Annotated in this window: 98 protein-coding genes, 1 tRNA gene and 6 pseudogenes (2 of these 105 cut by a window edge); 64 read left to right on the top strand and 41 right to left on the bottom strand. The window is 59.1% G+C overall.

Annotation, left to right across the window (positions count from 1 at the left end; all coding sequences use genetic code 11):
- Positions 1-170 carry the 5' end (the start) of an aliphatic sulfonate ABC transporter substrate-binding protein gene (locus ACA052_RS17130; RefSeq protein WP_497645926.1) on the bottom strand. The gene continues 817 nt to the left of window position 1, outside the view, so the window shows 170 of its 987 coding nt (coding positions 1-170); it begins with the start codon at positions 168-170; the stop codon falls past the left edge of the window.
- Positions 171-488: 318 nt separating this feature from the next.
- Here ACA052_RS17130 and ACA052_RS17125 point away from each other — a divergent pair, with 318 nt between their 5' ends.
- Together ACA052_RS17125 and ACA052_RS17120 are read left to right on the top strand one after the other, a co-directional pair.
- On the top strand, positions 489-1,388 hold the full coding sequence (locus tag ACA052_RS17125) for a polysaccharide deacetylase family protein (RefSeq protein ID WP_497645925.1): 900 nt from the start codon (positions 489-491) through the stop codon (positions 1,386-1,388).
- A 110-nt stretch (positions 1,389-1,498) separates the two neighbouring features.
- Positions 1,499-1,738: a DUF1652 domain-containing protein gene (locus tag ACA052_RS17120; protein ID WP_497645924.1), complete on the top strand. Its 240-nt coding sequence runs from the start codon at positions 1,499-1,501 to the stop codon at positions 1,736-1,738.
- Between the two features lie 137 nt (positions 1,739-1,875).
- Here ACA052_RS17120 and ACA052_RS17115 read toward each other — a convergent pair whose 3' ends face one another.
- Positions 1,876-2,769 carry a LysR family transcriptional regulator gene (locus ACA052_RS17115; RefSeq protein ID WP_497645923.1) on the bottom strand — a complete coding sequence of 298 codons (894 nt, stop codon included), beginning with the start codon at positions 2,767-2,769 and terminating at the stop codon, positions 1,876-1,878.
- A 127-nt stretch (positions 2,770-2,896) separates the two neighbouring features.
- Here ACA052_RS17115 and ACA052_RS17110 point away from each other — a divergent pair, with 127 nt between their 5' ends.
- The 8 genes from ACA052_RS17110 (at position 2,897) to ACA052_RS17075 (ending at position 10,530) form a co-directional block, all read left to right on the top strand.
- Positions 2,897-4,045, top strand: a complete 1,149-nt coding sequence (locus ACA052_RS17110; protein WP_497645922.1) for a muconate cycloisomerase family protein — start codon at positions 2,897-2,899, stop codon at positions 4,043-4,045.
- Between the two features lie 10 nt (positions 4,046-4,055).
- Entirely contained in the window at positions 4,056-4,346 is a 291-nt protein-coding gene (gene catC / locus ACA052_RS17105; protein ID WP_157713037.1) for a muconolactone Delta-isomerase, read from the top strand.
- A 50-nt stretch (positions 4,347-4,396) separates the two neighbouring features.
- The gene (gene catA / locus ACA052_RS17100) at positions 4,397-5,326 is read left to right on the top strand and encodes a catechol 1,2-dioxygenase (protein ID WP_497645921.1); all 930 of its coding nucleotides are present in this window, start codon (positions 4,397-4,399) and stop codon (positions 5,324-5,326) included.
- A 192-nt stretch (positions 5,327-5,518) separates the two neighbouring features.
- On the top strand, positions 5,519-6,478 hold the full coding sequence (locus ACA052_RS17095) for an AraC family transcriptional regulator (protein WP_497645920.1): 960 nt from the start codon (positions 5,519-5,521) through the stop codon (positions 6,476-6,478).
- 223 nt (positions 6,479-6,701) lie between these two features.
- Positions 6,702-8,066 carry a benzoate 1,2-dioxygenase large subunit gene (gene benA / locus ACA052_RS17090; RefSeq protein WP_497645919.1) on the top strand — a complete coding sequence of 455 codons (1,365 nt, stop codon included), beginning with the start codon at positions 6,702-6,704 and terminating at the stop codon, positions 8,064-8,066.
- Positions 8,063-8,551 (top strand): benzoate 1,2-dioxygenase small subunit, encoded by a 489-nt coding sequence (benB, locus tag ACA052_RS17085; RefSeq protein ID WP_497645918.1) that lies wholly within the window; start codon positions 8,063-8,065, stop codon positions 8,549-8,551. Before benA ends, benB begins: the two co-directional genes overlap by 4 nt.
- Before the next feature lie 10 nt (positions 8,552-8,561).
- On the top strand, positions 8,562-9,575 hold the full coding sequence (gene benC, locus ACA052_RS17080) for a benzoate 1,2-dioxygenase electron transfer component BenC (RefSeq protein ID WP_497645917.1): 1,014 nt from the start codon (positions 8,562-8,564) through the stop codon (positions 9,573-9,575).
- A 181-nt stretch (positions 9,576-9,756) separates the two neighbouring features.
- On the top strand, positions 9,757-10,530 hold the full coding sequence (locus ACA052_RS17075; protein WP_497645916.1) for a 1,6-dihydroxycyclohexa-2,4-diene-1-carboxylate dehydrogenase: 774 nt from the start codon (positions 9,757-9,759) through the stop codon (positions 10,528-10,530).
- A 4-nt stretch (positions 10,531-10,534) separates the two neighbouring features.
- Here ACA052_RS17075 and ACA052_RS17070 read toward each other — a convergent pair whose 3' ends face one another.
- Positions 10,535-10,897, bottom strand: coding sequence for an NUDIX hydrolase (locus ACA052_RS17070; RefSeq protein WP_497645915.1), 363 nt, complete (start codon positions 10,895-10,897; stop codon positions 10,535-10,537).
- Between the two features lie 211 nt (positions 10,898-11,108).
- Here ACA052_RS17070 and ACA052_RS17065 point away from each other — a divergent pair, with 211 nt between their 5' ends.
- Positions 11,109-11,309, top strand: a complete 201-nt coding sequence (locus tag ACA052_RS17065) for a DUF2188 domain-containing protein (protein ID WP_497645914.1) — start codon at positions 11,109-11,111, stop codon at positions 11,307-11,309.
- Between the two features lie 94 nt (positions 11,310-11,403).
- On the opposite strand, the gene osmE is transcribed toward ACA052_RS17065, so the two are convergent.
- The gene (osmE, locus tag ACA052_RS17060) at positions 11,404-11,760 is read right to left on the bottom strand and encodes an osmotically-inducible lipoprotein OsmE (RefSeq protein ID WP_497645913.1); all 357 of its coding nucleotides are present in this window, start codon (positions 11,758-11,760) and stop codon (positions 11,404-11,406) included.
- A 13-nt stretch (positions 11,761-11,773) separates the two neighbouring features.
- Positions 11,774-12,013 carry a hypothetical protein gene (locus ACA052_RS17055; RefSeq protein ID WP_497645912.1) on the bottom strand — a complete coding sequence of 80 codons (240 nt, stop codon included), beginning with the start codon at positions 12,011-12,013 and terminating at the stop codon, positions 11,774-11,776.
- A gap of 169 nt (positions 12,014-12,182) precedes the next feature.
- Here ACA052_RS17055 and ACA052_RS17050 point away from each other — a divergent pair, with 169 nt between their 5' ends.
- Together ACA052_RS17050 and ACA052_RS17045 are read left to right on the top strand one after the other, a co-directional pair.
- A complete protein-coding gene (locus ACA052_RS17050) occupies positions 12,183-12,401 on the top strand; it encodes a hypothetical protein (RefSeq protein WP_497645911.1) in 219 nt (72 codons plus the stop codon).
- A 71-nt stretch (positions 12,402-12,472) separates the two neighbouring features.
- Positions 12,473-12,808, top strand: coding sequence for a hypothetical protein (locus ACA052_RS17045; protein ID WP_497645910.1), 336 nt, complete (start codon positions 12,473-12,475; stop codon positions 12,806-12,808).
- Between the two features lie 3 nt (positions 12,809-12,811).
- On the opposite strand, the gene ACA052_RS17040 is transcribed toward ACA052_RS17045, so the two are convergent.
- Positions 12,812-13,372 carry an RrF2 family transcriptional regulator gene (locus tag ACA052_RS17040; protein WP_497645909.1) on the bottom strand — a complete coding sequence of 187 codons (561 nt, stop codon included), beginning with the start codon at positions 13,370-13,372 and terminating at the stop codon, positions 12,812-12,814.
- Positions 13,373-13,659: 287 nt separating this feature from the next.
- On the opposite strand from ACA052_RS17040, the gene ACA052_RS17035 reads away from it, so the two are divergent.
- From ACA052_RS17035 to ACA052_RS17020, 4 genes are all read left to right on the top strand, one after another.
- Positions 13,660-14,862 carry an NAD(P)/FAD-dependent oxidoreductase gene (locus ACA052_RS17035; RefSeq protein WP_497645908.1) on the top strand — a complete coding sequence of 401 codons (1,203 nt, stop codon included), beginning with the start codon at positions 13,660-13,662 and terminating at the stop codon, positions 14,860-14,862.
- A 144-nt stretch (positions 14,863-15,006) separates the two neighbouring features.
- Positions 15,007-16,296, top strand: coding sequence for an NAD(P)/FAD-dependent oxidoreductase (locus ACA052_RS17030; RefSeq protein ID WP_497645907.1), 1,290 nt, complete (start codon positions 15,007-15,009; stop codon positions 16,294-16,296).
- Positions 16,297-16,321: 25 nt separating this feature from the next.
- On the top strand, positions 16,322-16,876 hold the full coding sequence (locus ACA052_RS17025; RefSeq protein ID WP_497645906.1) for a helix-turn-helix domain-containing protein: 555 nt from the start codon (positions 16,322-16,324) through the stop codon (positions 16,874-16,876).
- 23 nt (positions 16,877-16,899) lie between these two features.
- Positions 16,900-18,246, top strand: a complete 1,347-nt coding sequence (locus ACA052_RS17020) for a glutamine synthetase family protein (RefSeq protein ID WP_497645905.1) — start codon at positions 16,900-16,902, stop codon at positions 18,244-18,246.
- 201 nt (positions 18,247-18,447) lie between these two features.
- On the opposite strand, the gene ACA052_RS17015 is transcribed toward ACA052_RS17020, so the two are convergent.
- Together ACA052_RS17015 and ACA052_RS17010 are read right to left on the bottom strand one after the other, a co-directional pair.
- Positions 18,448-18,711 carry a hypothetical protein gene (locus ACA052_RS17015; protein ID WP_497650347.1) on the bottom strand — a complete coding sequence of 88 codons (264 nt, stop codon included), beginning with the start codon at positions 18,709-18,711 and terminating at the stop codon, positions 18,448-18,450.
- A gap of 146 nt (positions 18,712-18,857) precedes the next feature.
- A pseudogene (locus ACA052_RS17010) lies at positions 18,858-19,171 on the bottom strand (cupin domain-containing protein); the annotation flags it as partial.
- Between the two features lie 270 nt (positions 19,172-19,441).
- Between ACA052_RS17010 and ACA052_RS17005 the strand changes: the two are divergent.
- From ACA052_RS17005 to ACA052_RS16985, 5 genes are all read left to right on the top strand, one after another.
- A complete protein-coding gene (locus ACA052_RS17005; RefSeq protein ID WP_497650346.1) occupies positions 19,442-21,520 on the top strand; it encodes an ATP-binding cassette domain-containing protein in 2,079 nt (692 codons plus the stop codon).
- Between the two features lie 14 nt (positions 21,521-21,534).
- Positions 21,535-22,584 carry an ABC transporter substrate-binding protein gene (locus tag ACA052_RS17000; RefSeq protein ID WP_497645904.1) on the top strand — a complete coding sequence of 350 codons (1,050 nt, stop codon included), beginning with the start codon at positions 21,535-21,537 and terminating at the stop codon, positions 22,582-22,584.
- Positions 22,581-23,501 (top strand): homocysteine S-methyltransferase family protein, encoded by a 921-nt coding sequence (locus ACA052_RS16995; protein ID WP_497645903.1) that lies wholly within the window; start codon positions 22,581-22,583, stop codon positions 23,499-23,501. Before ACA052_RS17000 ends, ACA052_RS16995 begins: the two co-directional genes overlap by 4 nt.
- The gene (gene msrA, locus ACA052_RS16990) at positions 23,498-23,965 is read left to right on the top strand and encodes a peptide-methionine (S)-S-oxide reductase MsrA (RefSeq protein WP_497645902.1); all 468 of its coding nucleotides are present in this window, start codon (positions 23,498-23,500) and stop codon (positions 23,963-23,965) included. Before ACA052_RS16995 ends, msrA begins: the two co-directional genes overlap by 4 nt.
- Positions 23,966-24,135: 170 nt before the next feature.
- Complete coding sequence (locus ACA052_RS16985) at positions 24,136-25,155, top strand: ABC transporter substrate-binding protein (protein ID WP_497645901.1); 1,020 nt, start codon at positions 24,136-24,138, stop codon at positions 25,153-25,155.
- A 14-nt stretch (positions 25,156-25,169) separates the two neighbouring features.
- On the opposite strand, the gene ACA052_RS16980 is transcribed toward ACA052_RS16985, so the two are convergent.
- Positions 25,170-25,802, bottom strand: a complete 633-nt coding sequence (locus ACA052_RS16980; RefSeq protein ID WP_497645900.1) for a response regulator — start codon at positions 25,800-25,802, stop codon at positions 25,170-25,172.
- A gap of 31 nt (positions 25,803-25,833) precedes the next feature.
- Entirely contained in the window at positions 25,834-27,201 is a 1,368-nt protein-coding gene (locus ACA052_RS16975) for a cache domain-containing protein (protein ID WP_497645899.1), read from the bottom strand.
- Positions 27,202-27,465: 264 nt separating this feature from the next.
- Here ACA052_RS16975 and ACA052_RS16970 point away from each other — a divergent pair, with 264 nt between their 5' ends.
- Both ACA052_RS16970 and ACA052_RS16965 read left to right on the top strand, forming a co-directional pair.
- Complete coding sequence (locus ACA052_RS16970; protein ID WP_497645898.1) at positions 27,466-29,523, top strand: carbon starvation CstA family protein; 2,058 nt, start codon at positions 27,466-27,468, stop codon at positions 29,521-29,523.
- A 15-nt stretch (positions 29,524-29,538) separates the two neighbouring features.
- Positions 29,539-29,736 (top strand): YbdD/YjiX family protein, encoded by a 198-nt coding sequence (locus ACA052_RS16965; protein WP_497645897.1) that lies wholly within the window; start codon positions 29,539-29,541, stop codon positions 29,734-29,736.
- Positions 29,737-30,662: 926 nt separating this feature from the next.
- Here ACA052_RS16965 and ACA052_RS16960 read toward each other — a convergent pair.
- The gene (locus ACA052_RS16960) at positions 30,663-30,893 is read right to left on the bottom strand and encodes a DUF6555 family protein (RefSeq protein ID WP_497645896.1); all 231 of its coding nucleotides are present in this window, start codon (positions 30,891-30,893) and stop codon (positions 30,663-30,665) included.
- 192 nt (positions 30,894-31,085) lie between these two features.
- Here ACA052_RS16960 and ACA052_RS16955 point away from each other — a divergent pair, with 192 nt between their 5' ends.
- The 3 genes from ACA052_RS16955 (at position 31,086) to ACA052_RS16945 (ending at position 33,889) form a co-directional block, all read left to right on the top strand.
- On the top strand, positions 31,086-32,123 hold the full coding sequence (locus ACA052_RS16955) for a GGDEF domain-containing protein (protein ID WP_497645895.1): 1,038 nt from the start codon (positions 31,086-31,088) through the stop codon (positions 32,121-32,123).
- 109 nt (positions 32,124-32,232) lie between these two features.
- A complete protein-coding gene (locus tag ACA052_RS16950; protein ID WP_497645894.1) occupies positions 32,233-32,406 on the top strand; it encodes a hypothetical protein in 174 nt (57 codons plus the stop codon).
- Positions 32,407-32,548: 142 nt separating this feature from the next.
- Positions 32,549-33,889 carry a PQQ-dependent sugar dehydrogenase gene (locus ACA052_RS16945; protein ID WP_497645893.1) on the top strand — a complete coding sequence of 447 codons (1,341 nt, stop codon included), beginning with the start codon at positions 32,549-32,551 and terminating at the stop codon, positions 33,887-33,889.
- A gap of 330 nt (positions 33,890-34,219) precedes the next feature.
- On the opposite strand, the gene ACA052_RS16940 is transcribed toward ACA052_RS16945, so the two are convergent.
- Positions 34,220-35,074, bottom strand: a complete 855-nt coding sequence (locus ACA052_RS16940; protein WP_497645892.1) for a hypothetical protein — start codon at positions 35,072-35,074, stop codon at positions 34,220-34,222.
- 540 nt (positions 35,075-35,614) lie between these two features.
- On the opposite strand from ACA052_RS16940, the gene ACA052_RS16935 reads away from it, so the two are divergent.
- On the top strand, positions 35,615-36,013 hold the full coding sequence (locus tag ACA052_RS16935) for a hypothetical protein (protein ID WP_497645891.1): 399 nt from the start codon (positions 35,615-35,617) through the stop codon (positions 36,011-36,013).
- 397 nt (positions 36,014-36,410) lie between these two features.
- On the opposite strand, the gene ACA052_RS16930 is transcribed toward ACA052_RS16935, so the two are convergent.
- Positions 36,411-36,498 (bottom strand) — tRNA-Ser (locus tag ACA052_RS16930).
- 123 nt (positions 36,499-36,621) lie between these two features.
- Here ACA052_RS16930 and ACA052_RS16925 point away from each other — a divergent pair.
- Positions 36,622-37,293, top strand: coding sequence for a Bax inhibitor-1/YccA family protein (locus ACA052_RS16925; RefSeq protein ID WP_157715183.1), 672 nt, complete (start codon positions 36,622-36,624; stop codon positions 37,291-37,293).
- Positions 37,294-37,358: 65 nt separating this feature from the next.
- On the opposite strand, the gene ACA052_RS16920 is transcribed toward ACA052_RS16925, so the two are convergent.
- Positions 37,359-37,796 (bottom strand): Lrp/AsnC family transcriptional regulator, encoded by a 438-nt coding sequence (locus ACA052_RS16920; protein WP_407013048.1) that lies wholly within the window; start codon positions 37,794-37,796, stop codon positions 37,359-37,361.
- Positions 37,797-37,931: 135 nt separating this feature from the next.
- On the opposite strand from ACA052_RS16920, the gene ACA052_RS16915 reads away from it, so the two are divergent.
- Positions 37,932-38,825 carry a DMT family transporter gene (locus ACA052_RS16915; RefSeq protein ID WP_497645890.1) on the top strand — a complete coding sequence of 298 codons (894 nt, stop codon included), beginning with the start codon at positions 37,932-37,934 and terminating at the stop codon, positions 38,823-38,825.
- Here the strand turns inward: ACA052_RS16915 and ACA052_RS16910 are convergent, their stop codons facing one another.
- Together ACA052_RS16910 and ACA052_RS16905 are read right to left on the bottom strand one after the other, a co-directional pair.
- On the bottom strand, positions 38,826-39,866 hold the full coding sequence (locus ACA052_RS16910) for an FUSC family protein (protein ID WP_497645889.1): 1,041 nt from the start codon (positions 39,864-39,866) through the stop codon (positions 38,826-38,828).
- Between the two features lie 47 nt (positions 39,867-39,913).
- A complete protein-coding gene (locus ACA052_RS16905; protein ID WP_497645888.1) occupies positions 39,914-41,539 on the bottom strand; it encodes an NADP-dependent glyceraldehyde-3-phosphate dehydrogenase in 1,626 nt (541 codons plus the stop codon).
- 134 nt (positions 41,540-41,673) lie between these two features.
- Between ACA052_RS16905 and ACA052_RS16900 the strand changes: the two genes are divergently transcribed.
- From ACA052_RS16900 to ACA052_RS16860, 9 genes are all read left to right on the top strand, one after another.
- Positions 41,674-42,561, top strand: a complete 888-nt coding sequence (locus ACA052_RS16900; protein ID WP_497645887.1) for a Dyp-type peroxidase — start codon at positions 41,674-41,676, stop codon at positions 42,559-42,561.
- A gap of 183 nt (positions 42,562-42,744) precedes the next feature.
- The gene (locus ACA052_RS16895; protein ID WP_497645886.1) at positions 42,745-43,497 is read left to right on the top strand and encodes a GntR family transcriptional regulator; all 753 of its coding nucleotides are present in this window, start codon (positions 42,745-42,747) and stop codon (positions 43,495-43,497) included.
- The gene (locus ACA052_RS16890; RefSeq protein ID WP_497645885.1) at positions 43,494-45,233 is read left to right on the top strand and encodes a fumarate reductase/succinate dehydrogenase flavoprotein subunit; all 1,740 of its coding nucleotides are present in this window, start codon (positions 43,494-43,496) and stop codon (positions 45,231-45,233) included. Before ACA052_RS16895 ends, ACA052_RS16890 begins: the two co-directional genes overlap by 4 nt.
- 26 nt (positions 45,234-45,259) lie before the next feature.
- Positions 45,260-45,505 carry a 4Fe-4S dicluster domain-containing protein gene (locus tag ACA052_RS16885; RefSeq protein WP_007946457.1) on the top strand — a complete coding sequence of 82 codons (246 nt, stop codon included), beginning with the start codon at positions 45,260-45,262 and terminating at the stop codon, positions 45,503-45,505.
- 247 nt (positions 45,506-45,752) lie between these two features.
- The gene (locus ACA052_RS16880) at positions 45,753-47,159 is read left to right on the top strand and encodes an ABC transporter substrate-binding protein (protein WP_497650345.1); all 1,407 of its coding nucleotides are present in this window, start codon (positions 45,753-45,755) and stop codon (positions 47,157-47,159) included.
- Between the two features lie 153 nt (positions 47,160-47,312).
- Positions 47,313-48,095, top strand: coding sequence for an ABC transporter permease (locus ACA052_RS16875; protein WP_497645884.1), 783 nt, complete (start codon positions 47,313-47,315; stop codon positions 48,093-48,095).
- Positions 48,095-48,943, top strand: a complete 849-nt coding sequence (locus ACA052_RS16870; RefSeq protein ID WP_497645883.1) for an ABC transporter ATP-binding protein — start codon at positions 48,095-48,097, stop codon at positions 48,941-48,943. The genes ACA052_RS16875 and ACA052_RS16870 overlap by 1 nt, the downstream gene beginning before the upstream one ends.
- Positions 48,940-49,902 (top strand): HEAT repeat domain-containing protein, encoded by a 963-nt coding sequence (locus tag ACA052_RS16865; protein ID WP_497645882.1) that lies wholly within the window; start codon positions 48,940-48,942, stop codon positions 49,900-49,902. The genes ACA052_RS16870 and ACA052_RS16865 overlap by 4 nt, the downstream gene beginning before the upstream one ends.
- Positions 49,899-50,174, top strand: coding sequence for a DUF971 domain-containing protein (locus ACA052_RS16860; protein ID WP_497645881.1), 276 nt, complete (start codon positions 49,899-49,901; stop codon positions 50,172-50,174). Before ACA052_RS16865 ends, ACA052_RS16860 begins: the two co-directional genes overlap by 4 nt.
- Before the next feature lie 88 nt (positions 50,175-50,262).
- Here ACA052_RS16860 and glgX read toward each other — a convergent pair whose 3' ends face one another.
- Positions 50,263-52,437, bottom strand: a complete 2,175-nt coding sequence (glgX, locus tag ACA052_RS16855; RefSeq protein WP_497645880.1) for a glycogen debranching protein GlgX — start codon at positions 52,435-52,437, stop codon at positions 50,263-50,265.
- Positions 52,438-52,712: 275 nt separating this feature from the next.
- Here glgX and ACA052_RS16850 point away from each other — a divergent pair, with 275 nt between their 5' ends.
- The 5 genes and pseudogenes from ACA052_RS16850 to ACA052_RS16830 all read left to right on the top strand — a co-directional run bounded on the left by ACA052_RS16850 (position 52,713) and on the right by ACA052_RS16830 (position 55,522).
- Entirely contained in the window at positions 52,713-53,366 is a 654-nt protein-coding gene (locus ACA052_RS16850) for a hypothetical protein (RefSeq protein ID WP_497645879.1), read from the top strand.
- Positions 53,366-53,797, top strand: a complete 432-nt coding sequence (locus ACA052_RS16845; RefSeq protein ID WP_497645878.1) for a phage holin family protein — start codon at positions 53,366-53,368, stop codon at positions 53,795-53,797. The genes ACA052_RS16850 and ACA052_RS16845 overlap by 1 nt, the downstream gene beginning before the upstream one ends.
- Positions 53,794-54,618, top strand: a complete 825-nt coding sequence (locus ACA052_RS16840) for a DUF3618 domain-containing protein (protein ID WP_497645877.1) — start codon at positions 53,794-53,796, stop codon at positions 54,616-54,618. Before ACA052_RS16845 ends, ACA052_RS16840 begins: the two co-directional genes overlap by 4 nt.
- Before the next feature lie 97 nt (positions 54,619-54,715).
- A pseudogene (locus ACA052_RS16835) lies at positions 54,716-54,841 on the top strand (manganese catalase family protein); the annotation flags it as partial.
- A 144-nt stretch (positions 54,842-54,985) separates the two neighbouring features.
- Entirely contained in the window at positions 54,986-55,522 is a 537-nt protein-coding gene (locus ACA052_RS16830; protein ID WP_497650344.1) for a hypothetical protein, read from the top strand.
- On the opposite strand, the gene ACA052_RS16825 is transcribed toward ACA052_RS16830, so the two are convergent.
- The 3 genes from ACA052_RS16825 to ACA052_RS16815 all read right to left on the bottom strand — a co-directional run bounded on the left by ACA052_RS16825 (position 55,506) and on the right by ACA052_RS16815 (position 56,759).
- Positions 55,506-55,796 (bottom strand): hypothetical protein, encoded by a 291-nt coding sequence (locus ACA052_RS16825; protein ID WP_497645876.1) that lies wholly within the window; start codon positions 55,794-55,796, stop codon positions 55,506-55,508. The genes ACA052_RS16830 and ACA052_RS16825 overlap by 17 nt on opposite strands.
- On the bottom strand, positions 55,793-56,047 hold the full coding sequence (locus ACA052_RS16820) for a DUF6555 family protein (protein ID WP_497645875.1): 255 nt from the start codon (positions 56,045-56,047) through the stop codon (positions 55,793-55,795). The genes ACA052_RS16825 and ACA052_RS16820 overlap by 4 nt, the downstream gene beginning before the upstream one ends.
- Before the next feature lie 154 nt (positions 56,048-56,201).
- Positions 56,202-56,759, bottom strand: a complete 558-nt coding sequence (locus ACA052_RS16815; protein WP_462000937.1) for an ATP-dependent Clp protease proteolytic subunit — start codon at positions 56,757-56,759, stop codon at positions 56,202-56,204.
- A gap of 313 nt (positions 56,760-57,072) precedes the next feature.
- Here ACA052_RS16815 and ACA052_RS16810 point away from each other — a divergent pair.
- Positions 57,073-57,183, top strand: a pseudogene (locus ACA052_RS16810) (con-10 family general stress protein); the annotation flags it as partial.
- 520 nt (positions 57,184-57,703) lie between these two features.
- On the top strand, positions 57,704-58,552 hold the full coding sequence (locus tag ACA052_RS16805; protein ID WP_497645874.1) for an alpha/beta fold hydrolase: 849 nt from the start codon (positions 57,704-57,706) through the stop codon (positions 58,550-58,552).
- A 21-nt stretch (positions 58,553-58,573) separates the two neighbouring features.
- Here the strand turns inward: ACA052_RS16805 and ACA052_RS16800 are convergent, their stop codons facing one another.
- Positions 58,574-58,822, bottom strand: coding sequence for a hypothetical protein (locus tag ACA052_RS16800; protein WP_497645873.1), 249 nt, complete (start codon positions 58,820-58,822; stop codon positions 58,574-58,576).
- Between the two features lie 268 nt (positions 58,823-59,090).
- On the opposite strand from ACA052_RS16800, the gene ACA052_RS16795 reads away from it, so the two are divergent.
- The 5 genes from ACA052_RS16795 (at position 59,091) to ACA052_RS16775 (ending at position 65,588) form a co-directional block, all read left to right on the top strand.
- Positions 59,091-59,771 (top strand): glycosyltransferase family 2 protein, encoded by a 681-nt coding sequence (locus ACA052_RS16795; protein ID WP_497645872.1) that lies wholly within the window; start codon positions 59,091-59,093, stop codon positions 59,769-59,771.
- Positions 59,772-59,856: 85 nt separating this feature from the next.
- Positions 59,857-60,474 carry a transcriptional repressor LexA gene (gene lexA / locus ACA052_RS16790; protein WP_497645871.1) on the top strand — a complete coding sequence of 206 codons (618 nt, stop codon included), beginning with the start codon at positions 59,857-59,859 and terminating at the stop codon, positions 60,472-60,474.
- The gene (imuA, locus tag ACA052_RS16785; protein WP_497645870.1) at positions 60,474-61,091 is read left to right on the top strand and encodes a translesion DNA synthesis-associated protein ImuA; all 618 of its coding nucleotides are present in this window, start codon (positions 60,474-60,476) and stop codon (positions 61,089-61,091) included. The genes lexA and imuA overlap by 1 nt, the downstream gene beginning before the upstream one ends.
- Positions 61,092-61,098: 7 nt before the next feature.
- Positions 61,099-62,514, top strand: coding sequence for a Y-family DNA polymerase (locus ACA052_RS16780; protein WP_497645869.1), 1,416 nt, complete (start codon positions 61,099-61,101; stop codon positions 62,512-62,514).
- The gene (locus tag ACA052_RS16775; protein WP_497645868.1) at positions 62,490-65,588 is read left to right on the top strand and encodes an error-prone DNA polymerase; all 3,099 of its coding nucleotides are present in this window, start codon (positions 62,490-62,492) and stop codon (positions 65,586-65,588) included. The genes ACA052_RS16780 and ACA052_RS16775 overlap by 25 nt, the downstream gene beginning before the upstream one ends.
- Positions 65,589-65,797: 209 nt before the next feature.
- Here the strand turns inward: ACA052_RS16775 and ACA052_RS16770 are convergent, their stop codons facing one another.
- Together ACA052_RS16770 and ACA052_RS16765 are read right to left on the bottom strand one after the other, a co-directional pair.
- Positions 65,798-66,460 (bottom strand): flavin reductase family protein, encoded by a 663-nt coding sequence (locus ACA052_RS16770; protein ID WP_497645867.1) that lies wholly within the window; start codon positions 66,458-66,460, stop codon positions 65,798-65,800.
- A 12-nt stretch (positions 66,461-66,472) separates the two neighbouring features.
- Positions 66,473-66,994, bottom strand: a pseudogene (locus tag ACA052_RS16765) (amidohydrolase family protein); the annotation flags it as partial.
- Between ACA052_RS16765 and ACA052_RS16760 the strand changes: the two are divergent.
- From ACA052_RS16760 to uvrA, 3 genes and pseudogenes are all read left to right on the top strand, one after another.
- Positions 66,969-67,448, top strand: a pseudogene (locus tag ACA052_RS16760) (GntR family transcriptional regulator); the annotation flags it as partial. The pseudogenes ACA052_RS16765 and ACA052_RS16760 overlap by 26 nt on opposite strands.
- A gap of 199 nt (positions 67,449-67,647) precedes the next feature.
- Entirely contained in the window at positions 67,648-69,759 is a 2,112-nt protein-coding gene (locus ACA052_RS16755) for a hybrid sensor histidine kinase/response regulator (protein WP_497645866.1), read from the top strand.
- A 183-nt stretch (positions 69,760-69,942) separates the two neighbouring features.
- Positions 69,943-72,561, top strand: a complete 2,619-nt coding sequence (gene uvrA, locus ACA052_RS16750) for an excinuclease ABC subunit UvrA (RefSeq protein ID WP_497645865.1) — start codon at positions 69,943-69,945, stop codon at positions 72,559-72,561.
- Positions 72,562-72,639: 78 nt separating this feature from the next.
- Here uvrA and ACA052_RS16745 read toward each other — a convergent pair whose 3' ends face one another.
- The 6 genes from ACA052_RS16745 to ACA052_RS16720 are packed head-to-tail and all read right to left on the bottom strand — an operon-like array spanning position 72,640 to position 78,058.
- Entirely contained in the window at positions 72,640-74,583 is a 1,944-nt protein-coding gene (locus tag ACA052_RS16745; protein WP_497645864.1) for a PAS domain-containing hybrid sensor histidine kinase/response regulator, read from the bottom strand.
- Positions 74,573-75,439 (bottom strand): sensor histidine kinase, encoded by an 867-nt coding sequence (locus tag ACA052_RS16740; protein WP_497645863.1) that lies wholly within the window; start codon positions 75,437-75,439, stop codon positions 74,573-74,575. The genes ACA052_RS16745 and ACA052_RS16740 overlap by 11 nt, the downstream gene beginning before the upstream one ends.
- Complete coding sequence (locus ACA052_RS16735) at positions 75,432-76,442, bottom strand: ATP-binding protein (protein ID WP_497650343.1); 1,011 nt, start codon at positions 76,440-76,442, stop codon at positions 75,432-75,434. The genes ACA052_RS16740 and ACA052_RS16735 overlap by 8 nt, the downstream gene beginning before the upstream one ends.
- A complete protein-coding gene (locus tag ACA052_RS16730; RefSeq protein ID WP_497645862.1) occupies positions 76,439-76,843 on the bottom strand; it encodes an ATP-binding protein in 405 nt (134 codons plus the stop codon). The genes ACA052_RS16735 and ACA052_RS16730 overlap by 4 nt, the downstream gene beginning before the upstream one ends.
- The gene (locus ACA052_RS16725) at positions 76,840-77,202 is read right to left on the bottom strand and encodes an STAS domain-containing protein (RefSeq protein ID WP_497645861.1); all 363 of its coding nucleotides are present in this window, start codon (positions 77,200-77,202) and stop codon (positions 76,840-76,842) included. Before ACA052_RS16725 ends, ACA052_RS16730 begins: the two co-directional genes overlap by 4 nt.
- 4 nt (positions 77,203-77,206) lie before the next feature.
- Complete coding sequence (locus tag ACA052_RS16720; protein WP_497645860.1) at positions 77,207-78,058, bottom strand: STAS domain-containing protein; 852 nt, start codon at positions 78,056-78,058, stop codon at positions 77,207-77,209.
- Between the two features lie 395 nt (positions 78,059-78,453).
- Here ACA052_RS16720 and ACA052_RS16715 point away from each other — a divergent pair, with 395 nt between their 5' ends.
- The gene (locus ACA052_RS16715) at positions 78,454-78,639 is read left to right on the top strand and encodes a hypothetical protein (RefSeq protein WP_497645859.1); all 186 of its coding nucleotides are present in this window, start codon (positions 78,454-78,456) and stop codon (positions 78,637-78,639) included.
- A gap of 60 nt (positions 78,640-78,699) precedes the next feature.
- Here the strand turns inward: ACA052_RS16715 and ACA052_RS16710 are convergent, their stop codons facing one another.
- Complete coding sequence (locus ACA052_RS16710) at positions 78,700-79,221, bottom strand: DUF4142 domain-containing protein (protein WP_497645858.1); 522 nt, start codon at positions 79,219-79,221, stop codon at positions 78,700-78,702.
- A gap of 216 nt (positions 79,222-79,437) precedes the next feature.
- On the opposite strand from ACA052_RS16710, the gene ACA052_RS16705 reads away from it, so the two are divergent.
- Both ACA052_RS16705 and ACA052_RS16700 read left to right on the top strand, forming a co-directional pair.
- Positions 79,438-79,671 carry a DUF465 domain-containing protein gene (locus ACA052_RS16705; protein ID WP_497645857.1) on the top strand — a complete coding sequence of 78 codons (234 nt, stop codon included), beginning with the start codon at positions 79,438-79,440 and terminating at the stop codon, positions 79,669-79,671.
- A gap of 98 nt (positions 79,672-79,769) precedes the next feature.
- Entirely contained in the window at positions 79,770-80,012 is a 243-nt protein-coding gene (locus ACA052_RS16700) for a hypothetical protein (protein WP_497645856.1), read from the top strand.
- 146 nt (positions 80,013-80,158) lie between these two features.
- Here the strand turns inward: ACA052_RS16700 and ACA052_RS16695 are convergent, their stop codons facing one another.
- The 4 genes and pseudogenes from ACA052_RS16695 to ACA052_RS16680 form a co-directional block, all read right to left on the bottom strand.
- Entirely contained in the window at positions 80,159-81,259 is a 1,101-nt protein-coding gene (locus ACA052_RS16695; RefSeq protein ID WP_497645855.1) for an SMP-30/gluconolactonase/LRE family protein, read from the bottom strand.
- Positions 81,256-82,401 carry a sterol desaturase/SRPBCC family protein gene (locus tag ACA052_RS16690; RefSeq protein ID WP_497645854.1) on the bottom strand — a complete coding sequence of 382 codons (1,146 nt, stop codon included), beginning with the start codon at positions 82,399-82,401 and terminating at the stop codon, positions 81,256-81,258. The genes ACA052_RS16695 and ACA052_RS16690 overlap by 4 nt, the downstream gene beginning before the upstream one ends.
- A 511-nt stretch (positions 82,402-82,912) precedes the next feature.
- A pseudogene (locus ACA052_RS16685) lies at positions 82,913-83,929 on the bottom strand (IS110 family RNA-guided transposase).
- A gap of 734 nt (positions 83,930-84,663) precedes the next feature.
- Entirely contained in the window at positions 84,664-85,527 is an 864-nt protein-coding gene (locus tag ACA052_RS16680; RefSeq protein ID WP_497645853.1) for a LysR family transcriptional regulator, read from the bottom strand.
- Between the two features lie 297 nt (positions 85,528-85,824).
- On the opposite strand from ACA052_RS16680, the gene ACA052_RS16675 reads away from it, so the two are divergent.
- On the top strand, positions 85,825-88,455 hold the full coding sequence (locus tag ACA052_RS16675) for an MGH1-like glycoside hydrolase domain-containing protein (protein ID WP_497645852.1): 2,631 nt from the start codon (positions 85,825-85,827) through the stop codon (positions 88,453-88,455).
- A 157-nt stretch (positions 88,456-88,612) separates the two neighbouring features.
- Here the strand turns inward: ACA052_RS16675 and ACA052_RS16670 are convergent, their stop codons facing one another.
- The 3 genes from ACA052_RS16670 to ACA052_RS16660 form a co-directional block, all read right to left on the bottom strand.
- Positions 88,613-90,460: an amidohydrolase gene (locus tag ACA052_RS16670; RefSeq protein ID WP_497645851.1), complete on the bottom strand. Its 1,848-nt coding sequence runs from the start codon at positions 90,458-90,460 to the stop codon at positions 88,613-88,615.
- Between the two features lie 305 nt (positions 90,461-90,765).
- Complete coding sequence (locus ACA052_RS16665) at positions 90,766-91,080, bottom strand: SCP2 sterol-binding domain-containing protein (protein WP_449643541.1); 315 nt, start codon at positions 91,078-91,080, stop codon at positions 90,766-90,768.
- A 64-nt stretch (positions 91,081-91,144) separates the two neighbouring features.
- Entirely contained in the window at positions 91,145-91,855 is a 711-nt protein-coding gene (locus ACA052_RS16660) for a histidine phosphatase family protein (protein ID WP_497645850.1), read from the bottom strand.
- 199 nt (positions 91,856-92,054) lie between these two features.
- On the opposite strand from ACA052_RS16660, the gene sohB reads away from it, so the two are divergent.
- On the top strand, positions 92,055-93,077 hold the full coding sequence (gene sohB, locus ACA052_RS16655; protein WP_497645849.1) for a protease SohB: 1,023 nt from the start codon (positions 92,055-92,057) through the stop codon (positions 93,075-93,077).
- A 277-nt stretch (positions 93,078-93,354) separates the two neighbouring features.
- On the top strand, positions 93,355-97,257 hold the full coding sequence (locus ACA052_RS16650; protein WP_497645848.1) for a dermonecrotic toxin domain-containing protein: 3,903 nt from the start codon (positions 93,355-93,357) through the stop codon (positions 97,255-97,257).
- Between the two features lie 44 nt (positions 97,258-97,301).
- Here ACA052_RS16650 and ACA052_RS16645 read toward each other — a convergent pair whose 3' ends face one another.
- Both ACA052_RS16645 and ACA052_RS16640 read right to left on the bottom strand, forming a co-directional pair.
- Positions 97,302-97,796 (bottom strand): DUF934 domain-containing protein, encoded by a 495-nt coding sequence (locus tag ACA052_RS16645; RefSeq protein WP_497645847.1) that lies wholly within the window; start codon positions 97,794-97,796, stop codon positions 97,302-97,304.
- Positions 97,780-99,438 carry a nitrite/sulfite reductase gene (locus tag ACA052_RS16640; RefSeq protein WP_497645846.1) on the bottom strand — a complete coding sequence of 553 codons (1,659 nt, stop codon included), beginning with the start codon at positions 99,436-99,438 and terminating at the stop codon, positions 97,780-97,782. Before ACA052_RS16640 ends, ACA052_RS16645 begins: the two co-directional genes overlap by 17 nt.
- 522 nt (positions 99,439-99,960) lie before the next feature.
- Between ACA052_RS16640 and ACA052_RS16635 the strand changes: the two genes are divergently transcribed.
- Positions 99,961-101,046: an ABC transporter substrate-binding protein gene (locus ACA052_RS16635; RefSeq protein ID WP_497645845.1), complete on the top strand. Its 1,086-nt coding sequence runs from the start codon at positions 99,961-99,963 to the stop codon at positions 101,044-101,046.
- Between the two features lie 7 nt (positions 101,047-101,053).
- Here the strand turns inward: ACA052_RS16635 and ACA052_RS16630 are convergent, their stop codons facing one another.
- On the bottom strand, positions 101,054-101,272 hold the full coding sequence (locus ACA052_RS16630) for a DUF2970 domain-containing protein (RefSeq protein ID WP_497645844.1): 219 nt from the start codon (positions 101,270-101,272) through the stop codon (positions 101,054-101,056).
- A gap of 199 nt (positions 101,273-101,471) precedes the next feature.
- Between ACA052_RS16630 and ACA052_RS16625 the strand changes: the two genes are divergently transcribed.
- Positions 101,472-108,455 carry an NEL-type E3 ubiquitin ligase domain-containing protein gene (locus tag ACA052_RS16625; RefSeq protein WP_497645843.1) on the top strand — a complete coding sequence of 2,328 codons (6,984 nt, stop codon included), beginning with the start codon at positions 101,472-101,474 and terminating at the stop codon, positions 108,453-108,455.
- A 63-nt stretch (positions 108,456-108,518) separates the two neighbouring features.
- Here ACA052_RS16625 and metH read toward each other — a convergent pair whose 3' ends face one another.
- Positions 108,519-112,229 carry a methionine synthase gene (metH, locus tag ACA052_RS16620; protein ID WP_497645842.1) on the bottom strand — a complete coding sequence of 1,237 codons (3,711 nt, stop codon included), beginning with the start codon at positions 112,227-112,229 and terminating at the stop codon, positions 108,519-108,521.
- Between the two features lie 155 nt (positions 112,230-112,384).
- On the opposite strand from metH, the gene ACA052_RS16615 reads away from it, so the two are divergent.
- Together ACA052_RS16615 and ACA052_RS16610 are read left to right on the top strand one after the other, a co-directional pair.
- On the top strand, positions 112,385-114,682 hold the full coding sequence (locus ACA052_RS16615) for a fatty acid cis/trans isomerase (RefSeq protein ID WP_497645841.1): 2,298 nt from the start codon (positions 112,385-112,387) through the stop codon (positions 114,680-114,682).
- A 182-nt stretch (positions 114,683-114,864) separates the two neighbouring features.
- Positions 114,865-115,343: the 5' portion of an acyltransferase family protein gene (locus ACA052_RS16610; RefSeq protein ID WP_497645840.1), read on the top strand. The gene runs 556 nt beyond the window's last position; only the first 479 of its 1,035 coding nucleotides appear in the window; it begins with the start codon at positions 114,865-114,867; the stop codon falls past the right edge of the window.

The raw sequence follows: 115,343 nt of genomic DNA, 5'->3' as shown, positions 1-115,343 counted from the left end.
AGAAAACCGAAGTGTTTAAGCACCAGGCTGACCGGTGAGTAATAGGCGTAATCCAGATGGACTTCGGCTGGAGGTGCTTCAGCTGCCTGAGCCAGCGGTTGCAGGCTCAGGGCCAGGGCGCAGGCGCTGAGCAGGTACTTGTACGTGGAAAAACGGAAGGTGGGTTTCATGAGACAGCTCCAGGCAAGGCGGCAAGGTTCTTATTTCTAAAAGATCATTTTTTAAAACGCTTCCTGCATAAAAGGAATATTGCAGGCTCTGTGCCATGTTGAAGCGGTCCAGGGTTTTCAAGGCGTTGGCGCTGTTGGCGTGTCAGGGAGCTGTTCGCGGGAAAACAGTCTGTTGAGTCGCTGTTGCCGGGCGAACATCGGTGACTGTCGATCCGTCGTCGCGCGGCTCGCGCAAGCGCCGGAACCAAACACTGTGTACCCTTATCCAACCAGCGCCCGTACAGATGTGCGGGTGTAACGGTTCGGCCAAGGCACATCATGAAACAGCTGTTCAAGGTTCTCTCTGTACTCGCCATTGCCGTCGGGCTGGCGGGCTGTATCGCTTCCCCCATCGAGTTGACGCCGCAGACCGAACAGCGTCTTCGCGCACAGCCACCGATCCGCTTTCTCCTGACCTTTGACGACGGTCCCAGCGCCTCGAGCTTCTGGAATCCGACGATGACGGTGCTCGACAGCCTGGCCAGCAACCCGGTGCAACCGAACCTCAAAGCGGTGTTTTTCGTACAGACCGGCGCGCCACGGGCGGGTGATAGCGACATCGGTCGTGAGGTCATGCGCCGCGAACACGCAGAAGGGCAGATCCTGGGGTTTCACACCGCCACTCACTCGCACACCAATCACCGCTCGCTGAGCCCGGAAGAACTGGAGCAGTCGCTGACCAAGGGCTGTGCCGATATTGCCGCGATCACCGGCGCGCCACCGACCCTGGTACGCCCGCCGTTCTGGAACTACGACAAACGCGTCTTCGCCGCGTATCAACAGCACGGCCTGCATGTGCTGCTGACTGACCTGAGCGCCAATGACGGAAAAATCTGGGGCTTCAATGCAAGCCCTCGGCGGCGATCGCACATGCTGCGTTCGATGTCTGAAGTGCGCGAACGCATCGCCCTTGGCGAGCTGCCGGTGGTGGATGGGGTGATCCCGGTGGTGGTGACCTTCCACGACCTCAATCGTTATACCGCCCGGCATACCCGTGAATACCTGCAAATCCTCCTCGACAGTGCGCAGGCGACCGGGGTGAAAACCGCAGCAAAACCGTTTTACGACGACACGGCCACGCTGCAACGGGCGGCGCTGGCGCGCACGGTTCGGGACAGTTCAGAGCCGGTTAAATTGCCGGGGATCTGGAATTGGATCTGGGACGGCGATTCTCATTGAAAACTGTCTGAAGTGAGAGGCAGATAACATTTTTGCCTGCGCAAAATCGGTAAACCGGATCTATCCTCTGTGGGATCCAATCCGATCAATTGCCGCCAGAGGCGTCGACCATGGTTCCGATTTCACTCCTTTGCAACATTGTGGAGTCCGGTTTTACGCCGCTGTCCTGCGAGTGCACGGAGAGCGGCGGGTTGTTGCGTATCGAGGTTTTCGAACCGGCCACCGGGCGTGTCGAACTGTTGCTCTGCGGCGTGTCGACCGCGCAGTTGACCAGCGTGCGAGCCATCTCTGACCTGATTGGCGAGTTACGCACCGAAATGAGAGCCGGGCGTCGAGCCTTCGCCGGCTGACAACACGGTCCATCCCCGGCGGTTAACGCGTTCCTTCACTTGTTGATCACGCGGTCCTTGTAGGAGCTGCCGAAGGCTGCGATCTTTTGATCTTGCTTTTAAGAGCAACATCAAAAGATCGCGGCCTTCGGCAGCTCCTACAGAAGCATCGTGGCTGGTTGCAGTTTTTCGATCATCCGCAAGCAATGATTCAACCCCGGCGATACATCGCTCACCCGTCGGCTGAGGATGATCGGCGAGGTCGCGTTGTCTTCCAGCAACGGGGTGAAGCCGATGTCGTCGCGGTGCAGCAACTGCACCGACGCGGGCACCAGCGTTACGCCGATTCCTGCCCCCACCAGTCCGATGGCCGTTTGCAGTTCATTGGTCCATTGCTCCACATGAATACTCACGCCGTAGGATTCGAACAAGGCAATGACGTGATCGGCATAGCTGGGACGCGGATTGCCGGGGTACAGCACGAAGGGTTCCTTCGCCAGTTCCCGAAGGCTGATCGGCCCGGCCAGCAGCGGATGTCCGGCGGGCAGGGCGGCGACCAACCGGTCTTCGGTCAAGACCGTCTGGATAATCGCCGGGTCGTCGATGCGGATGCGGCCGAAGCCGATATCGATCCGCCCGGCCTTGAGCGCCTGCACCTGTTGCAGTGTGGTCATTTCCGAGAGCCCCAGTTCGAGTTCCAGCGGCTCACCGCTGCGCAAGCGGCGGATCAACTCCGGCAGCACGCCGTAGAGTGTCGACGGCGCAAAACCGATGCCCAGCCAGGTCTTTTCCCCGAGACCGATCCGCCGTGTGTTGTCGCACACCTTGCCCAGTTGCTCGAGCAGGGCGGTGGAGTGCTCATGGAAAAAGCGCCCGGCGTCAGTCAGCTTCAACGGCCGTCCACGCTCCAGCAACAGGACGCCGAGTTCGTCTTCCAGTTGCTGGATCTGTCGGCTCAAGGGCGGTTGGGCGATGTGCAGCAGTTCGGCGGCGCGGGTGAAGTTGAGGGTTTGAGCCAGTACCTGAAAATATCGCAGGTGACGCAGTTCCATGGGGCCTCCAAACGTCAATCGGTTGCATACCTTTAAGGTATCAAGTCAGACCAATTCTATATTGGCATCGAGGAAAAAGCCGTACCAGAATCGGTTCCAGAACTTTAAGAACCTGACGGGTATCGCCATGCTTGCCACAACCATTGAATCGATCGAGACGATCATCGTCGATCTGCCGACCATCCGCCCGCACAAGCTGGCGATGCACACCATGCAGAACCAGACCCTGGTGATCATTCGCGTGCGCTGCGCCGATGGGATTGAAGGTATCGGCGAGTCCACCACCATCGGTGGCCTGGCCTACGGCAACGAAAGCCCGGACAGCATCAAGACCAACATCGACAAACACTTCGCCCCGCTGCTGATCGGCCAGGACAGTGGCAACATCAATGCCGCGATGTTGCGCCTGGAGCGCAGCATCCGTGGCAACACGTTCGCCAAATCAGGTATCGAAACCGCGTTGCTCGACGCCCTGGGCAAACGCCTCGGCCTGCCGGTCAGCGAACTGCTCGGCGGTCGCGTTCGCGATGCGCTGCCGGTGGCCTGGACCCTGGCCAGTGGCGATACCGACAAGGACATTGCCGAAGCGGAAAAAATGCTCGACCTGCGCCGCCACCGGATCTTCAAACTGAAAATCGGTGCCGGTGAAGTCAACCGCGACCTGGCCCACGTCATTGCGATCAAGAAAGCCCTGGGCGATCGCGCCAGCGTGCGGGTCGATGTCAATCAGGCATGGGACGAAGCCGTCGCATTACGCGCCTGCCGGATCCTCGGCGCCAACGGCATCGACCTGATCGAACAGCCGATTTCGCGCAACAACCGCGCCGGCATGGTGCGCTTGAATGCCGTGAGCCCGGCGCCGATCATGGCCGACGAATCCATCGAGTGCGTGGAAGATGCCTTCAACCTGGCCCGCGACGGCGCGGCTTCGGTGTTCGCCTTGAAGATCGCCAAGAACGGCGGCCCACGCGCCGTGCTGCGAACGGCCGCCATCGCTGAAGCGGCCGGCATCGGCCTGTATGGCGGCACTATGCTTGAAGGTGGCATTGGCACCCTGGCTTCGGCCCATGCCTTCGTCACGCTGAACAAACTGGCGTGGGACACCGAACTGTTCGGCCCGCTGCTGTTGACCGAAGACATCCTCAGCGAACCGCTGGTCTATCGCGATTTCGAGCTGCACGTGCCGAAAACGCCGGGCCTGGGCCTGAGCCTGGACGAAGAGCGCCTGGCGTTTTTCCGTCGCGACAAAACGTCTACTGCCATTCAACAAGCCTGAGGAAAGCATCATGCTGTTCCACGTAAAAATGACCGTGAACCTGCCGGTCGACATGAATCCAGAAGCAGCCGCCAAGCTGAAGGCTGACGAAAAAGCCCTGGCCCAGCGGCTGCAAGAGCAAGGCAAGTGGCGTCATCTGTGGCGCATCGCCGGGCTCTATGCCAATTACAGCGTGTTCGATGTCGACAGCGTTCAAGAGCTGCACGACTTGCTCATGCAATTGCCGCTGTACCCGTACATGGCGATCGAAGTCACCGCGATGTGCCGGCATCCTTCTTCCATCCGCGAGGATGACCGCTGAACCCAGCCTGTTCAGTCGCCACGCTAATAATTACAAGATGAGGAACCACCATGAACGTCAAGATTTCCCACACTGCCAGCGCCCAGAAATTCCTCGAGGAGGCCAGCGGCCTGCTCAATGACGCGGGTGATCCGCGGGTCAAGGCCCTGGTCTATCGCATCCTGCGCGATTCGGTGAACATCATCGAAGACCTGGCCGTGACCCCGGAAGAATTCTGGAAAGCGGTCAACTACCTCAACGTCCTGGGTTCGCGGCAAGAGGCCGGTCTGTTGGTGGCCGGTATTGGTCTGGAACATTACCTGGACCTGTTGATGGACGCCGAAGACGAGCAGGCTGGCAAGTCCGGCGGCACACCGCGGACCATCGAAGGGCCGCTGTACGTGGCCGGTGCGCCGCTGTCGCAAGGCGAAGCTCGCCTCGATGACGGCGTCGATCCGGGTGTCACGCTGTTCATGCAGGGGCGTGTGTTCAATACGGCTGGCGAACCATTGGCCGGCGCCGTGGTGGATGTCTGGCACGCCAACACCGGCGGCACTTACTCGTACTTCGATACCTTGCAATCGGAGTTCAACCTGCGTCGCCGCATCGTCACCGATGCCGAAGGTCGCTACCGTTTCCGCAGCATCGTGCCGTCGGGTTATGGCTGCCCACCGGACGGTCCGACCCAGCAATTGCTCGATCAACTGGGCCGTCATGGCCAGCGTCCGGCGCACGTGCATTTCTTCATCTCGGCACCGGATCATCGTCACCTGACCACCCAGATCAACCTCGATGGCGACCAATACCTTCACGACGATTTCGCCTACGCCACCCGTGATGAGCTGATCGCGAAAATCACCTTCAGCGATGATCAGGAGCGCGCAGCGGCGCATGGCGTCAGTGGTCGTTTCGCCGAGATCGAATTCGATTTCACGTTGCAGTCGTCCGCCCAGCCTGAAGAGCAACAGCGTCACGAGCGGGTTCGCGCCCTCGAAGACTGATCCCTGGGTCCTGTAGGAGCTGCCGCAGGCTGCGATCTTTTGATCTTTTTAAACGCAGATCAAAAGATCGCAGCCTGCGGCAGCTCCTACAGTGAGGCGAGCATGCTCCACAGGTCAGTCCGCTGACACTTCGCTGCAAGTACTGCCTTAGAATGAACCGACGCAATCGATAACAACAATGAGAGTGGCCCGATGATGCACGCGCAACTGTTGAGTCAGCGCAGCAGAGTGTTCGACCATGCCGACCCGTACGCGGTGTCGGGCTACGTCAATCAGCACGTCGGCAATCATTGCATCCTGATGCCCAGGGCCGGTCGGCCGCTGGCCAGTCTTGATCATCGTAAATTCGCCAGCCTCGACCTGTGCCGCATCAGTTACGGCGCCAGCGTGCGGGTGACGTCGGGCGCACTGGACAGCGTTTATCACCTGCAAGTGCTATTGCGCGGCAACTGCCTGTGGCGTGGTCACGGCGACGAACATTATTTTGCGCCGGGCGAGCTGCTGCTGATCAATCCCGATGATCCTGTGGACCTGACCTATTCCGACGATTGCGAAAAATTCATCCTGAAAGTGCCCTCGCGCTTGCTGGAGTCAGTGTGCGACGAGCAGCGTTGGCGGTATCCGGGGCAGGGCGTGCGGTTCCTGGAGAACCGTTATCAGCTCGATGAGCTGGAAGGTTTCGTCGGCCTGCTGGCGATGATTTGCCAGGAAGCCGAGGCCACCGAGCAGCTCCCCAAGGTGCAGGAGCACTACGCGCAAATCATCGTCAGCAAGATGCTCAGCTTGATGAAAACCAATGTCAGCCGGGTCAGTCTCGCTTCCCCCTCGGCCTCGTTCGAGGTGATCGCCGATTACATCGCGCGCAACCTGAAGCATGATATCGACAGCGAAGAACTGGCGCGCCAGGCGCGGATGAGCTTGCGCTCGTTATATGGTTTGTTTGAACGCAATGCTGGTGCCTCGCCGCAAAACTACATCCGGCAGAAACGGCTGGAGCGCGTTAATGCCTGTCTTAGCGACCCGACCTGCAACGTGCGTAATGTCACCGAAGTGGCGATGGATTACGGGTTCCTGCACTTGGGAAGGTTCTCTGACAGCTACCGTAAACAGTTCGGCGAATTGCCCTCTGATACCTTCAAGCGTCGGGTCTGAATCAACCTCTAACGCCAATCACCTGTAGGAGCTGCCGAAGGCTGCGATCTTTTGATTTTGATTTTTAAAGCAAGATCAAAAGATCGCAGCCTTCGGCAGCTCCTACAGGTGATCGCAATTCCATTGCACAAAACGGATAAAGGTCTGCACCCAGCGGATAGTCCGCCACAGCCCCCCGTCCTAGCATGGCCCTGCCTGAATAAAAACAATGGAGGCGGCGGCCATGTCCCTGCGACCCGAATACCTTCACTCCCTGCTTGAAGACAATCCAGAACAGGGCATCTATCGCTGCAAACGCGAGATGTTCACCGACCCGCGGCTGTTCGACCTGGAGATGCAGCACATCTTCGAAGGCAACTGGCTGTACCTGGCTCATGAAAGCCAGATCCCCAACATCAACGATTTCTACACCACCACCATGGGGCGCCAGTCGATCTTCATCGCGCGCAACAAGGACGGTGTGCTCAACGCCTTCATCAATGCGTGCAGCCATCGTGGTGCAACGCTGTGCCGGCACAAGTCCGGCAACAAGAGTTCGTACACCTGCCCGTTCCACGGCTGGACGTTCAGCAATTCCGGCAAGCTGCTCAAAGTCAAGGACCCGGCGGCGGCCGGCTACCCGGCGAGTTTCAACTGCGAAGGCTCCCATGACCTGACCAAAGTCGCGCGTTTCGAGTCCTATCGCGGCTTCCTGTTCGGCAGCCTGAAGGCCGATGTGGTGCCGCTGGTTGAGCACTTGGGCGAATCGGCGAAGATCATCGATATGATCGTCGACCAATCCGCCGATGGCCTGGAAGTGCTGCGCGGTTCTTCCAGCTACATCTACGAAGGCAACTGGAAACTCACCGCCGAAAACGGCGCCGACGGCTATCACGTCAGCTCGGTGCACTGGAACTACGCAGCCACCCAGAACCAGCGCAAGCAGCGCGAGGCCGGTGCCAGCAACCCGACCATGAGCGCCGGCAGCTGGGCCAAGCAGGGCGGTGGTTTTTACTCGTTCGACAAGGGCCACATGTTGCTCTGGACCCGTTGGGCCAACCCCGAGGACCGTCCGCTGTACGAACGTCGCGATGAATTGGCCCAGGACTTCGGCAAGGCCCGCGCCGACTGGATGATCGAGAACTCGCGCAACCTGTGTCTGTACCCGAACGTGTACCTGATGGACCAATTCAGTTCGCAGATTCGCATCGCCCGGCCGATCTCGGTCAACCGCACAGAGATCACCATCTACTGCATCGCCCCCAAAGGCGAAAGCGATTGCGCGCGGTCGAGCCGGATTCGTCAGTACGAGGATTTCTTCAACGTCAGCGGCATGGCCACACCGGACGATCTGGAAGAGTTTCGTTCCTGCCAGACCAGCTATCAGGGCAGCGTCACGACGTGGAACGACATGTCCCGTGGTGCTGAACACTGGATCGAAGGCGCCGATGACGCGGCCAAAGAAATCGACCTGCATCCGCTGCTCAGCGGTGTACGCACCGAAGATGAAGGCCTGTTTGTGCTGCAACACAAGTACTGGCAGCAAACCATGCTCAAGGCGTTGGCCGCCGAGCAGTCCGAATTGATTGCAGTGGAGGCGGTGCAATGACCATCACCTTTGATGCCGTACGCGATTTTCTGTACCGCGAAGCGCGCTACCTCGATGACCGCCAATGGGACGAATGGCTGGAACTGTATGCCCCGGACGCGACGTTCTGGATGCCGTCCTGGGACGACAACGACGAGTTGACCGAAGACCCGCAGCGGGAAATCTCGCTGATCTGGTACGGCAACCGCACCGGCCTGGAAGATCGCATCTTTCGCATCAAGACCGAACGTTCCAGTGCGAGCATTCCGGACACCCGCACCTCGCACAACATCAGCAACATCGAACTGCTGGAACAGGCCGACGGGTTGTGCAAGTTGCGCTTCAACTGGCACACCCTGAGTTTTCGTTACAAGACCGTCGACAGCTATTTCGGCAGCAGTTTCTACACCCTCGATGTGCGCGGTGAAAACCCGCTGATCAAGGCCAAGAAAGTGATCCTGAAGAACGACTACGTTCGCCAGGTCATCGATGTTTACCACTTGTGAGGCGGCCGTCATGACTCATTCCATCGCATTCAATTTCGAAGACGGCGTCACCCGGTTTATCGACGCCAATGCCGGCGAAACCGTGGCCGATGCCGCGTATCGCCAGGGCATCAACATTCCGCTGGACTGCCGCGACGGTGCTTGCGGCACGTGCAAGTGCTTCGCCGAAGCCGGGCGTTATGACCTGGGCGAGGAATACATTGAGGATGCGCTCAGCGCGGAAGAAGCCGAGCAAGGTTTCGTCCTGACCTGCCAGATGCGCGCCCAGAGCGATTGCGTAGTGCGGGTGCCGGTCTCCTCGGATGTCTGCCGTACGCGCCAGGCCAGCTACGACGCGACCATTAGCGCCGTGCGCCAGTTGTCCGACAGCACCATCGCGTTGTCGATCAAGGGCGAGGCGCTGAGCAAACTGGCGTTCCTGCCGGGGCAATATGTGAACCTCGGGATTCCCGGCAGCGAGCAGACCCGCGCCTATTCGTTCAGCTCGTTGCAGCGGGACGGCGAGGTCAGTTTCCTGATTCGCAACGTGCCCGGCGGCTTGATGAGCAGCTTCCTCACCGGCATGGCCAAGGCTGGCGACAGCATGAGCCTGGCCGGACCGTTGGGCAGCTTCTATCTGCGGGATATCCGCCGACCCCTGTTGCTGCTGGCCGGTGGCACGGGGCTGGCGCCGTTCACGGCGATGCTGGAAAAAATCGCCGGGCAGGGCAGTGAACATCCGCTGCATCTGATCTATGGCGTGACCCACGATTTCGATCTGGTGGAGCTCGACCGACTTGAAGCCTTTGCGGCGCAGATTCCGAATTTCACCTTCAGTGCCTGCGTGGCCAGCCCCGACAGTCAACACCCGCTCAAGGGCTACGTGACACAGCACATCGAACCGCAACATTTGAACGATGGCGACGTCGATGTCTACCTGTGCGGCCCGCCGCCGATGGTCGAGGCGGTCAGCCAGTACATTCGCGAGCAAGGCATCGCGCCGGCAAATTTCTACTACGAGAAGTTTGCTGCCAGCGCGGCTTGAGTTTCTTCGCGGTGACTCGGTTCTGTAGCAGCTGCCGAGGCACGAGGCTGCGTTGGGCTGCGCAGCGGCCCCAGAGGGCGGTCCTGCGGACACGCAACGCAGCCTCGTGCCTCGGCAGCTGCTACAGATCCGGTCGATACGAGTTGTGTTCTGCGACGACTTTTTTTGCAACGAGGTAGGTATGAACAGATTTCACGAGAAAGTCGCGCTGATCACCGGCGCTGCGCAAGGCATTGGCCGGCGCGTCGCCGAACGCATGGCGGCTGAAGGGGCGCGGTTGATTCTGGTTGATCGCTCCGAGTTGGTGTTCGAAGTACAGCAGCAATTGGCGCAGGCCAGTCAGGTCCTCGCGCTCACCGCCGACCTGGAGCAATACAGCGAATGCAGTCGTGTGATGAAGACCGCCGTCGAGCGTTTCGGTCGACTGGATGTGCTGGTCAACAACGTCGGCGGGACGATCTGGGCCAAACCGTTTGAGCATTACGAAGAACAGCAGATTGAAGCGGAAGTCCGTCGCTCGCTGTTCCCGACGCTGTGGTGCTGCCATGCCGCGCTGCCGTTCATGTTGGCGCAGGGCAGTGGTGCGATCGTCAACGTTTCGTCGATTGCCACGCGCAGCGTCAACCGCGTGCCATACGGCGCGGCGAAGGGCGGGGTGAATGCGCTGACGGCTTGCCTGGCGTTCGAAACTGCCGGGCGTGGGGTTCGGGTCAACGCCACCGCACCGGGTGGCACCGAAGCGCCGCCACGGGTTATTCCGCGCAACAGCGCAGAGCAGAGCGCGCAAGAGCAGGGCTGGTATCAGCAGATCGTCGACCAGACGCTCGATAGCAGCTTGATGAAACGCTACGGCACGCTGGATGAGCAGGCCGGTGCCATTCTGTTTCTGGCCAGCGATGAAGCGTCCTATATCACCGGCATGGTCATGCCGGTCGGTGGCGGCGACCAGGGCTGAGGCGTTACAGGCGACGTTGAAACGCCTTGACGATTTTACGCGTGGCCTCGCTGGTGTTCAGGTTCTGCACCGCGTCCAGTGGGTGCCAGATGCAGGCAATGATTTCATTTTGTGGCCGAAGCGCGTCAAAGTTCTCCACGGATGCTTCGAAGACATGGTGCCGGGTGTCGCCTGATTCCAGTTCCATGAGATACAGCATGCCGTCAGCGCCAAGGCCGGTTTCTTCTTGAAGTTCACGCAAGGCGGCGCCCGCAGTGGTTTCGCCGCGCTCGACTTTTCCGCCGGGCAGCGTCCAGCGACTCCTGGGCTTGCGCACCAGCAGAACGTGGCGATCCTGCTCGCAAATGACCGTTGCGCGTACTTTCATCTGTTACCTGATTGCTCGCTGTCATGTAAACGACATAAAAATGCAACATTCGGGCCGAGGCCGCAGTTTCAAGGGTTGGAGCGAGGGTTGCTAGAAATAGTGCCCTGGGATGCTGGAATACTGGCGCGACGTCTGGTCGGCACCTGGGCGAGGGTCGGGTGTAAGGTAGTCAGGTTAATCGTGGTTTATCACTGCCGTAACGGAGGTGACTATGAGTGTTCCGGTTCTGAACAAAATGCACATGAACGGTTATGACGTACTCAGCGTGAACAATGGGCCGTGGCGGGTCTGCACCAAAGGTGACCGTCTTGGCGCTTTTGGAAGCCGGGAGGAGGCACTCGCGTATGCTGCGGCGCTTCCTGCCTATCGGGAAAGGGCTAAGGGATCGCCGGTGAAGCAACAGTCAGAGTGATGTATGCGCCGGGGGGCAGATCAATAGATCGCAGCCTTCGGCAGCTCCTACACGATCCCCTGTAGGAGCTGCCGAAGGCTGCGATCTTTTGATCTTAATAACCACCACCGCCACCGGAACTATGCGACGGCTCCCGGGCTTTTTGCTGCACAGCGCTCCATTCCGCGCAGGTCATGAAGCTCTTGTGGTCGACCTTGCCTCGGTCATCGAAGCTGACATTGAACGTCTGCTGATGGCCACTCTTGATCAGTCTGTAGTCAAAGCATGTGCCAGGCTCAACCGTGCGATCGGTTATCGATAACGGCTGGCCGCCGATCTGCTGGACCTGCTCCTTGGTCATGCCGTTCTCGACCTTGGCCACCAACGGTTGATCGCCATACAGACGCGATTCGGTGCTGCAACCCGCCGCCGCTGACAGGACCACCATCAACGCACACAGGGGCTTGTTCATGGCAGCGCACCCGCTAATGAGCTTTCGTTCGAGTGATGGCCCGCGCCTTGATTTCTTCGGCGTAGCCCGCCAGTCGTGTTTCGTCTCCCTCAAACACCTCATGCAGCCGATCGAGAGCCTGGGCGTCCGCCTCATTCCCGGCCTGGCGCAACTGCTCGGCTATGCGCAACAATTCAACCGCCGACCACCGCAGATCCGACGCCACGTCTTGCAGGTCGCGCCGAAATTCCTGTTCAGATTCGTTAAGCAACATGATGACCTCCTGCCAGTCTCCGCTACCAAAGATTAGTCTCATTTCGCCGATGAGGCGTTGTGTTCGTCTGATACAAAGGTGATGCCACTTGTCGGGAATATGCAGGCGAATGAGCAAACGAACTGTCGTAGTGGGGTAGCAACTTCTCGCTAGGGTGGGGCAGCCTCAAATGACGACTACCGATGACTTCAGGTTTCACGCACATGAGCTGGTCGTTGATCTAGACGCGGCCACAACGGAAATGATGAAACTTATTTCAGCTCATCAGTTAAGCGGTCCGGAATGGGAGCGGGTCACCCAATGGCATCATGAGGCCTATGAACGCTGGACGACCTACCTGAACACGCGGTCATACGCGGACTCCGGAGGTAACAACAGTACCCCGTAAAATAGGTGCAACGAATGGATGTCCGGACCGCGACGCGCTACATTTCCATTTTCAAGGAATAAGGAAGTGTCATGCGGATGTTGATGGGGGGAGTGGTGCTGGTGCTGCTGGCGGGTTGTTCGTTGCCCGCTTCGCTGGTACCCGGTGAGCCGAATGTCAGCAAGTACAGCAACAAGCCGCCAAAAGACTATGCCGCGTGCGTTCTGCCTGCCTGGCAGCAGGAAATCCCGAAGACGGCTCAAACCCCTATCTCCAACGGCTACAGGATTACCGCGCCTAGCGTCATCACGGCTGATGAGATTGTCGACATCGTGAAATCGAAGGACGGCAGCCGGGTATCGCTGTATCAGGGGCCGCCGTGGGCGAAGTCGGCGGCGATGCGCAAGGCCGTGCGCGACTGCCTGTAGGGTTCAGTCGGAGATGTCGGTCGTCTGGATGAGCGCCTCGTGCGTGCCTGTGCTGCTTTTCTTTTCCCTGCGATCACTCATCCAGTTTTCCACCTGCACACCAAACTCCGCTGGAGCTTTTCTTCCGACCTTTCTGGCGAGATCCAGGATGGTCTGTTGGGCGAGGGCGTCTTCCATGCGTTTCTGTGCGGTCATCATGACCGCATGAACCGCGCAGGGACCTTCAACCGCCCAGTCGGGCGGGACACCTTCGAACAAGGCACAACGACCGCGAATTTCCCGGCAATCGAAAATGAGCTTCTGGCCGTCGATGGCATTGACGATGTCCAGCACACTGATTTCGTCCGAAGGCCGCGCAAGCTTGAACCCGCCGCGCACGCCCTCAGTGGCCACCACCAGTTTTGCCTTGGCCAGTTTGGTAAATATTTTTGCCAGGTAGTCCAGAGGCACACCTTGCAGCTCGGCAAGGTCGCGCACACTCGCTTCACGGGTGTCGCCGCCATTACCTACCAGAAAAATCAGGCAATGAATGCCGTATTCAACGCCCGCGCTATAAAGAGACATGTGTATCTCCGACTAATGTTGTCGCAAATATTAGCAGTGGGTCGAGAGCTAAGCAACGAGTCCGGTTTCGCTGACTACTTTTCCTGGATTGCTATGTTTGCCATTCGCGTGGGTTGTTGAGCTTTTTCGAGCAAATCGAAATCGGTGATGGCAACCATCAAAAATAAATCATTGCACGCTGTAACTAGGATCGATAGAGTCGTAGATGTCTGGTCGGCAATGGTGGTCTCCCTACCGAGACGCATGACCTCAACGTATTCAACACTTGGTCTTTCGCGGAGTTAAAAATGAAACAGCAGATCCTGGTAATTGGCGCAGGTTTCGGTGGCATGTGGACGGCTTTGAGCGCCACGCGTCTTTTCGACATCCATGCTCACAACGACGTTGAAGTCACCGTGCTGGCGCCTCAGGCCGAGTTGCGCGTCCGACCACGCTTCTACGAACCGAATGCTCATCAACTGGCCGCACCGATTGGCGACCTGTTCGACGCGGTCGGCGTGAAGTTCATCAAAGGCGCCGCTGAGACCATCGACGTCGAACGCAAAACCGTCGGCTACACCGATGCTTCCGGCGCCCTGCAAACGTGCAGCTACGACAAACTCGTTCTGGCTACCGGCAGCCGCCTTGCACTGCCGGACACCCCCGGTGTGACCGAACACGCCTTTGACGTCGACCAGATCGAACAAGCCGTACGCCTGGAAAACCACCTCAAGTCCCTGGTCAACCAGCCAGAAAGCCAAGCGCGCAACACCGTCGTAGTGGCTGGCGGCGGCTTCACCGGGATTGAAACGGCGACTGAAATGCCGGCGCGCCTGCGCTCCATCCTGGGTGAACGGGCCGACATCGAAGTCGTCATCGTTGATCGCGGTGCAACAGTCGGCGGGTCGATGGGCCCCGAAATCGCTGAAAAAATCGCTGAAGCCAGTATTGAGACAGGCGTGAAATGGCGCTTGAACTCGTCGGTCGTTGCGGTCGATGAAAATGGTGTCACCCTGGCTGACGGCCAGCGTATCGACACTAAAACGGTAGTCTGGACGACCGGTGTGCGGGCCAGTTCGTTGACCGAACAGATACCTGGTGAGCGCGATAAACTGGGTCGGCTGCACGTGGACGCTCACTTGAAAGTCATCGGCCAGGACGAGATCTTTGCCACTGGCGATGTGGCTTATGCGGCGACTGATGACATCGGCAACTACGCGCTGATGACCTGCCAGCATGCCATCGTGCTGGGTCGCCATGCGGGCAATAACGTTGCGGCACAGATCCTGGGCGTGGACCCGACGCCGTACAGTCAGCCAAAGTATGTGACCTGCCTGAATCTTGGCGCCTGGGGCGCGGTGTACACCGAGGGTTGGGATCGGCAGGTCAAGCTGGTCAAGCAGGAAGGCAAGTCGCTGAAGACCCAGATCAACACAATGTGGATCTACCCGCCGGCGGCCAACCGCGAAACGGCATGGGCCGCTGCTGATCCGCTGATCCCGATTGCATAAGCAACCGCTCACGCTGTTTGCATAGCGAAAAACCCGCCCAAGTGTTCTTGGGCGGGTTTTTTTTGAGTTTCGTGCGGTTGCAGTCGTGAAATTTAACGTGTATTTTTTCATGAAATTATAAATATAAAATTTCATGAGGCCCGTATGTTTCAGCAATCAACCCGGCATGTCGACAGCTATTACGCCCATTCATGCGCAGATCGGCTGGTGGATCGGGCAGCGTTGGCCGGCGAGCAGGAAGCCGAGGTGTTGATTATTGGCGCCGGTTTCAGTGGATTGCACACGGCTTTGAGACTGGCGTTGGCCGGCAAACGCGTGACGATGCTGGAGGCGAGCCGGGTTGCCTGGGCGGCCTCGGGGCGCAATGGCGGGCAGGCCATTCTTGGTTGGTCGTGTGACATGCCGCCGCTGGAGGCAGCGCTGGGGCATGAGCGCGCTCGGCGGCTGTGGGACAGCATGCGTTGGGCGGCGCAGGAGTTGCGGGCATTGCCTGCTCGTCATGATTTCGATTGCGACTATCGGCCCGGTCATCTCTGGACCTCGGTCATGCCACGACGGGTGAGCCTGCTGACAGAGTGGCAACACGAGGCCAGCCACAAGTGGGGGCACGACGGGTTGCAATTCATCCCCCGTGCGCAACTGCCGGAATGGGTCGCCAGCGAGCGATATCAGGCGGGGCTGTTCGATCCCGAAGGCGGGCATTTGAATCCTCTTAAACTGGCGCTGGGCCTGGCTGCCGCGATAGAGCGCGCAGGTGGGCGGATTCATGAACAAAGCAAAGCGCTGAGCTATCGCGAAGAGGGCGATCACTACGTGGTCAACACCGAGCGCGGCCGGATTCGCGCCGATGTTTTGGTGCTGGCGTGCAACGCCTATCTGGATCGGCTTGACCCGAAACTGGCCAGTTGCGTATTGCCGGTCGGCACTTACCAGGTGGCCACCGCGCCACTCACGGAGGCGCAGGCCATCGCTCTGTTACCGAGCAATGTGTGCGTCACCGACAATCAGTTTGTCCTCGATTATTTCCGTCGCACACCCGATAACCGGCTGCTGTTCGGCGGTGGTTGCACCTATTTGGGAGGCATGCCGAAGGACATCGCGGCCGCCACCCGGCCGTTTCTGGAGCGGGTGTTTCCCCAGCTCAAGGGTATCGGGCTGGATTTTGCCTGGGGCGGGCACATCGACCTCACCCTCAAGCGCACGCCGGACATCGGTCGGCGCGGCGATCTCTACTGGTTGCAGGGTTACTCCGGGCACGGTGTGCTCCCGACATTGGCCGCGGCGCGTGCCGTGTCTGGCGCGATACTCGGGCAGACGGACGAGTTGACCTTGTACCAGGCACTGGTCAACGAGCGCTTTCCCGGTGGGAAATACATGGCAGCACCGCTGGAGGCCATCGGCAAGGCCTGGTATCGGTTACGCGACAGCATTTGATGCATCAATTTCTGGAAGCCCTTGAATGGACATGCAAGAAGAAATATCGGCGTTGGCGATCCTGATCCAGGATTTGCGCAAACACAAAAAATACACCCTGAAGGACCTGGCGGACAAAATCGGTCGCTCCGTCGGTTTTCTCTCGCAGGTCGAGCGCGGGTTGTCACGTCCCACAGTCGCGGACCTGACCGCCATCAGCGAAACCCTGGGCGTACCGACCACGTATTTCTACAGTTTGCCCAAACCCATGGCATTGCCCTGGGTCACCCGGCCGGATGAGCGACGCACGCTGTATTACGCCGACGGGATCACCGACATCCTCGTTTCGCCGAAAATGCGCGCGTCCTTTTCGATGCTTGAAAGCCAGCTGGAGCCCGGCGCCAGCAGCGGTGACCGGCATATGAATGACAGCTCGGAGCAGGGCGGTTATGTCCTGGAAGGCGAATTGACGCTGTGGCTCGATGACGAACAGCCGGTGACCCTGCGCACCGGTGACAGTTTTCAGCTGGCCAGTCACACCCATTGTCGCTACGGCAACCTCACGGGTCAGTTGGCCCGAGTGCTGTGGGTCTACACCTGATGAAACAACAAGGAACACCAACGATGGAAGCTGTTAGCTCTGATCTGCTTGCCGAGGTACGCGCCTTTCGCCAGCGCTTCCCCGATGTGCGTTATGTCGACCTGATTGCCTTGGACATTCCCGGGCATTTCTACGGCAAGCGCTACCCGATCGAGATGCTTGAGAAGGTTGCCGCTGGCAGCGCACTCAAGCTGCCGCAAAACTGTGTATTGCTGGGCACTCAGGGTGGGCTGTTCAAAATTGGCGACTACTGTTTCAACGACGGCGATCCGGACGCTCCGCGCCGTCTGGTGCCGGGCACGCTCAAACCGGTGACGTGGGAAAAACAAGCGCTGGGGCAGATGCTGATTACGTCCGATGGCACTGAAAAGCCCATCGAATTCGAGCCGAGGGAAGTACTGGCGCAGGTGCTGGAGCGGCTCGGGCGCAAAGGCATTTTTCCGGTGGTGGCGTTCGAGCTGGAGTTTTACCTGTTCGATCGTCAACTGCGTGATGGGCTGCCACAGTTTCCGCGCGATCCGTTGACGGACGACGCGGATGATCAACCGAACATGCACATCGAACGGTTGTCACGGTTTTCAACGGTGCTCGACGACATGGTCGAAAGTGCGCGGGCGCAAGGCATTGATGCCACGGTGATCACCGCAGAACTCGGTCCGGGCCAGTTCGAGATTAACTTCGGCCACCTCGATGACGGCTTGCGTGCCGCCGATTGGGCAGCCCTGTTTTGCCGCAGCACGCGAGGTGTGGCGCTAAAGCACAACTACCGCGCCAGTTTCATGGCCAAACCTTACTTGCAGCACCCCGGTAGTGGCATGCATGTGCATGTGAGCCTTTACGATCAAACAGGCAATAACCTGTTGGCGGCCGACGGGCAGCGACCACTGCGTCATGCGGTTGCGGGTTGCCTCGAGGCGTTGCCGCATTGCATGCCGATTTTCGCGCCGAATCACAACGCGATGCGCCGTTTGAGCGGTACGGTCAACGTCGCGACACGCGCCAGTTGGGGCTTCGAAGATCGGGATGCCTGCCTGCGGGTTCCGGAGTCGGACGCTAAAAACCTGCGTATCGAACATCGTCTGGCCGGTGCCGATGCCAACCCGTATCTGGTGCTGGCGGCGATTCTGGTCGGCCTGGAGCAAGGCCTGGAAGCCGGCCGTGAACCGATTGCATCGCTCAACGAAGATCGCGACAGCGGCATCGATTTCCCGACGGAAATGCTCGACGCCGTGCATTCGATGCAAAGTCATGAGCCGCTGCGGGAGGGCTTGGGAGCAGAGTTTGTCGAGGTGTATTGCGAGAATAAACGCCAGGACCATTTGGCATTCATGCAGGAGATCAATGCGCGCGAATATCGCTGGTTTCTCTAGTCCCCATTAAAATAGTGTGGATATTTAACGGGTTAGGCGATTTAGTAACTCGATGGTGAGTGAAAAATATCTTGTTACAGGCAGAAACATTCCGTAATATCCGCGCCGCGTTCACCACCACGGTTTATGCATTTTTAAATCCCAGGCGTCCATCAGCTGCCTGGGATTTTTTTTTGCCTCACATTCAGCCTTTGCTCACGCTCAGTGAACCGCTGAAGACCTGGGCACCGGCACACGGTCGAATTTGGAAACCTCTTTGACCCAGAAGCGCCGATAGGTTGTTTTATCGGGTGCCTGCGGCTTTTGACTTGACCACACATGCTCGGCTTTCAAGCTGGCGCGATACGCCTCCCACTCTTTCTCCTCGGCGACTTCCCTGGCCTTGCGCTCATCGTCGAACCAGCCCAGTACATACACCTCGCCCTGATCCATGCCGTGCTCGATCAGTAGATAAATATCTTTCATCAGCTTTAACCCGCTGCTAAACATTCCAGAGTCCCTTGATGTTAGGGCATTGGTCTGGCTATCGGCAGGGGTTTTTAATTGTTGAGCGTTATCGATGACGGGTCAGGCGGGGCCAAGGGCGAAAAAAGACGCGTTATTTAGATCGATTATTTCTTTCGGTTTTGCAAGATGATGCCGGCTGCAGGGTTGCGATAACGGTGAGGCTGGTCGGTATAGAACAGGCCCCTGTGGAAAGCAGATAGCGTTCATCGTTGACGCTGATTTCCAGCACGCCTTGTGCAACCACCAGGTTTTCCTGCACCCCCGGCCCATGACCCTCTGATTGGTCTTCGCCCAATGGGCTCAAGCGCAGTTCATAAAACTCCGACTGGCGCGCAACGTCGAACGGGAACAGGGCGCGGCTGACAAACGCACCATTGGCACTGACCAGGCGTTTGCTCTGGCTGGCCGCCAGCACTGCAGGTTCTGCGCGACCCGGTCGCAGGTCGGGTCTTCTTCCAGTTGTTCCAGGTTATTCAAATCCAGCTCGGGTTCGGCGGCGCTCGCCATTAATGCGTTTTAGTTATTTTGAGGCTGCCTCAGCATAAATGCCGCCAAGCGCCTGAAAACAAGGCGAGAACGAGCTAAGCTAATTCCAAAATGATATTTGTTTGATGTTTTTAAGATCGATTAGCTTTATAGGCTTTAGATATCGGGCCGGGAGCTTCTTGTGACACTCATTCAAACTGCATTGGCGACGGCCCGGCTCGAATCTGCACAACGGCTTGCGCAACCGTCTGACGATCCCGCCAATGAGGGTGATGTGGTTCTTGAACTGCGTGACGTCACCAAAGCGTATTTGCAAAAAAAACGTTCATCAGCGCCACCGGCAGTGAGCAATGTCAGCTTGAAGGTGCGTCGGGGTGAGGTCCTGTGCCTGATGGGGACATCGGGCAGCGGCAAATCCACGTTGTTGCGCCACATCAATCGCTTGATCGAACCCACGAGTGGCGAAGTGTTGATCGAGGGTCAAGCCATCAGCGGGTTGAGCCACAAAGCCTTGCGTGATTTGCGGTCGCGGCGCATCGGCATGGTGTTTCAGCATTTCGGCCTGCTACCTCACCGCACGGTGCTGGATAACGTCGCGTTGCCGCTGGAGTTGCGCGGCGAACCGGAACCGGTTCGTCACGCGGCAGCCACCTTGCAGTTGCAGGCGGTGGGTCTGCAAGGTTGGGGTGAGCATTATCCCCATGAGCTTTCCGGCGGCATGCAGCAACGCGTCGGCCTGGCCCGAGCCTTGGTCACGGAGCCCGACATTCTGTTGATGGACGAACCGTTCAGTGCGCTGGACCCTACCATCCGTCGCGATCTGCAAAGCCACTTCCTTGCCTTGGCCCGTGAGCGCGGCATCAGCACTTTGCTGGTCACCCATGATCCGGCCGAAGCGATACGCCTCGCTGACCGAATAGCCGTGCTGCGCCATGGCCGTCTTGTTCAGTTGGGGACCCCCGAACAGTTACTCGAACAACCCGCTGACGCCGAAGTCGCGGACTTCTTCCGCGATTGCACGCCAACGCCGACCCCGTCGCGCAGCCCGGACAGCGTCCGCCGCCAGGCTCCCGACAGTGAGCCGCGTGAGCAACCCATCACCCCTGGCTTGCGAGGTTGGCCAGCGCTTTTGCTGGGGCCTGCAGCCCTGGCGGCCCGTGGGAAGGGCGGTTTGTTCTGGCTGACGTTCGCCGGCGAGCTCTCTGCCTTGGCCGCTCTGGGCCAAGGCATTGCCCGTTTATCGTGGCTTTCAGTGCTGGCGGCGGTGGCCGTGCTGGCGACCAGCCGATTGATTGCGCTCTCTGTCAGTCGCCAGCCCGTGCGACACAACGTGTCGGGTTGGGTGCTGCCACTGGCGGTGTTGCTGGTCAGTCAGGCCTTGGTGATCTGGCGCGTCATTACGCCAGACACCAGCAATGCGCTGCTGCAATTTCCGGCGAACCGCCAGGCCCTACTGTGGGCGGCGGAGAGTATCGACCAATTTATTGGCTGGTCTCAGGTTACGTTCGAGGGCGCGTTTGTCGGCGTGATCGTTGCCGTTCGCACGGTGATCGAGGGCATCGAAAACCTCCTCGGCTGGCTGCCCTGGTCCGTTTCAGCGCTGGCGCTGGTGCTGTTGGCCTGGCGTTCGGCGGGCCTCGCGTTGGCGCTGACCAGCAGCGCTGCCTTGTTGTACATCGGCGTGTTCGGCTTTTGGGAGCGCACCATTGCCACCCTGGCGCTGGTCGGCTCCTCGGTATTGATTGCGCTGGTCATTGGCGTGCCCACCGGCATTGTGCTGGCGAAGCGACCGCTGGTGCGGCGGTTGATCACGCCGTTGCTGGACGTGATGCAGACCCTGCCGACCTTTGTTTATCTGATTCCGGCCGTGGCGTTCTTCTCTGTCGGCAAGACTCCCGCCGTTATCGCCACGGTGATTTTCGCCCTGGCACCGATGATCCGCCTGACGTCACTGGGTATTCAGGAAGTGCCAAAGGATGCCGTCGAGGCGGCGGTTGCGCACGGCGCCAGTCCTTGGCAAACCCTGATCAAAGTGCAGCTGCCGCTGGCGCGCCGCTCGCTGTTGCTGGGGATCAACCAAACGATCGTCATGAGTCTGTCGATGGTGGTGGTGGCCGCGCTGATTGGCGCCGGGGGCCTCGGCTACGACGTGATGACGGCGCTGCGCAATATCAAGGGCGGCGAGGGCATGCTCGCGGGTGTGGCAATCGTCCTCTGTGCGCTGATCCCGGATCGAATCATTCAATCGAGCTTGCGCAAGCAAGATCACCTGCATAACTAACTGTGAGATTTATCGTGAAGACACATCTGTCGCGTACCGTGGGTGCGGCCGCATTGCTGGCCTCCTTGATTCTCCCGGCAACCGTATTCGCCAAGGACAAAGTTGTCATTGGCGAGCAGAACTGGACCGGAGCGATCGCCATTCAACACATCCTCGGGGAGGTGATCAAAAGCCGCCTGGATGGCGATGTGTCTTATCTGGCAGGGGACGTCCCGGTGCTGTTCAGCGCCGCTGCAAAAGGCGATGGCTCGGTCGACGTGCTGACCGACATCTGGCTGCCCAACCAGTCGGCCGCCTGGGCCAAATACGTCACGGGCGGCACCCGTTCATTGGTGCCGAACGTCAAGCCCTATGCGGGTGAGCAAGGCTTTTACATTCCGGGTTACCTGCAAGACAAGTACGGGGTCAAATCCATCTATGACCTGAAAAAGCCGGAAGTGGCCAAGCTCTTCGAGCCATTGGGCGGCGGCAAGGCGCAGTTGCTGGTCGGACCGGCGGGTTGGGAGTCGACCTACATAGGCCAGATCAAGGCCAAGGATTATGGGTTCGCCGATAAATTCGAGGCGGTGTCCACCGAGGCGTCTGTGACCTACGCGAAACTGGCTGCGGCGTATAAGGCGGAACGTGGCGTGGTGTTTTATGCCTACACCCCGGACTGGATTTTCTCGGCTTTCGATCTGCGTCGCCTGGAGGAGCCGGCATTCGACGGCTACGCCCAGGACAACAAAAAGGATGACCCCCTTTACAAGGCCGACGGCTGCTGGAAATTCATCAGCCCGACCGTCGACCCGGACTGGTTGAACAAGAGCCAGATTACCTGCGCCTTCCCGGATGCCAAGGTCCATGTCCTGGCCTCGGTTGCCCTGCAGAAACGCGCACCAAAAATTGCCGAGTTCCTGCGCAATGTCGCTATCGATCCGGCGCAGCTCAACGGGCTGATCCTGAAGATTGAAAAGGAAAAGCTGCCGGCTGACGTCGCCGCCAAGGCGTGGGTGGAGGCGAACAGTGCCACGGTTGATCAATGGCTGACCGCGTCGGCGCCAAAAGTGAGTGCGGCCCAATGAGTCACCCGTCCTTGCGCTTGCTCGATGGGGGTATGGGCCGCGAATTGCAGCGTATCGGGGCACCTTTTCGCCAGCCTGAATGGTCAGCGCTGGCGCTGATCGAGGCGCCTGATTATGTGCTTCAGGCGCATCAGGCGTTCATTGATGCCGGTGCCCGAATCATCACCACCAACAGTTACGCGGTGGTGCCTTTTCATATCGGTGACAAGCGCTTCGCCGAGCAGGGACGAACGTTGGCCGAGCGCGCCGGACAGCTTGCTCGTCAGGCGGCGTCTGCCAGCCCGGAACCGGTCACGGTGGCCGGCTCGTTGCCGCCGGCCTTGGGCTCCTATCGACCGGACCTGTTTGATCATCAACGCTCGGTGGCGATCCATCGGGAGTTGATCGCCGGACTCCAGGCGCATGTCGACGTCTGGCTGGCGGAAACCCAGAGTTCCACCGCTGAAGTTCGCGCGGTCGTCGAGGCGCTCGGTGCACAACCAAAACCGCTTTGGCTGTCGTTTACGCTGCTGGACGAAGCGGGCGAGCCGCCGCGATTGCGCTCTACCGAGCCGGTCGCCGATGCAGTGCGCGTGGCGGTGGAGCTGGGGGCAACGGCAGTGCTCTTCAATTGCAGCCAGCCGGAAGTCATGGCCGCAGCGCTGGCGCAGGCCCGAGAAGTAATTCAGAACCTCGGCCAAGCCATCGAGCTGGGGGTTTACGCCAACGCCTTCCCGCCCGTCAGCACCGAGGCCAAGGCCAACAGCGCCTTGCTGGAAATCCGTCGCGATTTGGGCCCCGAGTCCTATCTGCACTGGTCGAGGTCGTGGGTTGCCGCCGGCGCCAGCATTGTCGGCGGATGCTGTGGCATAGGCCCGGAACATATCGCGCAGTTGCATTCGCATCTGCTGCCACACACAGAGGTTGCCAGCGCATGACTGATTTCCAACGAGAACCGGTGGTTGAACAGGCGACGTTTGGCGCCGGCTGTTTTTGGGGCGCTGAAGCGTCATTCAGGGCGTTGCCGGGCGTGCTCGCCAGTCGAGTCGGCTTCGCACGGTCGGCCAGGGGTGAGTCGGCACTGATCGAAGTGGTGCAGGTCGATTTCGACGCGCGGGTGATTCCCTACAACCGTCTGATCGAACACTTCTGGACCCTGCACGATCCAACGTCGATCGACCGTCAGGGCGCGGATGTCGGGGAGAAATACCGTTCAGCGTTGTTTTTCAGCTCAGCCCAGCAGGCCCAGTTAGCACTGGTCGCCAAGCAGCGATTGGAGGCATCGGGGCAACTGGGCAAGCCGATCGCTACGGTGATCGTGCCGCTGGGTGATTTCCAGCTGGCGGACGAAGAACATCAGCGTTACCTGGAAAAGCACGGGGCGAGCAGCTGCTCCCTTTGAACGCACGCCGTAACCACAATTCCGGCAACAACACATCCCTTGTAGGAGTTGCCGCAGGCTGCGATCTGTTGATCTTGCTTTTAAAAACAAGATCAACAGATCGCAGCCTGCGGCAGCTCCTACAGAGGCGGCTGAATTTTTTTTATTTTTGCAATGACATTGAGGTTTCCATGGCGACTCCCTTCAAGCGTTCGGCATTAACCGTATTGGCCGCCTCCCTGGCTGCGGCGGGTCTGTTGCTGAGTCCCGGCGTCCAGGCCGAAGGCAAAATCAGCATTGCCCAGCAATTCGGTATCGGTTACCTGATTCTGGATGTGGTGCGCGATCAGCAGCTCATCGAGAAGCACGGCAAGGAGCAGGGCCTCGACATCAAAGTCGACTGGAACAGCATTTCGGGTGCCACCGCGATGAACGAGGCGCTGTTGGCCGGCGCGCTGGACGTGGTGTCCGCAGGTGTGCCGCCCATGCTCACGGTCTGGGATCGGACCAAGGGCAAACAGAACGTCAAGGCCATCGCCTCGCTGGGATCGATGCCCAATTACCTGCTGACCAACAATCCGAATGTGAAGAGTCTCAAGGACTTTACCGAAAAGGACCGCATCGCCGTACCGTCGGCAGGAGTCGGTTTCCAGTCGCGCACGTTGCAGATCGAAACGGCCAGACAATTTGGCAAAGACAACTACAAGAAGTTTGATGATATCTCGATCAGCCTGGCGCACCCGGATGCGACCTCGGCGCTGATAGCGGGTGGTTCAGAGATCAACTCGCATTTTTCCAGTCCGCCGTTCCAGTATCAGGAACTGCAGAATCCTAACGTGCACAAGGTCTTGAGTTCCTACGACGTACTCGGTGGTCAGGCCACGTTCAACGTGCTGTACACCACTCAGAAATTCCACGACGACAACCCGAAAACCTACAAGGCGTTCTACGACGCGTTGGCTGAGGCAGAGAAAATCATCAAGGCTGACAAGCCTGCGGCCGCCCAGACCTATATCCGGGTGGAGCAATCGAAGCTGGCCTTGCCGCTGGTCGAGCAAATCGTCGCTGACCCAGAAATCGACTTCACCGTCGTGCCGCAGCGCACCTTCATCTATGCCGAGAAACTGCACGAACTGGGCATCCTGCAAAACCAGGCAGGCAGCTGGAAGGATTACTTCTTCGAAGAAGCCCACGGCGGTGCGGGCACCTGACACCGGCACCGTACCTAGCGCGAAATAATCCCGTGATCGATGGCGTATTTGACCAGCGCGGCGGGTTTGTCGATGTTGAGTTTGCGGCGGATGCTCAGGCGATGGGTTTCTACCGTGCGCACGCTGATGTCCAGCTCGCGCGCCATTTCCTTGTTGTTCAACCCTTGGGCCATTTTGTACAGCACCTGGCTCTCGCGCGGCGTCAGCTCATTGTCGGTGCTTTTATCGGCGATGAGCCGCTGGGCGATCTCGGCGCTGTAGAACGTGCCGCCGCTGGCAATCGCTTCGATCGCGGCGATGATTTCCCGCGACGGCGAGTTCTTCAAGACATAGCCGCTGGCCCCGGCGCGAACGGACTCACTCACGTATTCATTGTTGTCGTACATGCTCAGCATCAACACCTTGAGCGACGGATATCGAGCGCGTAATACGCGGGTCAGCTCAAGCCCGTTCATGTCCCGCAGACTGATGTCGACCAGCAACAGGTCCGGCTGGCAGCGGCCGACCATCTCAATGGCGTCGGCGCCATTCTCGGCTTCGCCCACGACCTCCAGAGGGGCCATGACCGCCAGCAGGGCTTTGATCCCGTCACGAACCAGGGCGTGATCGTCGACCAGGGCGACGCGGATCGGGTAGGGCAGGTTCATCGCAGGCGTTCACTCTTGTTGTTGGGGCGAGTCAGCGTTTGGCGCCGGGCATTTTCATCGGCAGCTGAACGTCCAGTTCACTTCTTCCGGGCATCGAGACCAGGTCGAACCGGCCACCAAAATGCTCGACGCGTTCACGAATATTACGCAGGCCAATGCCCGCGTGGCGACGTTCGACCTGGGCCACATTGAAACCGATGCCGTCGTCGACCACCGTCAGCCGCACGGATTCTTCACCGCCGTGCAGGGTGATAGAGACATGTTTCGCCTGCGCGTGGCGTTCGATGTTGGTCAGGCCTTCTTGCACGATGCGAAACAGCGAGACTGCGGCGCCATCGACCAGGTGACAGTCGAATTCATTGTCGTCGTAGGTCACCCTGAGCCCACTGCGTTGTTCGAATTCTGCGGCGAGTTGACCGATGGCCGCCGGCAGTCCCAGGGTATCGAGCAGCGACGAGCGCAAATCATGAGAGAGGCTGCGCACTTCACCAATCGCGTCGCCCAGGCGCTCCGTGGCTTCTCTTAATGTGCTCAAACCCTTGCCGTGTCCTTGTTCATTTTCCAGCAAATGGCTGGCAAGTTCGAAGCGGAACTTGATCGACACCAACAGCTGACTGATGCCGTCGTGCAGTTCGCGGGACACTCGGGATCGCTCTTCCTCCTGCAAGCTGACAATACGCTGTGTCAGGCGCTGCAGTTTTTTGTCGGCCAGACGATGTTCGCTGACGTTGAGTGTCATGCCGCTGGCGAACACAAACAGCACCGCCACGAGCGCCACCACGCCAATCGCGAGCATGGTTTTGCGGATTCCCTGAGCCACTTCGTCGCGCGCTTGTTGGGTGGCGCGCTCGACATCTTCGAGATAAATGCCGGTGCCGATCATCCAGCCCCAATGATCGAGCATGACCACGTAGGCCAGCTTGTCGGTCACTTGGCCGGAGGAGGGTTTGTTCCAGGCGTAACGCTGAAAGCCTTCGCCGGATTGCGCGCTTTTGAGCAGCGCCTGAATCACCGGCAGGCCGTGTGGGTCTTTCATGTCCCACAGGTATTTGCCCACCAACTCGGTCTGGCGCGCGTGCATCAGGCTCCGGCCTTCGCGGTCGTAGACGAAGAAGTAGCCATTGATGCCGAAGCTGAGTTTGCGCAGCTCTTCCAGCACTTGTTGCTGGGCGTGCGCGTCGCCATGGCCGTCGTTGTACAGCGGCGCGATCAGGCTTTGCGCCATTTCCACGTAGTTTTTCAGCTCGGCGCGTTTACTGGCCAGGATGCTGTCTTCGATCAGTTGCGCCTGCTGGTCACCAAGTTGCCGGTTCAGGGAAATCACCAGCGCACAGATGACCGCGATCGCCAACACCAGCGGCAGAATCCCGAGCGCGACGATTTTGTGTTTGAGCTGCATCTCTGCTCCTGACCGGACCGAGGGAAGGCGATGGCCCGGCATCATATGCCAAAGATACGCCCGGCCAGTAGGACTGCTGGACGGAATGACCTGTGGCTCAACTGACAGATTTGTGTGATCTACGTAGAACTACGTAGGTCGCGCGTACGTAGTAACGCGGATTTATTTGTAGACGCCATGCGGGGATATTGGGCCAGCTCCGCACAGCGGACACAATTATAAAAATTACCGCCGCAGTCACTGGCTGTCGGCAGGAGACACGCTATGCCCCGTCTGGCTAAACACCTCGCCTGGTTTGCCGTGGCTGTCCTCGGAGCGTTTGCGCTAAGTGTCGTGGCCCTGCGCCGCGGCGAAGCGATCAACGCCCTCTGGATCGTAGTCGCAGCAGTCGCTATCTATCTCGTCGCTTACCGCTATTACAGCCTGTTCATCGCCACCAAGGTGATGCAACTCGACCCCAATCGTGCCACGCCCGCGGTCATCAATAACGATGGCCTGGACTATGTGCCGACCAACAAACACGTACTCTTCGGTCACCACTTCGCGGCCATCGCCGGCGCGGGGCCGCTGGTCGGTCCTGTGTTGGCGGCGCAGATGGGTTATCTGCCCGGCACGCTGTGGCTGATTGCCGGCGTGGTGCTGGCCGGTGCGGTTCAGGATTTCATGGTCCTGTTCCTGTCCACCCGCCGCAACGGCCGCTCCCTGGGCGACATGGTCCGAGAAGAAATGGGCCGCATCCCCGGGACCATCGCGCTGTTTGGCTGCTTCCTGATCATGATCATCATCCTTGCGGTGCTGGCGCTGATCGTGGTCAAGGCCCTGGCCGAAAGCCCGTGGGGCATTTTCACGGTGATGGCGACCATCCCGATCGCGATGTTCATGGGCATTTACATGCGTTACATCCGCCCGGGCCGCATCGGTGAAATCTCCGTGGTTGGCGTGCTGTTGCTGCTGGGGTCGATCTGGCTCGGTGGGCAGATTGCCGCTGATCCGGTCTGGGCCAAGGCCTTTACCTTCACCGGAATCCAGATCACCTGGATGCTGATCGGCTACGGTTTCGTTGCCGCTGTGCTGCCGGTGTGGCTGATTCTGGCGCCGCGCGATTACCTGTCGACCTTCCTCAAGATCGGCACCATTGTCGCGTTGGCGATTGGCATTCTGATCACCATGCCTGATCTGAAAATGCCGGCACTGACCCAGTTCATCGACGGCACCGGGCCGGTGTGGAAGGGCGGCCTGTTCCCGTTCCTGTTCATCACCATCGCCTGTGGCGCGGTCTCGGGGTTCCACGCGCTGATTGCCTCCGGTACGACACCGAAGTTGCTCGCCAGTGAAGGTCATGCCCGCTACATCGGTTACGGCGGCATGCTGATGGAATCCTTCGTCGCCATCATGGCCATGGTTGCCGCATCGGTGATCGAGCCTGGCGTGTACTTCGCCATGAACAGCCCGTCGGCCCTGGTTGGCGCGGATGTTGTTTCGGTGGCTCAAACCGTCAGCAGCTGGGGTTTTGCAATTACCCCTGACGCACTGCAAGCGGTGGCCAAGGACATCGGTGAGACCACCATCCTGGCCCGTGCCGGCGGTGCTCCGACCCTGGCGGTCGGTATCGCGCAAATCCTGCACCACGTCCTGCCGGGTGAAAACACCATGGCGTTCTGGTACCACTTCGCGATTCTGTTTGAAGCGCTGTTCATCCTGACCGCGGTCGACGCCGGTACCCGTGCCGGACGGTTCATGCTGCAGGACTTGCTCGGTTCTTTTGTGCCGGCGCTGCGTCGTACCGACTCCTGGCCCGCCAACCTGATCGCAACGGCCGGTTGCGTGGCGATGTGGGGTTACTTGCTGTACCAAGGTGTGATCGATCCGCTCGGTGGTATCAACACCCTGTGGCCGCTGTTCGGTATTTCCAACCAGATGCTGGCCGGTATCGCATTGATGTTGGCGACCGTGGTGCTGATCAAAATGAAACGCCAGCGCTACGTCTGGGTCACCATGCTGCCCGCCGTGTGGCTGCTGATCTGCACCGTCACCGCAGGCTTCATCAAGCTGTTCGACGCCAACCCGGCGATCGGCTTCCTGGCCCTGGCGAAAAAATACAGCGATGCGCTGGCCAACGGTCAGGTCCTCGCCCCGGCCAAGGACATCACGCAGATGCAGCACGTGATCTACAACGCCTACACCAACGCGACGCTGACGGCGCTGTTCCTGTTCGTGGTCTTCAGCATCCTGTTCTTCGCGCTCAAGGTCGGCATCGCCGCCTGGGGCACCAAGGAACGTACGGATAAAGAAGTGCCATACCAGGCTGTTCCACAGGTTTGATGGAGAAGGGTGCCCATGTTCAATGACCTGAGTCGCCTCGGTAAATACCTCGGTCAGGCCGCACGCCTGATGGTCGGCATGCCTGACTACGACAACTACGTCGAGCACATGCAAAGCAAACACCCGGACCAGCCGGTGATGAGTTATGAGGCGTTCTTCCGGGAACGCCAGGAAGCTCGATACGGCAGCAAGGCCGGGCCGAAGTGCTGTTGATGCAATATCCGGCTTGACGCAAAACCTGTGGGAGCGGGCTTGCTCGCGAAGCGGTATATCAGTCGACACTGTTGTTGACTGACGCACCGCCTTCGCGAGCAAGCCCGCTCCCACATTTGTTTTTGCGATCAGACAGAGCTATTGCGCGATGCCACTGAACCGAGGCAGAAAGTGCAGGAGTGTTCGTGATGTCAGGCCCGGGCACTGGGCCTAATGTTGTTGACTTAAGAAGACTCTGAAGTGGCTCTGAAACGGTGTGTATATCCGTCTCTTTGGTAGCGGCGGGTATTGGTTCCGCTCTTACAGCGGGTCACTTGGAAGAGCGCCAAGTAACCAGACGCTTTCGCCCCTTACGTACGGTGCCTCGCTCCTGTCCTGCTCCGTGGGCCCACTGCGCAGAACCCCCACTCGGCCTCCCGACGGGGCAGATCAAGATCAAGAGCCAAAGCGACAGCAGATCAAAAGATCGCAGCCTGCGGCAGCTCCTACAGGGATCGGTGTAGGCGCTGCCGAAGGCTGCGATCTTTTGATGTGAAGCGGAACGCGGAGCGTCCCTGGCGGCCTTACCACGCAGCGTGGGAACGATCAATAAGGCTTTTGATTCTCACCACTCAAGGCCGAGCGTTAGCTCGCCTGTAGCTTTTGATCTTGACGCACCGCCCCCTCGAGAAGCCGGGCCCACGGAGCAGGACCGGAGAGGGCATGCCGAGCCTTAGCGAGGCACCGAACGAAAGGGGCAAGAGCCCTTGGTTACTTAGGGCCGGGCGGCGTTCCGTTTTTGCAAGTGACTCGCCGTAAGGGCGAAACCACCAGCCGCCGTCACCGCAAAAACGGATATGCACACCACCCCATCCAAAACTTCAAGTGAACAGCATTACAACCACTAACCCGGGTTTTTGCCATGGAGTCACACGAGGTGAGCGTTGCTAAGGCAACGCACGCCATTTAACCTGGCTCAAACCGGATTGCTCGGCATGCGCTCGCAGTTGCGCGTGAGATTGCTCGCAGGGATTTTGCGCATACGCAAGCCCGACACCGGCGTGCAGGCAGGCGTAATACCACGCGTCTTCATCGCTCATGTGCGAATCGAACTGCACAAAGACATGCGCAATAGCGTGTAGGCAGTAGGTGATCTGGAACTGTCGAAGGCCGGGCATGGGTTTCTCCTGCAAGTGCCACTATGACACTAGTGGCTCAGTGCCAGTTCCGATTTTTTTCCGGCTTCGTTGTACCGCTGCTCGTCGTTTAAGGTTTAGGATGAATAATCGCAAGTAAATGGCTGTTTGCATTAGGTAAGGCTATGCTCCAGCTACTTTCGTTTTCTCCTGATAAATAACCACAGTGACCGCATGAACCCATCAGTGAAGCGTGCAACGGCCCTAGCGTTATACCCCGAGGATTCCCGTGAAGCGGCTGCGTTACTCAAGCAGGCTGTGCCGCTGATGGTTCGTCACAATATTCCGCCGAATCCGGTGCACTACGCGCTCTGGTACACCTACAGCAAAGGTGCGGACCCCGAACTCAATCGTCACCTCGATCGAGTGGTCAGGGACTTCGACAGTTTCCCGCCTGAATCGGCCTCAAAGCTGTTCCGCGAGTACATCATTCGCGACGAGCTGGAAGAGGCCCGGACAGGGCAGCAGCAAGCGATCAATCTGGTCGACGGCATGGAACGGGATGTTTCGCGCAGCGTAAGCGGCAGCATCAACTTCCAGAACAGCCTTGGGCATTGCCTGGAAATGCTCGATGCGCCGGTCGAGAAGAGCCTCCCGACGATCCTCAACGAGCTGCAACAAAGCACTCAGCTGATGCAGGATCAGCAAGCGTTGTTTCTGTTCCAGTTGCGCGCCGCTCAAAGCGAAATCAAGACCCTGCGCGAAAAACTCGAGCAGGCCAGCCTCGCCGCAACGCTGGATGGCCTCACCCAGCTACTGAACAGAAACTCCTTCAATCGCGTGCTGGAACAGGCCTTGAGCAAGGCACCGCGGAAAGTGGCGCTGGTCATGCTGGATATCGATCACTTCAAGCAATTCAATGACGAGTACGGTCACCCGTTGGGTGATCGTGTCCTCGAACATGTCGGGCAGGTGCTGCGCAACACACTGCCGTCCGAGGCCGTCGCGGCACGTTATGGCGGTGAAGAGTTCTGTGTCGTCCTGCAAGAATGCACCGATCTCGACAGTGCGCGGGCATTTGCCGAACAACTGCGCCTGAAAATCCAGTCGCTGCGGATCAAGGCGCGAGGCACCGACACGGTGCTCGACACGATATCGGCGTCGTTCGGTGTGGCCTTTTCCAAACCCGGTGACACCTTGGAAAGCCTGCTGACCCGTGCCGATGATGCGCTTTACCTGGCCAAGCGCAATGGACGCAATCGCGTGCAGTGACCCTTAGCGACACGCCGGCCTGTCAGGTCGGGGAGTGACGTAGATGCCCAAGTCCTCGCCTAGAAAGGAGAGGTGCGCTCGGTCGTTGCTACAGGAGAATCCAACGCTTGTGGCGTTGGTGTCGACGGACGTGGCGAAGTTCTGCTCCGGCTACGGCTTCACCATCACGCTGCCGTTGCCCATCACCTCGCGCAGCGAACCGTATGAGCTGGTTTCGCGCAACGGTGTTCCGGACTCGCCAGCGGCCAGGCTACTGCGAGAGGCATTGTTGAATCCGGTTTGATTTGGCGATCGGCATTCGTGCGGTTCAAGCAAATGTGATTTGTGACAGGCACGGTGTTTGAACCCGATCAACGTCGCGATACTCGACCAAGATTCTGTCTCTCCAATAATTGGCCCACGGATGGCCATCGCGAGGTTAAACAATGATTGTGCCCAGCCGATTTGTGCTGCTGATGACCACTGCCGCGCTGCTCACTGCGTGTGGCGAGTCCTCCAAATTGCCGTTTCAGGCCGGTGTCGGCCCAGCCCCGCAGTTGCCTGAACCCAGCACTTCGCTGATCCCCACGCTGAAGGTGTCCAAGGCTGTCGGCTGGGCGGCGGGCGAAATGCCCCGGGCGCCCGCTGGTTTCAAGGTGACTGCGCTCGCCGAAAACCTCGACCATCCGCGCTGGGTGTATACGCTGCCCAATGGCGATGTACTTGTCGCCGAGAGCAACCACCCGCCGATGCCGGAAGGGGCCACCGACGGTGGCACCGGGCCGATTGCCTGGGCACGCCGCACCGCCATGGGGTTTGTGATGGGCCGGGTGGGCGCTGATGCGCCGAGTGCCAATCGCATCACCTTGCTGCGCGATGCCGACGGTGATGGCCATGCCGAGGTGCGGCAGGTCTTCATGACTGGCATGACCTCGCCATTCGGCATGGCGCTGGTGGGAGGGGAATTGTTCATTGCCAACGCCGACGCGTTGGTCAAAGTGCCTTATACCGAAGGGCAAACCGAAATTGACGTGACGCCGGCGAAAGTCACTGACCTGCCCTCAGGCATCAATCACCACTGGACCAAGAATGTGCTCGCCAACCGCGAAGGCACCAAGCTGTATGTGACGGTGGGTTCCAACAGCAATGTCGGCGAGAACGGCCTTGATGCTGAAGACGGGCGTGCAGCGATTTGGGAGGTCGACGTCAAAAGCGGTAACAAGCGCCTGTTCGCCAGCGGCCTGCGCAACCCTAACGGCCTGGCTTTGAAGCCGGGCTCGAGCGAGTTGTGGACGGTGGTCAATGAGCGCGACGAAATCGGCAGCGACCTGGTGCCGGATTACCTGACGTCAGTGAAGGACGGTGCGTTTTACGGCTGGCCATGGAGTTACTACGGCGCCCACGTCGACAGTCGCGTAGAGCCACCGCGCCCGGACAAGGTGGCGCAGGCCATCGCCCCGGACTACGCGCTGGGCACCCACGTTGCGCCCCTGGGCCTGACATTCTCCGATTCGCGGGCCATGCCGGCAGCTTTTGCCAATGGCGTCTTCGTCGGCGAACACGGCTCGTGGAACCGTAACCCGCAGGCGGGCTACAAGGTCGTGTTCATTCCATTCAGCGCTGGAAAACCTTCGGGCACCCCCGTCGACTTCCTGACCGGTTTCCTCAACGCCGAAGGCGAAGCACAGGGCCGGCCCGTGGGCGTCGCGCTTGACGGACGCGGAGCGCTGTTGGTTGCCGATGATGTCGGGAACAAGGTGTGGCGCATCGCGAGGGCAACACCTTAGTCGGGACTTTTTCCTGATCGCTGGCGTTAAAGGTCATGGAACTGTGGCCTATGCGTGACAGTCGAACCTTTACTGATTCGCTGGCTGCCAGGACGGGAGGGTGTGATGGAGAGGCGGGCGATGCTCAAATTCTTTGCGGCGTACGTGTCCATTTGCGTGTTTGTCGAATGGGCGGTAGCCGCAGCCTCTCCGTGGATTACCGCTCATCTGCTGCTGAGGTGGATGCTTTAAGATCAAAAGATCGCAGCCTGCGGCAGCTCCTACAACGTATCTCTGTAGGAGCTGCCGCAGGCTGCGATCTTTTGACTTTAATTGACCAACCCAAAGGGTTCAGGAAATAAGCGATTGAAGCTTGTTCAGAATTTGGGCACCAGGATCAGCGTTTTTGACATCGCTGGATTGCTCTTTATCAGAGCCATCCGTCACGACCCCCGCCAGGATTTCAGCCAGGTTGTGAAAATGCCCGGTCTTTTTCTCGGCCGGGTCCACGTTGGCGCTCTGGTTTAGCGCCGCTTCCAGGGAAAGATGCTGCGATAGCCATTGCGGGGTGTTTTTTTCTTCAGGACTCATGTTGTCCATAAAGTCCAGAGCCGCATGGGCTCGACCGAACGGGTCATTGGCAAAAGGATCTTTCCAGTTTTGCTGCTGGTCCGCCGGGCCACTGTAATAGCCGGTGGCAAGTCGGCCTTGCTGGCGCATCAATTCTTGCGCCGAGGATTGTTCCTGCGGGGTGAATTTCCCGCCTTCATTGGTGGCGACAGCATTCAGGGAGCGTCGATCCAGATCACCCATCAACCCATTACGGTCTTCATCACTGCCGGTGTACGGTTTGCCGCTAGCGGCCATCAACGCGTATTTTTCATCCATTCGCTTGCGGGCATCAACCGCCACTTCGGCGAATGTCTTGTCCTTGGAGCTGGAAATTGCACCAGGCTTGGAGGCGCCCAGAACGAGCGCGTCGGCATTCATGCCGGCTCGGACAGGGAAGAACGGAGTATTTCCGATGATCGAGTTGCTGTAGTCGGTAGAAGTACTTGAGAGGCTCACCGAATCAGCGCTTTGCGCCTTGGCCTGCGGCGCCTCGTCTTGCGTGACTCGCTGTTGCGCATCGGTGGCGGACTTTGTGCTGACGGCAGCTGTGTAGGCAGACATCGCCTCTTTCGATGACGTTGAAGCGATGATCATTATTCTTCCTTGGCGAGAGAGAGGCGATTGCGGGCATTAGTACAGTATTTTTCGACGGTGCCGCCATTATCTTTAGCTTTATTCGCGTGAAAGTGTAGGGGCAAGCTTGCTCGCGATGGACGAAAGGGCGCCGTGTTCATCCAGGGAGGCCACGTCATCGTTAGCGTTCTTCGCGAGCAAGCTCGCTCCTACAGAGGGTTAAGGTTAACGAGCGATCGGTATCGCTGGTGTTTCGAACCAAATTCCGCGCAGTTTACTGCCACTACCACGCCGCCGCGCACTGCGTTGCCCGTGCTGATCGATGAGCGTCTGGATTGATATGCATCACGGTAACTCCAGCCCGGCAAACAATGTTTGGTGTATGAGCGGAGCTTACGAAGTCATCTACTACATTAACCGGTTTATATGATGCGGACAGGTTCTAGCCGGACTCTGTGAACGCTATTGAACTTATAATAAATAAATATATTGTTGGCTTTTAGATTGCCTACGCTCAAGGCTGACATTTCCTGTAAGTCGTTGCTATAAAGGGTAAAGGCGATGAATAAATTACTTGCTCCTATTGTTGTCATATTGTTCATGGCTGGCTGTTCTTCTTCCGGCCATCAAACTGCAACAGACGCCCACGCGGCTGCACCGGCAAACGCGAAGCAGCTAAGCGGCAGCGAAATAAGCTCGATGGTGATTGGTCGAACGCATTCCAGTGTGACCGCCACGGGTTATCCATTTTCTGAAACCCTGAATCCAGATGGAACTGCGACTATACAAATTTCGAGCGAGCCTAAGCAAACGGGCACCTGGGCTATTTCAGATGACGTCATTTGTGTTACGTATCAAAAGTACGGTAAGGAATGCAATAAAGTACGCAGCGATGGTGTTGCGATTTGGTTTGTAGATAGCGTGAAAAATACAACTAATAACAAATTTTCTGTTAAGTAGTAATGGTTGATTAGTTGTTGTGTGCTGGCTGTCTCAGGCAGGGCTGTTTTTGGGTCTCATTCATATACCTGTTCAATACCTGTTGTCGATCGCATTGATTACGCAGTGTGGGCGCTTAAGCGCCGTCGCGCTGCCGAGCCAGCGGAGGTGACTTCGATTTCGAGCGGCTTCATGGCCATGCCTTATCAGGGCTGTTCAAATATACAGTAATGGGGCAAGCCGGTTGGGCGAGTGTATGGCGACGAGCCGTAGGGTTTTGGATTGTGTTCGATCGGCAGGACGCCGGAGGGATGGTGAAAATGAGCCTTAGTCACGGAACACATGCCATTCTGCGGACTTTTTACCAAACCCCAGAAACGACAAAGCCCTGAATAATCAGGGCTTTGTCGTATAAAGATGGCGGAGGCGATGGGATTCGAACTCATGGACCTGTTACAGTCGACGGTTTTCAAGACCGTTGCCTTAAACCACTCGGCCACACCTCCGTTTGCGTTGCGGGCGCCATAATACCTGAATGAAACACACTGTCAAACTCTCTCCATAGCTTGTTACAGAGCGTCTGTTATGATCTTTGCGACTGAACGTTTCAAACCAACAGGAGTGTCGCCATGCGCGAACAGGATTACGCAGTTAATAACAGCGTGCAGGCTGAGCAGCTAGAGGTTAGCCGCGTCCTGCGCAACACTTACGGTTTACTCGCACTCACCCTCGCGTTCAGCGGCGTGATGGCGTTCGTTGCCCAGCAGATGCGTGTCGGCTATCCGAACGTCTTCGTGGTGCTGATCGGCTTCTACGGTCTTTTCTTCCTCACCAACAAACTCCGTGATTCGGCCTGGGGCCTGGTGTCGGCATTTGCCCTGACCGGTTTCATGGGTTTCCTGCTCGGCCCGATCCTCAACCGCTACCTGGGCATGCAGGGCGGCGCTGAAGTGGTCAGCTCGGCCTTCGCGATGACTGCGCTGGTATTCGGCGGCCTGTCGGCCTATGTGCTGATTACCCGTAAGGACATGAGCTTCCTCGGTGGCTTTATCACCGCTGGTTTCTTCGTGTTGCTGGGTGCAACGCTGGCCAGCTTCTTCTTCCAGATCAGCGGTTTGCAGCTGGCGATCAGCGCCGGTTTCGTGCTGTTTTCCTCGGTCTGCATTTTATTCCAGACCAGCGCCATCATCCAGGGCGGCGAGCGTAACTACATCATGGCGACCATCAGCCTGTATGTATCGATCTACAACCTGTTCATCAGCTTGTTGCAGATCTTTGGCATCATGAGCCGCGATGATTAATCGTCGGCCATAAGTAAAAAACCCGCTTCGGCGGGTTTTTTCTTGCCTGCGATTTGAGTAAAGGCTTACGCCATCGGCGGCAATCGCCGTTTGACCGGGGTTTTCTTGACGATCGCGGTGTTGGTTTCGGCGTGGGTATTGAGGCGGTCGAGCAGGGTGTCCAGTTGCTCCATTGAACGCACATGCAGGCGGGCGATGAAACAGTCGTCGCCCGTCACCTTGTCGCATTCGGTGAACTCCGGGATAGCCTGGATCTGCCGCTCCACCTCCTGCAACTGGCCCGGCAGCGGGCGGATACGGACAATGGCCTGCAATTGATAACCGAAGCATTTTGGATCGATCTCGACCGTATAGCCCTTGAGCACGCCACGTTCTTCAAGGCGACGCAAACGCTCGGCGACACTGGGGGAAGACAACCCGCTGAGGTGCGCGAGGGCCTTGAGCGAGCGCCGTGAGTCTTCCATCAGCGCCGTAATCAGCACTTGATCGATATCGTCAGTCATGGCGGAACCCCTGTAAGGCAATTAGTTAAATTGGCCTTGATAAAAAAGGCAGAAGCCGAGTTTAGCCTGATTTTTGCTCTGGAGAAGCACCTCGGCCGATAGGCATAATTTGGGCTCAAACACAGGAGTCTGATGATGGACAAAACAATACGTCGCGGGTCATTTGAAATGACCGCCGCCATGCTGATTTCCGGGACCATCGGATGGTTCGTGCTGGTGTCCGGGCAACCTGTGCTGGACGTGGTGTTCTGGCGGTGCGTATTCGGTGCCGGCACCTTGTTGCTGATCTGCGCTGCATTCGGCTTCCTGCGCCCCGGCATTTTGACTCGCACCACTTTCTTGCTAGCCGTCGTCAGCGGGGTGGCGATTGTCGGTAACTGGGTACTGTTATTCGCGTCCTATTCTCGCGCTTCGATTGCCATTGGCACGGCGGTGTACAACGTTCAACCGTTCATGCTGGTGGGACTGGCCGCCCTGTTCCTAAACGAGAAAATCACCCTGCAGAAACTGTTCTGGCTGGGCATTTCGTTTCTGGGAATGTTGGCGATTGTCAGCGCGCATGGCGGGCAGGGCGAAAGCGGCAGTGATTACCTGATAGGCATCGCCTTGGCGTTGGGCGCCGCATTCCTCTACGCGATTGCCGCGTTGATCATCAAACGCCTGACCGGCACGCCGCCGCATTTGATCGCGCTGGTCCAGGTCACCACCGGGGTGCTGCTACTCGCACCCTTCGCGCACTTTTCCGCGTTGCCGCAAGCGCCGAGTGCGTGGGCCAGCCTGGTGACGCTCGGCATTATTCACACGGGCGTGATGTACGTGTTGCTCTACGGCGCGATTCAAAAACTGCCTACTGCACTGACTGGCGCTCTGTCGTTCATCTACCCGATTGCGGCGATTTTCGTTGACTGGTTTGCCTTTGGCCATCGCCTGGAGCCGCTGCAATGGATTGGTGTTGCTGCGATTTTGCTGGCCGCTGCCGGGATGCAGCAGGGCTGGAGCCTGAAGTTTCGGCGGACAGTTACGCAATAATCATAGGTTCCAGCGCGGCGCAGTCTTTGCCAATCGCTGACGCATCTCGCCGATGTTGCCGGCCAGTTGCCGGATCAATAATCGGTAACCGTCCAGCGCGTTATAAACCGGCGCGTCCAGGCTTGAATCATTAGGTAATTCAACAGGCCGACTGAGCCGCTGAGACGCGCCTGATTTCAACGCCCGCGCCATCCCCAAGAGCTGCACCCGAATCAGCCGATGTTCCGCTTTCAGTGACGATTGCAAATGGGCCATCGCATCAGGATCATTCGCGTCCGGCCGAGTATTGCCGAGAATTTCCAAGGTGCTCACGCACATCCGCAAATGACGCTGAATCGCATCGAGTTCGGTCATGGAAACCTTCACTTCCTTGGACACCGACGGCATCAGCGAACGCAGTTGCACCATCACCGTGTTCAAACGGCCCATGAGCCGGTGGTGCTCGTCGTCAGTGACCGATTGGCCATTGATGATGCGCCCGTAAATCGTCGCGCAATCGCGCAAGGCATCGGCCAGGTTGTAGCGCCAGGAGAAAACCGCATAGAGCGGCAGGGCGAAGGAGAACGCCAGGGCCAGGGCGATGCCGATCAGGATGTCTACGCCACGCCACAATCCGTCGGAAACCGGGTTGTCGCCATGACCTGCGACGATGAGCACGGTGATCGCCGCCAGCAGCGCGGTGTAGCCGCCCTTGCCGATGGCGTGGTAGGAAAAGAACCCGCACACCACCGACATCACGAAATAGGTCAGCCATGGCATGCCGAGCCAGGCTTGTTGCGCCACCAGCAATAAACCGACGGCAGCTCCGATCAAGGTGCCGGTAGCGCGCTCGGCGGCTTTTTTGCCGATGTTGCCGTGGTGCTGCAAACCGCCGATTACCACCAGCATCGTCACCGACGCCCATTCGCCATGCGGCAGGTTGATCCCGGTGGTCAGCAGGATCGATGCCATCAACCCTAGCGACACGCGCACCGCGTGGATGACTTTGGCGTGTCTATAGCGCCGATACGGGTCCAGCAACGGACGCAATAATCGGCGCATCAGCGGTGGCAGGCGATTGGCGCTGAATGTGCTCAGGCTCGGTCTCCTCAGAAGATGTAATCGGTGGTCAGGAAACTCGAACTGCGTCCGCTGATAATCTCGCTGATCAATTCTTTGTTGGTCTCTTGGAACTTGGTCGCGACCAATGTCCTGATCGAAAACACCCGCAGCGCATCATGTACCGACAAAGTGCCTTCGGCGGAATTCTTGCGGCCATTGAACGGAAAGGTGTCCGGGCCGCGCTGGCATTGGGCGTTGAGGTTGATCCGACCGACCTGATTGGCGAAGGTGTCCACCAGCCGGCCGACCGCCACCGGGTTGGTGCCGAAGATACTCAACTGCTGGCCGAAGTCCGATTCCAGGACGTAATCGATCACCGTGTCCAGATGCCGGTACGGCACGATCGGGATGACCGGGCCGAACTGTTCTTCCTGATAAACGCGCATTTGCGGTGTCACCGGGTACAACACGGCGGGGTAGAAGAACGACGCACGGGCTTCACCGCCGTTGGGGTTTACCACGGTGGCACCTTTGCTGACTGCATCCGCGACCAACGAGTGCAGGTAGTCGACCTTGCCCGATTCCGGCAGCGGCGTCAGGGCCACGCCACTGTCCCACGGCATGCCCGGTTTCAGCGTGGCGAGTTTGGTGTTGAATTTCTCGATGAAGGCCTCGACCACGTCTTCATGGACGAAGAGGATTTTCAACGCGGTGCAGCGCTGGCCGTTGAACGACAACGAGCCGGTGAGCGCTTCACTGACCGCGTTATCCAGATCGACCTCCGGCAGCACGATGCCGGGGTTCTTTGCATCCAGCCCCAGTGCCGCACGCAAGCGGTGGGGTTTTGGATGGAGTTTTTTCAGGTCGCTGGCCGCTTTGTTGGTACCAATGAACGCAAAAATATCGATCTTGCCACTGGCCATCAGCGCGCTGACGGTCTCGCGGCCGCTGCCGTAAATGACGTTGATCACCCCGGCCGGGAAGCTGTCGCGGAAAGCCTCCAACAACGGACGAATCAACAGCACACCCAACTTGGCCGGCTTGAACACCACGGTGTTGCCCATGATCAGCGCCGGAATCAGCGTGGTGAAGGTTTCGTTCAGCGGGTAGTTGTAGGGTCCCATGCACAGTGCGACGCCCAGCGGCACGCGGCGGATCTGGCCGAGGGTGTCCTGTTCCAGTTCGAAGCGACTGGAGCGGCGATCGAGTTCCTTTAGGGCGTTGATGGTGTCGACGATGTAGTCGCAGGTGCGGTCGAACTCTTTTTCCGAGTCCTTGAGGTTCTTGCCGATTTCCCACATCAGCAGCTTGACCACCGCTTCGCGTTGTTCGCGCATGCGCCGCAGAAACGCTTCGACGTGCTGGATGCGCTCGGCCACGCGCAGGGTTGGCCATAGGCCCTGGCCCCGGTCATAGGCGCGGACGGCGGCGTCGAGGGCGGTCAATGCGGTGTCGGCATCGAGCAGCGGCGTGCTGCCGAGGATCACTTGTTCGTCACCCTTTTCGCCGGTCAGGTACACCGGGCTGCGGACTTGGGCGAGGGGGCCATTCCAGGTTTTCAGTTCGCCGTCGACCAGGTATTCACGCTGTTCGGTCGGGCCGTCGAGGCGGTATTTTTCAGGGATGCTGCTTGCGTCGGGAAACAGGTTGCCAAGGATATGTGCTGTGGTCATGTCGCTACTCCATGTGATGTAAGCCATGCGCTGGCGGCTTGCCATTCAGATTCACCTCAAAGGTTATACGCCTTATTGACCGGACTTTTTAAGTGCCCGCGGGTAAACTTCGCGCTCTTTATCAAGGAGTTCATATGAGTTACTACCAGCCGGGCATTCTCGCCACCCCCGTTCCGCCTCAAGCCCGTCATATGTTCTTCGCCCTCGAATCCGCCGCTGCTTTGCCGGCCGCGCTCGACAAATTGCAGGGGCTGGTGGACGGGAAGTCGGTGGTGGTCGGTTTCGGTGAATCCCTGGTTAAAGCCCTTCATGGTCAAATCGAAGGGCTGCGCGCCTTTCCGGCGCTGACCGGCGTTGGCGTCGACAACCCGTCGACCCAACACGCTCTGTGGTGCTGGTTGCACGGCGTTGACCGGGGCGAGTTGCTCAATCGTAGCAACGCCATCGAAGCCGCGCTGGCACCGGCCCTGCGCCTGGTGCAGATGAACGAAACTTTCCGCCACCTCACCGGCCACGACCTGACCGGTTACGAAGATGGCACTGAAAACCCGCACGACGAAGCTGCCGTGGCCGCTGCGTTGGTGGGTGAGGGCGCTGACGGTGTGGTCGGTGGCAGCTTCGCCGCGATCCAGCAGTGGCAGCACGACCTGAAGGGCTTCCACGGGATGCCCTCCCATGAGAAGGACAACATCATGGGCCGTCGCTTGAGCGATAACGAGGAGATCGACGACGCGCCGATCTCCGCCCACGTCAAACGCACCGCCCAGGAAAGTTTTGCTCCCGAAGCGTTCGTAGTCCGTCGTTCGATGCCGTGGATCGAAGGTGATCGCGCCGGGTTGATGTTCCTGGCCTTCGGTTTTTCCCTCGACGCGTTCGAAGCCCAACTGCGGCGTATGAGCGGTCTGGAAGACGGCATCACCGACGGTTTGTACCGCATCAGTCGCCCAATCACCGGTGGCTACTACTGGTGCCCGCCGCTCAAGGATGGGCGCCTGGACCTGCGGGCATTGCGCCTCGACTGAGTCGGCAGAAAGATCAAAAGATCGCAGCCTCCGGCAGCTCCTACAGGGGAATGCAATCTCATGTAGGAGCTGGCGCAGCCTGCGATCTTTTGATCTTCTAACCTTATGCTTAAACAATATTTCTCAACTCCCGCACCACATCTCTAAGATCACGTCATAACTCGTTATAACAAGTGATCTGCCATGACCGATAATGTTCTATCCCTGAGCAGTGTCCCGCTGCACACCCAGCTGCGGGATGTGCTCCGCGCCCGCATCCTGGACGGTGAATACCCGCAAGACAGCCAGATGCCCTCCGAAAGCGAGCTCTGCGCGTTGTTCAAAGTCAGCCGCATCACCGTGCGCCAGGCCCTTGGTGATCTGCAAAAAGAAGGGCTGATTTTCAAGATCCACGGCAAAGGCACGTTCGTCGCCAAGCCCAAGACTTTCCAGAACGTCAGCACCCTGCAAGGCCTTGCCGAGTCCATGACCGGTCGCGGCTATGAGGTGATCAACCGCCTGCGCAGCTTCAAGTTCATTGCCGCCGACAAGCTGGTCGCCGAGCGTTTGCAAGTGGCCGAAGGCGAAACCGTGGCGCAGATAAAGCGCGTTCGGCTGATTAATCGCGAACCGATTTCCCTGGAAATCACCTATTTGCCAAAAGCCATTGGCGAGCGTCTGGAGAAGGCTGACCTGGTCACTCGCGACATCTTCCTGATCCTCGAAAACGACTGCGGCCTGGCGCTCGGTCATGCCGACCTGGCCATCGACGCGGTGCTGGCCGACAGCGACCTGACCCAGGCGCTGAACGTTGAAGCCGGCTCGCCGATCATGCGCATCGAGCGCCTGACCCACGATGCCGATGGCCGCCCCGTGGACTTCGAACACCTTTACTACCGCGGCGATGCGTTCCAGTACCGCTTGCGGATCGACCGGCAAAAAGGGGATCAGGCATGACCCACAGCTCCAGAAACACCCTCGAACAGGAATACGACATCGTCGTGATCGGCGGCGGCACCGCAGGTCCCATGGCGGCGATCAAGGCCAAGGAGCGTAACCGCGATCTGCGCGTGTTGTTGATCGACAAGGCCAACGTCAAGCGCAGCGGTGCGATCAGCATGGGCATGGACGGCCTGAACAACGCGATCATCCCGGGCCACTCGACGCCGGAGCAGTACACCAAGGAAATCACCATCGCCAACGACGGCATCGTCAATCAGGCCGCGGTGTATGCCTACGCGACCCACAGCTTCGAAACGATCGAACAACTGGACCGCTGGGGCGTGAAGTTCGAGAAGGACGAGACCGGCGACTACGCGGTGAAGAAGGTTCACCACATGGGCGCCTACGTGCTGCCGATGCCGGAAGGGCACGACATCAAGAAAGTCCTGTACCGCCAATTGAAACGAGCGCGGGTCAGCATCACCAATCGCCTCGTTTGCACCCGTTTGCTGACGGACGAAGAGGGCGCGGTCAACGGCGTGATGGGTTTCGACTGCCGTACGACTGACTTCCATGTGATCAAGGCCAAAGCCGTGATCCTGTGCTGCGGCGCCGCCGGACGCCTGGGGCTGCCTTCCTCGGGTTACCTGATGGGCACCTACGAAAACCCGACCAACGCCGGCGACGGTTATGCCATGGCTTATCACGCGGGCGCCGAACTGGCGAACCTCGAATGCTTCCAGATCAACCCGTTGATCAAGGATTACAACGGCCCGGCCTGCGCCTACGTCACCGGCCCGTTGGGTGGCTACACGGCAAACAATAAAGGTGAGCGCTTCATCGAGTGCGACTACTGGAGTGGGCAGATGATGTGGGAGTTCCACCAGGAACTCGAAAGCGGCAACGGCCCGGTATTCCTCAAGCTCGATCACCTGGCCGAAGAAACCATCCAGAACATCGAGGAGATCCTGCACAGCAACGAACGCCCGAGTCGCGGCCAGTTCCACGCCAATCGCGGCACGGATTACCGCACGCAGATGGTCGAGATGCACATCTCGGAAATCGGTTTTTGCAGCGGGCATTCGGCATCGGGCGTGTGGGTCAACGAGAAAGCCGAAACCTCGGTCAAGGGGTTGTATTCGGCGGGAGACATGGCCGCCGTCCCACATAACTACATGTTGGGCGCGTTCACTTACGGTTGGTTTGCCGGCACCAACGCGGTGGATTTTGTCGCCGGGCGCGAGTTTTCAGAAGTCGATGCCAAGCAGATCGAAACGGAAAAACAAAGGGTCTACGCACCGCTGGATCGCGAACACGGTCTGCCTCCCGCGCAAGTCGAGTACAAACTGCGACGCTTCGTGAATGACTACCTGCAACCGCCGAAAGTGACCAAGAAGATGCAAATCGGCCTGCAACGCTTCAGCGATATCCAGCGCGACCTCGATCAGATCAAGGCCCACAACGCCCACGAACTGATGCGGGCCATGGAAGTCAGCATGATCCGCGACTGCGCCGAAATGGCCGCCCGCGCCTCGCTGTTCCGCGCCGAAAGTCGCTGGGGGCTTTACCACTATCGGGTCGATCACCCGCAACGCAACGACAGCGACTGGTTCTGCCATTGCCACCTGAAGAAAGGTGAAAACGGCTTGATGACCAGTTTCAAGAAAGCCGTCGAGCCTTACATCATCCCGCTCGATGCCGAAGAAATGCAGGCCTATGACCGGCTGCGCGTCGGTGCCTTTGCGGCCTGAGCATGACCCAACAGAGAGACCGCGAAATGGCTTATCAACCCCAGGAAATCTTCTTCCGTTCCAATGCCCCCGTCACGGTCGATGAGGACCTTTGCATCGCCCACAAAGGCTGCACCGTGTGCGTCGATGTGTGCCCAATGGACCTGCTGGCGATCAACCCGGCCACGCAAAAGGCCTACATGGCTTTCGACGAATGCTGGTACTGCATGCCCTGCGAAAAGGACTGCCCGACCGGGGCGGTGAAAGTCGAAATCCCCTACTTGCTCCGTTGAATGACAGGACGCCTTCGCGGGCAAGCCCGCTCCCACAGGGTTCTTTGGTGTTTTCACAATCTTAGGCACAACACAAATCACTGTGGGAGCGGGCTTGCCCGCGAAGAGGCCAGTAAGGACAACCCATAACGCCATCCGGCAACACCGGACGCGAGATTTAAACACCCCTCGTTTCCCACCGCGCCCTGATCGTGGCGGAGACGAACATCCTATGAATGATTCGAGGGGATTCACTATGTCTTTGCCAATATTGCTGCGTGCAGCATTTGCCGGTCTGGTACTGGCCTCATTCACCTTGTCGGCGCAAGCCGAAACCATCCGCATTGCCATCGGCACCCAGGACACCACCATCAACTGCGCCGCTGGCGGTCTGTTGATTCGCGAGCTGGGGCTGCTGGACAAATACCTGCCTCACGACGGCCCCTACAAAGACGCCAAATATGAAGTGCAATGGAAGAACTTCACCAGCGGTGCGCCCCTGACCAACGAGATGGTTGCCGGCAAACTCGACTTCGGCGCCATGGCCGACTTCCCCGGTGCATTCAACGGCGTGGCGTTCGAAACGGCGGGCAAGCACAGCCTGTTTATCAGCGTGCTTTCGGGCAGCATCAAGGGCAGTGGCAACGGTATCGTCGTGCCCAGCGCCTCGGGAGTGCAGTCGCTGGCCGAGTTGAAGGGCAAGACCATTTCCGTGCCGTTCGCCTCGACCGCCCATGGCATGTTGCTTCGCGCCGTCGCGGCTCAGGGCTGGGACCCACTCAAAGACGTGAACATTATTGCGCAGCCGCCGGAAGTCGCGGGTTCCGCGTTGCAGGCCGGGAAGATCGATGCCCACGCCGACTTCGTGCCGTTCGCCGAACTGTTCCCGAGCCGTGGTTTTGCTCGCAAGATCTATGACGGTTCCCAGGCCGATGCGCCGACTTTCCATGGCGCGCTGGTGGATCAGGCCTATGCGAAGAAGTACCCGGAAATAGTCGTCGCCTATTTGCGCGCCAGCATCGAAGCCAATCAGTTACTCGCTGCCGAGCCGGAGAAATACAGCGAGTTGATCGCCAAAGTTACCGGTGTCGATGCCGAGGTGAATTATCTGTTCCATGGCCCACTCGGCGTGCAGACCCGCGACCTGAGCTGGAAACCGGAATACCGCCAGGCCGTCGGCACCGCCATCGATACGCTCAAACTGTTGAAGAAGGCTGATCGCGGTCTCGATCTGGCGACCTTTATCGACGATCAATACATCCGCTCCGCATTCAAGGCCTCGAATATCGACTACACCGCGCAACTGGCCAACTACGGGCAGACGCCGTTGAAGGCCAATGATGCGGCGACTGGCAAAGCCATTACCGACGTCAGTCATGTCGCCGAGATCTGGGTGCGTGGCGAGCCGAAGGTCCGGCAGTACGCCTCGGCGGAGTCGGCGTTCACGGCATTGGCGAGCCTGAAGCAGGAAGGCAAGAACATCCGCGCGGTGTATGCCCAGGCCAGTGACAGCGGGATCAAGTTGCTGGCGGATCAGGCGTGGTTTGCCAGTGATGCCAAAGGGCGGCTCAGCGCGTTTCTGCTGAAAGGCCAGGCCCAGCAATTCGCCACGGCCCAGGGCGGAAAAGTCTTCGACTTCACCGACGCCACCACCCAGGCCGTTGCCGCCCGCTAACCCGGAAAACACGGCCCCCTGTAGGAGCTGCCGAAGGCTGCGATCTTTTGATCTTGATCTTCAACAGACTCGAAACCGCCAAAGGATCAAGATCAAAAGATCGCAGCCTTCGGCAGCTCCTACAGGTGATGTGTTCGCCATTGGAAGTTATGTATGTACCGATCATATTTGCGCTGGATTCCAAGAGCATCCTCGTTGCTGCTCTGCCTCCTGTTCTGGCAACTCGCCGCCAGTCACCACTGGAACCTCGGCCTGGTCACCTTCGCCAACGTGCCGACACCGTTGGCAGTGATTGAAGCGGCGTTGGGCCTCGGCGACTCCGGCAAACTTGCCCGGCACCTGAGCAGCAGCCTCAGCCGGGTCTTCGCCGGTTACCTCGCTGCACTGATCATCGGTATCGCCTTGGGCCTGGCGATCGGGCGCTCGAAATGGGCCGAAGACCTGCTGCTGCCGCCGCTGGAAGTCCTGCGTCCTATCCCGGCGGTAGCCTGGATTCCGCTGGCCATCCTGATGTTCCCATCGTCCGAACTGTCGATGGTCTTCATCACCTTCACCGGTGCATTGTTCCCGATCCTGCTCAACACCGTGCACGGTGTTGAAGGCGTTGACCCACGGCTGGTTGCCTCGGCGAAAAGCCTCGGCGCCGGACGTCGGGCGATTCTGCAGGAGGTGATCCTGCCGGGCGCCGCGCCGAGCATCATCACCGGCCTCGCCATCGGCATGGGCACTTCGTGGTTCTGCCTGGTGACCGCGGAAATGATCTCCGGCCAGTACGGCATCGGCTATTACACCTGGGAGTCCTACACCATTCAGAACTACGCCGACATCGTCGTCGGCATGTTGCTGATTGGTGTCCTCGGGATGGGCAGCAGCCTGCTGATCAAACGCCTCGGAGGGTTGTTCACCCCCTGGCATCGACCACGAGGAAAAACCTGATGAGCGTTTTTCAACACCCTGAAGGGCGAATCGATATTCACGGATTGTCGATCAGCCTGGGGCAGGGCAGCGCTGCTTTTGAGGCTTTACAAGCCCTGGAATGCCAAATCGAACCGGGGCAATTTGTGTGCATTCTCGGGCCTTCCGGTTGCGGTAAATCCACCTTGCTCGGCGCACTGGCCGGGCATCTGCAAACGACGACGGGAACACTGAAAGTCGACGGCGCTCAAGTCTCGGGCCCATCACCGCTGCGCGGCATGGTCTTCCAGCATCACACGCTGTTCCCTTGGCGCACCGTGCGCGACAACGTCGCCTTCGGCCTGAAAATGCGCGGCATCGGCAAAGCCGAACGGCACAACGCCGCCGACGAAATGCTCGCCCTGGTAGGCCTGGAAGGTTTTGCCGAACGCTGGCCCGATCAGCTCTCCGGCGGCATGCAGCAACGGGTGGAAATCGCCCGCGTGCTGATCAATCGCCCGCGCCTGTTATTGATGGACGAACCCTTCGGCGCCCTCGATGCCCTGACCCGATTGAACATGCAGGAGTTGCTGCTGGACATCTGGACGCGGATTCGCACCACCGTGGTGTTCGTCACCCACGACATCGACGAAGCGCTGTTTCTCGCCGACCGGTTACTGGTCATGAGTTCGCGCCCTGGCCGGATCATCGAAGACCTGCGCCTTGATTTCCCCCGGCCGCGTACCACCGAACTGGTGACAAGCCATGAGTTTTCGCGCCTGAAGCGGCATTGCCTCGAATTACTGCGTCACGAAGACGGTCGGCAGTTACCACGCCTGAACCCTCTCGGACTTCCCCCTGAAAACAAACTGCCGCGATTTGCCCTATGACCTCACTCTTTGATGTAACCGATAACGACGACATTCTTGCCTTGCAACCGCGCTTGACCGATGAAGATCCCGGGGTGCGCCGGATCGCCCTGATTGAATTAGCCGATCTTGAAGAGCCGGATGGCTTGCTGTGGCTGGTCGACAGGCTGACTCAGGATCCGACGGAAGAAGTTCGCGCCGAAGCCGCGCGGCTACTGGAGGCCTGGGAGGAAACGCCGGTGGTCGAAGCGTTGTGCCAGGCCCTGACCGATCCTTCATTGGCCGTGCAAGCCGCTGCCGCGCAAAGCCTCAGCCTGCTGAAAAGCGCAGGGGCGGGCCGGGTGATTCTGCCGTGGACCGGACATGCCGACAGCCGCGTACGCATCGCGGCGTTCAGGGCGTTGCGCGAGTTGCGTTTCCCCGATGCCGCCGCTGCCGCGACAGGGGCGTTGGATGACGAAGACGCCAACGTTCGCCGCGAAGCCGTCGGCGTCCTCGGCTGGCTCAAGCAACTGGAGGCGTTGCCAGCCTTGGCCCGATTGGCCAGTGACGACCCGGACACCGACGTTCGCCGCGCCGCCACCGGGGCGTTGGGCCTGGCGTCAGACGCACAGGTCCTGCCAGCCCTGCGCCAGGCGTTGCAGGACGACGCCTGGCAAGTCCGCGAAGAAGCCGCGACAACTCTGGGCAAGGTTGGACACACCGACGCCGGCCCGGCATTGATCGACGCGTTGGGCGACGATTACTGGCAGGTGCGTTTGCGCGCCACCCGCAGCCTCGGCCGCTTGCGGTATGCGCCGGCCCTGGAAGCACTGATCGAAACCCTCGGTCATCGCATCAGCAACCTGCGCAAGGAGGCCGCGCTGGCCCTTGGAGAACTTGACGATAAAGGCGCGATCGCCCCCTTGCAGGCTGCTCAAGACGATGGCGATCCGGAAGTGCGCAAAGCGGTGCGTATCGCGCTGAGTCAGTTGCAATGAATCCGCTGGCGGTGGGCAATTCCCAAGCCAAGCGGCAGCTACGATTGAATTGGCCGAACGGCCGCGAGCAATGGCTGGATCATGCCGAATTGCGCCGGCAGTGCCCGTGCTCGCAATGCCGGGCGTTTCGATTGCAGGGCCTGACGCCGTCGGTCGACCCCCGCATTCGAGTGACCGAACTCAATTCCCAAGGTTATGGCCTGCAGCTGGTGTTCAGCGACGGCCACAACCGCGGCATCTACCCCTGGCCCTACCTCTCCCATCTGATCTGACCTGAACTGAACCCTGTAGGAGCTGCCGAAGGCTGCGATCTTTTGATCTTGTTTTTGAACAGAAAAGTCAAAAGATCGCAGCGTCGTTTTACTTCCGTTTCCTGGTTGATGGCTTTTTCAGTTCGAACATCAGCACAGAGCGCCCGGTGACCTGATACTCATCTCCGAAGGAAAACGACTCACCAGGGTCTAACTCCGTCAGGTTGGTATCCAGTTGAAGAGCCCACTGTTTGCCCTGTGGCACTTCTGGCAGTTTGAAGCTCACCACATCATGGTGTGCGTTTACGATGATCAGAAGTGAATGATCGACACCTTCGCGGCGAATGCCGCTTGTTTGAGTACGACCATCCAGCAAGATACCCATGCAGCGGTTACTGCCATCCTGCCACTGCTCCATACCCATTTCTTCACCGCTTGGCTGGATCCAGCTAACGTCTTTGACGCCCAGGCTTTCGTCATACTCGCCTGTGAAAAAGCGGTTGCGACGAAGCAGGGGGTAGCGATTGCGCAACTCGATCAGGTACCTGACAAAGTCCTGCAGCTCGCTACTTTTTTCACTCACGTTCCAATCGACCCAGCCGATCTCACTGTCCTGACAGTAGGCATTGTTGCTACCGCCTTGAGTGCGGGCAAATTCGTCACCGGCCAGGAGCATCGGCGTCCCTTGGGATAGAAACAGCGTGGCAAGGAGGTTACGCATCTGCCGATAACGCAGCTCAAGAATGACGGGGTCTTCTGTTGGCCCCTCCACGCCGCAGTTCCACGACCTGTTATCAGAGTGGCCATCACGGTTGTCTTCGCCATTGGCCTCGTTGTGCTTCTCGTTGTAGGAGACGAGGTCATTCAGCGTGAAGCCGTCGTGTGCGGTGATGAAATTGACCGATGAAGCAGGCTTGCGACCACGCCGATTGAACTGGTCACCTGAGCCAAGAAAAATCTTCGCAAAGTCGCCCAGCATTTCATCGTCACCTTTCCAGAAGGCACGAGAGATGTCCCTGAACTTGTCGTTCCACTCCATCCAACCGGGTGGGAAGTTGCCCACTTGATAGCCCCCTGGGCCGCAGTCCCATGGTTCAGCGACAAGCTTCACCTTGGCCAGAACCGGATCTTGACGGCATGCATCAAGGAAGCCGCCGCCCTCGCTGAATCCGTGAGGTTCCCGACCGAGGATCGTAGCCAGGTCGAATCGGAACCCATCCACGCCCATCTCCGAACTCCAGTACCTCAAGGAGTCAGTCACCATTTGCAACACGCAAGGGTGGCTCATGTTGAGTGTGTTACCAGTACCCGTATCGTTGATGTAATAACGGGCATCGTCAGGCATCAAGCGGTAGTAGTTGGCGTTGTCGATACCTTTTAGCGATAGGGTCGGCCCCATCTCATTACCTTCGGCCGTGTGGTTGTAGACCACATCAAGAATCACCTCCAATCCCGCCTTATGGAAGCGCGAGACCATGACCTTGAACTCGCCGATGGACTGTCCGGCCATATATCGCGCATGTGGGGCAAAAAAGCCCAGTGTGTTGTAGCCCCAGAAGTTGCGCAGTCCTTTTTCCAGGAGGTGATTGTCATCCAGGAAATAATGCACTGGCATCAATTCCACCGATGTCACGCCAAGTGAGCGAATGTATTCCACCACATCGTATTGATGGAAGGCTGCAAAGGTGCCGCGTTCAGACTCCGATACCGCAGGATGGCGCATGGTAAAGCCGCGCACATGTGTCTCGTAAAAAACGGTATTTTCCCATGGCACATTGGGCTTTGTGGTACTGCCCCAAGTGAATGCCGGGTCGATTACTCTGCAGCGAGGCATGAAAGGCGCACTGTCCCGCTCATCAAAAGACAAATCGCCGTCTTCATGGCCGACGGTATAACCAAACAATGCGTCGTCCCATTGCAGCTCACCTGAGATCTGCTTGGCATAAGGGTCTATCAGCAATTTGTGGTGGTTGAAGCGATGACCATTTGCCGGGTCGTAGGGGCCGTGCACCCGATAGCCATAGAGTGTCCCAGGTCGCGCGTCGGGAAGGTAGCCATGCCAAATCTCGTTGGTAAATTCCGGTAGGGCAATGCGCTCAATTTCTTGCTGACCTTGCGCGTCGAACAGACACAGTTCGACCTTTGTGGCATTCGCAGAAAAAATTGCGAAGTTGACGCCCGAGCCGTCCCACGTCGCGCCTAATGGGTAAGGTAAGCCCTCGCTGACGCGGCTGGCGGGACGATCTTGGCTTGATGCACTGTCGCTCACTGGTTGATCAGTCATGATCAAGCACTCCGGAAGAAGATTTGGGATGGATGACCAACGCGGTCTATCGATAGAAGCTCACGTTGCGCAACAGTTCAGGATATTTGCGGCCATTCTGATGCGTGCCCACTGCGGCGCGTTTGAAGAAATGATTCGGGGGACGAGTGAAAGCATCACTCATCATTTCATTGGAACTCCCCATAACGCTGCCCCGTCATCTGGAGTGAGGGGGGCTACGGGTAATTCGTGGCGAACCCTGATAACGCTTTTTCATTCAGAAGGCGAGGGACGACATGAATACTTCAGATAGCAACACTGGGAGTCAGGCAGATAAACCCGACTCCGCAGAGACAGAGCAGAACCTCGAACACTTAAAAGAAAATGTAACTGAGGCGCTTGGCGGCGCGAGGCAGCAGGCTGACGAGCAGTTCGGTCAATATCGAGATACGGCAGCAGACCAGATTGAGGCGTTGGCAAAGGGAGCGAAATCCTTCGTTTCCGAGATTGAAAGCAAGGACACGCTTGGTATGTCTGACTACCTTGCGGACATGGCTGAATCCATGAGTGGTCTGGCGGGTAATCTGCGTGGAAAAAGTGCCGAACAGCTACTTCACGACGCAGCCGATCTGGCTCGTAACAACCCAGCACTCTTCATCGCCGGCAGTGTGGCGCTGGGCTTCGGCCTATCGCGTTTTCTGAAAGCAGGCAGCTCGTCTGCGGCGACAGTCACTGATACCAGTGATCCGGCAGCGGGTAACTCAATGCCTCCGTCAGGTGGTTTTGGCGCTCAACGACCCTATGAAACTTCCGTTCCCTCACGCACCGATCAGAGTTCCGGCCTGGCCACAGGCATCACCCCGGCTTCGCCGAATCAGCATGATCATCCTTCGGACTTCGCGACGAACTCGACACCTGCTTCAACAACCTTCAACGGAGGAACACTGTGATGAACAGAGAAGATCCAGGTTTTCCGGGCGCAAGGCCAGTGCCCGTGGCTGATCCAGATGCTTCCGTCGTCGGATTGATACGGCAGTTATCCCGAGAAGTTCCCGCGCTGTTCACCAAGGAGCTCGCTTTGGCCAAGGCTGAACTGCAAGCCAGCCTCACAACCCTCAAGGCCGGCGTTGCCGCCGTGGCCGGTGGCGCAATTGTGATTCTGGCGGGGTTCATCATTCTGTTGATGTCTGCGGTCTACGGTTTGAGCATGGTAATGGCGCCATGGTTGGCTGCGTTGATCGTCGGTGTTGTGGTGATGATCGTAGGGTTCGCCATGCTGCAGTCGGGGAAAAAACAATTCAATCCGTCTAATTTCAAGCCTGATCGCACTCTGGATGCTTTGAATAAAGATCAGGAAGCGCTGCGGAGGAAAGTCTCATGAACACCGAATTCGAAATCGAATCGCAGAAAAGTCCTGAGGCCATCGAGCGTGAAATCGATGCTCAACGGGCCAGCATCGGCAACATCGTCGATGCGCTCGAAAGCAAATTCACACCCGGCCAAGTATTCGATCAAGCCCTGGGCTTTATGCAGAGCAACGGCACGACATTCCTGACTAACCTGGGAACCAGTGTTCGTAATAATCCAGTTCCCGCTGTGCTGACGTCAGTTGGATTGCTGTGGTTGATGATGAGCCAGAACCGCCCTCCATCCGCACAACCTGGCTATCGCGTAGGCCCGGATCAGAACAAAGTCGGAGAGTGGGCCGACGGGCTGGCAGACGGCATCGACAGTGCGCGTGACCATTTGCACCACACCACCGACTCGCTCAAGGAGGGTTACCAGACCGTCAAAGGCAAGGCCGCCCACCTGACGGATAATCTAGGCGCGGCCACCGATAATATGAGTCACGCCGTTCATGACGCCAGCGACCGGTTAGTGCGCAGCACCCAAGTGATGACTAACCAATTCAGTCATTTGCTCAAGGAGCAACCTCTGATGGTCGCCGCAGCGGGCATCGCGTTAGGTGCCATGCTGGGGGCTGCGTTGCCTTCGACGGCGACCGAGCAACGGTATCTTGGCAAGACCAGCGCGGGACTGGCCGACAAGGTCAAGCAACAGGCACGTGAGGGTTTTGAGGCGGTACGCGATACGGTGACAAAGACGACTGAACACTCGGACGTGGATGCAAATCCAAAAGGGGATCACCTCGCCGCATCCGATGCACCAGCCGATCTATCACGTGGATTAGGTACTTCGTAAACGCATGAATGAAAGGCGGGAGGTCTGACACTGGCCTTCCGCTTTTCCTCCGGTCAAACGTAGCAAGTCCCCAGCTAGTTGCCATCGGCAACCTTGCGCTATGGGATTTTTGATGAGCCGCGAAATCGCCCATCAGCTGTCCTTCGAAAAAGCCTTGCACTCGATCCAACCGAACTTCCCGCAAGGCAAGCTGCCCGGCATGCCAGAGTTCACAAACATCTATTGCACTAATGATTGGTTTGGAACGATTTGCCCCCCATAAGCATCTAGAGAGTGAGCGCAAATACCCTGAGGCTAAGCGCTTTAGTCGAGTATGGCTTTTGGGCTGAACACGAGCTTCGTATTAACTGATCAGAGCGAATCCATCTTGCCGAGAATTTTGACTTCCCACATAGACGACACTCAGCTGACCGAGCACAACGCAAAGATGTTCGGCTCCCCTAAAGAAAGATTGGATTTTTACCGAAGAGAGATTCAGTACGAGACGAGCATTTTAGCCAATCGAACCGATGCATATCTGGCAGCCCAATCCTTTTTGGTCATCGCCTTTGCGTCTTGTATGGCCAATCTCAATCCCGAATGGGGAAAGTTGTTCACGCTGGTGGTGCCACCGTTTCTTGCGCTGCTGGGTGTGCTTAGCTCGCTGAACGCCTGGCCTGGTATTCGCGCGGCCTATGACATCATTGATCACTGGTATTTCAAGCAGAGCGAATTGCTCCGCAGCGAGCCGCTGATGGGGTTGGCCTACGACGACTCACCGTTGTTTAGCGAGCGTGAGTCCACGCACAAGGGGTATCGAAAGGCGCTGCTGTTTTCCGTTCGTACCCCTTGGATTTTCGCGACATTTTGGCTACTGCTAGCTACCTGGTCTGTGTATATTCAACTTACTAACCCAGGTACGTAGCAGGATTTTTCACACCGCTTATGTCACTGGAACTCATGGTTTTTTTCTGTCGTCTTGAGTGTGTCAAAACCCGGGATGCTTCGGCTCGTTTGGCATCAGCGATAGCTTTTGCCTCCGTAAATTTTTTCAAAATCTCGTCGGTTTTTTCAGCCGAATCTAGAATGCTGTAGGCGACTGCATCCAGTCGATCCGCCTCAAAAAAAAGCGCAGTGGAACGAGCTACTTCGGCGTCTTCATCCAAGCTGCCTACGTCTTTCAAAATGTATGCGCTCATGACGTTGAAACCTCCGTCCAAGTTAATGTTGCGGATTCCCGCCATTTGACATCAGTCACCCCGTACTTTTCCGCTTGAGGTTTAGAGACGACTTTTAGCGGTGGCCTCCCAGGCTTTGGTATAGGAGCCAATCCAGCATCACAACTCGCCCAATGCCAAGCATCTGCATTGCGCATTGTTTTTGCACGAATGATGAAGGACTTGGGCTCCCCATGGAGCTTGTATTCAATGACAAAAAGATCGGTGTTCATGAGACCCCCTCCCTATGCTCATAGACAAAGGAGTGAGCGCGCCAAAAAAAATTCAAAACGTTTGTCGGACAATCGTATGCTTCTGAATTTGGAGTTTTTTTCGAGAAATATGTACTAACGTACCTTCCCGATCAGGGAGTGGAGGGCGCTTTGATTATCCCCCACTGACTTTCCAATGCTTAACATCATCTGCAAACATCATTTGCTTCATCTCATGCGCAATCCCGTATGCGAGAGACTCGTGTGCAGCGATGACTTTTTCTTCTGCTGAAAGGCAATGAAAAATATCGAGCTTGGTCTCTGCGTCAGCAGTTTCGAGTGTGAAAATTTGCACGTAACGCGCGAGGTCGTTGTCGAGGCTCGACAGGTATTCACGCAGGCGCTGATGGTCGACTGATTTTTGACTGAAGTACCAATTCATCGGGTGAATCAGGAAGCGTGAGTGGGGCGAGGTGATACGGCGGGCTGCCGCCAAAAACATAATGATGCCCATTGATTCGATGTTGCCCGCGTTGATCGCGCATAGCGGTACCGGCAATGACTTCAGGAACGTGTAGAGGGTGAAGCCAAAGTTAGTGCTGCCCCCGCTTGTAGAAAGATTGAGGAGCAATGATGTGGCGCCTTGATCGATGGCTTCGAGGCAACAGTCCCGAAAGCGCTCTGTCGTTCCCTGATCGATCTGGCAATGAAAATGCACGATGTGTTCAGTCATCGATCAACCTCCTGAGTCTGATGCATGGAGGACTTCTACGAAATATTAAGTCTAGTAAACATCGATCATTTTGATCTGAAATTCGACGTAGGATGCTCCCCATGACGCATACGCCGTCCATCGAATGCGCTCATTTTCGATGGAACCATATACTCCCCTCCACTCGTCGCGAGCCCAATATTTCCGTTAAAACTTTCTGTTTTGAGCGTCCTCCCAATTAGACGAGCCCATGCTCGTGCTAACGATGTAGAGGTGAACAAAAATGGCCAATACAGGAAATAAAAATCCAGGCAATTTTTCTAATAACCGTGACAAGGCTTCTGAAGCCGGCAAGAAAGGTGGAGAAGCCTCTGGCGGAAATTTTGCCAACGATCCGCAGCGCGCGTCTGAAGCAGGCCAAAAAGGTGGTCAAGCTTCCGGCGGACAACAATCCCGTGACAGTGACCGCATGTCTGGAGGAGGGCAGGGTACGAATCGCGGAGGCGAATTTGCCGACGATAAAGAAAACATGACCAAACCAGGCCAAAAAGGCGGCCAGGCTTCAGGTGGACAACAATCCAATAAGGCTGACCAATCGTCCAGCGGTGGAAAAGGAAGCGGGCGAGACAGCAATCTTTCCGATGACCGCGATAAGTCATCTGAAATGGGAAGCAAGGACGGTGGGATGAGCGGAGGTGGAGGACGCAAACCCTGATATCGTCTAACACTATCAAGCCCCGAATCTTTCGGGGCTTGATTTCGTGTTGCCGGCCAAAACTGAGATCCGAGCCTGGGCTCGCAAACTCAGCAACGAATATGTTTGGGTTATGAGCAAATAAGGTCGTCGATCTGCGCAGTTGATCGATATCTCGATGATTCGCAGAGCCATGCCAATAAATGTCACCCTTTTTTGCAACGCAAACGCCAGCCGTTGTCTTAACAGCGGGTAGGCCAAGGGGGAAACCATGACAACGCACAAACTAACCATTAAAGACTTGCAGTTGAATGTTTCAATCTGCGGTCAAGGCTCGCCGCTGCTCTTGCTCAACGGCCTGGGTGGTTTGATCCGTACCTTCGATCCCCTGCGCGATGAATTGGTGGACTACACGACGATAACGCTGGACGTGCCCGGGGTGGGCAAGTCGCAAATGCCCCCTTGGCCGATGCGTCTGCCGCGCCATGCCGACCTGATCGCCGAGATGCTCAAGCAATTGGGAATCGACCAAATCGATGTGTTCGGCGTGAGTTGGGGCGGTGCGTTGGCGCAAGAATTCGCCCTGCGTCACCCGAGCATGGTGCGCCGACTGATCCTCGCGGCGACTTCGGCCGGCCCGGCGGTGCTGGTGAATCCCGCCGACATCCTGGATTTTTTTGGCGGGAGCAAAAGCGCCAAGCTGCGCAAGCAAGAAGGCACGCGCGATTCGATACAGACGCTGTTGCGCTTCGGTGTGGTGAACGGCATGCTCACGGTCAACCCGCGAACCTATTACCACCAGCTCGCTGCCTTGGTCGGCTGGACAAGCCTGCTGCGGCTATTCCGTCTGCGCCAGCGCACGCTGATCCTCACCGGCGAACGCGACACCCTGGTGCGGGTGTACAACGCGCATCTCCTGCGCCGCACCATTCGCCGTGCCGAACTGCACGTCTTAAAGGGCGAGGGGCATTTTTTCGTGGTGACCAGCGCCAGGCGCACCGCCGAAGCTATACGCGAATTCCTCAGCCAGCAGCACAGCGATGAAGAGCCCGCGCCGATGATCGCCAACGGCATGTTCAAGCTATCGAAGGCAACACAGCCTGAGGAAGCTAGGGCGTAAAGCCCTAGCAGATAGCAGAGGTCACTTTTTCTTTTTCGCCGGCTTTTCTGCCTTCTCTGATTTCTTAGCCTTTTCTGGCTTGCTATCAGCTTTTTTTGCAGATTTCTTTGGTTCGGCATCTTTTTTCTTGTCTTTCTTTTCGGAAGATTTCGAAAGAGCCGAGGCCGCAGTTGATTTCTTTGCCGGTGACGACTTTTTGTCTTTCAGTTCCTTGCTGGCTTTCGAAGCTTCACCTTTGCTTTTCTTCTCGTCTTTAGCCACGTTGCCCACCTCTCGGAGTATGCCGGTATTGGCAAATTGCCTGTGGGATTATCCACAAGCTGATCATTAGGCGAGCGCGTCTCAAAGCGGTTCAAATTTTTTGAAGGGTATGCATAGCTATGTTTTTGTTGGATGCCCGCGACCATCGAAGTGATGGCCTCTACTCTTTGCGAAGCTGCGAATCAGAGGGCGTGCGCCTGTAGATTCTTTAAACCTTCTTTTGAAGTCGAGTGTCGATAACTGGAGAACTCAATATTGCTTGAACGAGAGAACGCCAATGATCGGTGTTGTGATACCCGCCCATAACGAAGAAAAACACATCACCGCCTGCCTGTTATCTGTCCTGGTGGCTGCCAGGCATCCCGGCTTGCGTGGTCAGTTGGTCACGATACTTGTCGTCCTGGACGATTGCTCGGACAACACCGCGCAATTGGTTGCGACGCAGGGCGTAGCACAGCTCGAAGCCTCTTTTCAGAATGTGGGTAAGGCCAGAGCGACTGGCGCGCAAGAGTTGCTCACTGCCGGAGCACAGTGGCTTGCGTTCACCGATGCCGACACGGTCGTTCCTCACGACTGGCTTGCTCGCCAGATCGAGTTCAAAGCTGACGCGGTCTGTGGAACGGTTGAAGTGGACAGCTGGAATGAGCATGGTGACCCGGTGCGTTCCAAGTACCTCGAGTTGTACCAATTCGTCGAGAACCATCGCCATATCCACGGCGCCAATCTCGGACTGAGTGCCGAAGCCTATCGAAACGCCGGTGGCTTTCAGCATCTCGCCGCACACGAAGACGTCCATCTGGTGGCTGATCTTGAGAGGATCGGCGCCCGTATTGTTTGGACCGCGACGAACCCAGTGGTCACCAGCGCACGCCGGGACTTCAAATGTCGGGGCGGGTTTGGCGAATATTTGACCTCCCTCGGCGCTTCGCTCGGAATTCCGGTACTCAACTCCCAGTGAGTGCTGGTGTTGCTCCTTGAAGCGCCTATGCAGCTCATACGCAACGCCTACAAGTCCTTGCCAGGAAAACGCCAAAAGAGTACAAATGTACTCCATGACGACTTTAACTCCCCGCCGTACCGCCATCCTGACCTTTATCCGCGATCGAATCGCGGAGCACGGCCAGTCCCCGAGCCTCGCTGAAATCAGCGAGGCGTTCGGCTTCGCCTCCCGCAGCGTGGCGCGCAAGCATGTGCTGGCGCTGACCGAAGGCGGTTTTATCGAGGTCAATGCGCATCAGGCCCGGGGCATTCGTTTGCTCGGGCAACCGGCGCGGCCCGAACTGCTGGACATTCCGGTCCTTGGTCGGGTGGCGGCGGGTGCACCGATCGGCGCCGACGCCGAGGTCCACAGCCGCTTGCTGCTCGACCCGTCGATCTTTTCCCGGGTGCCGGACTACATGCTGCGGGTCAAGGGCGACTCGATGATCGAGGACGGCATCCTCGACGGGGATCTGGTGGGCGTGCACCGCAATCCCGAAGCGCTCAACGGCCAGATCGTCGTGGCGCGGCTCGACGGCGAAGTGACCATCAAGCGTTTCGAACGGATCGGCGACGCGGTGCGCCTGTTGCCACGCAACCCGGCCTACAAGCCGATCATCGTCGACGCCGATCAGGACCTGGCCATCGAAGGCGTGTTCTGCGGCCTGGTGAGGCAAGGGTGATGGGGGCCGTCGTTGCGCTGGATACGCTGTTCAATGGCGGCCAGGTCTGGAGGGGCCGGCCTGCGCCACCGACCGCCAGCCCGCAACCCACCGGGCATGCCGCGCTGGATGCCGCGTTGCCCACCGGTGGCTGGCCGGAAGCGGCGTTGACCGAAATCCTCCTGACCGGGCAGGGCATTGGCGAGTTGCAGCTGGTGTGGCCGGCGCTGGCGCGGCTGTCGGCAGCGGGCGAGCGCATCGTGCTGGTGGCACCGCCGTACGTGCCGTATCCGCAAGCCTGGCAAAACGCCGGGGTCGATCTTCGGCACTTATCGATCATCCAGGCCGGCGAGCGCGATGCGCTGTGGGCGGCGGAACAATGCCTGCGTTCGGGCAGTTGCGGCGCGGTGCTGTGCTGGCCGCACAAGGCCGATGACCGGGCGTTGCGCCGCTTGCAGGTGGCGGCGGAAACCGGCTCGACCCTGGCGTTTGCCTATCGCCCGATCGATCAAGCGATCAACCCTTCGCCCGCGGCCCTGCGCATCGCCATCGATGCCAGGCCTGCGCAACTGCGCGTGCTCAAGTGCCGGGGCGGGCTGGCCCGTTCGGCGCCAATTGCCTTCCCAGTGGGGCATTGAGGTTGCCATGCGCTGGGTGTGCATTCTCTTCCCGCAATTGGCGCTGGACGCGGTACTGCGTCAGCGCCCCGATCCCGATGAGCCGCTGGCGCTGCTGACCGGTCCGGCGCAGCGTCGGGTGTTGCAGGCGGTCAACGCTTCGGCTCGGGCGCTGGGCTTGCGTCCCGGCCAGTCCATGACCGCCGCGCAGGCCTTGAGCAAAGGGTTCGTCACGGCCGAATATGACGTCGCCGAGATCGAGCACTGGCAACAGTTTCTGGCCGCCTGGGCTTACCGGTTCAGTTCACAGGTCAGCGTGCATTACCCGCGTGCCGTGGTGTTTGAAATCGAGTCCAGCCTGGGTTTGTTCGGCCCCTGGCCGCAATTCGAAGCGCGGTTGCGGGCCGAACTCACCGAACTGGGCTTTCGCCATCGGATCGTTGCCGCCCCCAATCCGGTCGCGGCGCGGGTATTGGCCAATGCTCATGACGGTCTGGTGGTGCCGGACGATCAAGTCTTGCAGCATCATCTCGGACAGTTGCCCGTCGACCGGATCGCCCTGGAACCGGCGGTGGCCACGGCGTTGTCACGCATGGGGCTGCGCACCTTGAGCCAGGTGCAGGCGTTGCCCCGGCATAGCCTGGCCCGGCGTTTCGAAGCGCAGGTGCTCAAGCATCTGGACACCTTGCTCGGAGCGCGGCGACTGGCGCTGGCGTTCTATCTGCCACCGGACCGGTTCGATGTGCGCATCGAGCTCAATTTCGATGTGCAGTCCCATCAGGCGCTGCTATTCCCTTTAAGACGCCTGACCGGTGATTTGTCGGCATTCCTCTGCGGACGGGACAGCGGCGTGCAGCGTTTCGACCTGCACCTGGAGCACGCCGGGTTGCCGGACAGCGTGATCAAGGTCGGCCTGCTCAGTGCCGAGCGCGACCCCGCGATGCTCTTCGAACTGGCCCGGGGGCGGCTGGAGCAGGTCCAGGTCGAGGCGCCGGTGCGCGGTTTTCGTCTGCGCGCCGAAGACCTGCCAAGCTTCGTGCCGCAGCGCCAGGAGTTGTTCGACGACCGCCCGCAGCAGTCCTTGCCCTGGGAGCAACTGCGTGAACGCTTGCGCGCGCGGCTCGGGGATGACGCCGTGCATGGCTTGCGGTTCCAGGCCGACCATCGGCCCGAATGCGCATGGCAGGCGCGGGCCGACAGCCAGCCCTGCGCCGGATTATCGGGTGCGCAGCGTCCAGGCTGGTTGCTGACTGAACCGCAGGCGGTCCACGAAGGCTCGGCGCGCATCCTCATGGGGCCGGAACGTATCGAGTCCGGCTGGTGGGACGGCGCCGACGTACGCCGCGATTACTACCTGATCGAAACCCGCTCCGGGCAGCAGGGCTGGGCCTATCGCGCGGTGGGCGAGGGCGGCCCGTTGTGGCTGCAAGGCTGGTTCGCATGAGTGTCGACTATGCCGAGTTGCACTGCCTGTCGAACTTCAGTTTCCAGCGCGGTGCCTCCAGTGCCCTCGAACTCTTTCAACGGGCGAAAAAGCACGGCTATCAGGCGTTGGCGATCACCGACGAATGCACCCTGGCCGGCATCGTCCGCGCCTGGCAAGCGGCCAAATCCGTCGAGCTGCCGCTGATCATCGGCAGCGAAGTGCGCATCGAAAACGGCCCGAAACTGGTGTTGCTGGTGGAGAACCTCGAGGGTTATCAGCGCTTGTGTCGGCTGATTACCCAAGCAAGACGCCGCACGCACAAAGGCCACTATCAAGTACTGCGCGAAGACTTCAGCCAACCCTTGCCGGGGCTGTTGGCGCTGTGGGTGCCGGACGCGGTCGATGATGTTGAACACGGGCACTGGCTGAAACAGGCTTTTGCTGAACGCCTGTGGTTGGCCGTCCAGTTGCATCGCGGCCAGGACGACAGCCGGCGCCTGGACAGGTTGCTGACGTTGGCCAGGGAACTGCGGATTCCGGCCGTGGCCAGCGGTGATGTGCACATGCACACCCGTGGCCGGCGCGCCTTGCAGGACACCATGACTGCGATCCGTCATCACCTGCCGGTGGCCGAGGCCGGGCTGCGCCTGCACCCGAATGGCGAGCGGCATCTGCGCAGCCTCGATGCCTTGCAATCTATCTACCCCCAAGCCTTGCTCGATGAAACGTTGACCATCGCCCGGCGCTGCACCTTCGACCTCGGTCAGTTGCGTTACCAGTATCCCCGGGAGTTGGTGCCGCAAGGGTACAGCGCTGATTCCTGGCTGCGCGAACTGACCGAGCGTGGCATCCGCGAGCGCTGGCCCGACGGTGCCAGTGACAAGGTGCGGGGGCTGATTGACAAGGAGCTGGGCCTGATCGCCGAGCTGGGTTATGAAAGCTATTTCCTGACCGTGCAGGACATCGTCGCCTTCGCCCGACGCCAGAAAATTCTCTGCCAGGGTCGAGGCTCGGCGGCCAATTCGGCGGTCTGCTTCGCCTTGGGCATCACCGAGATCGACCCCGAGCGGATGAACATGCTGTTCGAACGCTTCCTGTCCAAGGAACGCAACGAACCGCCGGACATCGACGTCGATTTCGAGCACGAGCGCCGCGAAGAAGTCCTTCAATATGTGTTCCAGCGCTATGGTCGGAGCCGCGCGGCGCTGACGGCGGTAGTCAGCAGCTACCACGGTGCCGGCGCGGTGCGCGACGTGGCGAAGGCGTTGGGATTGCCGCCGGATCAGGTCAATGCGCTGGCCGACTGCTGTGGTCACTGGAGTGATCAGGCACCGCCCCTTGAGCGCCTGCGCGAAGGCGGGTTCGACCCCGACAGCCCGGTGCTGCGCCGGGTGCTGAGCCTGACGCAACAACTGATTGGCTTCCCCCGTCACCTGTCCCAGCACCCCGGCGGTTTCGTGATTTCCGAACAACCGCTGGACAGCCTGGTACCGGTGGAAAATGCCGCCATGGCCGAGCGCACGATCATCCAGTGGGACAAGGACGACCTGGACGCGGTCGGATTGCTTAAAGTGGATATTCTGGCCCTGGGCATGCTCAGCGCGATCCGTCGTTGTTTCGATCTGCTGCGCCGCCATCGGAATCTGGACTTGAGCCTGGCGACGGTGCCCTCCGAAGACTCACAGACCTACGACATGATTGGCCGGGCCGACACCGTCGGTGTGTTCCAGATTGAGTCCCGGGCACAAATGTCGATGCTGCCCAGGCTCAAGCCCCGCACGTTCTATGATCTGGTGATTGAGGTGGCCATCGTCCGCCCGGGGCCGATCCAGGGCGGCATGGTGCACCCGTACCTGCGGCGGCGAAACAAGGAGGAACCCGAAACCTATCCGTCCCCGGCACTGGAAGCGGTGCTCAAGCGCACCTTGGGCGTACCGCTGTTCCAGGAACAGGTGATGCAGATCGCCATTGTCGCCGCCGACTACAGTCCCGGCGAGGCGGACCAGTTGCGCCGCTCCATGGCTGCCTGGAAACGCCACGGCGGGCTCGAGCCGCACAAGGAGCGCCTAGCCGCCGGGATGAAGAAAAACGGCTACACGGCAGACTTTGCCGCGCAGATCTTCGAGCAGATCAAGGGCTTCGGCAGCTACGGTTTCCCCGAGTCCCACGCCGCCAGTTTTGCCTTGCTGACCTACGCCAGCTGCTGGTTGAAATGCCACGAGCCGGCGGCGTTCGCCTGTGCGCTGATCAATAGCTGGCCCATGGGTTTCTACAGCCCGGACCAGATTCTGCAGGACGCGCGCCGACATCATCTGCAGATTCGCCCGGTGGACGTGCGCGCCAGCGACTGGGATTGCAGCCTCGAGCCGATCACCGGCGCGCAGCCAGCGATTCGCATGGGGTTGCGGATGATCAAGGGCTTTCGCGAGGACGATGCCCGGCGTATCGAAGCCGCCAGGGCGAAGGGGGCCTTTGTCGACATCGCCGACCTTGGCGAACGCGCGCGACTCGATGCCCGCGCGCAAGAACAACTGGCCGATGCCGGTGCACTGCGCGGGCTGGCCGGTGATCGTCATCGGGCGCGCTGGGAAGTGGCGGGCGTGCAGAAACAACTCGGCTTGTTTGCCGGTCTGCCGAGCCAGGAAGAGGATGCGGTGTGGTTACCCAAACCCACGGTGGGCGAAGACCTGCTGGCGGATTACAACAGTGTCGGCACCACCCTCGGGCCGCATCCGCTGGCGTTACTGCGCAGTGAATTGAAAGCCCGGCGCTGTCGCAGCTCCAGGGAACTGCTCGAGGTCGACCATGGACGCCCGGTCAGCGTCGCCGGGCTGGTAACCGGCCGCCAACGCCCGGGCACCGCCAGTGGCGTGACCTTCGTCACGCTTGAAGACGAGTTCGGTAACGTCAACGTCATCGTCTGGCGCGACCTGGCCGAGCGGCAGCGGCAGGTGCTGGTAGGTTCGCAGTTGCTGAAGGTCGACGGGCGCTGGGAAAAGGAGGGCGAGGTGCGGCATTTGATTGCCGGGCGCCTGAGTGACCTGAGCCCTTTGCTGGAGGGCATCAGCGTACGCAGCCGGGATTTCCGCTGAACCTCCTCCATAATCTGAACTCGATCCCCTGTAGGAGCTGCCGCAGGCTGCGATCTTCTGATCTTGATCTTGATCTTGATCTTGATCTTGATCTTGATCTTCAGCGATCTCGAGGCCGCCAAAAGATCGCAGCCTGCGGCAGCTCCTACAGTGACCGTGTACACTCGCAGAACCCCGCGTACCACCGACCGGGAGCATTCGCGGGAATTCTATTTGACCTCGGGCCAAAACCGTTCGCCACCCCCCGGCGCATCCGTCCATGCCTGCAACGACCGCGTCGGCAAGTCGAAATAATCCCGAGTACGCGCATAGCCATGCCCGCCCATGCGCCCGATCGCATCAAGGCCCAACTGATCGATGTACAGGGTTTTCGGGTCGATCAGTTCATCGCGCACATGCGCCATCAACACTTCGCCAAAGATGATCTCCCGCGATTGCCCGATGGACAGCGCCATCATCCGTCGGCATTCCAGGGCTACCGGCGCTTCGCCGATTCGCGGGCATTTGACCGTTGTGCCGGGAATCGCCGTCAGTCCCGCCGCCGTCAATTCATCGAAGCCGGGGGCGAAGGGCACGGCGCAGACGTTCATGGCTTCCACCAGGGCGTCGCTGACAATGTTGACGGTGAATTCCTGATTGAGCTGGATGTTGCGGGTGGTGTCCTTGGGGCTCTGGTCGCCGTAGTTTTCCACGCCCAGCGCGAGGATGGGCGGATCAGCCGAGAGGGCATTGAAGAAGCTGAACGGCGCGGCGTTAATCCGGCTTTCGCCGTCGATGGTGGTGACCAGGGCGATGGGGCGTGGCACCACACTGCCAATCAGGATCTTGTATTTGTCCCGCGCACTCAGTGTGCGGAAATCGAAGCTTTGCATGGGCAGAAATCTCTAGAGAAGAGGATCAATTGCGCTCAAGGGCGCATGGGCGCTGTAGTCGTCGGCGAACGGGATGGCCGGTTTGAATAGACCTTTCCAGTCCGGTTGGCCAAAGGCCCGGGCGCTATGGCTGCGCATCAGTTTTTCGAATTGTTGCTGTGCCTGACGTTGCAAGGCGGGGTAGTCGACGCCTTGGACCTGACCGTCCTGCATCACGCAGCGACCATCGATGTAGCTGGCGATGCAGTCGTCACCACGCCCGGCCAGCACCAGGTTTTTCAGGGGATCGAACAGTGGTCCCAAGTGCAGGCCGCGAAGGCTGAACACGGAGATGTCGGCCTTGGCTCCCGGCGCCAGACGGCCGATGTCATCATGGCCCAGGGCCTTGGCCCCACCGAGTGTGGCCGCGTTGTAGAAGTCCAGCGTGCGGGTCAACTCGCTGCCGCCCTCGATCAAGCGAGCGATGTTCAACCCCTGCCGCATGTTTTCCAGTAAATCGGCCGGCCAGGTATCATTGCCGAGTGACGAAGAGATCCGTTCGTTGTTCGAAACGCGGCGGCTGATCGAAATCGGCATCGTCAGCGAACTCTGTCGCCGCCGGGATACGGCGGTGACCCGGGATTTACGCGATCACCTGTTGCTTGAGGATGAAGCGCATCGCAGTGGCGACCATGAGCGATTGATTCATTTGCTGGGCGAGTTCCACATCAAACTCGCGCAAAGCCTGAACAACCCGGTGCTGCTCGACTGGTTCCAAAAGCTGATTTCCCGGGCTTCGCTGTTCGCCGCCGCACTCGACGACGACAGCCACGAAGCCTGTCGCGACGACGAACACCTGCGCCTGATCGAGTACATCGAGGCCGGCAACCAGAGCGCCGCCATCGAGTTGACCTGCATCCATTTGAACGGCATCGAAAAGGCCATCCTCGACGTCGCCGCCACGCTGAAAACCGGCTACCACCCGCTCAAGCACCTGATTGAGGTCTAATTGTCCCCCTGTAGGAGCTGCCGAAGGCTGCGATCTTTTGATCTTAAAAAAGCAAAGTCAAAAGATCGCAGCCTGCGGCAGCTCCTACAAGGTAAGTGCGGCACCTGAAAATCTGGCTGTCAGCTATACCTCTATGAAACCATTGGCGTGCACGATGCTCGAATCAAACGGGCGCCAATTACAGGACTCAGAGCCGTCAATGCAGTTTCTAGACGATAGTCACGGGTGTGCGGGTTGGAACGGTGAAATGGCCGGGCGCATTCGCGCGTTCGACTGGGGCATGACCGAGCTTGGCCCGATCGACACCTGGCCCAGGAGCCTTTGCAGTGCGGTGCAGTTGATGCTCGCCTCGCCACTGCCGATGGTGATGCTGTGGGGCCGACCCGGCTACATGATCTATAACGATGCTTACTCGAGATTCGCCGGGGGTCGTCATCCCTACCTGTTGGGTTCCCCGGTGGAACTGGGCTGGCCGGAAGTCGCCGACTTCAATCGGCACGTCGTCGATACCTGCCTCGCCGGTGGCACCTTGTCCTATAGCAACAAGGAGTTGGTGCTGCTGCGCGACGGCGTTCCGGAAGATGTCTGGCTGGACCTTTATTACAGCCCGGTCGCCAATGACCAAGGGCGGCCCGCCGGGGTCATGGCGATGGTGGTCGAGACCACGGAACATGTGATTTCCGAACGCCGGCGCCAGGCGGCCGAAGACGCGTATCGCGCCGACAATGAACGGGTGCGCCTCGCCCTGAATGCCGGCGCGTTGCTCGGTTCGTTCGTCTGGGACATCAAGGCAAATGTGCTGTCCGGCGATGAGCGATTTGCCCGTACTTTTTCTTACCCACCCGATCAGGACCTGACCGACCTGCCCATCAAATTCGCTGAGTCACGGATTCATCCGGAAGACCACAGTTGGGTCCAGGAACAGGTCAATCAGTCGGTGAAAACCGGGGCGATGTATAACGCCGAGTACCGCATCTTGCGTGCGGATGGCAGATATGCGTGGGTGCTGGCGAGTGGTTGCTGCGAGTTCAATCAACAGGGCGAACCGTTCCGCTTTCCCGGCGTATTGATCGACATTCATGAGCGCAAGATCGCTGAAGAATCCTTGCTCAAGTTCACCCGCAATCTCGAGCGACGGGTCGCCGACGAGGTAGAAGCGCGGCTGTCGGCCGAAGAGCAATTACGTCAATCGCAGAAGCTCGAAGCCATCGGCGGGCTCACCGGCGGCGTGGCCCATGACTTCAATAATTTGTTGCAAGTGATCGCCGGCAACTTGCACTTGCTGGCACGACACGAGCCAGACAATGCCAACGTGCAGCGCCGGGTCAGCGTTGCGATAGCCGCCGTCGAGCGCGGCGCGAAACTGTCCTCGCAACTGCTCGCGTTTGCACGTCGCCAGCCACTGTCGCCCGCCGTACTCAATCCACGGCAGATCTTCGAAGGGCTGGCGGAACTGTTGCAGCGGGCGCTGGGGGAAACCATCCAGATCAACGCAACCACACCCCAAGTGCCATGGCACATTCATGTGGATCGCAATCAACTGGAAAACGCCATCCTCAATCTGGCGATCAATGCCCGTGACGCCATGAAAGGTGAGGGGACCATTGGCCTGAGCGCCGAGAACGTCTCGCTCGACCGCAGGTTTTGTGCAGGCAAGGGCATCGTCGCCGGCGACTACGTCAGCGTCACGGTCACCGACACGGGTGTCGGCATGTCACCGCAAGTGCTTGCGCAGGCCTTCGAACCATTTTTCACCACCAAGGCCGACGGCCATGGCACGGGTCTTGGCCTGAGCATGGTGTTTGGTTTCGTCAAACAAAGCGGTGGCCATATCGAGATTTCCAGCGAGGTCGGGCGGGGCACTCGGGTGCAGTTGTATTTCCCTCGTAGCCTGCGCCCATTGCTCGACGAAACGCCGAACCAGGAAGTGCAGCACCGCGGCGGGCATGAACACATTCTGGTGGTCGAGGACAACGAGGCGGTGCGCACGTCGGCAGTGGAGTTACTGCGTGAAGAGGGCTACCAGGTGCTGACCGCCACCAACGGCGACGTCGCCATGCAGATGTTGCTGGACGGCGTGGCGGTGGACCTGATTTTCACCGATGTGGTGATGCCCGGGCTGATCAAGAGCTCCGACCTTGCCGCCTGGGCCAAGGTGCAGTCGCCGCCAGTGGCGGTGCTGTTCACCTCCGGTCACACCCGTGACATTATCTCGCGCAATCACCAACTGAGCCCGGACACGTATTTGCTGAGCAAACCCTATGGGCCGCAAGCCCTGACCCAAATGGTTCGCACGGTCCTCAACGGCTAAACACATAACCCTGTTGATGATCCTGTTCTCAACTGCTAAACCCCTGTAGGAGCTGCCGCAGGCTGCGATCTTTTGATCTTGATTCTCGGCAATTTCAATACCGCCACAAAGATCAAGATCAAAAGATCGCAACCTTCGGCAGCTCCTACATAGATCGCGTCCAAACATCATTTAAGGCTGTTCATGACTTCCAACACTCCCTCCGGCATGGTCAGGGTACGCGGCGCCCGGGAACACAACCTGAAGAATGTCGATGTCGATATCCCGCGGGATGCCTTGGTGGTGTTCACCGGGGTGTCCGGTTCGGGGAAGTCGTCGCTGGCGTTCTCGACCCTCTACGCCGAGGCGCAACGACGTTATTTTGAATCCGTTGCGCCGTATGCGCGGCGCCTGATCGATCAGGTCGGGGTGCCGGACGTCGATTCCATTGAAGGATTGCCGCCCGCCGTTGCCTTGCAGCAACAGCGGGGCACGCCGAGCACGCGTTCCTCGGTGGGCAGCGTGACGACGTTGTCGAGCCTGATCCGCATGCTGTACTCCCGGGCCGGCAGCTACCCGCCAGGGCAGCCGATGTTGTATGCCGAGGACTTTTCGCCAAACACGCCCCAGGGCGCGTGCCCCGAATGTCATGGTTTGGGGCGAGTGTATGAAGTCACCGAAGCCTTGATGGTCCCGGACCCGAGCCTGACCATTCGCCAGCGCGCGGTCGCGTCCTGGCCCACGGCGTGGCAGGGACAGAACCTGCGCGACATCCTTGTCACGATGGGTTACGACGTCGACAAACCCTGGCGTGAACTGCCAAAAAAACTACGGGACTGGATTCTCTTTACCGAAGAAACGCCGACGGTCCCGGTGTATGCCGGGCTCACCCCGCAAGAAACCAAAGTCGCCCTGCAACGCAAAATGGAACCGAGTTACCAAGGCACATTCACCGGTGCCCGGCGCTACATCCTGCACACTTTCAGCCATTCCCAAAGCGCGCTGATGAAAAAGCGTGTCGCGCAATTCATGCTGGGCAGCCCGTGCCCGTCATGTGACGGCAAACGCCTCAAGCGCGAGGCACTGTCGGTGACGTTTGCCGGTTACGACATCGGCGAGCTGTCGCAGATGCCGTTGCTGCAATTGGCGCAGGTGCTCAAACCCGTGGCGGCTCACAGTTACCTCGATCAGGCCGATGAGGCGGGCGAGGTGCTGACCCACGATCAGACCCGCGAGGCTCGCGAGCAACGGGTGGCCCACGGCGCCAGTGGCCACGCCAACGCGCCCGATGTACGCCACACGCCCAACCTGTCGGTGGAGAAACGCCTGGCCGCGCAACGTATCGCCCAGGATCTGCTCGAGCGGGTCAGCACGCTCACCGATCTGGGGCTCGGTTACCTCGCGCTGGAACGCAGCACGCCAACGTTGTCGTCCGGCGAGTTGCAGCGTCTGCGCCTGGCGACTCAACTGGGCTCGCAGTTGTTTGGCGTGATCTACGTACTGGATGAACCCTCGGCCGGTTTGCACCCGGCGGATGGCGAGGCGCTGTTCGAAGCCTTGCAACGCCTGAAAGCCGCTGGCAACACCTTGTTTGTGGTCGAACACGACCTGGAGACCATGCGTCGCGCCGACTGGCTGATCGACGTCGGCCCGGCGGCTGGCGAGCATGGCGGCCAGATCCTGTACAGCGGGCCGCCACCGGGGCTGGCGGACGTCAAGGACTCGCAGACCCGCGCTTATCTGTTCGCCGAGCACGTCGTCGAACCCCGAGCCCGGCGCCAGGCAACCGATTGGCTGCGGCTGGAAGGCATCACGCGCAACAACCTGAACAACCTCAGCGCCGAGTTTCCGTTGGGTTGTTTCACCGCGGTGACCGGCGTCTCGGGTTCCGGTAAATCGAGCCTGGTCAGCCAGGCGCTGCTGGAACTGGTGGGCGCCCATCTCGGGCGGGCGACCAGTGACAGTGAGGCAGAAACGCTGAGCCTGGAGGACGATGCACCGCAAGTCAGTGGCGGCCAGGTCACGGCGGGGCTGGAATCGATCAAGCGTCTGGTGCAAGTCGATCAGAAACCCATCGGTCGTACGCCGCGCTCGAACCTCGCGACCTACACCGGGCTGTTCGACAGCGTGCGCAAATTGTACGCCGCGACGCCCCAGGCACAGGCCGAGGGCTACGACGCCGGCCAGTTCTCGTTCAACGTTGCCAAGGGCCGCTGCCCGACGTGCGAAGGCGAAGGCTTTGTCAGTGTTGAATTGCTGTTTATGCCAAGCGTCTACGCGCCATGCCCGACCTGTCACGGTGCGCGCTACAACCCCGAGACCCTGGCGGTCACCTGGCAAGGTTTGAGCATCGCCCAGGTGCTGCAACTGACCGTGGATGAAGCGGTCGAGGTGTTCGCCGACCAAGCGGGGATCCGCCGCTCGCTGGAGGTGTTGCGCGATATCGGCCTGGGTTACTTGCGCCTCGGGCAGCCGGCGACAGAGTTGTCGGGCGGTGAAGCCCAGCGCATCAAACTGGCCACCGAGCTGCAACGCAACCAGCGCGGTGCGACGCTGTACGTGCTCGACGAACCTACGACCGGTTTGCACCCAAGGGATGTCGATCGCTTGCTTGAACAGTTGAATACGCTGGTGATGGCGGGGCACACGGTGATCGTCGTCGAACATGAAATGCGCGTGGTCGCGCAAAGTGACTGGGTGATTGATATCGGGCCGGGGGCGGGGGATCAGGGCGGCAGGATTGTGGTGGCGGGGACGCCGGAGAAAGTCGCCAAAAGCAAAAAGAGCCGGACGGCGGCGTTTTTGGCCAGAACCCTGGGGTGAATCAAAAGATCGCAGCCTTCGGCAGCTCCTACACGCGATCCCCTGTAGGAGCTGCCGCAGGTTGCGATCTTTTGATCTTCAGCCACCGTCGAGCGTGCGCCGAACCTTGTCCAGCAGTTCATTGATCTGAAACGGTTTGATCAGCATTTCCATGCGATCCCCCAGAAACACCTGGCGGTTGATCGCGGTTTCGGCATAACCGGTCATGAACAGGATCGGCAATCCTTCACGCCAGCCCCGTGCCACATCGGCCAGCTCGCGGCCGCTCATGCGCGGGAGTCCGACGTCGGTCAGCAACAGGTCGATGGACGCGTCGTTCTGCAAGCGTTCGAGGGCGCCTTCGATGTCGCCCACTTGCGTACAACGGTAACCGGCATCCACCAGCACCTCGGCGACGAACATACGCACCGACGGCATGTCCTCGACGATCAACACATGCTCGCCGGCGCCCTGAGGGTCCACGTTCGCCGGCGCGACGTCGCTGGCCGTCGGGTCGGAACTGGCCGGCAGCATGATGGTGACTTCCGTGCCGCGCCGGGCGACGCTGCGGATGTGCGCGTCGCCACCCGATTGCCGGGCGAACCCGTAGATGGTCGATAACCCCAGCCCGGTGCCCTGGCCCAATGGTTTGGTGGTGAAAAACGGGTCGAACACTTTGTCGATCACGCTGTGTTCAATACCCGTCCCGTCATCCCGTACCGACAACGCGACGTACGCACCATCGGCCAGGTTCGGATCGCCGTGGGAATAGGCGGCATACGTGCTGACCCAGATGTTGCCGCCTAGGGGCAAGGCATCCCGCGCGTTGATCACCAGATTGAGCATGGCACTTTCGAGTTGAATGGGGTCGACCAGGGCGATGGCGGGTTTGGAGGTCAGTTCCAGTCTCAGAGCAACCCGTTCGCCGATGGTGCGCACCAGCAATTCTTCAAGCGAGCGCACGTGTTCGTTGATGTCCACGGGCCGGGTGTCGAGCGGCTGTTGGCGAGCGAAGGCCAACAGGCGATGGGTCAGGGCCGCTGCACTGGTGGCCGAATTCAGGGCGGCTTCGGCGTAAAACTGGACCTTGTCAGTGCGTGAGGCGGCGACACGTTTCTGGATCAGTTCCAGGCTGGTGATGATCCCGGTCAGCAAATTGTTGAAGTCGTGGGCGATGCCCCCGGTCAGCTTGCCCAGCGCATCCATCTTCTGCACTTGCAGCAGCTGGGCCTCGGTGCGTGCGCGCTCGGCGACTTCCTTGGCCAACTGGGTCGTGGCATCGTCCAGCCGGGCCAGGTGCGAGCGTTCGCGGTGACGGTGCTCGGTGACATCCTCGACGAACACCAGGCTGGATTCCGGCGTGCGGTAAGGCGAAATCTGCCATTCGGTTTCCCTAACCTCGCCCTGGACCCGCATGCTCAAGGTGCCTTTCCAGCGCTCGCCATACGCCAGCCGCAGGCGCAGTTCATCGATGACCGCGCCCTGGTCTTCGGCAAAGCACTCGCGCAAGGTGTCGGGGTTCAGATTGTCCTGTATCAGCTGCGCGAAGGCATGGTTGCACTCGTGCACCTTCAGCTCGGCGTCCAGCACTGCAATCGGCGCCGACACATTGACAAAAATTTCGCGAAACCGTGCTTCGCTTTCACGCAGGGCATTTTCGGTGTCACGGACCCGCAACAGGGTGCGCAGCGTCGCCAACAGTACGTCTGGGTCCACGGGGTGGATCAGGTACGCGTCCGCGCCGGCGTTGAGGCCAGTGATGATGTCGCCGGTCTGGATCGAGGCCGCTGACACGTGAATCACCGGGAGCAGTGCGGTGGCGGTTTCGGCGCGCAGTTTGCGCACGATGTCGAAACCGCTCATGTCCGGCAGGTTGACGTCGAGGATCAGCGCGTCAAATGTGACGCTGTCGATCAGCTCCAGGCCCTCGGCGCCGGTGCCGGCCTCGAGCACCGCATAGCCATGACCCTCCAGGCGCCGCCGAAGGGCGTAGCGGGTGGCGACATTGTCATCGACGATCAGCAAACGGATGTCACGTTTCATCGGCGGGTTCCAAGGCAATGGCCAGCGGGATGATCACGAAAAACATCGAGCCCACGCCCGGCGTACTCTGGACCCCGACTTCGCCACCCAGCAACGCCGCAAAGCGCTTGCACAGTGACAATCCGAGTCCGGTTCCGCGCAGGCGTTTTTGCAACGGCGAATCGACCTGGGAAAAGTCCTCGAACAATGCGCCATGTAGCTCCGGGGCGATACCTATTCCGGTATCGCTGACGGCGAAGCGTACATGGTCAGTGCCCTCCAGCCGTGCCGAGACACGGACTTCGCCCCGCGTGGTGAACTTCAGCGAGTTGGAAATGAAGTTGCGCAGGATCTGCGCAAGTTTCTTGTCATCGGTGTACAGCCGCGGCAGGCCGACCGGTTCTTCGAAAATCAGGTCCACGGCGCTGGCATCGACGATCGGCCGGAACATGCCCCTCAGGGCGGCAAACAAGTCGAACATGTCGAACCAGGCCGGCGAAATGGTGATGCGCCCGGCTTCGATCTTCGCCAGGTCCAGCAGGTCGTCGACCATATCGCTCAGTTCGCGGGCTGCGTTGCTGACGAACGCCACCTGTTTATGCTGCTCGTCGCTCAAGGGGCCGTCGAGCTCATCGGTCAGCAGGCTGGCGATGCTCAGGATAGAGCCCAGCGGCGTACGAAACTCATGGCTCATGTAGGACAGGAAACGGCTTTTGAGGTCCGAGGCCTGACGCAACTGTTCGGCCTGGTTGTCGAGTTCGGCGTACAGCGCCAGGACGCCCTGGTTGGTCTCCTCCAGTTCCTCGCGCAGGGCATCGGCTTCGCTTTGCAACTGCGCGACCCGTGCAGCGTGTTCGTCACCAAGACGCTCAGCCATGGGCTGTCTCCAGAGCAATGACCAACACCGTGACATCGTCCCGTCCGCGGCAGAAATCGCGGTGCAGAATGGCGGCAATCACGGCGGGATGGCGGTGCACCAGCCCCGGGTAATCCTGCAGGTTCCAACGGGACTGCAGGCCGTCGCTGTACATGATCAATAGTTGTCCGTTCACTTGAGCATAGTCAAAGGGTTGCGCCTTTCGATACTGTCCGCCGACGATGCCGGGGTGTGACGCCAGGCCACGGGATTTGTCCGGGGCGATGAGGCAGCCGCCAATGTTGCCGATGCCGACGAATTTCAGGGCGTTGGCATCGCCGTCGTACTGCGCGATGGCCAGGGCGCCGCCGCGCGTACCGAGCATGGCGCCATGAATATCCTCCAGCAGCAGCACCGGCGATGTGAACGGGGCGAAGGCAAAGGTTTTTTCCCCGGCGCGGGCAGCGCGCTCGGCTTCTTCGCCATGACCGAGACCATCGATCACCAACGCGCTGATGCGTGGCCCGTCAAACGCCAGGTGCCAGACATCACCGCAGGCGGGGTCGTTGTGCAGCGAGTGCTGGCTGATGCCAACGCGGCGGTCCGGCGCCCTGTCGTGACGCGGATACAACCGCGTCAGCAGCACAGCGCCCCGTGCGTCGGCGTACACATCGAACACTTCGGCCTGGCGCGACACGGCGCCCAGCCCGATACCCTGAGTGCCACGGGTGGAAAACCCGTCGGCCAGGCACGCCTGTACATCGAAGCCCAGCCCGCGGTCGATGGCGAGCATTTCGATGCCCGCGCCTGAAGTCCGCGGCAACACCCTCAGGTGCAGTTCGCCCCGGGTAGCGTGCTTGAGAATATTGCTGGCGAGTTCGGTGGCGACCAGCGCCACACGTCCGGCATCCGTGGCGTCAAAGCCGTGTTTTTCCGCGAGTTGTTGGGCTGTGCGCCTGGCGTAGCCGACCTGGCTGCTGTCTTCGATCGGCAGCACTTGCGTCATTGAACCGCCGATATTCATGTCCATCGGGTGATCGTTATGCGAGTGCCTTTGCCAGGCGTGGTATCGAGTTCGAATTCTTCCACCAGCCGTTTGGCGCCGGTCAGGCCGAGCCCGAGACCGCTGCCGGAGGTCCAGCCATCGGTCATCGCCAGTTTGATGTCGGGAATGCCCGGGCCTTCATCGCGAAAGACCAGGCGCACGCCAGTGCGCGCGTTTTCGTCGAGAATTTGCCAGTCCATGTCGCCGCCACCGCCATAGACCATAGTGTTGCGCGCCAGCTCGCTGACGGCCGTGACCAGTTTGGTCAGGTCGATCAGGCGCATCCCGCATTCCTGGGCAAGCTTGCGCGTCAACTGACGGGCCAGTACCACGTCTTGCTCAATGTTAATCGGATGAGTGCCGCTACTGCGCACGGTCATTGCTGGCGTACTCGATCCTGAAGCAGTTTCATTCCGCGCTCGACGTTCAGCGCGGTACTGACGTCGGGCAATGTCAGGCCCAGCTCCACCAGGGTGATGGCGACGGCGGGTTGCATGCCCACCAGCACGGTCTGGGCGTCCATGATTTTCGACAGGCCGGAAATGGTTCCGATCATCCGGCCGATGAACGAATCCACCATGTCCAGCGCCGAGATATCGATCAACACGCCGCGAGCAGAGGTCCGGCTGATGCGCTCGGACAAGTCGTCCTGGAGTGTCAGGGCCAACTGGTCATGCATGTCGACCTGAATGGTCACCAGCAGGAAGTCGCCCATTTGCAAAATCGGAATACGCTCCATCGGCTCAGTCCGCCTTGCTGACAGTGATTCCCAGACGGGTCAGGGCCAATTTCAAGGCGTCGGCCAGGTTGGCTTTGGTGACTACGCCTTGCAGGTCGAGCCCCAGGTGCACGATGGTTTGCGCGATCTGCGGACGCACACCGCTGATGATGCAATCGGCACCCATCAGGCGAATGGCGGTCACGGTCTTGAGCAGGTGTTGAGCGACTAACGTATCGACGGTCGGCACGCCCGTGATGTCGATAATGGCGATTTCCGAACCGGTGTCGACGATCCGTTGCAGCAGCGACTCCATCACCACCTGGGTCCGTTGCGAGTCGAGGGTGCCGATCATCGGCAGCGCCAGCACGCCATCCCAGAGCTTGACCACCGGGGTCGACAGCTCCAGCAGTTCTTCCTGCTGACGCTTGATCACCGCCTCGCGGGATTTCTGGAAGGTGCGGATGGTGTGCATGCCCAGGGCATCGAGCAGCTCTGAGGCTTCCCAGAGTTGTTCGGCCAGCAGTGCCGGATTGTCCTGGTAGTGGTTCTGCAGCAGCGCAAACAGCGGGCCTTTCAATGCGAAGATGAAACTGGCGGTCTGCTGCGAATCCTGGCCGAGTAGCGCGCGGCTATGGGAGAGCTTTTCCAGAAACTGGCGCGTTTCGTCCCAACCGGTGGCGGCTACATTCTGGCCGTTGCCTTTTTCCAGTCCAGAGACGATCAAGTGCAAAAATTCAGATGTCTGCTGCTGCAGGTCATGCTCTTTGATGTTGCGCGTGGCACCACTGGCCTCGAGGCTGCCGATCCATTCGGAAAGCAGTTGCGTCTGGTTTTTTTTGATCGCGTCGAGTGTGGTGGTTTGCAGTGCTGCCATGTGCCTTGACTCCCTGGAAGTGTGCGGCGATTCCCCAAAAATTGACCGGCGCATGTCAGTGACATTTGCCGAATGAAATAGTTGTTCCCCCGCCATGATTTTTTCCTGTGGTGCAAGAATAGTAGGAGCTGCCGAAGGCTGCGATCTTTTGACTTTGCTTTAAAGAGAGCAGATCAAAAGATCGCAGTGTAGGAGCTGCCGCAGGCTGCGATCTTTTGACTTTGCTTTTAAAGGCGCAGATCAAAAGATCGCAGCCTTCGGCAGCTCCTACAGTGGCTGCGATTGGGTTTTGTTTTCGGCGCGAAGATCAAAAGATCGTGTGATCCATTCGATGGAACGTTGTCTGCTGGCAGGTTTCAAAACGCTAAGGCCATGCAGTGACGAACGAGGTACCTATGAACGATCAAGTTGATCCTGACGACGCGGAAACCGCCGAACCCAGCAGTGCGGATAAAGCCGTTGACCAGAAGAATGTCCACACCGACAACGACAACGAGTTCAGTCCGGGTTTCAAACCCCATCCGGACCGTCCTGAACCCGGTGACGAGACGGATGCCGACATTGACACCGACGGCGGCTAGCGCCCATGCAATAAAAAAGACCGCATCGATGAATGCGGTCTTTTTTGATGTCAGATTGCGTTACTTGCTCGGATGCGCCGCTTGCAGTTGTTTCGCCATATCCAGATGTTTTTCCAGCGCTGGCAACATTTTTTGCGCGAAGCCTTTCAGCTCGGTGGCGCCTTTGACTTTATCGTCCGTCACGGTGTTCGCTTCTTTCTTGAACAGCTCGATGGTTTCTTCGTGGGCCTTGACCTGGTTGTTGGCGTAGGCCGCGTCGAAGGATTCATCGCGCATGTCGAGGATTTTTTCCTTGGCTTGCTTCACCAGCGTCGTACTGTCCGGCACTTTGATGTCGTTCTTTTTCGCCAGCGCCGCCAGCTCATCGTTGGCCTTGGAATGGTCGGTGATCATCATGTTGGCGAATGCCTTAACGTCCGCCGACTTGCTTTTTTCCAGCGCCAGTTTGCTGGCTTCGACCTCGGCGATGCCGCCTGCGGCTGCGTTATCAACGAAGTCATTGGAAGTGGCAGCGCAGGCCATGCCCATGCTAGTGCTCAACGCGACAGCCAAAGCGAGGTGGCGCAAGGTAAATCCGTCCATTGGTTTTTCTCCACACAGTTTTTCATGGGCGATCGAGTGATCGTTAATCAGTGGAGGCCGATGGGCGGACAAAGGTTTTATCGCGTTTGCGGCAGGACGACGAACGGGCACCGCTGGTCCGATAGGCGGTCGACAGAACCGGCTAACCAAGGCCATCCTGATAGTTGGTGAGCGCAATCGATCGCGCTTGCTGCCGATCAACAATGGAGGTGTTCCATGCCGGTGCCACACGATCTTTATCAGGATTTGAAACTTTCAAAGGAAGATGTCCAGCAAAAACGCACCACGGATCCATTACTGGATTCGCTGATCAACAAGTATTCGCAAGCGGATGCCGAAGTGGTGAAGGCCGAGCAAGCCAAATCCAGCGATGACGCCGTGAGGAAGCTCAAGGAGACGCGTTTGCTGGTCAAGGACAAGATCGTCAAACAACTCCAGACGCACTCGTGAGCCACCGACGACCGGTGGCTGAAAAATTGGAACGGCAATAAATCCCGGCACCTCGAATGATTAGAGTCCGAATCTACGGCTCCATGCGAGGTGCCTTCATGAATGATCCAAAATTCCCAAGCGAAGAGCAGGGCGGCTACGACCCGATCCCGACCCATCCAGAGCCGTTGAGCCCTGGAAGAACGACCATCCATCCCGAAGATGAGCCCGGCATCGACGAACTGCCGGACAACGAAGGTGCCATCCCGCTGGACGAGGATCTCTCCACCGCCATGCATCCCGAACGGGTGCTGGAAGAAACCGACAACGCGGTGCGCGATGGCGAGATGGATCCCCGGTAATCACCTGCCCTGTAGCAGCTGGCGAAGCCTGCGTTCGGCTGCGCAGCAGTCGTAAATCCGGATACTTCGGTATATCTGATACACCTCAGTACCTGATTTTACGACTGCTGCGCAGCCGAACGCAGGCTTCGCCAGCTGCTACAGGTTCATTGTGATTGGTTGTTTAATGCCTTACTCAACGGCAATCGCGCCATGTGATCCGCCTTCAACGACCCGAAATACAACCAATCGCCATATTCGCGAACGGTGGTGATCGGCGAGTAGTTATCGCTGCTGCCGTCCTGCAGGTTCGCAATCACCTTGCCCTCCAGGTCCAGTCCCAGCGCAAACCCGCGCTTTTCCACCGGTTTGGGCAGCACGGTCATTGCCCGCACGATCATTTTGCGCACAAACGGGTGCGGTGCGGTGGCGTCGAGCAATGCGTTACGCGGTGCATAAAGGGCCACCCAAAAACGGTCGCGACCATTGAATGCCAGGTTGTCCGGCAACCCCGGCAAGTTATCGATAAACACATCATGGGTGCCCGCTTTCGGCCCGCTCAGCCAATAGCGGCTGATGCGATAAGCACCGGTTTCGTTGACCAGCACAAAGGCGTCATCCGGTCCCAGGGTCACGCCGTTGGCAAACTCCAGTTTATCCAGCAGCAGCGTGGTCTTGCCGGTCTGGAAGTCATACCGCAGCAAGCGGCCGTCGCCACCATGCTCCAGGATGGCCTCGCCGTCCTTGCCATAGCCGAAGCGACTGGAAGCATCACTGAAGTAGGCGTAATGCCCGGATTTGTCGATGGCCACATCGTCGGTGAAACCGAAGGGCACACCGTTGGCCGCCGTGGTCAACGGTATCAACTGGCCTTGGGCATCCAGCGACAGCAAACCTTTGACCCCATCGGCGATCACCAGCAAACCATTGGGGTGGCGGGCCAGGCCCAACGGCCGGCCGCCGGTATCGGCCAGCACTTTAGTGACCTTGCCGTCGAGGCTGGTGCGAATCAAGCGGCCATCATGCAGGCCGGTAATGAGAGTGCTGTCTTCCAGCAACAGCGCTTCCGGCCCGTCGATCTTCAGCACACCGACAGGCTCCAGGCCTTTTAGGCGCTGATTGTCGGCATAGATTCCGCTGGTGAGAGAGGGCGCCGGTTGCGGTGTCCAGGCCACCGGTTGCACCTTGGTCGGCATCAGCAACAGGAACGCGCCGATGGCCACGAGCACCAGCAGCACCACATGCCGAAATTTTACGGGTCGACTCACGCGGTGACTCCTGCCGGGGCCAGGTTTTTTTGCGCCATCTCACGCAATGCCAGCATCGACGCAGCCGATTCATGGTCGATCCGCCGTTTGAGCAGCAGTTGGTTGGCGATGCGCATCGCCAGGCCGCTGAACTGATATTCCAGGGTGCGGACAAACCGCGTGCCGTTGCCCTCGGCCTCGCACTCGTAAGTCACGACCAATGACAGGCCATTGTCGCCCAGCGCCCGGGCGCTCCAGCGGCGTCCCGGCAGGTACTCGTCGACCACCCAACTCAAATGCCCGTCACGCCCGCCCGCCCGAATGTCTTCTTCGAATCGCGCGCCCGCGTGCAGCGGTCCACGCGGCCCCTCGACCTTGAGCGACGACGGATGCCACTGCGGCCAGAGCGTCACCGCGCTGGCGTAGGCCAGCACGTCAATCGGATTTCCGGCAATGTCGATCTGATGCTGCATGCGGGTCATGGCGATTCTCGTCGGGTGTGGGGAGAGCTGCTCCGGTTCCCAGTACAGGGTGCCGAACAGGTAGTCCATCAGCGGAAAAACGATGTTGAAATTGCGCTCCTGCATCAGCTCGCGTCGGTGATGCAGCTCATGCAGGCGGCGCATCTGGCGAATCCACGGCAGGCGGGTCAGCGGATTCGCGGGGGGCAGGTGCTCGCAGGCATGGAACACTTCATAGGTCAGGTAACCGAGGACCAGACACCCGCCCACCAACCCGGCGACGTTGGCATCGAACTGCTCCAGCAACCACCACAGGGGCAGGGTAATTACCAGGGTGTGCAGCATGATCAGCCACGCCGGAAACAGAATCACCCGCCAGTCGCGAGCGCTGTCGTAAGTCATGTGTCCCGGAGCAAAAAAGCTGTGATGGTCGCCGGCATGTCGGGCATAAAACAGTCGGGCGAAGCTCTTTTTGTGGTGCCCCAGGTGCCGATGAACGCTGTACACGCCGAAGTTGAAAAACAACAAGGCCAGGGGCACCGCCGCCCACTCCAGCGGCTTGACCTGATGCACGGTGCTCCAGAACCCGGCGATGGCCAGCAGCCCGAACAGCAGCACAAACGAGCCGTGCAGCCATGGGTTATAGAACGGATGAATGCTTGCGCGGTAACGGGCGCGAAATGATTCGGTGGTCTGCCTCACTGCAATCACCTGTGTTTTATTGTTATCTCCAGCAGATTAGCCGATCCCGGCGGTTTGTCTGGCCGAACCTTCACGGCACAACTGCCATGGTTCGGTGCAAACGGCACTTGGGTAGGTAATGTTGTTCGGTGATTTGATTTGATTGATGCGGTGTGGGTTCGGTTGGGTTGGGTTGGGTTGGGTACATATCCGTTTCTGCGGTAACGGCTGCTGGCGGTTTCGCTTTTACAGCGAGTCCCTTTTTCAAACGCCAAAAAGGAACCAAATGTATGGTCAGCCCATCTTCTGCCACCCAGTACTGATGAACGGTAAATCGAGCTTGCGCTAATGTATTCGGGCTCAGTGTGAGCACGGATAGCGCTCGGCCCTTGATGAGTAGTCGCTCCTGCCTGTCCTTTAGAAAGGCTTCAGCCTCCGAAGCTTTTTTGGTTCTCAGGTTTTCAGCCAGGATGTCTGCCGTTTATCGTCATCAGCTACTGACGTCGCAAAAGCCAGGGGTGAAGCGTACGGATCAAGCCTGGAGATGTGAGTTGTAGGTGCCGCCCTTGGTTAATAACACCCAGACGATTCTGGCCATTTTGTTCGCCAGGGCACAGGCCACTTTGTTCAGAGGCTTGCGGGCGAGTAAGTTTTTGGCCCACATACCGAGGGCGTCGGTTCGGTGATCGACTCGGTACAAAACGGTGTGAGCGCCCTGTACAAGCAGGCTTCTTAGGTATTTATCGCCCCGTTTGCTGATGCCGAGGAGGACAGTTTCGCCACCTGTTGAATACTGTCTCGGCACCAACCCCAACGATGCGGCGAAGTCGCGGGACGATTTGAAAACCGAAGCGTCGCCGACATCGGCCACCAGAGCGCTAGCGATGAGGGGGCCGATGCCGGGGATGCTTTGCAGGCGTTGGCCGGCGTCGTTTTGGGCGAGGTTTTGCTTGATCTCGACATCAAGTTTTTTGATCTCGCCAGTCAGCTGCCGAATATCTTCAAGCATGCGCTCAATGGCGTTTATCAAACGAATGGGAAGTTCACGGCTTTGCATCAGGCCCGAGACCCGATCAAGGGCGGCGTATCCGACGGGAAAGATGACGCCGAACTCCAGGAGAAATCCATGCACTTGATTGATGACGGCGGTGCGTCGACTTACCAAGGACTTGCGCAGTCGGTGCTCAGTGCACAGCACCTGCTGTTCTACGGTTTTGACTTGGACCGAACGGGTTCTAGGACGCGAGGCCGCTTCACAAATGGCCTCGGCATCAATGAAATCGTTTTTGTTGCCGGTGACATAGGCCTTCACATGTTGCGGGGCGATCAACTGTACTTGATGGCCTTGCTCCTTGATTTTCCGGGCAAGCCACTGAGATCCGCCGCAGGACTCCATGGCAATTTTGCAGGTCGAAATCTGCGCTAGATAGGGGAGTAATTGGTTGCGGTTGAGTTTTTTACGCAGCACCTGATGGCCTCTGGCGTCCTAGCCATGCAGGTGGAAAGTGTTCTTGCCGATGTCGATACCCAAAAGCGTCACGGTATTCACGAGAGATCCTCCTTCGGTAAAGAGAGCGCCCCGGCAAGTTTAGACTCGCCGAGGCTCTCACCGGGCTGACCATCTCATTAAGGCTTTGCCCCTCCATTCGGTGCCTCGCTAGGGCTCGGCATGCCCTCACTCCGGCATTGCTCCGGGGGCCCGCCGCTATCGGCCATCCATGGCCGGGGGCGGCTACCGCGGCATCCTTGCCGCGGTGCCCCCTGCGCAACGCCTGCGTTCGGCCTCTGGGAAAGGGGCAACAGATCAAGATCAAAAGATCGCAGCCTGCGGCAGCTCCTACAGGGATCGCATTCCACTGTAGGAGCTGCCGCAGGCTGCGATCTTTTGATCTTGATGTGATCGTTTCCACGCAGAGTGGAACGATCAAACATCGACGTACGGCTTTTGCTTTTCACCACTCAAGGCCGAGCGTTAGCTCGCCTGTAGCTCTTGATCTTGACGCACCGCCCCCTCGAGAGGCCGAGTGGAGGTTCTGCGCAGTGGGCAACCCGGCATGGATGCCGGGTTAGCCGCCCCCGGCCATGGATGGCCGATGGCGGCGGGCCCACGGAGCAGGACCGGAGCGAGGGCATGCCGAGCCACAGCGAGGCACCGAACGAAAGGGGCAGAAGCGCTTGGTTACTTGGCGCTTTTCCAAGTGACTCGCTGTAAAAGCGAAACCAATATCAGCCATCACCAAAAAACGGATATGCCCCCTAAAAACCCCATCAAGTAACCAGCACTCAGGTCAGAGGATTCCAACGTTGCGACCAATCTTCATCAGACCTGATAACTTCGCGCAACAAATCAAAGGCCCGTTGCAGAGTCGCCGAATCACGGTCTCGGGAATAAACCAGGTAGGTTGGATAGCTGAACTCGGGGGCTCTGGGCACAGCCTCCAACACCCCGCTCTCCAGATAACTCTGAACCACGCGAGTGCGGAAGTAGCCGCTGCCACCGTTTTCCAGGATGTACTGCAAGCCCAGCGGGCCGAGGTTGAAACTCAAGGCGGCCTTGGCCTTTTCCGGCAGCGCGGCATCGTGCTGGCGACGGAAGTCCGGGCCCCAGTCGATGTACACGTAAGGATCAGGCCGGCCGGCCAGTCGCACGAGGACCAGTTTTTCCTCCAGCACCTGCTCGACCTGCAGGCGCGGCCAGTACTCCGGCTGATAGACCAGCGCCGCATCCAGCACCCCCAGCTCCAATTGGCGCAACAGGTTTTCGCCGTCGCGAATCTCCATGCGCAGCGCGTGACTGGGGATCTTCTCGCGCAACTCGCCGGCCCAACTGAGCATCAGCGGGTTGCACAGACTGACCTCGCCACCGATGTGCAGCACGTCGTGGTAACCCTCGGGCAACGGCAAGTCCCGGCGCGCAGCTTCCCAGGTCTGCACCAACTGATTGGCATACACCACAAAGGCCTCGCCATTCGGCGTCAGGCGAGCGCCGGCGCGGTTGCGCACGAACAGCGTGCTACCCAATTGGCTCTCGAGTTTCTGCACGCGGGCGGTGATCGCGGTCTGGGTGACGTGGAGCTTTTCAGCGGCGGCGGCCAGGCTGCCGTGGCGGACGATTTCCAGAAAGGTGCGGGCGAGGTCAATGTCCATGGGGCGGCCGTTGTTGGAAGTGCAGGCATTGTAAGAGCAGGCTTCGCCAACGGATACCTGCTGGCCGAGTCATGTAGCAGCTGGCGAAGCCTGCGTTCGGCTGCGAAGCAGTCGTGAATCCGGCTATCTCGGTGTGCCTGATACATCTCAGTGTCCGATTTTACGGCTGCTTCGCAGCCGAACGCAGCCTTCGGCAGCTGCTACACCAACCGAACGCAGGCTGCTACAGGTGGTGTTCAGTCAAGCGGACTACAGAGGCACTACACTGCAACCGTCTATTGCCCAACGGACCCACCCATGACGGCCAAACCCGCTGCAAACCTCCTGGACACCGTCGAAGGCCAGCGTCTGGTCGGGTGCGAGGCCGGGGCCTGGCGCGAATGGGGGCCTTACCTGAGTGAGCGCCAGTGGGGCACGGTGCGCGAGGACTACAGCGCCGATGGCGACGCCTGGCGTTATTTCCCTCACGATCACGCCCGTAGCCGGGCTTACCGCTGGGGCGAAGACGGGCTCGCCGGGTTTTCCGACAAGGCCCAGCATTGGTGCCTCGGACTGGGCTTATGGAACGAGCGCGACCCGATTCTCAAGGAACGCCTGTTCGGCCTGAACAACGCCGAGGGCAATCACGGCGAAGACGTCAAAGAGCTGTACTTCTACGTGGATGGCGTGCCGAGCCATGCCTACATGCGCATGCTCTACAAATACCCTCAGGCCGAATTTCCCTATGCTGACCTGATTGCTGAAAACGCCCGTCGGGGCCTGGCGGATACCGAGTACGAAATCCTCGACACCGGCGTGTTCGACGACGACCGTTATTTCGACGTGACGGTGGAATACGCCAAACACGCGCCGGACGATATCTTCATGCGCGTGACGCTGCACAATCGCTGCGACCAACCCGCGCGCTTGCATGTATTGCCACACCTGTGGGCGCGCAACACCTGGAGTTGGGTGGCTGAGGGGCAAAAGCCGAGCCTGACGCTCGATGGCGATCAGGTGCTGGCCCGACACCCGCAAGTGGCCGACCGGCAGGCCACTGCCTGGGGCGAGGATGTCTGCGAATGGCTGCTCTGCGAAAACCAGAGCAACTTTCCCAAGCTCGATGGTGTGGCCGCGCAAGGTCCGTTCAAGGACGGGATCAACGACTTTCTGGTCGATGGCATCAACGACGCGATCCGCCGTGATGGAGGAACCCGGGTGGCGGCGCATTTCGCACTGACCTTCGAGGGTGGTCGAAGCCGCAGCGTCTATATGCGGTTCGCTCCGGCAGGCGCCGCCCGAGTCAATGCCAAGGGCCTGTTTGAACGGCGTCGTAGCGAAGCCGATGCCTTCTACGCCACGTTGCAAAGCGCGATCAGCAATCCGGACGCGCGCAACGTTCAACGTCAGGCCCTGGCGGGATTGCTCTGGTCGAAACAGCTGTATTACTTCGACGTCAATCAGTGGCTCGACGGCGACCCGACGCAACCGAAGCCGCCGCCCGAGCGGTTGCACATCCGCAATACGCATTGGCGGCACCTGTCGAATGTGGACATCGTCTCTATGCCCGACACATGGGAATATCCGTGGTACGCGTCATGGGACCTGGGCTTCCAGGCCGTGGCGTTCGCGCTGATTGATCCCGAGTTCGCCAAGCATCAATTGTTGCTGCTGGTCAAAGACCGCTTCATGCACCCTAACGGTCAACTGCCGGCCTATGAATGGCGCTTTGACGACGCCAACCCGCCGGTTCACGCGTGGGCCAGTTGGCGGGTGTATCAACAGGACAAGGCGCTGACCGGGGTAGGGGACATGGACTTCCTCGAGCGGATTTTCCATAAGCTGCTGCTGAATTTTTCCTGGTGGGTCAACCGCAAGGACGCCGAGGGCCGTAACGTGTTTCAGGGCGGTTTCCTTGGTCTGGACAACATCGCGTTGTTCGACCGCTCGGCGATCTTGCCACCCGGCTACCAACTCGATCAGGCCGATGGCACGGCGTGGGTGGCCGCCTATGCGCTGGACATGATGCGCATCGCCCTCGAATTGGCCAAGCGCAACAATGTGTACGTCGACATCGCGGTGAAGTTTTTCGAGCACTTCCTCTACATCGCCGGGGCCATCAATCGGGTCGACTCCGAGGCCGAAGGTTTATGGGACGAACAGGACCGGTTTTTCTACGACGTGCTACACCGTCCCGACGGCGAGAACGAGCCGCTGCGCTTGCGTTCGATTGTCGGCCTGATGCCGCTGTTCGCCGTGCAGGTGCTGGAACAGCACGAGCACGAGGGGCTGCCGGGGCTGCGTGAGCGCTTGTTCGGCTTCATGCGCCATCGACCGGACCTCGCCAGCCTGGTCTCGCGCTGGACCGAGCCGGGCGAAGGCAACCGGATGCTGCTGGCACTGTTGCGCGGCGAGCGCACCAAAGACCTGCTCAACCGCATGCTCGACGAAGACGAGTTCCTCAGTGAATTCGGCATTCGCTCACTGTCCAAAGCCTTCGCCGAGTTGCCTTTCGGCCTGCAAATCAATGGCGACAAACTCTGCGCCCGCTACGAGCCGGCGGAGTCGGAATCGCGGCTGTATGGCGGCAATTCCAATTGGCGCGGGCCGGTGTGGATGCCGATCAATTACATGTTGATCGAATCCTTGCGCGAATTTCACCGGTATTACGATCAGAACTTCTCCGTGGAATACCCCACGGGATCCGGGTTTTATGCCTCGCTGGAAGAGGTTGCCGACAGCCTGAGCCAACGGCTGAGCCGATTGTTTTTGCGCGACGAAGAGGGCAATCGTCCCTCGATGGCGGCGTATCCGCAATTGCAGGCCGACCCGTCCAGCCGCGACCTGGTGTTGTTCCATGAATATTTCCATGGGGAAACCGGGCGAGGCTTGGGGGCCAGTCATCAGACGGGTTGGACCGCGCTGGTGGCGCTGTTGTTACAGCCTTGATCGCGGATTTGCAGAGATTTTTGCCTGACGCAGATTAAATGTGGGAGCGAGCCTGCTCGCGAAGGCGGTGTGCCAGGCAAGAATATTGTCGACTGACGCTACCCTTCGCGAGCAGGCTCGCTCCCACATTGGATTGTGGGTGCTGGCGAGATCATCGTTAAAACGCAAAACACGAACAACCAAACGCCCCCCAAAATCCCTGAAAGTCGCTGACCGGCGCCGAAGACAATCGCGCCCGTTCATGGCTGTGCGCATGTACCGCACACGCCCCGACACACTGGTGAACCTGCGCCGTCATTGGCGCCAACGGTTTCCAGTGTCCCGGCACTCTGGCCACCGGTGACCATTCGGGCACCACGGGAATCGGCGGTGGGCCGAGCTTTTCGAACTCGACGCTGCCGTAGACGATCTTGCCGTCGACAATTGTCAGCACCGATTCGATCGATTTGATCGCTTCGTCCTCGATGTGGAAGTAGTCCGCCGACAGTGCGATCAAGTCCGCCAGTTGCCCGACCTTGATCTGGCCTTTCTTGCCTTGCTCGGAAGAAAACCAGGCGCTGCCGTGGGTAAAGAGTTCGAGCGCTGTGTCGCGGCTCAAGCCTTGCGGGTAGAGCTCCAGACCGCCGACGGTCCGGCCGCTGACCAGCCAGAAGAGCGAGGTCCAGGGGTTGTAGCTGGAGACTCGCGTGGCATCGGTGCCGGCGCCAACGGGAATTCCCTCGGCGAGCATGCGCGCGATTGGGGGTGTGTGCTCGGCAGCCTTGGCTCCGTAGCGGTCGACGAAGTATTCACCCTGGAATGCCATGCGGTCCTGGATCGCAATTCCGCCACCCAAGGCTTTTACCCGTTCAATGTTCTGCGGCGTGATCGTTTCCGCGTGATCGAAGAACCACGGCAAGCCATTGAACGGGATGTCGCGATTGACCCTCTCGAATACATCGAGCATGCGGCTGATGGATTCGTTGTACGTGGCGTGCAGGCGGAACGGCCAGCGTTGCTCCACCAAATGGCGGACCACCGGTTCCAGTTCCTGCTCCATGGTCTGCGGCAGGTCGGGTCGTGGCTCGAGGAAATCTTCGAAATCGGCTGCCGAGAACACCAGCATTTCCCCGGCACCGTTGTGCCGCAGGAAGTCGTCGCCCTGTCCGTAATGGGAGGTGCTGGTCCAGTTTTTGAAATCGCTCAGTTCTTCCTTGGGTTTCTGCGTGAACAGGTTGTAAGCGATACGCACCGTGAGCTGTCGGTCTTTGGCCAGTTGCTGGATGACTTGATAGTCGTCCGGGTAATTCTGATAACCGCCGCCCGCGTCGATGGCGCTGGTGAGACCGAGGCGATTGAGCTCACGCATGAACTGGCGGGTCGAATTGACCTGATATTCCAACGGCAGCTTCGGCCCCTTGGCCAGGGTCGAGTAGAGAATCATCGCGTTAGGGCGAGCGATCAGCATACCGGTGGGGTCGCCATTGGCGTCGCGCTGAATCTCGCCGCCCGGCGGGTTCGGCGTGTCGCGGGTATAACCCACGACCTTCAACGCCGCACGGTTGAGCAGGGCGCGGTCGTAGAGGTGCAGGACGAAGACCGGCGTGTCAGGCGCGGCCTTGTTCAGTTCCTCGATGGTTGGCAGGCGTTTTTCGGCGAACTGGAATTCATTCCAGCCTCCGACCACCCGGACCCATTGTGGCGTGGGCGTGCGGTCGGCCTGATCCTTGAGCATGCGCAGGGCATCGACCAGTGACGGCACACCTTCCCAGCGCAGTTCAAGGTTGTAGTTCAAGCCGCCGCGGATCAGGTGCAAGTGCGAATCGTTGAGGCCGGGAATGACCGTGCGGCCATGCAGGTCGACGATCTGCGTGCCGGAGCCTTGCAGGGCCATGGCCTGGGCATCGCTGCCGACCACCACGAAGTGTCCGTCCTTGATCGCGACGGCACTGGCCTGGGGCTTTTTGCGATCGACGGTGTGCAGGCGTCCGTTGTACAGAATGAGGTCGGCCGGGGTATCGGGCATGGTTTTACTCCCTGCGAATAGCGGGCTGATCCAGGCACCAACGGCACCTGCCGAAAGGCCTTGCAGTATACGTCGGCGATTGAATCCGTCGTGGTCGTCAGGTGGGCTCATGGCAATGCTCTACGCAAAGTTTTCACGAAAGAAGCGAGGGCAGACAGCCGATGTCTGACGCATGCGGCCAGAAGGAATATAGTCCGCAAATCCACAGGCGACCGTTTTCCGAGGGTGAAAAACGACGAATCCCGCCACGAGGGGCGGGATTCGTTTTAAGCCAGGCGTGCTCCCGGAGGTCGGGAGCGGCGCGCTTAGGCCGGGAACAGCTCGGACAGTTTCATCGCCAGCATCATGTCGCCTTCAGCGCGCAGTTTGCCGCCCATGAACGCTTGCATGCCGTCAGTCGAACCGTCAACGATGCCTTCCAGGGTTTCGCCGTCCATCACCAGGGTGACCTGGGCGTCTGGGTTCTCGCCTTCTTTCAGCTCGCAGGTGCTGTCCTTGACGATCAGCGAAAAGTTCTTGGTGTCGTCGATGCGGAAACCGAAAACCAGGTCCAGACCGGCAGCAGCGGCTGGGTTGAACTTGGCTTTCATTGCTTGTACGGCATCAGCTACGGAGGTCATGGTTCGATCCTTTCTTGGGTAATTAGAGCTGGGTGATTACAGCCAGGGTCACAATAATCCGGACTCAGCGAAACGTGATGAGTTCCGGGTCTTTCAACAGTTGCAGATGCGCATGACTGTTGAAAGAAGCCAGTGCCACCTCGCGACCACGAAACTTCAGTTGGTTGAGCGAGGTGTTGACGATTTGCCAGTTCAGTTCGAATGCCTGCTTCGCCGGCATTTGCGTAATGAGGTGGAGCAGGGCAGTGATGGTGCCGCCGGAGGTGAATACGGCGATTTTCTGGGTGTTGTCGGCGCTGTCGAGAATCCGCTGCAGCCCGGCCTGAACCCGCGCGACAAAACCCAGCCAGCTTTCAAGGCCCGGCGTGTCATAGGTACCGGCCAGCCAGCGTTCGATGATCAGGGCGAAAATCCGCTGGAACTCGGCACGGTTTTGCGCCGCGTTGCGCAGGATGTCCAGGGCTTCGGGCTCGTCTTCGAGCATCGCCGGCAGCAGCGCGCGGATCACCGCATCGGCGTCGAATTCGTTGAAGGCGGAATCGATTTCCACCGTCGGCACCGGCAGCTCCACGGCGGCGAACTGTTCCAGCGTGCTATTGGCCGTGTGCTGCTGGCGGCGCAAATCTCCCGAGAAGCACCGATCGAAGCTGATACCCAGCCCGGCGAGGTGCTGGCCGAGGACTTCTGCCTGGCGAATACCGGTCGGCGACAGGACGTCATAGTCGTCTGCACCAAAGGAGGCTTGGCCATGTCGAATCAAGTAGATACTGCCCACGTCCGCGTCATCCCGGTACGTTGAAGGTTTGGCGAGGTTATGAGGATGACGGTGAGCTGTCAATGAAAAAACATACGCTTGTTTGAAATGCCTGTTGCAGGCGTGTTGCCGAAGGTTTCACGGCTGGCCGCCGGGCCGGAGCATGGGTATGCTGGAGGCGTCCGCGCATTTGTGCAGCGCATTGTTTAAAGGAGTCCCTGTGGAGTTTTTCACCGAGTACGCCAGTTTTCTGGCCAAGACCGTGACACTGGTGATCGCCATTCTGGTGGTCCTGGCCAGTTTCGCGGCGTTGCGCAGCAAAGGCCGACGCAAGTCGGCGGGTCAGTTGCAAGTCAGCAAACTCAATGATTTCTACAAAGGGCTGCGCGAGCGTCTGGAGCAAACCTTGCTCGACAAAGACCAGCTTAAGGCCTTGCGCAAGGTCGAAGCCAAATCCGAGAAAAAGCAAAAGAAGAAACCCGAAGCCAGGCCTCGTGTCTTCGTGCTGGATTTCGATGGCGACATCAAGGCCTCGGCCACTGAAAGCCTGCGCCACGAGATCACCGCGCTGCTGACCCTGGCGACGCCAAAGGATGAAGTGGTGCTGCGTCTGGAAAGCGGCGGCGGCATGGTCCACAGCTACGGCCTGGCGTCATCGCAACTGGCGCGCATCCGTGACGCCGGCGTACCGCTGACCATATGCATCGACAAGGTCGCGGCCAGTGGCGGCTACATGATGGCCTGCATCGGCGAGAAGATCATCAGTGCTCCGTTCGCCATCCTCGGCTCGATCGGCGTGGTGGCGCAATTGCCCAACGTCAATCGCCTTCTGAGGAAGCACGACATCGACTTTGAAGTCCTCACTGCGGGCGAATACAAACGCACCCTGACCGTGTTTGGCGAAAACACCGAAAAGGGCCGCGAGAAATTTCAGGAAGACCTGGACGTCACTCATCAGCTGTTCAAGAACTTCGTTTCCCGCTATCGCCCGCAACTGGCCATCGACGAAGTCGCTACCGGCGAAATCTGGCTCGGCGTCGCGGCGCTGGACAAACAACTGGTCGATGAACTCAAGACCAGCGATGAGTACCTCGCTGAACGGGCGAAGAAATCCGAGCTGTACCACTTGCACTACGCCGAACGCAAAAGCCTGCAGGAACGCATCGGAATGGCGGCAAGCAGTTCGGTTGACCGTGTGTTGACGACCTGGTGGAGCCGATTGACCCAGCAACGTTTCTGGTAATCGCAAGGGTTTCATCGTATTTAAAAATACCGGGACTGTCGTCTAATGCCGGTCCGTGTAGGAGCGAGCTTGCTCGCGATGGACTCAGGAGCGCCGCGTTTAACCAATAAAAACGCGTTATCGTTAACGACCATCGCGAGCAAGCTCGCTCCTACAACGGTTCACATTCCTTCCTGAATTTGCGAAATCTCCTAGCCCGACTGTCGACCCATTCCCGCTTCCAATGAAACGGAGGCCGGGTATGGTGGTGTTCCTGATGCTTGCAATGGAATGCACCATGACCAATCTCTCGAACGACAACTCCGCCGGGCCGAGTCCTTCGCCGACTCTACGAATGCACGATGCACTGAAAGCCGCCGTGGACATCGCACTCCCGCAAACCCCCAGTCAATTTGGCGCACGCCTGATCAAGGAAAAGTGGGGGGCGGACATCGATCCGCGAACAGCCTTACTGGTAACGCTCGATTACAACTATAAAGGCCACCCCCAACAGGACGGCATTCAACAGGGGCGCGTGGCAAGTTCGCAGTCGCTGTTGCAAGCATTGCTGGCCAATTATCAAACCGTCGGTGACGGGCGTTTCGCTGAATCCGCCTTGGGCCTTTACACACCCCCGGCCATCGGGCCGAGTGTGCAAATTGTGCAAAACGTCGACGAGTTCGCTGACCATGGCAGCGGCAATCATCACACTTACGAAGGCATCTACCGTCAGACGCTACCGCAAGCGTATGGGCCGCCGACGCAGATGAGCCTGACGCCCGCAGACTTCAAGAAATGGGTCTGGGAACTGGATTTGCAGGGTGTGTACAAGACCTATCTGGAGCAGGCCTGGCCCTCGGACGAAGTGCTGGCGGCTCCCGCACCCTACGCCCTGAGAACGTCGGTAAAGGCCGCCTATGTCATGACGGCCTGGTGGCAGCGTCATGAGCAACGCCTGACTGAAAAAGGTCTGGCGCTTGCCCTGCAGGCGGCAGGATTGCCGCCCGACCAGGCATGGCAAACCCTGACCATCGAACAACTGCAGGCAGCGACATCAGGCAGGCCAGGGATCGCACAAAGTCGGTTAATGCTTTATCGCTACGTGGCAACGGATATCTGGTGCTTCAGTGGCGGTTCTGGCTCGCGGATTGTGATGTACATCCCCGGCAACTCTTCCCCGCTGCACGAGTTCACTGACGTCAGCCAGTTGCGCCAATGGGTCGTGACGCAAGGCAAGGCTGCCGAGACAAAGCAGGCGTTGGCGTCTCACTTTGCTGAAGACGACCGCAACGACGGTACCTTTCATGCGGGGGTATTGACGGCGCTGGACGGCATGGCGATCTATCCGCAACAACATCACCTGACCCAGGAGGCCGGATTTTTCAACGATGATGGCTATTGGGATCCTGCTCAATACATCGGTTTTGACGATCAGCCACCAGAGCAAGATCCGTTCGCGCAGTTGGTACTGACAATGAAGCAGGCCGCACTGGCCAGTATCAAAACCATTCGGGACGATGCGCAAGTCAATCGCGACAATCTGAGCGCCGTTGTCGAACCGCTGGTGCAATGGGTCAACCGGTTTGGGCCCCTGGCGTTGTTTGTGCCGGGCGGCGAGGGGTTGTTGGCCTTGGCCGGGCTGATCGACGCCGGTTACGGCCTGAATCAGGCGATCAACGGCGAAACGTCGAGCCAGCGTGCAGAGGGCGTGACGCGCACGGTGTTTGGCTTGCTCAATGCTCTGCCGATAGTGGGCGCTGGTGTCGCGGCGAATGGTGAAGCGGCCGATGTCGCTACGGTGGTCAAGGTCGAACACGAGCCTGGCGAAACGTCGACGGCCCCGAGCATCACTTCGGTACCCGACCCGGTCGTTTCCGTGTCGCCCTTGCCGCCGATCCTCCCATTGCCAACCCGCCTGCAATTGCTGCGTGGCATCGGTGCGCCGGTGGCGTCGCTCAGTGACGAATTGCTGCTACAGATCGGCAAAGTCAGCGCGATCGATGACGACATGCTGCGCCTGATACAGGTCGGTCGACCGCCGACGCCTCTGCTGGCCGATACGATCAGTCGCTTCCAGATTGACCAGGAACTTGCGCAAGTCGACCTGTTGCCGTCCGGGCGAACCGAGTTGTTTAACAGTCGCTACTTGGCACTTCAGCACTCGGAACAAGAATGGGTCCGGTTGTTTCAGCAGCGATACCCCGGGCTGCCGAAAAGCGCCATCGAACAAATGCTCGATCGCTATGGCGTGGATATCCAGGCCGCGCCCGATGCTACAGACGCCTTGCAAGTGATCAAGCGCCTGGACGGCAAGGCGCGTCAATACCAACAGCACGTGCGGCTAAATCGGGCGTATGAGGGCCTCTATCTGCGTTCCAGGGTTAGCCCGGAATCGGACACGTTGGCGTTGCATTCCCTCAAGAATCTCCCGGGTTGGCCTGCAACGCTGCGGATCGACATCCTTGACCAGTCAGCGATTGGGCGGCTGCTGGATCGTTGTGGTCCGCAGGATGCCGCCGACGTCCGACGCCTGATCAGGGTCGGGGAGCGTTATCAGCACCAGGCGCAACAAACGGACTTTTACCAGGCAGTGCTCGACGTTCTGTCTGACGATCAGCGTTCAGCGTTACACCTGACCTCGCTTGACCCGGTCAATGAGCTGCGCCTCAAGGTCAGCGATCAGGCTCTGTCGCGGTCTGAACTCATGCTCGGGCTGGGGCGCATGGAAAGTGGTCTGTCATTTGAAGAACAAGGGCTCAGGGGCGGCGGTTATCCGGGGACGCCGCAGGCCGAAGCGATGACGCACGAGATGATGAGGCTGCAGCTCAAGGAGATTTATCCCGAGTTCTCCAGTGCCGAGTCCGATGAGTTGCTGCAGCGGGTGGGCGCCGAGGCCCAGTCGCACATCGACGGATTGAAACAGCAGTTCCAGCAGTTGAACACCGACCTGAGCGCCTGGATTGATCAAGCGATAGATGACATCGAAGACATGGACGTTCCTTTCCTGGCCGCCGGCATGGCCGAAGCGCAGGCTATGAGCCACGCGCAGATCGCCGCCCGTAACGTGGAGCTGCTGAATGATGCGATTCGCTATGAGCGCATCACCCGCACGGAATTGGCTGACGAGATGATCGCCATCTGGAGAAAGCGCGCTCCGCAGGCAGACAGTTTTTATTCCGGCAATCACAAGACCGGTTTCGGCATGGACCTGGCGTATGAAGATTTCCATCGATTGCCTACGCCAAGTGTTCGGCTCAATGACGTGACCGAGTTGACGATGCGAAGTGTTCACCTGACCGAGCGTGAGAGTTTGAATGGTTTTCTCGAGACCTTTCCAAACCTGCGCACACTGAATCTTGAAAGTGTCGATCTCCGGCTGGCCAATGCCAATGGTGACCTGGAAAGTGTTTTGCCGCCTGCGATTCCCGGGATGCGTCACCTGACCTCCTTGAATCTCAGGTCCACGCAAACGGCGCTCGAGCTGACGACCGCTTCGCAATTTCGCCCATTGGTGAACCTGCAAGTGCTGGACCTGAGCGATAACCCGCTCGTGACCACGCCGGTGGTGTTGGGGATGGACGAGCTGCAGCGGCTGAACTTGAGAAACACCCAGATCAAATCCTGCCCGATCGGGATCATGGATCAGCCGTACCTGACCTCCCTCGACTTGCGCAACAACCAGATTACCCGCGTACCTCAGGCCGTGATGAACCAGGCCGTCGCCAGGGATCGTGTGCTGTTGCAGGGCAATCCGCTGACGGATGAGGACACCCTGTTGCGTCTTGTGGAGCATCGGCAGCGAACGGGCATCAACCTGTGGCTGAGTGAACCCGGTGCCAACTACGGCAATCCCGTCGAGTGGTTGCGCGAAGGTGTTGCGGCACAGCAGCAAGCCCGGCGCCTGATCTGGCAACGGCTGGCCTCCAAACCGCTTGGCACAGGGCTTTTAAGGGTCATGGACGGGTTGAGCCTGACGGCGGACTTCCTGGTCGACTATCTGTCGCTTCAGGCGAGAGTCTGGCGTGTGCTGGGCGAAGCGGATGCTTCTGAGGAGTTGTGGACGCGACTGGCCCAGGCGATCGAGGTGATCGAGAGCGATGCCGAGAATCCATTTACGATGTTTTCGGCGCTTGAGGATCGAGCAAGGCTTTACCGTGATTGGGTGTCCATGGGACGGCCTTTTCCGGTACACAACCTGTAGGTGGGGGGAACCTTGAACCCCGAAAGGGGTTCAAGGTTTGTCACTCAGCGGCGACGGAACAGCGGCAGCGGTTCGTCGGTGGCGGCCTGATAGGTCACGGAGAAGTCCTTGAGACCTTCGAGGGCTTCGTACGGGTCTTTGTCCGGGCGAATCGCAAACGCATCGAAACCGCAGCGGTGCAGGTAGAACAACTGGTCGCGCAAGATATCGCCAATAGCCCGCAGTTCGCCTTTGAAACCATAACGGTCGCGCAGCAGACGGGCGTTGGAGTAGTTGCGACCGTCGGTGAAGGCCGGGAAGTTCAGGGCGATCACCTTGAACTGATCGACGTCGTCACCGATTTCTTCCGCTTCTTCGTCGGCATCCAGCCACACGCCCAAGCCACCATCGCGGGCCTTGAGCATACGGCTGTGTTCGCGCCACAACTGCAGCGGCACGATCAGGTCGTCGCAGTTGCTGATCTCGTCGATGTTGAAGTCCTTGGGCAGCAAGTGCCAGGTTTCGTCGACGACCTCGTTGTTCTTAATGATTCGCTGCATAGACGCGCTCCTTGAAGAGGTCGATGCCAATACGCTGGTAGGTGTCGATAAAGCGTTCATCTTCGGTACGTTGTTCGATGTACACGTCGATCAGCTTTTCGATCACGTCAGGCATGGCGTCCTGGGCAAAGGACGGGCCGAGGATTTTACCGAGGCTGGCGTCACGGCTGGCGCTGCCACCGAGGGAAACCTGATAGAACTCTTCGCCTTTCTTGTCCACCCCGAGAATGCCGATGTGGCCGACGTGGTGGTGACCACAGGCGTTCATGCAGCCGGAAATGTTCAGGTCCAGTTCGCCGATGTCGAACAGGTAGTCCAGGTCGTCGAAACGGCGCTGGATCGATTCGGCAATCGGGATCGATTTGGCGTTGGCCAGGGAGCAGAAATCGCCACCCGGGCAGCAGATGATGTCGGTCAGCAGACCCACGTTCGGCGTGGCGAAGCCTTGCTCGCGCAATTCACCCCACATGGCGAACAACTGACTCTGTTCAACGTCGGCAAGAATGATGTTCTGCTCGTGGGAGGTGCGCAGCTGACCGAAGCTGTAGCGATCGGCCAGGTCGGCAACCGCGTCGAGCTGCTTGTCGGTGATGTCGCCCGGTGCAACGCCGGTCGGTTTCAGCGACAGGGTCACGGCCACATAACCCGGCTTCTTATGCGCCAGGGTATTGCGGGTGCGCCAGCGAGCGAAGCCTGGGTGTTGCTTGTCGAGTTCGGCCAATTCGGCAGTCTGGTTGTCCAGCGCCTTGTAATCCGGGTCGACGAAATGTTTGGCGACGCGATGCACTTCGGCTTCGGTCAGCGTGGTCTGGCCACCGCGAAGGTGTTCCATTTCCGCGTCGACTTTTTGGGCGAAGACTTCAGGCGTCAGGGCCTTGACCAGAATCTTGATCCGCGCCTTGTACTTGTTGTCGCGACGGCCATAGCGGTTGTACACACGCAGGATGGCGTCGAGGTAGCTCAACAGGTCTTGCCACGGCAGGAATTCATTGATGAAGGCGCCAACCACCGGGGTACGGCCCAGGCCACCACCGACCAACACACGGAAGCCCAGTTCGCCAGCGGCGTTGTGCACCGGCTCAAGGCCGATGTCGTGGACTTCGATGGCGGCACGGTCCGAAGTCGAACCGTTGATGGCGATCTTGAATTTACGCGGCAGGTAGGCGAATTCCGGGTGGAATGTCGTCCACTGACGGACGATCTCGCACCATGGGCGCGGATCGATCAGCTCATCGAAAGCGACACCGGCGAACTGGTCGGTGGTGACGTTGCGCAGGCAGTTGCCACTAGTCTGGATCGCGTGCATCTGCACGGTGGCCAGTTCAGCGAGAATGTCCGGGATGTCTTCCAGCGCCGGCCAGTTGAACTGCACGTTTTGCCGGGTGCTGATGTGGGCATAGCCCTTGTCATAGTCGCGGGCAATTTTGGCCATCATTCGCGTCTGGCGCGAAGTCAGCTGGCCATAAGGCACCGCCACTCGCAACATCGGCGCGAAGCGTTGGATGTAAAGCCCGTTTTGCAGGCGCAGGGGGCGGAATTCTTCTTCGCTCAGCTCGCCTGCCAGATAGCGTCGGGTCTGATCACGGAACTGCTTGACGCGGTCCTCGATGATCCGCTGATCGTACTCGTCGTATACGTACATATAAGTCCTGTTCTCAGGCTTGGGCCGGTCGGATCCAGTTGCGTTTTTCGCCTGGAAAGTCTCCGATACTGCCTCGGCAATTCTGCGCGCACGGCCGCGCACTCCCTACGGAGCCGGGGCAAGATACCAGTTTGCAGTTATGCGCAAAAGTGATGTTTGAGTATATGTAAAGAACCAAAACGACTAACGAGAATCGTTATTGCTAAACCCGTGTTTGTGGTGTGGGCAATCGTCGTCTTTACTGTGGTCGAGTCTTTATGCAATCACCGATAAAACCGACAAGAGGCGATGCAATGAGCAACCCAACCAAGGCGACAAAACCCGATAGCACGGTAGATGCTTGGGCGATTCTGTTTCTGATCATTCTGGTCGTGGGCACAGCGGTATTCTGGGTCAGCCATCAATAAACGACCCCGTCCGGGCCCTTTCTGACGATTGTCGGACAAAATCCGGAATAAACGCCGATTTACGGGAGTTCGCTGCCTATAATGCGCGGCGAATTTGCGGGGGCTCGGGCGATCAATGTTGAAGTTTCTTTGTGGTGCGGTGCTGGCGCTGGGTATGGCCGTGGGAACTTGCGCCCATGCGACGTCGGTGTTGTTCCTGAACCCGGGAAACACCCATGAAGCGTTCTGGGTCAGCTATTCCCAGTTCATGCACGCGGCGGCCAAAAACCTGGGCCTGGACCTGAGCATTCAGTATTCCGACCGCGTCCCTGAAACCACCGTCAGGCAGGCCCGCGCAGCCCTGCAAGGGCCAAACCGTCCCGATTACCTGATGTTCGTCAACGAGCAATATATTGCTCCGGAAATCCTGCGCCTGGCCAAAGACAGTGGTGTGAAGCTGTTCATCGTCAATAACGCCCTGACCCCGGACCAGATGAAGCTACTCGGTGCGCGACCGGACAAGTATCCGGATTGGGTGGGCAGCCTGGTGCCCAACGACGAGGAGGGCGGCTACTTGATGCTCACCGAGCTGATTCGCCAGCATGGCCCGGTGCCCTCGGGCCAGAGCATCGACCTGCTGGCCTTTTCCGGTTTGAAAATTACCCCGTCTGCGCAGTTACGGGAGAAAGGCTTGAGACGGGCCTTGGCCGAGCATCCCGAAGTGCATTTGCGGCAGTTGGTCTATGGCGGCTGGACCCGGCAGCGAGCTTATGAGCAGGCCAAGCTGTTGTTCAAGCGTTACCCGCAGACCTCGTTGATCTGGTCAGCCAATGACGAAATGAATTTTGGTGTCATGCAGGCATTTGTCGAAGCAGGCGGCGAACCCGGCAAAGACGCACTGTTCGGCACGATCAACAATTCTCCGGCGGCATTGCAGGCATTGCTCGACAAGCGGCTGAGTGTGCTGCTGGGCGGGCATTTCAGTCTGGGTGGTTGGGCGCTGGTGCAGTTGCATGACTACGATCAGGGTGTGGATGTTAGCCGGTACGGCGGCCGTGACCGGCAGATTCCGTTATTGCAATTGATTGATCGGGAACAGGCCAAGCGGTTGCTGGCGATGGGCGCGGCGCAGGATTTTGGCGTGGATTTTCACAAGCTGTCGGCCAAGGGCAAGCCAGCTTCGTATCGTTATCCGTTCAGCCTGCAAACCTTGATGCACTAGGCCCGCGTCAAACCCCGGCCAGGTACACCACAAGCTGCACGATGCCGTAGAGCGTCAACGCGAACACGGCCGTGAACAGAATCCCCAGAATCACAAAATGGCTGGGCTTGCCGTGGGCGAAGTCCCGAGCCCGATTCTTCCCGCTTTGCACGCCAAACGCCGCCGCCATGACACTGTGCAGCATCTGCCAGAAGCTTGGCGGCTTGTTGTCGACCGGGTCGTCCATAAATCCCTCGTCATTTGCGTAGGAAAGGTAAGCATAGACAACGGGGGCGAATTCTGTGGGAGGGCGAACCAGGCGATCAGGTAAAACCGTGTAACACAGAGGAGGCAAGCTCCGGAATCCCCTATAACTATCTACCGCCAACGTGCTGGTTGGCCGTGATGTCCTGTTGCGCTCTTATTTGAGTATCAGGAGCGACATCATGCCAGACCCTTCCATACCCGCCGGGCACGGGTTTCATGTTCCGTTTATCAAGAGCCGGATTCCCGACTGGACGCAACACCTTGCCACGGCCCACCTTCAGGCCTTGACCCAGGCCCGGGATCCCGTGCGGCGATTCATCAAGGCTTACCCTGACCTGTATGCCCAAGCGTCACCCGCGCTGCGCCAGGCTTTGCTCGACAGCCAGGCTCAAAGCCAAACCACCACCGGGACGCTCGCCAGGACCCTCAAGGATTTCAAAGGCATCACCGAGTTCGCCAAGCCATTGCTGGTCGAGGCGCTACAGAAAAAATTCGGCCAGGCACCGGATGTCATCAACACAGCGCTTTTTCACCTGCGCGCGCCCAACCTCGCTGACGAACAGCCACTGCTGCAGGCTGCGCTGCGAAACTTCGAAGAGGGCGAAGCGTTTGATGAAGTCGCCTTGCAGGAAACCAGCGCGTTAGCCCCCACAGGCGCATTGGACAGTCAGCTCTACGACGAAACCAAACGCTATCCGTTTGGAAAAACGCGTTACAGCATTCGCGACAAATTATCGATCAAGCCAGCGGCGTTCGCCAGCCTGTGCCGGGAGCTGGACCTGGGCAAACGCTATCAGGACCATATCAGTGCAGTGTTCGATGGCCCTGGCAGCGCGGCAACCGTAGGCCAGCAGACCATTGCGGCGAACAAGGACCGGATGCGTCTGCAGGCCCATATCGCCCGGATACGGTCGCACATCGATGAAACGGCTTACACCACGGTGCTGGCCCTGCTTGACGGATCATCGGCGGCCAGGCTCGACGGCCAGCCGCTGGCTTTCAGTCAGGTGCAGATACTGGGTTCTGAATTGGGTGATGTTCTGATTATGGGTGCCGCATCGCGCAGCTTCAGGGCAGTCAGTCAAAGTCCGTGGTTAGTCCTTCTGCCCGGGCCGGCCGAACTGGCGAAGTTTATCCCGGATACCCGGATCATCGTTTACATTCCGGGGGACCCACAAAGCCCTCTCAAGCAATATGCTTCGGCCCACGAATTTGCCAAGGACCTGGCGGTCAAGCTGCGTTCTCGCAGCTATCAACGCTTCTTCGCAAGCTTTGTCCCCCATGACGAATCGGCGACGTTTTTTCACCGGCTCAAGGCTCAGCTCAAGGTCAAACGATGGAACCCGAACCCGGTTTATCCAGGCCCGCCATTCAATCCTGATGCGTACCGGGATGGCGTCTACGAAGAGGTATGGAACGAAGACATCAACCTTGGGCTGCATGAAACATTCATCGAGGGTGACGTGTTCGACGCACGCTATGCGTCGCATGTTGCCAGGGTCAAGTCCAACGCCAGGTTGTTGGCAATCCCGACGGCTGAAGTTGATCACAAGGCCTGGATCGAGCGGCTCAAGCACTACGTCGAATGGGGGCTGAACGTCTTGAACGTGGCGGCTTTTTTTGTGCCGGGCCTGGGCGAAGTCATGCTTGCCGTCACTGCCGGACAGCTTACCTATGAGGTTTACGAGGGCGTGAAAGCATGGGAGGAGGGCGATGCCGAGGAGGCCTGGGCGCACTTCAAGTCGTGCCTGGAAAACGTAGCCTTCATGGCCGTGCTGGGCGCCGCGGCGAGCAAGGCTCCGTCGATCGTTCCGTCCCGGTTTGTCAACGGCATGACCAAGATCACCACACCTTTTGGCGAGCCGCGTTTGTGGAGTCCTCACCTGGGGCCTTACAAAAGCAGCGTAACGCTGGACGGTCTCACGCCCAACGCCCTGGGCCAGTACAAGCTCGCCGGCAAGACCTATATCCAGCAGGAGGGCAATGTCTACGAAAAAACCTTCGACTCGACGCTGGAAAAGTGGCGTATCAACCACCCCAGTGCCCCAGCAGCTTATCAACCGATCCTTGAGCACAACGGCCTTGGCGCCTGGCGACACACCCTTGAACGGCCACTGGAGTGGGATCGTCCGACGTTGTTGCGCCGGATGGGCCCGCAGATGGACGGTTTAAGCCAGGCACGACTGGAGCAGATCGCCGAGGCCAGTGGCGTCAGTGATGACGAGTTGCGTCAAATGCACGTCGACCATCAGCCACCGCCGCCGATGTTGGTCGAGACCCTCCGTGCGTTCAAAGTGGATCAGCAAGTGGACGAACTGATCGATCAAATCCGCAATGGGGCGCCCCTGAGCGCCGCGTCGGAACTTACCGTTCCACTCGCCCTGGAAATGCCGAACTGGCCGGCTGAAGAGGTCGTCGAAGTGTTTGAGGGGCCGGAGCACTGGGGGGCCTCGCAGCGCTTCGGATCCGCATCGGCGGTGGGCCGTGCAAGATCAACGATCAAGATCACCCGCGCCGAAGTGATCGCGGGGAAATTGCCGGACCGTGTATTGGCCGCGCTCGACGAGTCACAAATCGCTCGGCTGCTCGGCTCCCGGAGCATGAAAGAAGGGACCGACCGTATACAGCTATTCCGCGAGCGTCTGGCTGATCAAGGGCGGGATGCAAGGAAGTCCCTGTTCGACCGACTGCTCAATAAGCAGGAGGCAACGGACCCCGATATTCACACTCTGCAACGTAGCTTCCCGACGCTGTCGTCTGAGGCGGCTCGCCAGGTTCTGGGCGAAGCCAGTGCCGCGGAGCTGGCCCAACTGCGCAGCACCGCAAGAGTTCCTCTGCGTCAGGCTAAAGAGATCCGCGTCCATCTGCGGCAAGGATCGCTGAACAGGGCAATAGGCGGTCTGCATCTGCAAGACATGGCGTCTGTGGCCAGCGACAAATTGGCGTTGCACAGCCTGGAGCATTTGCCGGGCGGGTCGGCAGATGTTCGTGTGGAGGTGCGATCCGGTTCCATCACAGGCCCGCTGCTCGATAGCATCGGGAATGAAGGTGCCTCGACCCTGACGTACCTGGTCAAGGTTGATGATCGCTTCCGAGCGTTTGACGCCGGTGGCAGCGCTCTCAACAATCTCCCGAGGCGTGGCCGCAATCTGTTTGAATCACTGCTGCAAGTCTTGCCCGATCGCACCCGCGCAGGGCTTGAGGGCGATCCTGGCGAGGCGCTTCAAAAGCAGTTGGCAAAGTACGCCAGCACTCACCGCCAGGAAATGTCGCTGATCTTGCAGCAGCGTCCAATCAATGGTCCAGGGCCGTCCCTGCGTCTACCCTCTGGTGGCTTCGGTTACCTGGCCAGTGGTCGTGGCGCCGGTTTTCCCGAGGGGCAGCTGGTTTCCAGGGTGCGGGACCTTTATCCGAATGTATCCGATGAGCAAGCCAGTCAGTTCGTCAGGAGTCGCCTGAGCGCAGGAGACACCGATCAGCAGGTGTTTAATCTGTTGAACAATCGCCAGCGCGAATTCGAGGCGCTGGACACGGTACTGAACAACTGGATCGGTGCCGCACCCACGCCGACCCCAAGCGGCGGCTTGAGTCGCCGCGTATTTTCCGATCGGTTGATTCAGTGTTGGCGCAATGGCCTCTATCGAGATCTGGAGCCTGTTTTTGATCTGGATTTGCGTGGCGCTGACGCATTGCCCGAGTGGGATGCCGACTTCTCTCATGTGCGCAATTTGCAACTCAACAGTGGCCAGATCATCGGTGAATCGGGCAGTGCGGTGCTACAGCAGTTTCCAAAACTGAAAAAGCTGGAAATTTCTGTGAATGCGCAGGATATGGCTGCCATGGGCGAGAGGCTGTCCGACTTGACGGGTATCACTGAGTTGACGCTCAACAATGCATTTCTAACCGGGACTTCTGAGTTGTCGCGGGCACTCGAGGGAATGACTCAGCTGGAAAAACTATCGCTCAACAGCAATATGGCCACGATGGACTACAGCGCGCTGACGAACTTGCGGACCTTAAAGTTAACGGGATATTTAACGGATTGGCCAACCGGGGTGTTGCAACTGGCCAGGCTTGAAACCCTGGATTTGCAGGCAGCAAACATCAAGTCGCTGCCTGCCGAACTGTTTAACGGGCATGAACCGCTATGGCGTAGCTTGCAATTGAACTGGGCCGCCCTGGAGCCTGAAGCGTTCATGAAGGCTTATAAGCATGTGCATGACAATCCGGCACATCTGGTGTACGAACCGCACATGGTAGGCCGCTATTGCAGCGGGCGTTTGGCAGAGCTGCTGCCCGAGGACTACACGTTCGCTTCAGACGCAATGATTCAATTCAACAAAGACGGACTGTCCGGGCAGGCGTTGCTGGATCAGGTCGATGCATTGCATGAACAGCGGCGTGCCTTGAATCAATCGCTGGCCGTTTGGAAGGAACGGGTGGTTCGGGTCGATGGGCAGCAAGTGGCGGTTCATCACCGCGAGCTGATCGCTGAGAAAATCCGGGCATCCTGGCGCCACGGACTGCGTGCCCGGTACACGCCACAAGAACCCATTGCTGGCCCCTCGTGGTTATACAGCCATTTACAAAACGACATGCTGGATCTCACGGGATGGGGCCCCCTGGGAAATTTACCCGAGCTCGGGGGCACAACGTTTCCTCATGTTCGCCGCTTGAGCCTGAGAGGTAACGGACTTTCAACGGCACAGGTGAATGATTTTCTGAGCGCATTTCCCCAGTTGCATACACTCGAATTGAGCTCGAACCGGCTGACCGAACTACCACGGGCCATTGAGGCAATGGGACAGCTTGGCGAATTGGATCTCTCCTTCAATGAGCTGACGATCACGGCTTCGACGCAAGCACGATTGAATCGTTTGACCTCGTTGCGAACGCTGAATCTGGCGTACAACCGCGTCGGTGCACTTGAGGTCGGTTCGATGACGCGCCTGACGAGCCTGGACCTGAGTCATACCCATCTTCGTGCGTGGCCCGAGGGCGTGTTGTCGCTCCCCGACCTGCGTTATCTGGCCTTGAATCACAGCGGCATCACCGACATCCCCGCCGCGGCGCAAATCGGCCACGATCAGTTGCTGCTAAAGACGTCTCTGCAAGGTTGCCGACTCAGCCCAAAAGCGTTCCTCGCGGTAAAGGCATTCGCTGAGCGTACGGTGATCGAGAGGCCTATGGGCATCACTCGATCACTGCTGTCGGCAGGACAAACCGGGGGCGATCCAGAGTTCTTTCCGGTCGAAGTGTCGGCGCAGCCAGACCTTGTATTGCCGCAGTACCTGGAGCCTGGCGAAGGGGAGGTGCCCTTGACCTCGGCCGCGAGGCTGCAACGTCTTGATCCTCGGCTTGGCACCACTGAGGCCGTCGAGCGCATTGAAGCCTGGCGTACACAGGGAATGAGCGCTACGGATATTGAAGCCCGGCTGGGCCAGTGGCAGCAGGAACAGAAGCAATTGATCCAGGGGTTGAATGACTGGATCGATGTTCCCGCTTTTCGCAATCGCGGAACCTGGGTCAGCGCCGTAGACCGTCGCCGCGCTGCTGATCGGCTCCTTGAATGCTGGCGCGCCACGTTGCATGACGCGCCTGAGGCGGCGGGAACGCCGAGTGATTTCGTGCTGGATTTCACCGGTCTTGTCGTCGGCGATTTTCCGGAGCTCCCGGTTAAATTCAACCATGTCGGTGCGTTGGACCTGAACGGTGTCAGGCTCTCAGAGGATTCGGACGCGTTTTTGCGTTCGTTTCCCCGGTTGCATAGCCTGATACTCAATCGCAACAACCTGGGCGCGTTGCCTGAGGCGGTTGCACAATGTGAACACTTGACTCACCTGAGCGTGAGTTACAACGGTTTGAGTGCCAGCGGTCCATTGCACCTTCAGTTGCGCTCGCTGACTCACCTTCAATGGCTGGACCTGAGCGAAAACAGGCTGGTGGAGTTCGACGTCACAGGACTGGGTCAGTTACAGGCCCTTGATTTGAGCAAAAACCACCTGGACGACTGGCCGCTGGGAGTACTCGAAGCGCCGGCGCTGACCACCCTCAATTTGAGGGGCAACGAGATTGAAACGATCCCTCCAGATGCCTTTCAGCCTGAACACGCCGTCCTGATGGCCGGCACCGATCTGAGCGACAACACGCTGGACGAGGTGCAATTGATGCGACTGCAGGATTATCTGAGCAACACCGGTCGCGGGTTGGGTTTTACCGCAGAGCAGATTGACGGTTTGCTGGAAGGATTCGCACGCTCGGAGTCCTCCGATACGGACGACGGAGATATTCACCCGGACCACGAGACATCCGACGTCCAAAAAACACGATGGTTTGCCGGAGTCGCGGCAGGCTCGGAAAAACACCAGATGTGGGACGCCGTGATGGAGCAGGACAGCACGCATGACTTTGCATACGTGCTTTCACAACTCCAACACACTGAGGACTTCAGTCTGGATCGCCTTGATCTCACGCGGCGAGTCTGGCGCATCCTCGAAGCCGCCTATGGCGATGAAGCATTGAGCAAGCGATTGATGGGCCTGTCGAAGGCATTGAGGCATCGCGTGACCTGTGGTGATGGCCGAATATTGTTGTTCAACGAACTGGAAGTCGAGGTCTATGAGTTTGAGGCCTTGAAGTCAATTGTCCCGGAACATAAAGGTCGCGAGCTGCTGAAACTGTCCAGAGGACTGTTTCGCCTGGCCCAGGTCGAAGAAGTTGCCAGGACACAAATTCTGCTCAAGCCCTTTATTGACCCTGCCGAGATTCGCCTTGCCTACCGAATCGGCCTCGCCCAGCGGCTTGATCTGCCCGCCCAACCCAAAGGCATGTTGTATTCAAGCCTGGCCAAGGTCACGGCAGCGGACCTCGATAAGGCCTATACGACGATTCTTGAGCAGGAAAAGAAGCCCACGTTTATCGAGCAGCTGATTGCGCGTCAATACTGGAGAAACTACCTCGAAGAAACCTATCCGGCGGAATTTGCCAAGGTGCAGCAGGACTTTCAGGAGAAGCACAATCTACTGGAGGATAAATACCCCGAGTTTGATGGCAAGTACTTACAGGAGGTGAAAGCGCTGGACGCCGACAATGACAGCAATCGCCAGCGTCTACTGACCGAACTTTCCAAACGTGAAATGTCCGGGCAGGACGCACCGACCTGATTCATCCGCGCGTAAAGCTCTGGAGGCACCGTTGCGCCTCCAGAGCCCGCCGCCACCCATCAATCAGTTGTCGTAACCCAGGTTCGGCGCCATCCACCGTTCGGTCACGCTCAATTCCTGGCCTTTACGCGACGTGTAGCTCTGCACCTGGTCCTTGTCTATCTTGCCCACGGCAAAGTACTGCGCCTGCGGGTGAGCGAAGTACCAGCCGCTGACCGCCGCAGCCGGGAACATCGCGTAGTGTTCGGTGAGGAACACGCCGCTGCGACCCGCCTTGAGTTCTTCCGCTTCTGGATCCAGCAACTTGAACAACGTGCCTTTCTCGGTGTGGTCCGGGCAGGCCGGGTAGCCGGGAGCAGGGCGGATGCCGGTGTATTGCTCCTTGATCAGCGCCTCGTTATCGAGCGTCTCGTCCTTGGCGTAACCCCAGTAGTCTTTACGCACCTGCTGGTGCAGCCACTCGGCGCACGCTTCGGCCAGACGGTCAGCCAGCGCCTTGACCATGATCGAGTTGTAATCGTCGCCGGCGTCCTGATAAGCCTTGGCCACTTCTTCGGCGCCGATCCCGGCGGTGGTGATGAAGCCGCCGACGTAGTCGGTCACTTCGCTGTCCTTCGGTGCCACGAAGTCGGCCAGGGAGAAGTTCGGCTTGCCGTCGGTCTTAATGGTCTGCTGGCGCAAGTGGTGCAGCTTGGCAATCGGCTTGCCGTCATCGCCGTAGACTTCGATGTCGTCGTCACGCACCTGGTTGGCCGGCCAGAAACCAAACACGGCGCGGGCGCTGATCAATTTCTCGTCGATCAACTTGGCGAGCATTTCCTGGGCGTCGGCGTACAGCGAGGTGGCGGCTTCACCGACCACTTCGTCCTGCAGGATGCGCGGGAACTTGCCAGCCAGGTCCCAGGAGATGAAGAACGGTGTCCAGTCGATGTACTCGGCCAGCACTTTCAGGTCGATGTTGTCCAGCACCTTGGCGCCGGTGAAGGTTGGTTTGACCGGCGTGTAGGTGCTCCAGTCAAACTGCGGTTTCTTGGCGACGGCCGCCGGGTAGCTCAGGCGCTCGGTGCGCGCGCTGCGATTGGCAGTACGCTCGCGGACTTCGATGTAGTCCAGGCGCGTCTTCTCAACGAACGCCGGCTTCAATTCCTTGGACAGCAACTGCGTCGCCACGCCCACGGCGCGGGAGGCGTCGGTGACGTAGATCACTGCGTCATTGCTGTACTTCGGCTCGATTTTCACCGCCGTGTGCGCTTTGGAGGTGGTCGCGCCACCGATCATCAACGGCAGGTGAAAGTCCTGGCGCTGCATCTCGCGAGCCACGTGGACCATTTCATCCAGCGACGGTGTGATCAGGCCGGAGAGGCCGATGATGTCGCACTTCTGCTCCTTGGCCACTTGCAGGATTTTCTCGGCCGGTACCATCACGCCGAGGTCGACGATGTCGTAGCCGTTACAGCCCAACACCACGCCGACGATGTTCTTGCCGATGTCGTGCACGTCACCTTTTACCGTCGCCATCAGGATCTTGCCCTTGGCTTCCGGCTTGTCGCCTTTTTCCAGCTCGATGAACGGAATCAAGTGAGCCACGGCCTGCTTCATCACGCGGGCGGATTTGACCACCTGCGGCAGGAACATTTTGCCGGCGCCGAACAGGTCGCCGACGATGTTCATGCCGGACATCAGCGGGCCTTCGATGACTTCGATTGGCCGGGCGAACGACTGGCGCGATTCTTCGGTGTCTTCAACGATGTGCGTGGTGATGCCTTTGACCAGTGCATGCTCCAGACGCTTGTTGACGGGCCAGCCGCGCCACTCTTCGGTCTCGGCTTCCTTGACGCTGCCGTCGCCCTTGTACTTGTCGGCAATGGCGAGGAGGGCGTCGGTGCCTTCCGGGGTACGGTTGAGCACCACGTCTTCGACCGCGTCGCGCAGTTCGGCCGGGATCTGGTCGTAGATCTCCAGCTGGCCGGCGTTGACGATGCCCATGGTCAGGCCGTTGCGGATCGCATACAACAGGAACACCGAGTGAATCGCCTCACGCACCGGGTTGTTGCCCCGGAACGAGAACGACACGTTGGACACGCCGCCCGAGGTCAGCGCATACGGCAGCTCGTCGCGGATGTAGGCGCAGGCGTTGATGAAGTCCACTGCGTAGTTGTTGTGTTCTTCGATGCCGGTGGCCACGGCGAAGATGTTCGGGTCGAAGATGATGTCTTCCGGCGGGAAGCCGACTTCGTTGACCAGAATGTCGTAGGAGCGTTTGCAGATTTCTTTTTTGCGCGCTTCGGTGTCGGCCTGGCCGGCTTCGTCGAAGGCCATCACCACGACTGCTGCGCCGTAGCGCTTGCACAGTTTGGCGTGATGAATGAACTGCTCGACGCCTTCCTTCATGCTGATCGAGTTGACGATGCCCTTGCCCTGGATGCACTTCAGGCCGGCTTCGATCACTTCCCACTTGGAGGAGTCGATCATGATCGGCACGCGGGAGATGTCCGGTTCACCGGCAATCAGATTGAGGAAGGTCACCATGGCCTTCTTCGAATCGAGCATCCCTTCGTCCATGTTGATGTCGATCACCTGGGCGCCGGCTTCGACCTGCTGCAGGGCGACTTCCAGGGCTTCGGTGTAGTTGTCTTCACGGATCAGGCGGGCAAACTTGGCGGAACCGGTGATGTTGGTGCGCTCGCCGACGTTGACGAACAGCGAACTGCGATCGATGGTGAACGGCTCCAGGCCCGACAGGCGGCACGCCTTTGGAATCTCCGGAATCTGGCGCGGCGCGTAACCGGCCACGGCGTTGGCGATGGCTTCGATGTGGCCCGGCGTGGTGCCGCAGCAACCGCCGACGATGTTTAGGAAGCCGCTTTGGGCGAACTCTTCGATTACCTTGGCGGTTTCCGACGGCAATTCATCGTATTCACCGAATTCGTTCGGCAGGCCGGCGTTCGGGTGCGCCGAAACGTGGGTGCCGGCCTTGTTCGACAGCTCTTCCAGGTAAGGGCGCAGTTCGCTGGCGCCGAGGGCGCAGTTCAGGCCAACCGAAATCGGCTTGGCGTGGGCCACGGAGTTCCAGAACGCTTCGGTGGTCTGGCCCGACAATGTGCGGCCGGAGGCGTCAGTAATGGTTCCGGAGATCATGATCGGCAGTTCGATGCCCAGTTCTTCGAACACCCCTTGCACGGCGAAGATCGCGGCTTTGGCGTTCAGGGTGTCGAAAATGGTTTCGATCAGGATCAGGTCGGCGCCACCTTCGATCAGGCCCTTGGTGGATTCGGTGTAGTTCTCCACCAGTTCATCGAACGTTACGTTGCGATAGCCAGGGTTGTTCACGTCTGGCGACAGCGAACAGGTGCGGCTGGTAGGGCCAAGCACGCCGGCGACGAAGCGCGGTTTGTCCGGGGTTTCCAGGGTCTTGGCGTCCGCGACCTTGCGTGCCAGGCGCGCACCTTCTACGTTTAACTCGTACGCCAGGGCCTGCATGCCGTAATCGGCGAGGGAAATCTGCGTGGCGTTGAAGGTGTTGGTTTCCAGAATGTCGGCGCCGGCATCCAGGTAGGCTTTCTCGATGCCACCAATGACATCCGGGCGCGTCAGCACCAACAGGTCGTTGTTGCCTTTCACATCGCTTGGCCAGTCGGCGAAGCGTTTGCCGCGGTAATCCTGCTCCTCGAGCTTGTAGCTCTGGATCATCGTGCCCATGCCGCCATCGAGAATCAGGATGCGCTCTTTGAGGGCGTGCTTGAGAGCTTGAAGGCGAATGCTGCGATCGGACATTGGGACTACTCGAAAAGACCATGACGAAGGGCCGGGATCATAGCAAACCTGTGCGGTTTTAGAGCATGTCTTGGTTTTGCATGAATATCGTTCATGTTGGCGCGGATGTCGGACCGGTAGAATCGCTGCGTTTTTCCAGGATCAGGACCAGGGACATGTCGTATCGCCTCATCACCAGCATTTTTTTGCTGCTATTAAGCATCGGTGCGGCTGCGCAAGGACCGACGAGTTCCCCTGGCATTTCCTATAGCCGCGACATCCAGCCGATCTTTACTGAAAAGTGCGTGGCCTGCCATGCGTGCAATGACGCTGCCTGTCAGCTCAATCTGGGCAGCGGCGAGGGGGCCGCGCGGGGTGCGACCAAAGTTCCGGTCTACGACGGCGAGCGCAGTGTTGCCGCTGCACCGACCCGGCTGTTTTACGACGCCTTCGGCAAGCACGCGTGGCAGCAAAAGGGTTTCTATCCGGTCATCGATAACCAGGGCAGCCAAGCGGCCTTGATGGCGCGGATGCTGGAGTTGGGCCACAAAACGCCGCTCACACCCAACGCCAAATTGCCGGAGGACATTGTCCTGGGCCTCAATCGGGAAAACATGTGCGCCATGCCGGCCGAATTCGATGGCTATGCCAGCGCGCATCCAAAGGAAGGCATGCCCCTGGCGGTCACCGGCCTGACTGAGCAGCAATACCAGACGCTGCAGCGCTGGCTGGCGTCTGGCGCGCCCATCGATGAGCAAGGCCTGTTGCCTTCCGCAAAAGAAGCGTTGCAGGTGGTGCAGTGGGAAAACCTGCTCAATTCGCCGGGCGCGCGGCAAAGCCTGGTGGGGCGCTGGTTGTTCGAGCATTGGTTCCTCGCCCATCTGTACTTCAAGGACGGCGAGCCGGGGCACTTCTTCCAGTGGGTGCGTTCGCGCACGCCGACCGGCCAGCCGATTGACCTGATCAACACCCGGCGGCCAAACGACGATCCGGGCACTCAGGTGTATTACCGTTTGTGGCCGGTGCAGGGCGTGATTGTGCAGAAGACTCACATCACCTATCCGCTCAGCGCGCCGAAAATGGCGCGGATCAAAAGCCTCTTCTATAACGGCAACTGGCAGGTCAACGCGTTGCCAGGGTACGGGCCGGAGCGCCGGGCGAATCCGTTCACCACGTTTGAAGCCATTCCGGCTCAAGCGCGCTACCAGTTCATGCTCGATAACGCCGAATACTTCGTGCGCACGTTTATTCGGGGCCCGGTTTGCCGGGGCCAGATCGCCACAGACGTGATCCGTGACAACTTCTGGGCGCTGTTCCAGGCACCGGAACACGACCTCTACATCATCGACCCGATCTATCGCGGCCAGGCCACCCCCTTGCTGGCCATGCCGGGACAGAACGACGACGTCGGCAGCGTCCTGAGCCTGTGGCACGACTATCGCGACAAACGCAACGAGTACGAGGCGCTGCGCCGAGACAGCTATGCCGATTCGCCGGCGCCGAGCTGGTCAACGTTGTGGGCCGGCAATGACAACGCGTTGCTGAGCGTTTTTCGGCATTTCGACAGTGCCTCGGTGAACAAAGGCCTGATCGGAGACGTGCCGCAAACGCTGTGGCTGTTCGATTTTCCGCTGCTCGAACGCACCTATTACCAGTTGGCGGTCAACTTCGATGTATTCGGCAACGTCTCTCACCAGGCACAGACGCGTCTGTATTTCGATCTGATCCGTAACGGTGCCGAGCAGAATTTCTTGCGCCTGATGCCGGCCGATTCCCGGGACGGTTACCTCGACGATTGGTACCAGAGCGGCGGCAAGTTCAAGATGTGGCTCGATTACGAGGCCATCGACGACGACAAGCCTACGGCGCTGAAACTCGACGAAAAAGACCCCAAGCGCGATTTCGCCCTGCAACTGCTGGCCCTTTACGGCGACCTCGACGCCAGGCCCGATCCGATCAACCGTTGCGACGGCGCATACTGCTCGCGGCCGAACATCGACCCGGACTTGCAGAGTGCCGAACAAGTCCTGAGTCGCCTGGTTTCGCGTCCGGCAGCGGGGCTCAAGGTGATTGATCAACTACCGGAAGCGACGATGCTGCGTATTGAAACCGCGAGCGGCAAGCGCGAGATCTACAGCCTGCTGCGCAACCGCGCACATAGTAACGTCGCGTTCATCCTCGGAGAATCGCTGCGCTATCAGCCGGGGCTCGACACCCTGACCCTTTTTCCGGGCGTGCTGAGTAGCTATCCGAACTTCATGTTCAACATTCCGGCCGATCAGGTGCCGGCATTCGTCGACGCCATGGAAAACGCCAAGGACGCCAACCGCTTCGATAAAATCGTCGAACGTTGGGGCATCCGCCGCAGCCATCCGCAGTTCTGGTTTTACTTCCATGACCTGAGCCAATACGTGCACGAGACGGACCCGATGGAAGAGGGCGTGCTGGACATGAACCGGTACGAGAATCTTTGATCGACCTTTGATGATGGGCTGGTGTCGGACCTATAAGCGCCGCCAATCCCTCAATGTAGGAGCGAGCTTGCTCGCGATGGTGTGTCAGATGACGCTTGCTTAGCTGATACTCCATCGCGAGCAAGCTCGCTCCTACAGGGGATCTGCGGTGATTTGCGGGTTTGCAACCGGGAGGTCTGCTCATGTTGATCTCAGTACAGGCACTGCGCGCCATCGCGGCCTGGGCGGTGGTTTGCCATCATTTCATGCAGATTTTCTTCGACTTCCGGGCCCGTGGCCCGATCGGTCAGATGTTCATCGACAAGGGCGCGGTGGGCGTCGACATCTTCTTCGTAATCAGCGGACTGGTGATTTTCCTGTCCACCGAGGGTAAATCACTGCCACCGGGGCGTTTCCTGCTGTATCGACTGTTCCGCATCGTCCCCGCTTACTGGCTGTACACGGTGTTGATGGCGCTGCTGGTGGTGTTCGCTCAGCCGGTGTTGCCGGATCAAACCGTCGATTGGTCGCATTTCCTGCTATCGCTGCTGTTTATTCCCACGCAAAACCCGGGGGGCTACGGGATATATCCGACGCTGAATGTCGGCTGGACCCTCAACTACGAAATGCTGTTCTACCTGCTGTTTGCCTGGGCGTTGCTGTTCCGCCTGCAAGTCAGGCT

This window comes from Pseudomonas sp. LBUM1644, from assembly GCF_059716195.1.
This window is presented reverse-complemented; position numbering and strand designations above follow the sequence as displayed.

Coding starts and splice junctions, on each gene's coding strand:
- ACA052_RS17125 (WP_497645925.1), top strand. CDS start 489: ATGAAACAGCTGTTCAAGGTTCTCTCTGTACTCGCCATTGCCGTCGGG.
- ACA052_RS17120 (WP_497645924.1), top strand. CDS start 1,499: ATGGTTCCGATTTCACTCCTTTGCAACATTGTGGAGTCCGGTTTTACG.
- ACA052_RS17115 (WP_497645923.1), bottom strand. CDS start 2,769: ATGGAACTGCGTCACCTGCGATATTTTCAGGTACTGGCTCAAACCCTC.
- ACA052_RS17110 (WP_497645922.1), top strand. CDS start 2,897: ATGCTTGCCACAACCATTGAATCGATCGAGACGATCATCGTCGATCTG.
- catC (WP_157713037.1), top strand. CDS start 4,056: ATGCTGTTCCACGTAAAAATGACCGTGAACCTGCCGGTCGACATGAAT.
- catA (WP_497645921.1), top strand. CDS start 4,397: ATGAACGTCAAGATTTCCCACACTGCCAGCGCCCAGAAATTCCTCGAG.
- ACA052_RS17095 (WP_497645920.1), top strand. CDS start 5,519: ATGATGCACGCGCAACTGTTGAGTCAGCGCAGCAGAGTGTTCGACCAT.
- benA (WP_497645919.1), top strand. CDS start 6,702: ATGTCCCTGCGACCCGAATACCTTCACTCCCTGCTTGAAGACAATCCA.
- benB (WP_497645918.1), top strand. CDS start 8,063: ATGACCATCACCTTTGATGCCGTACGCGATTTTCTGTACCGCGAAGCG.
- benC (WP_497645917.1), top strand. CDS start 8,562: ATGACTCATTCCATCGCATTCAATTTCGAAGACGGCGTCACCCGGTTT.
- ACA052_RS17075 (WP_497645916.1), top strand. CDS start 9,757: ATGAACAGATTTCACGAGAAAGTCGCGCTGATCACCGGCGCTGCGCAA.
- ACA052_RS17070 (WP_497645915.1), bottom strand. CDS start 10,897: ATGAAAGTACGCGCAACGGTCATTTGCGAGCAGGATCGCCACGTTCTG.
- ACA052_RS17065 (WP_497645914.1), top strand. CDS start 11,109: ATGAGTGTTCCGGTTCTGAACAAAATGCACATGAACGGTTATGACGTA.
- osmE (WP_497645913.1), bottom strand. CDS start 11,760: ATGAACAAGCCCCTGTGTGCGTTGATGGTGGTCCTGTCAGCGGCGGCG.
- ACA052_RS17055 (WP_497645912.1), bottom strand. CDS start 12,013: ATGTTGCTTAACGAATCTGAACAGGAATTTCGGCGCGACCTGCAAGAC.
- ACA052_RS17050 (WP_497645911.1), top strand. CDS start 12,183: ATGACGACTACCGATGACTTCAGGTTTCACGCACATGAGCTGGTCGTT.
- ACA052_RS17045 (WP_497645910.1), top strand. CDS start 12,473: ATGCGGATGTTGATGGGGGGAGTGGTGCTGGTGCTGCTGGCGGGTTGT.
- ACA052_RS17040 (WP_497645909.1), bottom strand. CDS start 13,372: ATGTCTCTTTATAGCGCGGGCGTTGAATACGGCATTCATTGCCTGATT.
- ACA052_RS17035 (WP_497645908.1), top strand. CDS start 13,660: ATGAAACAGCAGATCCTGGTAATTGGCGCAGGTTTCGGTGGCATGTGG.
- ACA052_RS17030 (WP_497645907.1), top strand. CDS start 15,007: ATGTTTCAGCAATCAACCCGGCATGTCGACAGCTATTACGCCCATTCA.
- ACA052_RS17025 (WP_497645906.1), top strand. CDS start 16,322: ATGGACATGCAAGAAGAAATATCGGCGTTGGCGATCCTGATCCAGGAT.
- ACA052_RS17020 (WP_497645905.1), top strand. CDS start 16,900: ATGGAAGCTGTTAGCTCTGATCTGCTTGCCGAGGTACGCGCCTTTCGC.
- ACA052_RS17015 (WP_497650347.1), bottom strand. CDS start 18,711: ATGAAAGATATTTATCTACTGATCGAGCACGGCATGGATCAGGGCGAG.
- ACA052_RS16995 (WP_497645903.1), top strand. CDS start 22,581: ATGAGTCACCCGTCCTTGCGCTTGCTCGATGGGGGTATGGGCCGCGAA.
- msrA (WP_497645902.1), top strand. CDS start 23,498: ATGACTGATTTCCAACGAGAACCGGTGGTTGAACAGGCGACGTTTGGC.
- ACA052_RS16985 (WP_497645901.1), top strand. CDS start 24,136: ATGGCGACTCCCTTCAAGCGTTCGGCATTAACCGTATTGGCCGCCTCC.
- ACA052_RS16980 (WP_497645900.1), bottom strand. CDS start 25,802: ATGAACCTGCCCTACCCGATCCGCGTCGCCCTGGTCGACGATCACGCC.
- ACA052_RS16975 (WP_497645899.1), bottom strand. CDS start 27,201: ATGCAGCTCAAACACAAAATCGTCGCGCTCGGGATTCTGCCGCTGGTG.
- ACA052_RS16970 (WP_497645898.1), top strand. CDS start 27,466: ATGCCCCGTCTGGCTAAACACCTCGCCTGGTTTGCCGTGGCTGTCCTC.
- ACA052_RS16965 (WP_497645897.1), top strand. CDS start 29,539: ATGTTCAATGACCTGAGTCGCCTCGGTAAATACCTCGGTCAGGCCGCA.
- ACA052_RS16960 (WP_497645896.1), bottom strand. CDS start 30,893: ATGCCCGGCCTTCGACAGTTCCAGATCACCTACTGCCTACACGCTATT.
- ACA052_RS16955 (WP_497645895.1), top strand. CDS start 31,086: ATGAACCCATCAGTGAAGCGTGCAACGGCCCTAGCGTTATACCCCGAG.
- ACA052_RS16945 (WP_497645893.1), top strand. CDS start 32,549: ATGATTGTGCCCAGCCGATTTGTGCTGCTGATGACCACTGCCGCGCTG.
- ACA052_RS16940 (WP_497645892.1), bottom strand. CDS start 35,074: ATGATCATCGCTTCAACGTCATCGAAAGAGGCGATGTCTGCCTACACA.
- ACA052_RS16935 (WP_497645891.1), top strand. CDS start 35,615: ATGAATAAATTACTTGCTCCTATTGTTGTCATATTGTTCATGGCTGGC.
- ACA052_RS16925 (WP_157715183.1), top strand. CDS start 36,622: ATGCGCGAACAGGATTACGCAGTTAATAACAGCGTGCAGGCTGAGCAG.
- ACA052_RS16920 (WP_407013048.1), bottom strand. CDS start 37,796: ATGACTGACGATATCGATCAAGTGCTGATTACGGCGCTGATGGAAGAC.
- ACA052_RS16915 (WP_497645890.1), top strand. CDS start 37,932: ATGGACAAAACAATACGTCGCGGGTCATTTGAAATGACCGCCGCCATG.
- ACA052_RS16910 (WP_497645889.1), bottom strand. CDS start 39,866: ATGCGCCGATTATTGCGTCCGTTGCTGGACCCGTATCGGCGCTATAGA.
- ACA052_RS16905 (WP_497645888.1), bottom strand. CDS start 41,539: ATGACCACAGCACATATCCTTGGCAACCTGTTTCCCGACGCAAGCAGC.
- ACA052_RS16900 (WP_497645887.1), top strand. CDS start 41,674: ATGAGTTACTACCAGCCGGGCATTCTCGCCACCCCCGTTCCGCCTCAA.
- ACA052_RS16895 (WP_497645886.1), top strand. CDS start 42,745: ATGACCGATAATGTTCTATCCCTGAGCAGTGTCCCGCTGCACACCCAG.
- ACA052_RS16890 (WP_497645885.1), top strand. CDS start 43,494: ATGACCCACAGCTCCAGAAACACCCTCGAACAGGAATACGACATCGTC.
- ACA052_RS16885 (WP_007946457.1), top strand. CDS start 45,260: ATGGCTTATCAACCCCAGGAAATCTTCTTCCGTTCCAATGCCCCCGTC.
- ACA052_RS16875 (WP_497645884.1), top strand. CDS start 47,313: ATGTACCGATCATATTTGCGCTGGATTCCAAGAGCATCCTCGTTGCTG.
- ACA052_RS16870 (WP_497645883.1), top strand. CDS start 48,095: ATGAGCGTTTTTCAACACCCTGAAGGGCGAATCGATATTCACGGATTG.
- ACA052_RS16865 (WP_497645882.1), top strand. CDS start 48,940: ATGACCTCACTCTTTGATGTAACCGATAACGACGACATTCTTGCCTTG.
- ACA052_RS16860 (WP_497645881.1), top strand. CDS start 49,899: ATGAATCCGCTGGCGGTGGGCAATTCCCAAGCCAAGCGGCAGCTACGA.
- glgX (WP_497645880.1), bottom strand. CDS start 52,437: ATGACTGATCAACCAGTGAGCGACAGTGCATCAAGCCAAGATCGTCCC.
- ACA052_RS16850 (WP_497645879.1), top strand. CDS start 52,713: ATGAATACTTCAGATAGCAACACTGGGAGTCAGGCAGATAAACCCGAC.
- ACA052_RS16845 (WP_497645878.1), top strand. CDS start 53,366: ATGAACAGAGAAGATCCAGGTTTTCCGGGCGCAAGGCCAGTGCCCGTG.
- ACA052_RS16840 (WP_497645877.1), top strand. CDS start 53,794: ATGAACACCGAATTCGAAATCGAATCGCAGAAAAGTCCTGAGGCCATC.
- ACA052_RS16825 (WP_497645876.1), bottom strand. CDS start 55,796: ATGAGCGCATACATTTTGAAAGACGTAGGCAGCTTGGATGAAGACGCC.
- ACA052_RS16820 (WP_497645875.1), bottom strand. CDS start 56,047: ATGAACACCGATCTTTTTGTCATTGAATACAAGCTCCATGGGGAGCCC.
- ACA052_RS16815 (WP_462000937.1), bottom strand. CDS start 56,759: ATGACTGAACACATCGTGCATTTTCATTGCCAGATCGATCAGGGAACG.
- ACA052_RS16805 (WP_497645874.1), top strand. CDS start 57,704: ATGACAACGCACAAACTAACCATTAAAGACTTGCAGTTGAATGTTTCA.
- ACA052_RS16795 (WP_497645872.1), top strand. CDS start 59,091: ATGATCGGTGTTGTGATACCCGCCCATAACGAAGAAAAACACATCACC.
- lexA (WP_497645871.1), top strand. CDS start 59,857: ATGTACTCCATGACGACTTTAACTCCCCGCCGTACCGCCATCCTGACC.
- imuA (WP_497645870.1), top strand. CDS start 60,474: ATGGGGGCCGTCGTTGCGCTGGATACGCTGTTCAATGGCGGCCAGGTC.
- ACA052_RS16780 (WP_497645869.1), top strand. CDS start 61,099: ATGCGCTGGGTGTGCATTCTCTTCCCGCAATTGGCGCTGGACGCGGTA.
- ACA052_RS16770 (WP_497645867.1), bottom strand. CDS start 66,460: ATGCAAAGCTTCGATTTCCGCACACTGAGTGCGCGGGACAAATACAAG.
- ACA052_RS16755 (WP_497645866.1), top strand. CDS start 67,648: ATGCAGTTTCTAGACGATAGTCACGGGTGTGCGGGTTGGAACGGTGAA.
- uvrA (WP_497645865.1), top strand. CDS start 69,943: ATGACTTCCAACACTCCCTCCGGCATGGTCAGGGTACGCGGCGCCCGG.
- ACA052_RS16745 (WP_497645864.1), bottom strand. CDS start 74,583: ATGAAACGTGACATCCGTTTGCTGATCGTCGATGACAATGTCGCCACC.
- ACA052_RS16740 (WP_497645863.1), bottom strand. CDS start 75,439: ATGGCTGAGCGTCTTGGTGACGAACACGCTGCACGGGTCGCGCAGTTG.
- ACA052_RS16735 (WP_497650343.1), bottom strand. CDS start 76,442: ATGAATATCGGCGGTTCAATGACGCAAGTGCTGCCGATCGAAGACAGC.
- ACA052_RS16730 (WP_497645862.1), bottom strand. CDS start 76,843: ATGACCGTGCGCAGTAGCGGCACTCATCCGATTAACATTGAGCAAGAC.
- ACA052_RS16725 (WP_497645861.1), bottom strand. CDS start 77,202: ATGGAGCGTATTCCGATTTTGCAAATGGGCGACTTCCTGCTGGTGACC.
- ACA052_RS16720 (WP_497645860.1), bottom strand. CDS start 78,058: ATGGCAGCACTGCAAACCACCACACTCGACGCGATCAAAAAAAACCAG.
- ACA052_RS16715 (WP_497645859.1), top strand. CDS start 78,454: ATGAACGATCAAGTTGATCCTGACGACGCGGAAACCGCCGAACCCAGC.
- ACA052_RS16710 (WP_497645858.1), bottom strand. CDS start 79,221: ATGGACGGATTTACCTTGCGCCACCTCGCTTTGGCTGTCGCGTTGAGC.
- ACA052_RS16705 (WP_497645857.1), top strand. CDS start 79,438: ATGCCGGTGCCACACGATCTTTATCAGGATTTGAAACTTTCAAAGGAA.
- ACA052_RS16700 (WP_497645856.1), top strand. CDS start 79,770: ATGAATGATCCAAAATTCCCAAGCGAAGAGCAGGGCGGCTACGACCCG.
- ACA052_RS16680 (WP_497645853.1), bottom strand. CDS start 85,527: ATGGACATTGACCTCGCCCGCACCTTTCTGGAAATCGTCCGCCACGGC.
- ACA052_RS16675 (WP_497645852.1), top strand. CDS start 85,825: ATGACGGCCAAACCCGCTGCAAACCTCCTGGACACCGTCGAAGGCCAG.
- ACA052_RS16670 (WP_497645851.1), bottom strand. CDS start 90,460: ATGCCCGATACCCCGGCCGACCTCATTCTGTACAACGGACGCCTGCAC.
- ACA052_RS16665 (WP_449643541.1), bottom strand. CDS start 91,080: ATGACCTCCGTAGCTGATGCCGTACAAGCAATGAAAGCCAAGTTCAAC.
- ACA052_RS16650 (WP_497645848.1), top strand. CDS start 93,355: ATGACCAATCTCTCGAACGACAACTCCGCCGGGCCGAGTCCTTCGCCG.
- ACA052_RS16645 (WP_497645847.1), bottom strand. CDS start 97,796: ATGCAGCGAATCATTAAGAACAACGAGGTCGTCGACGAAACCTGGCAC.
- ACA052_RS16640 (WP_497645846.1), bottom strand. CDS start 99,438: ATGTACGTATACGACGAGTACGATCAGCGGATCATCGAGGACCGCGTC.
- ACA052_RS16635 (WP_497645845.1), top strand. CDS start 99,961: ATGTTGAAGTTTCTTTGTGGTGCGGTGCTGGCGCTGGGTATGGCCGTG.
- ACA052_RS16630 (WP_497645844.1), bottom strand. CDS start 101,272: ATGGACGACCCGGTCGACAACAAGCCGCCAAGCTTCTGGCAGATGCTG.
- ACA052_RS16625 (WP_497645843.1), top strand. CDS start 101,472: ATGCCAGACCCTTCCATACCCGCCGGGCACGGGTTTCATGTTCCGTTT.
- metH (WP_497645842.1), bottom strand. CDS start 112,229: ATGTCCGATCGCAGCATTCGCCTTCAAGCTCTCAAGCACGCCCTCAAA.
- ACA052_RS16615 (WP_497645841.1), top strand. CDS start 112,385: ATGTCGTATCGCCTCATCACCAGCATTTTTTTGCTGCTATTAAGCATC.